The following is a 115,343-nucleotide window of genomic DNA, read 5'->3' as shown; positions in this document are numbered from 1 at the left end:
ATGTGGTCGCCGCCCACCACATCCCAGTGGAGCGCCTTGTAGATGGTGCCGGCCTGCTCGTCGGTCAGGGCCAGCAGGGCGTGCAGGGTCGGCTCGATGCCCAGCAGGCGCTCGGCGCAATGCTGGAAGGTGGCCAGGGTGATGCCCTTGTACATGATCCCCGGGCCGGTGATGTCATTGAAATAGCCACCCTCGAAGCGAAGCAGGGTTGGCAGGAAGCGCTGGAAATCGGCCATGGGTCTCTCCGGTAAGACGTGACGGTGGAACGAAAAAAAGGGAATCAGGCGTCGAAGGCGCAGGGCTCGCGCAGGCCGGGCCGCGGCATCGGCCGCGGGTAGCGGCTCACGACGGGGGGCGGCGCCATCCGCAGCGCGTCGAGGTCCGGCAGCAGGTCCGGCGCATGGCGGCCCGCGATCGGAGCCAGCCGCTGCCAGCGCTTGCCATGCAGCAGGAAGGCCGCGACCTCCGCGCTGACGTAGTAACCGGTGCGCATCACTGCCTCGATGGCCTCCATCAGCACCTCGTAGCCATCGCGCTTGCGGGCGAAGCCATGGGCGCCGGCGTCGAACACCGAACGGATGCTGCTCGCCTCTTCCTGGGCGGTCAGGCAGAGCAGCCGGGTCTCCGGACACAGCCCCGCGATCCGGCGAGCGGCATGCAAACCGCTCAAGCCCCGCATCGAGCTGTCGAAAACCATCAGGGAGGGCCGGGTGGCCATCGCCATGCGGACAGCCTCGAGGCCGTCGTCGGTGGCGCCGACCACCTGGAAGCCAGGGGTCGACGAGAGCAGGGTCGCGAGGCTGTCGCGGACGGCCTCATGCTCGTCGGCGAGCAGGACGGTGATCGGGAGCGTCACGCCGACACCCCTTTCGACACCCGGCAAGCGCCGGAGGCGTGTGACAGAATGCGAGAGGCGTGGTGACCGGAAAGCGGGAAACCATGCATGGGGGGAATCCATGGGAAGCAGCGGTGGGCACACCCTCGCGGGGAGTACCCTCTTGCGTCCTTCCGGAAACCTTACGGTTTACGAAACCCTTTAAACACGGGGACTTACGTTGCGCCTCCTGACGGGCGCCACGGAAGGGGAAACATGCAGAGCAGCGACGATCCGACGTTCTTCAGCTTCGGCGACTGGACCGTGCGACCGGCCCAGCGAACCATCGAGCGGCAGGATGAGCGACTCGTCCTCGAGCCGAAACTGATCGACGTGCTCACCTACCTGGCCGGCACCGGCGGGGAGGTGGTGAGCACCGAACAACTGCTGGCGGCCTGCTGGCGGGGCACCTTCTATGGCGACAATCCGGTCCACAAGACCGTGGCCCTGCTGCGCAAGGCGCTCCAGGACGACGCCCGCTCCCCCCGCTACATCGCCACGGTCCGCAAGCGCGGCTACCAGGTGGTGGCGAAGGTCGCCTTCGCCGACGCCCGCGAGCGCGCCACCGTCGGCCGACGCAGTTGGAACGACGGCTCGCCCTTCCGCGGCCTGCTCGCCTTCGGCAGCGAGGACAGCGACGTCTTCTTCGGCCGGGCCCGCGCCACGGCGGAACTGCTGCGCGCGATCCGCCGCAGCGACGCCGACGGCTGCGCCTTCGTGCTGGTGGCCGGACCGAGCGGATGCGGCAAGTCCTCGCTGGTCCAGGCCGGCATCGTGCCGAGCCTGCTCGGCGAAGCCGGCCACGACGGCCTGCGGGTCTCGGCCTGGACCTCGTTCGTGGCCCGCACGCCCACCTCCCCGCTCATCGAAACCCTGGCCGGCGCCCTGTGCCGCTGGACGCCGGGTGGCCGCCCGGTCTTCGTGGACAGCGAGCGCCATGCCCTGGCCAAGGCGCTGGCGAACGACCTCGACTTCGTCATCGACCGCATCGAACGCGAGACCGCCGGGCGCGACGATCGACTGCTGATCGTGGTCGACGCGATGGAAGGCCTGGTCACCCAGCCGCCCGACCAGGTCGCCACCGCGATTCGGGCCCTCGACCGCCTGGCCCGCAGCGGCCGAGTGATCGTGCTCGGCACCTGCCGCAACGACTTCTATCCGCAGTTGATGGCCATCCCCGGCCTGCTCGCTTTGAAACACGACGGCGGCAGCTACGACCTGGGCTCACCCAGCCCCGGCGAGATGGCGCAGATCATCCGCCTGCCCACCCGAGCCGCCGGCCTGAGCTTCGACCGCGACCCGCAGGGCGAGCGCATGCTCGACGACGTGTTGCTCGAAGCCGCCTGCCGCCACGCCACCGCCCTGCCCCTGCTCCAGTACACCTTGCAGGCCCTGTACGAGGTCAAGGACGACGACGGCACGCTGACCTTCGCGGCCTACGAGGCCATGGGCGGCCTGGAAGGCGCGCTCGCCCAGCGCGCCGAGCGCATCCACGACAGCCTCGACGCTCGCGCCATCCGCGCCTTCCCCCGACTGCTGCACCGACTGGTGGCGGTGGCCGGCGACGGCGTCACCGCGCGCACCGTGCGCTGGATCGACATCGACGACGACGAACAACACGCCGTACGCCAGCTGATCGATGCCCGCCTGCTGGTCAGCCTGCTGGAAGACGACGAACCCTGCTTCACCCTCGCCCACGAAGCCCTGCTGCGCCACTGGCCGCGCGTGGCCGACTGGGTGCAGACCCATCGCGCCGACCTGCGTGCCCGCGCGCGCATCGCCGAGATGGCCGCACGCTGGGCCGCCGAAGGCCAGCGTCGTGAACACCTGATCCCCCGCGGCCAGTTGCTCGCCGACGCCAGACGCCTGTCGCGCGAAGCGCATCCGCCGCTCGACGCCGACCAGCGCCGCTTCGTCCGCCTGTCGTTGCGCCATGCGCGCTACGCCATGATGACCCTGGCCGGCATGGCCGCCGCCATCGCGGTGCTCGCCGTGATCTCCACCTTCGCCGCCGTCAACGCCCGCAAGGCCGAGCGCCACGCCGAAGCCCGCCGCGCCGATGCCGAGTCGCTCCTCGACTTCATGCTCGGCGACATGAACGAACGCCTCGATGCACTAGGTCGCCTCGACCTGCTCGACGAAGTCACCCACCGCGCGATGCAAGTCATGGGCGGCCACGACTGGAAGAGCGATGCCCCCGAAGCCGTGCTGCGCCAGGCGAAGGCCCTGCGCGAGATCGGCGAGATCCGCTACGCGCGCGGCGACAGCGACGGCGCCATCCAGGCCTTCCAGAGCGCCGACACCAGCCTCGCCCACCTCGTGAAGGAACACCCCGACCAGACCGAAGCCTATGCCGAACGCGGCAAGCTCGCCTACTGGCGCGGACAGATCGCCTTCGGACGCGGCAAGTACGACGAAACGAAACTGGAATGGCGCAACTACCTGGAACAGGCCACGCTACGCGCGAAACTGGAACCGGACGTACCTGATGCGTGGCAGGAACTGTCCTACGCGCACAACTGCCTCGGTTCCATCGCCCAGCGCACGGACAACGCCGAAGAAGCCACCAGCGAATTCGACATCTCGTCGTCGCTGAAACGCCGCGTGCTCGGCATGCAGCCCGCCGCCCGCAAGATGTGGCTGGAACTGGCCGACACGATGAGCTGGGAAGCCAGCGTCGAACAACAGCGCGGCAAGCTGCGCGACGCGCTGGGTCACCTCGTGCAGGAGCGCGAAGCCGTGCACGCCGCGCGCGAATCCGGCGAGCCCACCAACCTGTGGCTCTACCGCCGCGCCCTCTCCGACCTGCACCTCGCCCGCGCGCGCGCCGACCTGGGCATGATCGCCCAAGCCGAGTCCGACTACACCGCGGCCGCAACCACCTTCGCACAGCTTGTCCGCGACGTACCCGACAACCGCAAGTGGCAGCGCGACCTCGCCCTCACCCGCTCGCAACAAGGCTGGCTCGCCTACGGCACCGGCGACGCCGCACTCGCACTGCGTCGCTACGCCGACGCCGGCGAACTGCTGCAAAAGCTGCTCGCCGTGGACGGCAAGGTCAACGACTGGCGCACGCTGCTGGCCGTCAACCGCACCTGGGAAAGCATGGCCCACCTGCGCCTGGGCGATCTCGCTCCCGCCGCCACCGCCGCCAACGACGCGCTATCGCTGTTCGGCGACGTCCCCGCCACCGCCGCGTCCAGCCGCGTACTGCGCGCCCTGGCCGACATGACCGCCGGCGAGATCGCCCGCCAGCGCGGCGACGCCAGCACCGCGTCCACCCACCTGGACCGCGCGTTCACCGAATTGCGTCCACGTGCCGAAAAGAGCACGGACCCCCGCGTTCTCGATCCTTACGTGAGGATCGCGACACTCCTTGGCCACCAGGATGAGGCCGCTCCCTACCTGGAACGCTTGCGGCAGGCCGGATACCGCGCCCCGGCGTTCGAGACTTTCGTCAGTCACACCAACCAAGGAAAGATGCAATGAGCGAGACCACGATTCAATCGGAAACGGGTACTCCTGCCGATGATGCACCGGTGTTAAAGGTGGCACTCACCGTTGTGCCCTCCATCAAAGATGACATCGCTCCGAAGGGTTTTCGTAGCACCCGCGGCGGTGACTACCATTACAAGTTCGATCCGGAAAGCGTCCATATCGAAAAAGCCGGCACGGTCATCCGGTACGAACTGACCGGCTGCGACCTCAAGCGCTTCTCCATGGAAGATCTCTACGGTACCGACTTCCAGACTGAGCTGAGCGAGCCCGAATTCTCCGAAGACGGCGCAGCCGTGTGGGTATCGCATCGCAACAAGCGCAAGGGCCTCATCACGGTGTTCGTGAACGTCACCGATCGCCTGTCAGGCATCGTCCAGTGCGACCCGCAGATGACCAACGACCCGCCCCCGGGCGGCTGCGAGTAAGTCTTAGCGCAATAGACATCCCGGCTTCTCAAAAGCCGGGGTGTTGACACCCCGCATCGGCGCACTCGATACCTCAAATCGACACCGCCCCCGGTAGGAGCGCCCTTGCGCGCGATCCCGCGCAGCAGGCCACACGGCCGTCACCGTCTGATCGCACCTCATCACGTCGCTCCAGCAAGCACGTTACCCACGCAAATGCCGATGCAGCATCGTCGCAGTGCTGGTAGACCGAGGCCGGTGCCCACAGCGATGCATCCGGTTATCGCATCCCGCCTCTTGTAGGAGCGCGCTTGCGCGCGACCCCGCGCAGCGGGCCAGGTCATCGATAACGTGTGATCGCGCGCAAAAAAAACGCGGCACTTTTTGAGAATCCTTCCATATGCAAGCACGCACGTAATTTGCTACCGTGCACGCGTTGCCTGCTCGTTCATGTCACGTGTCGTGGCGGGCAACCATCGTTCGTAAGCGGTAAGAAGCGCGGGCCGCAGGTGCTACAACACCTACGACCCGCTAACCACCAATCAACCATAGGAGTTGACGATGGCTAAGCCAAAGTCTAAGGCATTCTCACACCCACCGCCCGACCCACGCGGTCCACGGACGTCCCGGAACCCCTCCGGACGCGGCTAAACGCCCGGCCTGTCCGGCATTCTCATGGTATTTCCCTCCGCCGAGCCTCCCGGCGCGTAGCGCCGTGGGCGAATGAGAACATCGGACAGTCGGACCTTGTGAGATCGAACCGCCCGAGTCGATGAGGGGCACGGCCGTTGGCGTGCCCCGCTCGGAAGCGGTGGATGAGGATTTGAGAAATGACTGAACCGAAAGACGACAGCGTCCTTGGGGAGGGCAGCTTTGCCCTGAATTTAGAAGCCAGCGTGGACATGCTGATGAATGACGCGACGGCGATGCAGGCGTATGCCGAAGCGATGCAGGCGATGTTGACCGAGTACATGGCCGAGAACGAAGTGCCGAATCGGCGGTATCTCACGCGGGCGATGTCGGGGGTGAATCTTCTTCATCGCATGAGCCTGCAATGCACAAAGCAGGCGAATGTCCGGCGCATGTGGGATGAAGTACGTGCATTAGGCGGTGCGAAATGACGATCGAGTTATGGGAGATTGCCATGGCCCTGATCCTTTTACCGATCAATGCGCTGATCTTCATCGCCCGCCGCTACCAGCATTGTTCGTTAGCCATCGGCGCGAAGGTATTCACCGGGATTTCCTTGATCGCCTTTATCGTCGCAGCCTTCGCGCTAGGCAGTTTCGCCGGTCGCTATGACCTGCGTCCCCACCAATACGAATGGCCGGATAACTGGCTGGAATTCTCCGGGGCATTGCTGATCGGTTCGACGCTGGGCGCGATTTGGATGTGGTTCATCTCGCGGGAACCCGAACTGTAGGAGCGCGCCTTGCGCGCGACCCGCGGCAGCGGGCCAGATTGCCGCTGCCGCGGGTCGCGCGCGAGGCGCGCTCCTACAAGGTCACCGTAACGCCTGGAGAGCCGTCGGGTCGCCGCCGGGGCGCGACTTGAGGAGCCGAGGGCAGGTGGGCGGACAAGACCGCGCAGCGGGGCCGGTCAGGATGACCGGCCTTTTTCGCCGAGACAGGATGTCGAGTCGAAAAATCCCGACCACCTGCCCGAGCCCGAAGGGGCGAAGCCATAAAACACGGGCCGCGCAGCGGCCAACCTTTCCCGAGGGACGGCGGAGCCGGCGCGCCCCGACGGCGGCCCGACGGCTCCACCGCCACGCCCGAGCGCCGCGCGCGATGCCGAAGGCGAGCCCACCCTACGAAGCGGCTGTACGGCGCAAGCCGTTAAATACACGGGCTGCGCAGCAGCCAACCTTTCCCAACGCAAGATTCGGAGGGTGGCATTTCCTACGAGGTCTACATTGACGCCACTCCCAACGACATTCTCGCCCCATGCCCACCCTCGAAACCGCCATCGCCCAAATGAACTGGGAAGGCATCGCCAGCGCCCTCGATCGGCATGGGCACGCCATCCTGCCTGGCTTATTGCCAGCCGCGCATTGCGACACGCTGCGCAAGGACTACCTGAAGGACGATCTGTATCGCTCGCGCGTTGTCATGGCCCGGCATGGCTTCGGTCGTGGCGAATACAAGTACTTTGCCTATCCGTTGCCCAATACCATCGAATCGCTTCGACGAGCCTTCTATCCACAGCTCGTGCCCATCGCCAATCGCTGGCACGATGCACTACGGATCGAGACGCGTTTTCCCGACGACTACGACGCCTTCCTGTCACGGTGCCACGACGCGGGCCAATCACGCCCTACCCCGCTCATTCTTCGCTACGGCCGCGACGACTACAACTGCCTGCATCGCGACCTCTATGGCGAACATGTCTTTCCGCTCCAGGTCGCGATCCTTCTATCGGAACCCGGCAGGGACTTTACCGGCGGCGAGTTCGTGGTGACCCAGCAATCCACCGATGGCCAGAGTGCAGAGGTGGTGCATTTGAGGCAGGGTGATGCCGTGCTGTTCGCCGTAAACCATCGCCCCGGCCCAGGGCGACGCGGCGTGCGGCGTGTGGCGATGCGCCATGGCGTCAGCCGGATACGGCAGGGTCATCGCTATACGGTGGGGGTGATCTTCCATGACGCGACGTGAGCTTCTTTCGCCAGAGGCGATACGCCGCGATATCGATCGCGATGGCTACGTGCTGCTCACCGGCCTTTTGCCTGCATACGACGATGAAGCCTTTCGTCGCATCGTATCGACACGGATTGACCGGGATATCTCGACCATCACCGTCCATGCGTATCATGACGACCCGACGACGGAACGCCCGCTTCATCACGACGATGACGACGCCTACGTCGCCATCACTCTGCTATCGAAACCGGAACACGACTTCACCGGCGGCGAGCTTATCCTCGTGGAACAACGCCCACGCATGCAGTCACGCGCCATCGTCGTCCCCATGAACATCGGTGACATCGCGATCCTTCCCGCTGGCCGACGCGACGCCATGGGCACCAAAGGCCCTTACCGCGTCATCGTACGGCGTACGGTCGGACGCGTGCTTTCCGGCACGCGCCACACGCTGGAAGCCCGCGTCTTCAGACCGTCCACGTCTCCGTAAACACCCGCCTGAAATTCAGGCCCAACACCTTCTCGACCGTCCGGGCGCCATAGCCCTTCTTCTGCAAGGCATTCGCCACGATCTCCAGCTTACGCGTGGAATTCGCATCGGGAATGTACAACGGCCGATTCTCGCCCGTTGCACCGATACCCAGCTTGCGCCGACGTTCTTCTTCCGCGAGATGCCGCTTGATGTCATCGTCGGTCTCGGGAAAGAAGCCCAGATCGGTACCGATACCGACGTGGTCTTCACCGCAGACATCCAGCGCATGCGTCATGTGCGCCATGTAGTCGGCGAGCATCGGCTGGCGGTTGTCCGGCGTCAGGAATGGAAGCATGTAGATGCCCATGACGCCGCCCTTCTCCGCCAGCGCCTTCATCTCCTTGTCGCGCTTGTTGCGCGGATGGTCGAAGACCGCGCGGCAACCGGCATGCGTCACCACGCAAGGCTTCTTCGACAACGCGATGCCATCCGCCGTGGTCTGCGCGTTCGAGTGGCTGAGATCGAGGGTGATGCCACGCTCGTTCATGCGCGCAATGGCCTTGGCCCCCAACGCGGTGACGCCGCCGGTGTCGCCTTCAAGACAACCGTAGCCGAAGGGCGACTTACGGTTATAGGTCAGCTGCATCACCAGCACGTCGAAATTCCGGAACAGGTCGATGCGCTCGATCTTGTCCTCGAGCATGGTGACCGCCTCGAAGGAAAAGATCACGCCAAGCTTGCCCTCTCGCTTCGCGCGCAACATGTCGTCCGGTCGTTTCACCTGGAGGAACGTCTCCGGGTACGTCTCGATCAGCGCTTGCGCGTCCGCGATCTCCTTCACCGTTGCCTCGAAGTCGTAGCTGTCGTAGCCCAGCGAACTCTTGAGCACCGAGACACCGGACTCGCGGATGAGGCGCAGGCTCTTCGCCACGTCGGGTGCGTAGTTCTCCGGATCACCCATTCCACCCAGGCTATTGGCATCCAGCACGAACGCGGCGTCATACAGGCTCTTTTTCGCCGACGGCATGACGATGTCGTCACGGCCACTGGCCAGCGCCCAGGCCGGAACGAGCGGCGCGAGCGTGATGCCGCAGGTAAGCCCGAGAAAACTCCGGCGGGTGATCGGTTTCTGCATGATGGTATCCGGAAAGGCCTGGTGCCAGGCGACATTGACGGCGCGAACTTATCAGTGATAAATTCGCGCCGTCAATACGATCGCACGTCATGGCAACAAAATCGAAAAAGCCTGCGAACGCGGCAAAATCGCCACTTTCCCGCGAACGCCTCATCGAGGCGGCGCTCGATGCGCTCCAGGCGAACGGCCTGACCGGCCTCAGCACGCGGAACCTCGCCGAACGCCTGCAAGTGCAATCGCCGGCGCTCTACTGGCATGTCCGCAACAAGGACGAACTGCTGCAGATGGTTGCCGACGCCATCTGCGGACAGATGGATTTTCCCGATCGCACCCGCAGTCCACGCGAACGACTCGAAGTCATCGCGCATGAATATCGGCGCGTGCTACTCGCCTATCGTGATGCCGCCCGGCTGTTCGCCGAACAACCACCCACCGGTCCGAACCGCATCCATCTCTACGAGGTGGCCGTCGGCGCGTTCGTGGACGAGGGCTTCTCGTCCACCGATGCGGTCACCATGGCGACGTTCTACCGCCATTACCTGCTCGGCATGATCACGGAAGAAGCACGCGAACAGGCGCACGGGAAACGAGAGTCACCCGTTTCCGCCTATGCGCTCGGCGTCGAGCTGTCGACCCTGGAACAAGCCTCCGCCGACTATCCTCACCTGGCCGGTGCGGCGAACGCCCTGACGACGATCGACCCCGACCGGCTTTTCGAGGTTGGCATGAAGATTCTGCTCGACGGTGTGCAAGCGCAACACCGCCAAGGGACCAGGACCCGCGCCGCTCAACGACCGTAGGTCGCCTGCATCGACGCGCTACCCAGGCTGTTGCCGTGGATCATGTAGCCGATCATCGCGGCCGATGCGTCCTTCGGCACGTCGAGGTGCGGCACCTTCAGCGCATAAACGGTGAAGACGTAGCGATGCGGCTTGTCACCCGGCGGCGGGCAGGCGCCACCGAAGCCCGGCGCACCGTAGTCCGTCCTGCCCTGCACGGCGCCCGCCGGCAACGCCTTGCCCGACGCGTCGCCCACGCCTTCGGCCAGGCCATGCGTCGTCGCGGGAAGATCGATAACCACCCAATGCCACCAACCCGATCCGGTAGGCGCATCGGGATCGTAGACGGTGACGGCGAAGCTGCGCGTACCGGTCGGCTCGCCCTTCCATGCCAGCGCAGGCGACCGGTTGCCGCCGTGGCAGCCGAAACCTTCAAGCACCTGCGCGCTCGAAAGCGTGCCGCGACCGTCGACGGACGTGCTCGATACCGTGAAATCGCCGGCGAACGCCGCCGGCACGGTGGCCAGGCAGGCCAGCGCGCCCAGTGTGCGGATGAATGTCATCGTCGTGCCCTCGTGGATTGAACAGGGCCCATGATCGCGAACCGCCGGATGGCCGATTAGCCGTTTTCCGTCAGCGGCTGTCCCGTTTCCTTCAAGCGTGCGCGAACCACCGAGGGCGCGACGCCCCAACGCTGCTGGAACACTGCGGAAAAGCGGCTATGCGAATCCCAACCGCACCGGTGCGCCACCTCGTTCACCGGCAAGCCCGTGGTTTGCAACATGCCCAGCGCCGTTTCCAGGCGAACCTCGCGCACCAGCGCGGCCAGCGTGATACCGCTGGATTCCAGTCGCCGACGCAGCGTGGACTCACTGAGATGAAAGGTCGTGGCAAGCGCCGCCACGCTCCATGCCGCGTCAGGACGCTGGGCGACAAGGCGGCGGACCCGCTCCGGCCAATCGAGCGCTTCACCGGGGAGGAAACACCAGCCGCGCTCGGCCAGCAGGATCAGCACTTCCATGGCGCGATGCCTGAGCAGTAACTCGGACACGGGCTGCTCGTCCGAGGCCGGCAAGGTCCGTCGCATGGCCTCCATCAGGGCATGATCCACACGTACGACACTCGCGGCCGTAACCGGTGTGGCCTGTGCAGCGATCGGCAGCTTGGCGAACTCGGCCAGGATGGCATCATCCAGGGAAAGGCTGATCGCCTCGTAGTGGGACTGGCCGGCAGGGTCGTTGATCACGTCCCAATGCGTGCCGCGCGCCGCCAGCATGCCTTCGGATGGCCCCGCTTCGATCATCTCCCCCGCCGCGAACAGGCCTTTCCGCCCGCGCACGACCGCCACGAAAAAATCGAGGTGGATCGCGAGCGTGCGGATGCGATAGCGCTGCTCCGCGTGAATGCGGGTGCCGAAGGGTAGTTCCATGGATGAGCCGTCCGAAAGACGACGACGATCCTAGCCGAGACGGCGTGGCATGGTCACGTCGACGCGGGACGAACGGCCCGGCAGCGTAGGCGAACGTAGTCGGCGCGCCAGAGGCCATCGTCACCCAGCAGCGTCGGGCGCAGGTCTTCCACCAGCGAGGCGACGAAGTCTTCGCGATGCTCTTCCGGCACGGTGCGCAGGAACGGCTGGGCGAACGTCGTGAGCCACTGCCCCACGTCACCGGGCAACGGTGTCGGGCGTGGAATCAAGGCGATGGATGTGACCTGGAAGCCCTGGTTTTCCAGCATGGACTGGTAGCGCTTCGCCGTCGGAAAGAACCAGGGGCGTGCGATGGGCAAGCCTCGCGCCTGTAACGCCACCTCCGCCGCGCGCACGATGGTTTCCACATTGCCATGGCCGCCGAACTCGGCAACGAAACGGCCACCCGGCTTCAGCGCATTCCACACGCCCGCGATGACCTTGTCGGCATCGGGCATCCAGTGCAGCGCGGCGTTGCTGAATACCGCATCGAATTCCCCCTGAAAGGTCAGCGCCTGCCCATCCATCACAATCGCCGAGACACCCAGCTTCCGCGTACCGTCCACCATGGCGGCACTGGCATCGACACCGAGGACATCGCATCCCATCCGAACCAGCTTCAACGTGAGCGAACCATCGCCGCAGCCCAGGTCGAGGATCCGTTCACGCGGTGCGGCATCGAGTAGATCGAGCACCGGGCCGCCGAGGTCGGAGACAAAACGGGCGTGGCGATCGTAACTGGCCGGGTCCCACTGCTGGTTCTTCTGCACGTTCATCGAGGATCGTCCGAAGGGTGAGGGTACGACTAGTCTGCGCCTTCGGCTCGTGGCGATTCCAGTAAAAGAAAATCGCCGTCGTCACTCGTACCTCGCCCTACCTCCACGAAACCCGTCGCCTCATAGAAGCGCAGCGCACCCAGGTTACGTACAAGGCACTTGAGCCGGTAACGCGTCAGCGGCCAGTCGGGTAGCGCGTTCAGCAATTGGCGAGCGATACCGCGACGAAGGAACGCGCCATCCACATACAGATGATGGATGAACGCGTCCGGCTCCCAGACCGACACGAAACCGGCAAGGCGCATCCCCTCTTCCGCGATAAGGATCCGTTCGCCTTCCGTCTGTACGTCGAAATCGGCCAGCTGGAAAAGATGGCAGGGTTGCCAGGTAAACGTGTCGCGACGCGATCGAAGGAACAGCTCGCGCAACGCCGGCAGATCCCGCGCGGTGGCGACGCGTATCGTGATCGGCATGGCGGACTCCGTTCCCTGATAGCCGCCATGGTGAAGCGGCGGCGCGGGACGCACAAGGCCCCGTCAACGGCGCAGGAAGAACGCCACCGGCACCAGCACGTCGATGGGGTCGCCTTCGATCTCTGCCGGGGGCGGCGGCACCGGATTGCCGCGTGACACGGTATCCAGCGTTTCCCGGTCCAGCAGCTCGAAGCCACTGCTTCGATTCAGCCGGATGGAGGACACATGGCCTTGCCTGTCCACCGCGAACCGTACGTAGCTCACGCCCTGTTGATGCAAGCGTTCGGCCTGCCTCGGATAACGACGGAAGCGCTCCAGGTGGGCGAGCAACGCACCCTGCCATGTCGCCGTGGCCGTGCTGCGTTGACCGGCGTTGGTGGTCGACGCCGCATAGCGCGCACTCGCGTCCGCCTTCACGCTGGGCGGTGCCTGGGTCTGCTCGACGTTGGCCGTCGCCGTGTCGTCGTGGGTGGCCTGCGGTGCCTCGTCGGGTTTCGACAGCTCGGCGTCCGGGCGTTGCACCGTCTTCACCGTCACCTTCTTCTCCACCCGGGGAGCCTGCCGATGCTGCTCCTGACGCGGCGGGCCGGGTGGCACTTCGCGCGGCGGCGCCGGGGGCGATTCCGGTACGGGCGCCAGTTCCACGACAAGACCTTCCGGCGGCGCACGCGTGACGGCCACCGGTGCAGCCGGCCATGTGCAGACCAGTGCGATGACGAGCGCATGCACCAACAAGACCACCAGCAAGCTGCATGCCCACCCCGCCAACCTCATGGAAGCGGCCCCTCCATGCCGACCAACGCGACCTTGAGGTAGCCCGCGTCGCGCAGCGCGTCGAGCGCGCTCATCAGGTCGCCGTAGGGCACCTTCCGGTCCGCGCGCAGATAGATCCGTTGTTCCGGATCGCCGGCCGTCGCCTCCTGCAACGCCGCCTTCAGGCCATCCCGCGACACCGTCGACTCGCCGACACGCAGCGACAGGTCGTCCTGGAGGGTCACGAATACCGGCGACCGCTCGTCCGGAGTCGTCTTCGCCTGGCTGGCCGGCAACTGCACGGGGACCGAGACGGTCGCCATCGGCGCGGCGATCATGAAGATGATGAGCAGCACGAGCATGACGTCGATGAACGGCGTGACATTGATGCCATGCTGTTCTTCCGGCGCATCGTCATGGCGTGCAGTCCTGATCGCCATGCTCAATGCGCCATACGCAAGGGGGTGACCGATGGCCGCACGGTACGGCGGTCAAGGTCGCGTGATACCAGCTGCTGCACCGCCGCCGACACGTCGCCCACCAGGAGGCGCACGCCCGCAAGCGTGCGGGTGATGTGGTTATGCACCAGCACGGCGGGAATCGCGGCCACCAGACCGAGCGCGGTCGCGAGCAAGGCCTCCGCGATACCCGGCGCCACCACCGCGAGATTCGTGGTGTTTGCACCCGCGATGCCGACGAAGCTATTCATGATGCCCCAGACCGTGCCGAACAGTCCGACGAACGGTCCCACGGCACCAATGCTCGCCAAGACGCCCACGCCGCTGCGTTGCTCGCGCGCATGGGCCAGCTCGATGCGCTCCAGCCGTGAGGCCACGCGCTCCTTGATGCCTTCGCGCTCGGTCACGTCGTGCGACAGAGTCAATTCGCCTTGCGCGGCCTCCACCAGCTCCCGGGTCACGCCGGCCCCGACCGGCGCCTGCGCCACGGGAAGACTGGGCGTATCGAGCAGGAAGGCGCGGGCCTGACGCAGCTGCCGCGCGGCTCGCGACAACTCCCAGGACTTCGCCACCAGCACGGTCCACGTGGCAATGGACGCCACGGCCAGCACGATCATCACGATCTTCACGACGAGGTCGGCGGAAAGATACATGCCCCAGGGTGTCAGGTCCGCTGCGATGACTTCGGGATGTTGCATCGTCATAGTTCCTTGTGAAAGGAGAACGCTTACATGGCGAGGGCGTCGCACCAGGCGACGCCCTCGCTTCGGTTTAGTAACGCCAGGTCACCGCCAGTCGCGCGGTGCGACCGGGTGCCGGCATCACGCCCAGCGCCAGCGGATCGAGGTAGTACCGGTCCGTCGCGTTATCCAGGTTCACGTCCACCGCGAACTGGTCGTTCACCGCATAGCTGGCGAACAGGTCGACGATGGTCGCCGAGCGGTACAACTGCTGGATGGCCGACAGGCCGACGTTCCACTCCTTGTCCAGCTTGCTGATCGGACCGGCGTTGTGGATCACACGGGTACCAAAGGTCAGGCGTTCGTCGAACCAGCGCGAACCCAGGGTCAGGTTGACGTTGTAGCGTGGCGGATTCTGCGTGTTGCTGTACGAACCCTCGAAACCGCCATCCACGCAGTTGGGCGTGGTGGTGAGTTCGTCGATCTTCCACTTCACGCCATAGGCGCGGCGTTCGGCGGCGATATCCGGCGCACAGGTCTTGGCCTTGAAGTAGTAATGCGCGGACAGGTCGGCAAAGATGCGGCCGCTGTCGTAGTTCGACTGGAACTCGAGGCCCGAGACCTTGAAGCGATCGACATTGCGGATCAGGCCCGCCGACAGCGTGCGGTAGTCGCGGGTGATGAGGTCGTCGATGCGCGTGTTGAAGTAGGCCAGCTTGAGCGCCATGCGGTCGCCGCCAGTGAAGAGGTCGTGCTTGACCGTGCTCGCACCGATTTCCCAGCTATGGGCATGCTCGGGTTTCAGCTCACCCGTGGGCTTGGCCGCCGTGAACAAGCCCAGCGTGGTCTCGAACAGGCTGGGCAGCTTCACGCCCTCGGCATACTTCACATACACCAGCGAATCGGCGTCGAAATGATACGTAGCGCTCGCCGTGGGCGTGAACGCGTTATCGCGACGATGGATGCGATCCGACCAGGTCCAGCTAACCGGCACGCTCAGATCCTGCGGCTTGCCGGCGCTGTAGAAGTTCCAGCCAGCGATATCGCCCACGGTACCCTTCTTGTAGGGCGACGCACGCAGCGACTCCTCGGTGAAGTTGCCGTTGGCGTCCGGATACCAGTTCAGCAAGGCGATGCGCTTGCCACGCAGCGGCTTCGACGGATCGCCGCTCAGCAGCTCGGTATAGCGATACTTGCCGATCACTTCTTCCTTGTCGGGGGTGGCCAGGCTATTGCGGTCGTGCACGTCCACCTGGTTCCAGCGCCCACCCACCAGGAATTCCCAGTGATCATCGGGCTGCCATTTCACGGACGCGACGGCGCTGTATTCCTTGCGATAGGCGTTGCGCAGGAAACGATTGTTGACCAGGTCATCCTGCAGGATCGGCGAGTTCTCGCCCGGCCCCACGTCTTCCTTGGTGTAGGACAGACCATAGTCAAAAGTGAAGCGACCCACGCCGGACTCCACGAGCGAGGTATTGGTCACATCCAGGCCGAAGCGGCGCTGGTGCTGCGCGTTGCGATACGCGTCCTTGTAGCCTGGGTCGGTGTTGAACGTGGGGCCGTCGTACCACTCCGTACGCCGGTTGAAGTACCACGGCGTGATGCCCGTAAGGCCGTTGTACATCAGGCTGTCGGCGTCGGTGTACCAGAGGTTTGCGCGAAGGTCGACCAGCGGGCTGTCCGGCTTGAAGCGATAGCGCAGGTTGTAGCTGTCCATGTCGATATGGCCCGGGTCCCACTGCGGCACGCGATCACGATTCACACGGGTGATCTGCGAGGCCATGATTTCGCCGGCCGAGCCCTTGTAGTGGCGATAGCCCGCTTCCAGCGTCTGCTGATCGTCGATGCGCCAGGTGCCCTTGAGCAGCGTGGATTCCGAGCGCGACGAGGTGTTGAACACTTCCGTCCGTGGCGGATTCAGTGTGGCGAGCGTACGCGGCTTCTGCGGGAAGTCGTCGTAGCCGTGCTTGCCCGAGAAATAGTTGCCGGTATCGCGCCAGGCGTACGCGGCGAGCAGGTCGAAACGATCCCAACGCCCGGCAAGGGCGATGTTCGCGAACTGGTTGCCGGTGGCGTTGCGGTCCGTGCGCGGCATCGCGCTGTACGCAGGAAGATTGTTCGCGCTGTTGTTGGCCAGGCCGGTGCGCACGCGCACGCCCATGTCGCGGCCTTCGCGCAGTATGTCGTCGACCTTCAGGGTCTCCATCTCCACGACACCGCCGATACCGCCGGAGGCGTTGGCCTGGAGACTCGGCCCCTTGGTGATGGTGACGTTGGAGATGAGATCCGGGTCGAGGTAGGTACGCTGCGACTGGCCCGCGTAACCGCGATAGGTATCCATCGTGGACTGGCCGCCATCGATGATCACCGGCACGCGACCCTGGCCCTGGATGCCACGGATGTTCACGTCCAGCGCGTTGCCCACGCGCGGATCGCCTGCGGTGACACCGGCCACGCCCTTGACGATATCGGCGGTGGAGGTGCCGCGGAAGCGCTCGATGGTGGTGTGGTCGATGAAGGCACTGGAGCCGCTTTCGCGATACGGCGCCATGCTGCGATCCCCATCGGTGCCGTCGAGGCCCGCGTGGCTACCGGAGACGCTCAGCGTATCGGTGACGATGGCGCCTTTGCCATCCTGCTTGCCGTCGATCTTCTCCAGCGTCACGGCATCATCGGCGACGCGACGCACGGTCAGGCCGCTGCCCTGGAGAAGACGGGTGAGCGCCGCCTGCGCATCGAGATCACCGCTGACGGCATGCGACGTGACGCCGTCGGCCAACGCGGCCGGATACGCCACCTGTTGCCCGGACTGACGCATCCAGCCGCGCAACGCTTCGGCAAGCGGCTGGGCGGGAATGTCGAAGTGGCGGGCGGCGGCGACGCTCGACGGCGCGACATCGGCAAGGACGGGGAACGAGACGCTGGCGAGCACAGCGGCCAGCGCAAGACAAAGACGGGACGGACACGGCGAACGGTCCGAACGAAGCGGAGTAGGCATGGGGAACCCTGGCGAAGGAACGGCACCACCCGCGCGGCACGCGGGCACGTCGAAAGCACTGGCGGCGGCGGGTACCTTCGATGCCTAAGACGAACGGGAAACGGATTCCCCCAAGGGCAATATCAAGAAACGCTCAGCGTGCCGCCTTACCGACGATGGCGATGCCGAAGGGCAGCCGCGTCACGCTCAGCCCCGCGCTGGCGGCCAGCGTGTCGAGCGCGCGTTCGGGCTGGTCGATGCGAAAGGCGGCATTGACGGGTGGCAGTGCCGAGAGGTCGCCGCGCACGATGATTCGGCCCGGCCGGTAGCGGCCGATACGATCGATCGCGCTGGCGACATCCATATCATCGAGCAGTAATTCGCCCTGCCGCCATGCGCCAACACGATCCGCCGGCACATCCGGCAAGCGCTGGATTGCCTGCCCTGCGCCAAAGCGCACACCCTGTCCCATCGCCAGATACGTCCAGTCGTCGCCGTTCGTGGCGACGCGCACACGCCCTTGTGCCACTACGGCCTCGACGTGATCCGGCTCGCGGGCAACGGTGAAGATCGTGGAGATGTCCTCGACGATACCGCCATCGGCGTCCACGCTGAAACGTCGCCGCGCATCCGGGGCCACGTCGAACCAGGCCCGCTCTTCGAGCAACGACACGCGGCGACGGCCTTCATCATAGTGCACCGCGATCGCGCTGTCCGCATCGAGCACAGCCCGGCTTCCGTCGGACAAAGTGATCGATTCGACGGCATGGCCACTGCGATAGTCGGCGCGTACGCGCAGCGCTACCGAAGGCGCCATGAACCACGCCGCCAACATCGCCACGGCGGCAAGGGCGACAAAGCGCCGACGCGATCGGCCTCGACGAGGCGATACGGCCGCCGAGGGCTTCGGACCAAAACTACGCCAGAGCACGCGTTCGTGCTCGAACGCACGACGGTGTGCTGGCTCCGCCAGCCAGCGCTCGAAGGTATCCATGCCTGCTTCATCCACGCGATCCGACGCCAGCCACGCGATCCACGTGCGCGCCTCGTCGGCGACATCGTCGCTGGGTATCGAGGGTGGCGGATCCTGGAACGAGGTCGGCGGGCTCATGGGCTGGCGGTCGGAAGGGACAGGCCACGACACGGCCTTTGGATCATAGACGTATGGCGAAGCCATTTCCCCCAGACCGTGTGCCTATCGCCCCTGGCGAATCCAGGCCAGGCGCTGCAAGGCACCCCGCACGTGGTTCTCCACCGTGGTGACGGAAACGCCCTGGCGACGGGCGACCTCGCTCTGCGTCAGCCCTTGCAGGCGATGTAACCGAAAGATGCTGCGCGTCAGTTCGGGCAGATGACCCACGGCATCGAGGACCCGGCGCAGTTCGTCCTGGGCCATGGCCTGCTCTTCCGCAGACACCGCCTCTTCCGGCCCCCACAGGTAATGATCCGCCAGCAATCGCGCTCGGCGGGTTCGCTCACGTCCATAGTCCGTGGCGAGGTTGGTCGCCAGGCGATAGAGGTAGGCCCTGGGATTGGCGATGGTTTGCGCCTCGTCCACGCCGCGCGCCTTGAACCACATCGACTGGATCACGTCCTCCGCCGCACCCTCGGTGCCCAGGATGCGATGGGCCAGCCGCAGCAGGGCGGGCCGCTCCTGTTGAAGAAGATCGGTGAGGGTGGACGCGTTGGACATGAAGCGGGATGTGACAGGGCGAAGCCGATAGGCTCGCATGATAATGCGAGTCAGTCGCATTTAGCTAGTGAGATCCCCCTGTCCATCGCGTTACTTCCGGCAGTCGCTCCCGGCTGGCCGCCCCTCCAGCATCGGGACCACCAAGGGATCAGGAAGGGGGAGACCATGAAGCATCTGGCCATCGTGGCGTGCATCGCCGCGCTTTCATTCGGCACCACGCCGACACACGCGACGGAAACGCCACGCCCTGTCGCGAGCACGGCGACCATGGATGCGGTGTTCCAGAAGCTGGGCTCGCAGATGGTGGATGCCGACCTCACGGACAGCCTGTCCATCGCGGTCGTCAGGGACGGACAGACGCACGTCTACAACTTCGGCAGCACGGTACGCGGTGCGCATAAGGCCGCCACGGAACGCACCGTCTACGAGATCGCCTCCATCACGAAGACGTTCACGTCGCTGATCCTTGCGCACGCGGTGGTCGAGGGAAAGATCGATCCCAACGCCGATATCCGCACCTATCTACCGCCCGACTATCCTCAGCTAGCCTTCGGTGGCAAGCCGGTCACTATCGCGCAACTGGCGAACACCACTTCCGCCCTACCCGACAACCTGCCCGATGTGAGCAAGCTCATGGCCGGTGTGCCACCGGAAAAGCTGGCAGCCATCTTCTACGGCTCGTTGAAGGATTACACCCCTGCCCAACTGCTGATCGACCTGAAGGCCGTCAAACTGGATCGTCCGCCCGGTGTCGAACCGCGTCATTCGAACGTGGCCGCGGAATTGCTCGGCATCATCCTGGAACGGGTCTACAAGGACAGCTATGCCAACCTGCTCTCGCGCTATGTGGAAAAGCCGTTCGGCATGACGGGCCACGGCACGGACGAACAGGCCGCGACGATCGCCACCGGCTACGACGAAAAGCATGCGGTGATGCCCCCCTTACGTGGGCCGGCGGTGATGCCGGCCGGTGGCCTGCGCTATGGCAGCGCGGACATGGCGAAGTTCCTCCAGGCGCAGTTGAAGGCAACGGATCCGGCGGTGAAGCTGAGCCATACCGCCACCTGGGGCAATCCCAACGAGTTTGCCTTCGGCTACAACTGGATCTTCGAGAAGACCATCGACGGCCAGCGCCACCTGCGCACCTCCGGCGGCGCGTTCGGGTTTTCCAGCTATATCGAGATGTATCCCGACAAGGGCTACGGCATCGTCTTGCTGGCCAACCGTGCCGGCAGCGCCCAGGAAAAACTGCACCAGCTCGCCGATGCGGCGTACAAGGACATCTTCGGCATGCCTGCCGTGCTCACGGCGTTGCACGATGCCATGGAGAAGGACAATTACCAGCATGTTGACACCGTGGCCGCGGACGTTCGCCGCGATCACCCGGAACTGAATCTCACGGAAGGCTTCGTCAATCAGTGGGGTTACAACCTGCTATCGGCCAAGCGAAGCACGCAGGCGATTGCGTTGTTCGTATACAACACGAAGCAATGGCCGAAGAGCGCGAACGCGTTCGATAGCCTGGGTGAAGCGTACGAAGGCATGGGCGAGAAAGCGAAGGCCCTCGATAACTACAAGCGCTCGCTCGTGCTTAATCCTTCGAACCAGCATGCCATCGATCGCCTGAAGGCCATGGATGCTTCGGCGAAGTAGATGCCGCTTACGCTGCCTCGATCGTTTGGCGTTTCCCTGCATCGGCGATAGGGTGGTCATCACCTTGTCGGCGACTCCAAACCACGATGCATACCAAAGCACTGCTCGACGAACTGGTAGCCCTGGAAACGAAGCTCCATCAACCGTCCACGCGAGGCGACCGCCAACGGCTGGCCGCCTTGCTGCATGACGATTTTCGGGAGATCGGTCGATCCGGACTGACATACGATCGCGACCAGGTACTCGACGCGCTACCCAGGGAGGCGTCGCCGGATGCGATCCATGGCGACGCGTTTCAACTGAGCCTCCTCGCGGACGGTCTGGCATTGCTGACGTATCGATCCGTACGGACGGACGCACAGGGCATCACGGGATCGCACACGTTGCGTAGCTCCCTGTGGCAGCGGGATACCTTGGGCTGGCGCATGCGATTCCATCAGGGGACGCCTTGCGCTCCGTTCGCGTAGGTCTTGATGTATCCCCATCGAGCCCATCAATTCACGATGGAACGTCATGGGGCTCGTCCCCGTTGATTTTAGCGCGGTTTTTGCAGCACTTCCATCATGCATATGTAATCGGAAAGAGGCATGAGGTTCACCGACTGCCTCCGCTTTTCCACGGCATCAAGCTGGCCGACAGGCTTCTTTGGCGCAAGGTGGCCGTTGACGTACCATAGCTGCGAACCATAGGGTTGCTCTTTACCCAGGCGTAGCGCGACCCGGTCCGACAGCATCGCTACATCGCCTGGCTCAAAGCCCTTGCTCCCCATTTTTTCGTTTTCCGCCAGCAAACGCGCTTGCAGGGCAGGATCCATGTCAGCGTGCTGGATCAAGATGAAAAGCGCCGCCTGCCCATCACTACCAATGGCCTCGCGTGTGGGTAGCCCGTGGGCCGTTATGTCGCGCAATCGTGAGAGATTCCGCTTGTCGACATCCATCACCGCCTGGATCACTGCAGAGGACGGGTGCTCACCACCCTCCTGAAGAGGCGTACGAACTCGCCTATCTTCCGCCCTCATCCTCACCAGTTCGTCATACAGCGCCATGTCCAGGGGCTTGGCCACTGGTGCCGTTTCACGTTCGGAAAGAGCCTGTTTTTCGCGGATCTTCATCCACTGCGCCGCCGTAGGACAAGGCTTGGCAAGCATGTCCTGTAAGGACGTATTCCGACCATCTTCGGCCCTGGCTTTCAACGGGATAGCCACCATGGCCGTCATCACTGCCGTCACGGCGAAACGTGCAAACATCCGGTTCATGCAGGGTCGTCCTTTCCTGAGTATGGTTATGGCTTCAACGCCATCGCCAACGACATGGCAGCGCTGAATGATAGATGTCAGCGCGGATCGTCACCCCTGCTTTGATGAAACCGGAGTGGCGCTATTCCCTGACGCAGACATCACGCTTTCTATCCAAGAGATATAGCGTGAAACACGAACGGCGTTCACGACGACACCGTAGAGGCCTTCCACGAACGGGTGGCTCGGTGCCCACGTCTTCCAGAACGGATGGTCCGGTGGGTACTTGCTCCAGGACGCAAGGCCGACAAGCTGTATGGAACGCCCCTCCCCGATAAACAAGGGACCACCGCTGTCGCCGCTGCCCGTGATGCCCTCCAACGGCAATGCGGAAGGCGGTGCGTCGAAGCGATACCAGACATAACGGGTGTCCGCGCCCACGATGACATTGAACGCCCGACGAAGAACATTGCGATGCGGGCTTTGGGGATCCTTGCCTTTCACACCATCGCCCGTGGCGCCTTTCCCAACGAGTTCCGCAGTCATCCCGACCTCCTGAGCCTCCCGATAGAGTGGCACCGGAGCCACATCGGTCACAGGGGAAGCCAGTTCGATCAGCGCGATGTCGTCAGAAGACGCAAGCACTGAGTAGATCTTAGATACATCCCCGGATGCCACCGCTTCGCTGGCCACTTGCTCGGACAGCTTCCGGTAACCGGGATGCACGACGACGCGCTTCACCTTGCGGGGCACCCCGCCGATGGAGACGTCCGTTTCCATACCCTCCATTTGCATGGGTGCCGCGTGAGCTGCGGTGACGACCCATTGGGGCGCGATCAGGACGCCATGCCCTTCACCGGGGAGGTCCGCCAGCGCAGGGAAGACCGATGCTGGGGCTCGATACCTGGCGTCGTCGACATCGGCGCGGATCACGACGGCACCAACGGAGGTCGAGATCGCCCATAGGCAGAAGGCGAGTGGCCATTTCATGCGAGCATCCTCGTCACGCGCCAACACCCTGTTTCGAGCCTTGACTTGGTAATGCCCTGACTGTGCATTGGGTACACATCAAGGCAAGACACCTCCATCAACATCGGTGTCCCATGACCGCCCGGGTTGCTCATCCTTGCCCCATCCTGGTGTGCGTGGTGTCGTTCATTTCAGCACACCGCGCGCGCAACACGTAAGTGCAGGCATGCACCATCGCAAGAGCCATGGTTAGGCAAACCTCCCTCAATCCCAGGCGAGCCCGGCTGTGGATACGCTGCGCTCGTCGATGCCCATGCCCAGGACGGTCCCCTGCGCCATATTCGCCAGCACACACTATGCGGTGCGCCGGGTCTTTCTTACTCGTTGATCACCCGAATGGGAGCGCCAGCCAACCACGCCTCGATATCTTCAACGGCCTGACCGAAGTACGTGGCGTAATTGCGCTGGGTCACGTAGCCAAGGTGAGGAGAGGCAAGCACGTTGGGCAGCACCCGGAAAGGATCATCAGCAGGCAGTGGCTCCTGCTCGTACACGTCCAGGGCTGCCCCAGCGATGCGGTGTGTCGTCAGGGCCTCCAGCAACGCATCACGATCCACCAAGCCGGCGCGTGATGTGTTCACCAGCAGGGCGTGGGGCGGCATTGCCGCCAGCTCCGCTCGCCCCACGATACCGCGGGTGTGTTCGCTCAGCACCAGATGCAGCGAGACGAAGTCGCTTTCCGCAAACAGCGCCCGCTTGGATGAAGCGAGGACGGCACCCTCCGCCGCAGCACGCTGCTCGTCCAGGTTCGGACTCCAGGCCAACACACGCATGCCGAAGGCCTTGGCAACCCGACATACGCGCTTGCCTATCTTGCCGAGACCAAGGATGCCGAGCGTGCGCCCTTCCAGATCAGCGCCTACCGAACTCTGCCAAGGCCCATTGCTGCGCATGGCATCGCGCTCATCCCCCAGATGGCGGGCCAAGGCCAACAGCAAGGCCCAGGTCAGTTCTGCCGGCGGCCCCGATTCACTCGCCGTGCCACACACAACGATGCCACGTGCCGTTGCCGTCGCCAGATCGATCGATGCGTTGCGCATACCGCTGGTCACAATGAGCTTCAGGCCAGGCAGCTGTTCGAGAATGTGTCCGGGGAGGGGCGTGCGCTCGCGCATTACGACGACCACGTCAGCCTTGCGCAACGTACGGATGAGCTCTTCGTCGTGCTCGATGTGACGATCGATGAAGGTCACGTCCACCCCATGGCTCAGCCGTGTCCAACTGGCGTCGGCTTTCGCGGCACCCTGGTAGTCGTCCAGCACGATGCACGTCAACCTGCTCATGGGTTCATGCCCCGTGTGTTGTGAGGAAATCGGTGAACAATCATCGCCCAGCTCGATCAATTTCGCATCAGATCCAGCCCTTGAAGGACCACAAAGCGAGGCGCCCCCATCTGGACGCTTGGTCAGACTACGTCACGCCCACTTGGATATAGTCGGCGTCAGATAGCTTGATCGGCCACGTTATTCCAAGAGAATCATATGCTTCGATGGATCATCGGAATCGGCTTCGGTATAACCACCACCATCTCGGCATTCGGGCAGGAGCCTTCCGGGTCAGCAGATGCGAGCGCCCCTTTCGCCGGAACAACGCAAGGTGCTACGTGACGAGGAACGGGGCTGGATCGCCGAGCGCGATAAAGCCTGCGCACCCGATCCGAATGGCGGAACAGCCGATATGCTGGATTCCAATCAATGCTTGCTGAGCCAGACAGCTGCAAGGGCAACCGCCCTGGAAAGACGCATCGGGTAACCTGATACTTCAAACGTGAAGGGAGCTGCGACCGACACATATGCATGTGTTGATCAACCACGTTAACCAAGCGCTATAACCAAAAAAGAAAAGGGCCCTGATTTCTCAGGGCCCTTTTCAATTTGGCTGGGAGACTAGGATTCGAACCTAGATAAACGGAGTCAGAGTCCGTTGTCCTACCGTTAGACGATCTCCCATTAAACCGGGATTCGGTGCGCTCTGACCTTAGTGCACCGAATGGTGAAGCGCGATTAGCGCTTCGAGAACTGCGTAGCGCGGCGGGCCTTGTGGAGACCGACCTTCTTACGCTCGACTTCGCGAGCGTCGCGGGTCATGAAACCGGCCTTGCGAAGCGGCGACTTGAGCGCTTCGTCGTACTCGACGAGGGCGCGGGCGATGCCGAGGCGGATAGCGCCGGCCTGGCCCGTGATGCCGCCACCGGCAACGGTGACCATGATATCAAACTTTTCGACATTGTCGGTCAGCTCAAGCGGCTGACGGACGATCATGCGCGAGGTTTCGCGGCCGAAGAAGATGTCGAGCGGCTTGCCGTTCACCACGATGCCACCGGTGCCCTTACGAAGGAACACGCGGGCGGCGGAGGTCTTGCGGCGGCCGGTACCGTAATTCTGCTGGGTAGCCATATCGGTTCCTTAGATTTCCAGCGCCTGCGGCTGCTGGGCGGTGTGCGGGTGCTCGGCACCGCCGTACACCTTGAGCTTGCGATACATCGCGCGGCCCAGCGGGTTCTTCGGCAGCATGCCCTTGACGGCGATCTCGATCACGCGCTCCGGGTAGGTGGCCAGAAGATCCTTGAGGCTGGTGGTCTTCAGGTTACCGACGTAGCCGGTGAAGCGGTGGTACATCTTGTCGTCCAGCTTCGCACCGGTCACGGCGACCTTACCGGCGTTGATCACGACGATGTAATCGCCGGTATCGACGTGCGGGGTGAACTCCGGCTTGTGCTTGCCGCGAAGGCGACGCGCGACCTCGGTCGAAAGACGACCCAGGGTCTTGTTCGTGGCGTCGATCACGAACCAATCGCGCTTGACGCTCTCCGGCTTGGCGCTGAACGTTTTCATTTCGAAAATACCTGGTTTGCCGCCTTGAGAGGCGGAACACGGAATCGGTGAAAGCAAAGACGGGAGAGAATAGCTGAAACTTCCCTCACCGTGCAAGCCCACCTATCAGGTGAGCTTCGGGCCGACAATCATAACATGATGACCGGGCCGTTTCACAAGTTGTCCACGAACAACGGAACGTCGGGCGCGACAAGCAGCCGCAGCGACCGTGTCCCGTTTCGGTAGCCGCGCATTGTAACGTGTGTCGTCCCTTTCGTCAGGAGTTTTCCATGTCCGTCCGCATCCTCAGCCCCCTCGACCGCCTATTGGCCGGCCTGGAGCGGGCCATGGAAGCCGTCGGCGGCTCGCCCGAGGCCGCCCGCCCCTCGCCGGGCGATGCGGTGCCCGACGCGCCCATGGAAGACGCTGAGCGTCGCCACGCCGCCGGCCTGATGCGCATCAACCATGTCGGCGAGGTCTGCGCCCAGGCGCTCTATTACGGCCAGGCCGCCCTCGCCCGCACGCCGGAGACCCGTGCGCACCTGCTGCACGCGGCCCAGGAGGAAACCGATCACCTGGCTTGGTGTGCCGAGCGCCTGAAGGAGCTCGACAGCCGGCCCAGCCTGTTCAATCCGCTGTGGTACGCCGGCAGCTACGCGATCGGCATGGCCGCCGCCGCCGTGGGCGATCCGATCAGCCTGGGTTTCGTGGTGGAGACCGAGCATCAGGTGGAGGCCCATCTTGCCGAGCACCTGGAGCGCCTGCCCGCGCAGGACGACCGGTCCCGGGCGATCCTCCGCCAGATGCAGGCCGACGAGATCCGCCATGCCGATGCGGCGCAGGCGCGGGGCGGGATCGACCTGCCCTTCCCGTTGCCGAAGATCATGCATGCGGCGTCGGTGGTGATGAAGACGGTGGCGTATCGGGTTTAGTCGGGATTCTGTAGGAGCGCGCTTGCGCGTGATGGGGGTTGTCGCGAGCACCCATCGCGCGCGAGCGCGCTCCTACAGGCGTAGTCCCGGGTGTATTCCGAGGCGTAGCGCCCCCTAAAAAAAGCCCCGCTTTCGCGGGGCTTTTTGTTACATCAGGTTGCGGCCGTGGAAGAGTTCCTCGATCTCGCGGCGGAGCAGCGACTCGATGCGCTGGCGCTCCTTGAACGAGAGGTCGTCGGCCTGGGCCTCGAACAGGTAGGTGTCGAGGTCAAAGTCCTTGATGTGCATCTTCGTGTGAAAGATGTTTTCCTGGTAGACGTTCACGTCGAACATCTCGTACTTCTGGCGGATGTGCTTGGCCAGGTAGTCCTGCACCGAGTTGATCTTGTGGTCGATGAAGTGCTTCTTGCCCTTCACGTCGCGCGTGAAGCCGCGCACGCGGTAGTCGGCGATGACGATGTCCGACTCGAAGCTGTCGATCAGGTAGTTCAGCGCCTTCAGCGGCGAGATCACGCCGCAGGTGGCCACGTCGATGTCCGCGCGGAAGGTCGCGATGCCGTTATGCGGATGCGTTTCCGGGTAGGTGTGGACGGTGATGTGGCTCTTGTCCATGTGCGCGACGACGGCACCGGAGATGGTGTCGCGGCCGAGCTTCTCGACCACCGGCTCCTCGGAGATGAGGATGGTGACCGAGGCGCCCTGCGGATCGTAGTCCTGGCGGGCGATGTTCAGGATGTTGGCACCGATGATCTCGGCCACGTCCGTGAGGATCTGGGTCAGGCGGTCGGCGTCGTACTGTTCATCGATGTATTCGATGTAGTTCTGACGCTGCTGCTCAGAGACGGCGTAGCAGATGTCGTAGATGTTGAAGCTCAGCGCCTTGGTGAGGTTGTTGAAACCCTGCAGGCGAAGGCGGGGAAGCGGTTTGACCACAGCGACTCTCCGAGGCCGGGGGACGGCCAGCAGTAGACACGGGTTAGCAGCAAGGATCCCCGCAGGTGAAGATAAGTGACGTGCAGACGGGCAGTCTGCCCGCACTTTGTGAACGGTGTGAGACAAGGGCCCAGACACCGAGGGGGTGAAATTATGGGGCAAGATGGCGAGGATTTGAACACGCCCGGCCCCATCCGCCCCGCATCGCCCTAAATGGTGGATTCCGTATGGCGGTTGTCTGCCATAATCCCCCGGGGACATGGCGAGTCGGCGTCGCCTGACGGTTTTCCGTCGGCCGACCGACCCGAAAAAGGGGCGCCATGCCATAGAGGCTCAATGGAATCTGCTGTGGCTCAACTCAAATATTTGTTGCAACAGGCGTTCGAACGGTCCCAGGCTCCCACGAGCTTCGCCCCCGACCCTGCATCCATGAGCCGGTTCCTGGACGCGTGCCACCGGCGCCGTTACCCGGGCAAAACCGCCATCATCCGCCCCGGCGACCCCGCCAACACCCTCTATTACGTGGTCGACGGCTCCCTGGCCGTCTGCACCGAGGACGAGGAAGGCCGTGAGCTGATCCTCGCCTATATCAATCGTGGCCAGTTCATCGGCGAGATGGGCCTGTTCGTCGAGCAGGCCCAGCGCGAATCGCTGGTGCGTACCCGCACCGCCTGCGAAATGGCCGAGATCAGCTACGAGCGCCTGTTCCAGCTGCTGGAAGGCCCGCTCGCCGCCGAGTGCCCCAAGCTGCTGTTCGCCATCGGCTCGCAGCTGACCCAGCGACTGCTGCGCACCTCGCGCCAGGTCAGCCGCATGGCGTTCATGGACGTCACCAACCGCGTCTCCCGCACCCTGCTCGACCTGTGCCAGGAGCCGGACGCGATGACCCATCCCGACGGCACCCAGATCCGCATCTCCCGCCAGGAAGTCAGCCGCATCGTGGGCTGCTCGCGCGAGATGGTCGGCCGCGTGCTGAAGCAGCTCGAGGAAGAGCGGATGATCGACGTTTCCGGCAAGACCATCGTGGTGCGCGGCACCCGCTAAGCCGCCGTCAGGCGCCTTCGAACACCATGTAGACGTCGGCCCGCTCGTAATGCGAACCGGGCCGAGTCGCCGGCTGCATCACGAAGCCGGCCCGCTCGTACATGCCCAGCGCCCGCCCCAGCCGGCTGTTCGATTCCAGGAACAGCCGCGTGCCGCCCAGGCGGCGGTATTGGGCGATGGCGGCATCCAGCAGCTTCCGACCGGCACCCAGGCCCCGGTAGTTCTCGTCCACGCCCATCTTGGTCAGCTCGTAGACGCCGTCGCCTTCGTGCAGCAGTGCGCAGGTGCCGATGACTTCCCCCGCGTAGAGGGCGAAGAACACCATGCCGCCCGTCGCGACGATCAGGCCTTCCGGATCGGCCAGCACGGCGCGGTCCACGTCCTCCACCCGGAAGTAGCGCTCCAGCCATTGCTGGTTGAGGCGGCGGAAGTGGTCGCGATGCGCCGCGTCGAACGGCACCACCGTGACCTCCGTGGCGGCCAGCATCGCGTGCTGACCAAGGATCGCGTCCACGAGAGGGCGCTCCGCGAGGCCTTCCTCGCAACCGTCGATCGCCTCCAGCAAGGCCGCGCCACGCGGCCCGAGCGAATCGGCGATGCCCCGCCGGATCGCCAGCCATACCGGCCCCAGCGCACCGAGCGCGCGATCGCCCGCCTCGGTCAGCACCAGTACGCTGCGTCGGCCATCCTGCGGGTCGCGCTGGCGGATCACCATGCCGGCCTCGACCAGCCGGTCGGCCAGTTGGCTCACCGCCGAATGGGTCTGCCCGATGGCCAGGGCCACGTCGGTGACGGTGGTAGGGCCGACATCGCGAAGGAAGCGCAGCACCGGAAACCAGCGCGATTCGATCCCTGCGCCGCAGGTCCGATAGACGTCGTCCACCACTTGGTAGAAGTGGTCGCTCAGCGCCTTGAGGCGACTCCCCAGGGCCAGCTCGCGAAGGGACGACAGATACATGCGTAAGTCCTAACGTATTCCCGAATAAGCCGCAGCCTACGGCGGCGCGATGCCGCACGCAAGCGATTTTGCCGCCTCTTCATCCCGTCCGGGCAGAGGGTTGGGCTATGGTGGAAGCGGATTTCATTCAGGAAGTTGCATGGACTGGAGCCAGTTCCTCCTGTTCGCCGGCGTCGGCCTGCTCGCCCAACTGGTGGACGGGGCCCTCGGCATGGCCTACGGACTGGTATCGAACTCGGTGCTGCTGGCGCTCGGCCTGCCACCGGCCGTGGCGAGCGCCACGGTGCATACGGCCGAGGTGTTCACCACCGGTGTGTCGGGTGGCGCCCATGCCTTCTTTGGCAACGTGGACTGGAAGGCCTTTCGCCGCCTGGCGATTCCCGGGGTGATCGGCGGCATCATCGGCGCGTGGTTCCTGGCCAGCATGCCCGGCGAGGCGATCAAGCCCTTCGTCTATGTGTACCTGCTGATCCTGGGCACCGTGGTGCTGGTGCGGGCCGCCGGGCGCGTGGTGTCGCACCACCGGGTACGGCACAAGGGCGTGCTCGGCTTTTTCGCGGGTCTGCTCGACGCCATCGGCGGCGGTGGCTGGGGGCCGATCGCCACGTCCACCCTGCTCGCCCGCGGTGGCGCCGTGCGACAGACCATCGGCACCGTCAACGCGGCGGAGTTCGTGGTGACCATCGCCATCTCCACCACCCTCATCGCCCACATGGGCGTGCAGCACTGGCCGATCGTGCTCGGCCTGCTCACCGGCGGCGTGATCGCGGCGCCCGTTGCCGCGTGGCTGGTGAAACATTTGCCACCACGCTACGTGATGGTGGCCGTGGGTTGCCTCATCGTGGGCATCAGCCTTTTCCAGCTCGGCCGCCACTTCCTGGGCTGAGGATCAGAACCAGTCCATCACCTGCATCTTGGGACCGAGGGCCTTGCCGGCCTTCTTGATCGTCTTCGCGTTGGCGTTGACCAAGCGGGCCGACTGGGCGGCCTTCAGCATGGGCAGGTCGGACAGCGAATCCGCATAGGCAATAGCCCAGGGCTGCGGGATGCCTTCCCGGCGAAGCGAGGTGACTTTCACGCCTTCCACGTTGTGCCGCGTGAAGTGAACGCCGAACAGCCCGCCCCGGGTCTGCGAGGCCAGGAGTTCGCAGCCTCCCAGGTTCACCTCGTCGAGGATCGCCTCGACCAGGGTCCGATCGTTGCCAGTAACGATGACCACGCGGTCGCCCGCATCGACGTGGCGGCGCAGGCCGGCCACGGCATCGCGCACGAACACCCCGGGCTTACGCGCGTAGGCGCGAGCAAAGGCGGTGACCTGTCGGCGATAGCTGGCCTCGGAGCGACCGAAGGTGACCACGCGCAGGAACAGGCGCCCCAGGAAGCGATTGCCCGCCACCGTCGGGATAAGAAAGGGCACGAATGGCACCACCGGCAACGCGAGCAGCAAGCGCCAGCGCCCGAGACCCTTGAGGCGGTCGCGGTAGAACAGTTCGAGGGTCTGGTGGCGCACGATCACGCCATCGAAGTCGAACAGAACGACGCGTTGCGCGTCGGCGGCGGAGGCTTGCGCCTCCACCGTCTCGATCCCCTGTGTCATCGTTTCGTCAGTGCCGGTGCGAGTGCGGGTGCGCCCCGAAGAAGAGCTTTTTCAGTTCCTCGCCCGGATCGGGAGCGCGCATGAACGCCTCGCCGACCAGGAAGGTGTGGATACCCTTTTCCCGCAGGATGCGGACGTCTTCCGGCGTGTGGATGCCGGACTCCGCCACGATGGCGGTTTCCTCGCCCACGCGGTCCTTGAGGCGCAGCGACGTGCCCAGCGAGGTCTCGAAGGTGCGCAGGTTGCGGTTGTTCACGCCGATCAGCGGCGCGGGCATGCCGAGGGCGATCTCGAGTTCTTCCTCGTTATGCACTTCGACCAGGACGTCGAGATCCAGCTCGGCGGCCAGCAGCGACAGCTCGGTGAGGCGGCTCTCGTCGTAGATGCGGTCGCCGTCGGCCTCCTTCTGCGCGAAGGCCGAGACGATCAGCAGGATGCAGTCGGCGCCGATCACGCGCGCCTCGTACACCTGGTATTCGTCGACGATGAAATCCTTGCGCAGGATCGGCAACTGGCAGGCCGCACGGGCCTGGCCGACGAAGTCTTCGTGACCCTGGAAGAAATCGGCGTCCGTCAGCACGGACAGGCAGGCGGCACCGCCGGCTTCGTAGCTGCGGGCGATGGCCGCCGGATCGAAGTCCGGACGGATGAGACCCTTGCTCGGGCTGGCCTTCTTGATCTCCGCGATGACCGCCGGCTGGTGGTCGTGCAGCTTCGCGTCGATGGCGGCGACAAATCCGCGGGTGTCGTCCAGGTCGGCCACGCGCGCGACGAGATCGTCGAGCGAGCGCTTGCGACTGCGTTCGGCGATCTCTTCCAGCTTGCGGTCGAGAATGCGGTGGAGAATGTCAGGCATCGATGCGCTTCCTAGTGGTAAGGCCGACGCGCGGGGACGCGTCGGCGATATCAGGCGCCGAGCCGCTGGGTGGCGGCCACGAACGAGGTCATTTTTGCACGAGCCGCACCGCTTGCGATGGTCTCGCGCGCCAGATCGATGCCGGCCTGGATGGACGGGACCACATCGGCCGTGTACAGGGCCGCGCCCGCGTTGAGGCAGACGATGTCGTGTGGCACCCCCGGCACGCCGGAAATGGCGTCCAGGAGCATCGCCCGGGACTCGGCCGAGTCCTCCACGCGCAGGTTGCGGCTGGAGGCCATCGCGAGTCCGAAGTCCTCGGGCTCGATTTCATACTCGGTGACCTTGCCGTCCCGCAACTCTCCAACGAGGGTGGCGGCGCCGAGGGAAATCTCATCCATGCCGTCGCGGCCCCACACGACGAGGGCATGCTTCGCGCCCAGCGCTTGCAACACCCTCACCTGGATGCCCACCAGGTCGGGATGGAACACGCCCATGAGGATGTTCTGCGCACCAGCCGGATTGGTCAGCGGACCCAGGATGTTGAAGATGGTGCGCACGCCCATTTCGCGACGCACGGGCGACACGACCTTCATGGCCGGATGGTGGTTCGGCGCGAACATGAAGCCGATGTCGGTCTCGTCCATGCAAACGGCCACCTGCGCAGGAAGCAGGTCGATACGGGCGCCCAGGGCTTCCAGCACGTCGGCGCTGCCGGACTTGGACGAGACGCTGCGGCCGCCATGCTTGGCCACCCGAGCGCCAGCCGCCGCGGCGACGAACATCGACGCCGTGGAAATATTGAAGGTGGAGGCACCGTCCCCGCCGGTGCCGACGATATCGATGAAATGCGGATGCGCACCGGCATCCACCTTGGTCGACAGCTCGCGCATCACGCGCGCGGCGCCGGTGATCTCACCTACGGTTTCCTTCTTCACGCGAAGGCCGGTGAGGATGGCCGCGGTCATGAGCGGGCTGACATCGCCGCGCATGATCTGGTGCATCAGCTCGATCATCTCGTCATGGAAGATCTCGCGATGTTCGATGGTGCGCTGTAGCGCTTCGGAAGCGGTAATCGGCATGGAACGAATATCCCTGGGCTTTACGCGGCAAGCGGCAACGGCATGCCGAGGAAATTGCGCAGCAGGTCATGGCCGTGCTGCGTGAGGATCGATTCGGGATGGAACTGCACGCCTTCGATATTCAGCGTGCGATGGCGCAGCCCCATGATCTCGTCGATGGACCCATCCTCGCGTTCGGTCCAGGCGGTGACTTCGAGGCAGTCGGGCACGGAGTCTTTCTCGACCACCAGCGAGTGGTAACGGGTGGCCTCGAACGGATTCGGCAGGCCAGCGAAGACGCCCAGGCCCTTATGCCGCACCGGCGAGGTCTTGCCGTGCATGATCTCGCGCGCCCGGATGACCTTGCCGCCGAACACCTGGCCGATGGCCTGGTGGCCGAGGCACACGCCGAAGATCGGCAGCTCGCCGGCCATCTCGCGCAGGATATCGATGGACACGCCGGAATCGTCGGGCGTGCCCGGTCCCGGCGAGATCATGATCCGCGACGGCGCCATGGCCCGGATGTCCGCCACCGTGAGCGCATCGTTGCGCACCACCTTCACCTCCTGTCCCAGCTCGCCCAGGTACTGGACGAGGTTGAAGGTGAAGCTGTCGTAGTTATCGATCATCAAGAGCACAGGGCACCCAATAGGCTGATTTTCAATGACATTTCGCGCCGGAAACGGCTTTTGCGCGCACTCGCCGATGCGCGGGCGCGCGGCATGCCAGCGGCGGGAATGATGGCGGACACAGGCATGGGCCGGCCAGACCCGGGCTCGGGGAGCGGGGACGGCCTGGACATTTCATGGGGGGACAAGGGCGTTCTCCTCGGTATGGGAGCCGCCGTGTCGGGGGAGGGTTTGCTACGAATGACCTTGTCCACCGATACGGCGGCAAGGTAGCGGACGAACCGCGACGACGTGCCGCTTCCTAGGGGAAGCGCCACCACTTGGCAATGCAGAGCGAAGTGTTGCGGGTCATCGGGTCGGTCTGTGTGTTAGGTCATGGCGGCCGCGACGGCACGCTGGATGACGGTGACCCGGAGAGTAGCAGCCGGGTCGGGTGGCGTCCAATGGCGTCCCCGTCCATCGCGAAGGGGGACGCCAAGGCCGCAGGTCGATCAGAGCGCGTACTGCGCGATGCCGTTGCCGAACGACCAGTTCACCTTGTTGGTTTCGCTGAGGTTGATGAAGACATCCTCGGGGCGGATGCCCGGCGATTCCTCAAGGTGCTCCACGATACGTCGGTAGAGCGCCTTCTTCGTGTCGACCGTGCGCGAGTCGTTGCAGAAGATCTGCACGATCACCAGGTCGTCGCTGCGCGAGATGCCCAGGTATCCCGGGTCGTAGTCGAATTCGTCCGCGTCGTGCTGGCTGACGAGGATGAAGCGGTCGTTCTCGGGCACGTCGAAGACTTCGCGCATGGCGGTGTAGATGCCGTTGCGTAGCGCGGCGAGGTAGCTGGATGGCTTGCCGCGGCGCAAGGCGATGCGAACGAGGGGCATGGGATTCTCCTGGTCAGTCGGTAGTGGGGGCGGGACCCGTCGAGACGTGTCCGACCGCGTAAATCTGCGCGCCATCGCGGGCGTGATCGGGGCGAGGTTCTGGCCATAGACGGAAGCGCACGAGGCTCCATGTGGTCGGCTCGAACGCGCTGACCGCCGCAAGCGCGCCGTCGGCACGGGCGCGGGCGTTGCGCTCGATCTCGCGATGTCGCCATTCGGCGAGCACGGCGTGGGGCGGTATCGTTTCGTGCACGCTCGTCGCGAAGCGGGCGGACGCCAGCATCGGGGAAAGCTCCGCACCCCATACCGACCAGCTCGCGACGGATGGACGTCCGAACGCATCCGACACGCCAGCGAAGCCATCGCCGCACAGGAAGGCGTTCATGCCTTCGTTGTCGTCCCAGAGATAGAACGGCGCATAGAGGTTCTCGCGTGTTGGCAGGTCGACCATGCCGCGATCCGCGTTCAGGTAGGCCTTGAAGCGCAGCCCACGCAGCCCGTCAGTGCGGCGGCCCCGTTCGGCGATGCGCCGGCGGATGATCGCCATGTCGTAGTCGGCAGGCAGGACGAATCGATACTGCATGGCGAGCATCGGTCAGTCTTCCCTGGCGCGGGTGGGCTGGTCGGGCGACGTCTGCATGGGGAGGTCCTCCGGAAGGAACGAGACTTGACGCTGCCTACGTTAGCGAGGACAGTTCATCCCGAAAATCAGAAAATTTAGAATTATTCATCCCAAAAAACAGGATCATCACCATGCGGCGGGTGAACTTCGATCTCGACGTGCTGCGCAGCTTCGTCGTGGGCATCGACCTGGGCAGCTTCGCCCGGGCCGCCGATCGCCTGGGGCGCTCCACGTCGGCGGTGAGCGCGCAGCTGAAGAAACTGGAGGAACAGGCCGGCACACCGGTGCTGCGGCGGAACGGTCGCGGCATGGCCCTTACCGAGGCGGGCGAGACCCTGCTCGGTTACGCGCGACGACTGCTCGAACTCAATGACGAGGCGGCCGCCGCCATCCAGGGCCAGCCCCTCGAAGGCCGCGTGCGCCTGGGCTTGCAGGAAGACTTCGGCGAATGGCTGCTGCCCGATGTGCTGGGGCACTTCGCCCGCGCGCATCCGAAGCTGCGCATCGAGGTGCGGATCGCGCGCAACACGGCGTTGATGGACGGTGTGGGCGGCGGCGAACTGGACCTGGCCCTCGCCTGGACGACCGAAGCCCGTCGCCTGCCCTTCGGTCGTATCGATGCCGTGCCCATGCGCTGGATCGGCGCGAGCACCGGTCATCCCGACATCACGTTCGACACCAGCGATCCCCTGCCCCTGATCGTGCTGGATGCGCCGTGCATGATGCGCACCGCCGCGATCGAGGCCCTCGACCGCGCAGGCATCCCCTGGCGCATCGCCTTCACCAGCGCCAGCCTCGCCGGCATCTGGGCGGCCGTGCGTGCCGGGCTGGGCGTGAGCATTCGTACGCCGCTGGGTCTGCCTGCCAGCGTGCGTGCCCTGGAACCGAACGAGGCCGGCCTACCCGCCCTGCCCGTCCTCGGCCTGGGCGTGTATCACGCCAACGCGGCGGCGACGCCGGCCGTGGAGCGTTTGTCCACGCTGATCCTCGAACGCCTGGCGGCACCGGCCATGTGATCATCACGCCATCTCCCCGACATCGTCGCGAGGATGGCGCCATGCGAAACCTCGACTTCAGTTCCTGGCAGGCCCTGCTGTCCACCTTGTTCGGCCTGGCGATCATCACGCTCATCGGCGTGGGCATCCGGCTGCTGACCATGCAACTGGTGCAACAGCGACGCGAACGGGAAAACCGGCAGATCAACGAGCGGTTGCGCAGCCTCATCGCCGCCTACAAGACACTGGGCGGTTCGTTCACCGGCGAACTCACCGTGGACCCACGCCATCTTCGCGACCTGCGCCGGCTCGAAGGCGACGCGGCGACGGACGTGCTACCCAGCGCGGAGCGGTCGCGCCGTGTGCGCGATGCCGTGGAAGCCGCGCTCTCGGACATCATCCTGCTCGGCACCGAGGAACAGGTGGCCCTCGCGGCGAACGCGGCGGAAGAACTGGTGGCTGGCCGGCCCGTGCATACGCATGAGCTGGTGGTGTCGCTGCGCGGGTTCATCCGCAAGGTGCTCGACCTCGAGCCGATTCCCCTCAGCGTGGTCATTCCCAACCAGGGGCCCTCGCGTACGGTGTCCGGTGGAGGGAAGAGCAGCGGCGGTCGCGACGACGGAGGCCGTGGCGGCAAGGGTGGCGGCGGTGGCGGCGGCATGGCCGGCGCGGGCATGGGCCTCGGCGCCGGCATGGCGCTGGGTGACGATCATCCCGGCGAGCACCACTAGGCGCCCGCCGGGACGAAGCGATCAGCCGAGCTTGGCGAGTAGCGTCTGCGTATCGGTGGTTTCGGCGATGCGCGGGAAGATACGCGTGACGCTGTTGTGGTGCGCGTCGGCGTTGAGGTCGGTCATGGCGTCGGGCACGAGCACCACGTGATACCCCAGCTCATGGGCGTAGCGGGCGGTCGACTCCACGCCGACGCTGGTGGCGATACCGACGATCACCAGTTGTTCCACGCCTTTGCCGCGCAGCCAGCTGTCGAGGTCCGTGGTCTGGAACGCGCCCCAACGGTGCTTGCTGACGAGATGGTCGGTCGATGCCTGTTCGAGTTCGGGCACCAGTTCCACGAAGGCGGGATCTTCCGGGAACGCGCGGTGCTCGGCATCGGTGCGACCGGGCGCGCCGGCGACGACGTTCACCAGCACGACGGGACGACCGCTGGCACGGAAAGCCTTCGCGAGCGCGGCGGAACGCGCCACGACGGGCGCGGTCGGCGAGAAGGTGGGCAGGCCGACGATGCCCTTCTGCAGATCGATGACGATCAGGGCGGCGTTGGCGTCGAGTTGACTAAGCGGCATGGGGAGGGCCTTCGGAGGGTGGGGAGGATGACGACGTGACCGCCCGCGGCAGCGTACGGTCGAACAAGGTGCCGACGAGAAGCACGGCGCTGATGCCGCCCATCACGAGCGCGAGCGTGTGCATGCCGTGGTCGGTCGCGTGATGGCCGTAGGCGACGCCAAGTACGCTCGTCGCGAGGATCGCGCCGATATACGACGCCGTGCGTTGCAGGCCAGAGGCCATGCCGAGCTGGTCGGGCGGCGACTGGAGATAGACGGCCGCCTGCGTCGACGTGGAGGCGAGTCCCTGTGGAATACCGAAGAACGCAACCGCAGCGGCAATCAGCCAGAGCGGCGACGACGAGTCCAGGCACAACAGCGACACGCAACCAAGCATCGACGCGACGAAGGCGAGCAGGAACGGCCCGCGCAAGCCGTTCGTCCGCGCACCGAGGATGGACCCCACGGCACCGACGAGCGACAGCGGTAACGTCGCAAGGCCCGCCGTTGCGGCGGAGTAACCGGCCGCGCTTTCCAGCCACTGCGCGAACCCATAGAAAACGCAGTACACCGTGGTGAACACGGCCATCGCACGCAGGTAGGTCACGATCAGCGGCACATGGCGCGCAAGCATGCGCAGGTCGAGGAACGGATCGCGCCGACGCAGCGAATGCCACACCAGCACGCCGCACAACACGGCGGCGATCGGCAGCATCGACCAGCGCGGATGCTCCAGGTCCATCAGGAACACCATCAGCGCGAGCAACATGCCGGAAAACAGGCCGATCCCGGCGGTATCCAGCTCACGCAGCAGCGATCCTCGCGGCGTCGCACGCGGCGGATCGACAGGCACCCAGAGCAGCACCATCGCCAGCGTGAACAATGCCAGGGGAATGTTGACGGTGAAGATCGCATGCCAACCGAACGCCCCGGTAAGCACGCCACCGAGCACCGGCCCCACCGCCGAGGTGGCGATACCGGTGAAGGACAGCACGCCCATCGCGATGCGCGGGGGCGCGCTGCCCGTACGATCCGCGCGCTCGCGAAACAGGCGCATCGCCGATGGATAGGCACCCGACGTACCGATGCCGAGCATGACGCGCACCGCCACGAGCCAACCGAGCGACGGCGCCCAACGTCCCGCGATACCCGCCAGGGCCACCAGCAACAGCGATGCGATGTAGACACGACGCGCGCCGAGCAGGTCGGCGAGGCGCCCCATCGTCGGCTGCGCTACCGCGCTGGTGAGGTACAGGCCGGCGATGAGCCAGCCCGTCTGCGCCACGGACGCGTGGAAGTCCTGCGAGATCGGCACCAGCGCGGTGGCGATCATCGTGGAATTCACGGGGTTGAGGGACGAGCCCAGCGCGAGCGGGGCCACGAATCGCGGACCAAAGGGCGTGTCCCTGGCCGCCGCGGCGCTGCCGTCGGCGTGTGCCATCAGGGGCTCGGCGTGTTGGCGAGGCGAGCGATAACGCTGGCCGCGCGCGCCAGATCCTCGCGCTCGGTCTCGTCCAGGCTGCCCAGCGTCTGCGATAACCAGGCGAGCTTGATCTTCCGCGTGCGCTCGCGCACGCCGCGCCCCGCGTCGGTCAGCGAGAAAAGGAACTGCCGTCCGTCGCTGGGATGAGGCGAACGCTCCACCAGCCCCTCGCCTTCGAGCACCGCAAGCGACGCGCCCATCGACTGCGGCTTCACCGCCTCAGCCCGGGCGAGATCGGCCGTGGAGGTCGGCCCCATCGCGTCCAGGCGCGCCAGGATGACCGACTGCGACCAGGTCAGTTCAAGCCTGTTGGACTCGGCGCGCAAGCGCGCCACCAGTTGGCCGCACGCCGCGAGCAGGTCGGTGGCGACGGTTTCGAGTTCGTTGGGTTTGGGCGGGGTCATGCCCTCACGGTAGGCCTCGGAAGCCAAACTTGCAAGTTAAACTTGCAAGTTTGGCTTCGCAATTTCTTGCCACGGGGACGTGTCGGAGATGCTTGGCCTACGGGGCCATCGCCTTCCCGTGCGCACGGGCCAGTTCAAAGAAGGCGGTGACGTAATCGATACCCAGCTCGTTCTCACGAACCCCCAGGTGGATCTGCTTGGCAATGCCATGTTTGCCCAGGCGCAACGCCACCAACGGCATCTTCGCCGCGTATTCCTCAGCCAGCCAACGAGGCAGTGCCGCCACGCCACGGCCGCTGGCCACCATCTGCATCATGATGTCCGTGGTCTCGATGGCTTTTTGTTTCCGCGGGCTGATGCCGGCCGGTTGCAGGAACTGGCTGTAGACGTCCAGACGGTCGATCGTGACCGGATAGGTGATGAGCACCTCATTGGACAATTGCTCGGGCCGGAGCCAGGCTTGGCCAGCTAGCGCATGCTCGTTGTTGACCACCAGCACCTGCTCGTAATCGAAGACCGGCTCGTAGTGGAGGCCCGTCTTGTACAAGGGGTCCGGCGTAACGAGCAGATCGATCTCGTGACCGAACAGCGCGCCGATGCCGCCGAACTGGAACCTCTGCTTCACGTCGACATCGACCTCCGGCCAGGACTTCAGGTACGGCGAGACGATCTTCAGCAGCCACTGATAGCAGGGGTGGCACTCCATGCCGATGCGGAGCGTGCCGCGCTCCCCCTGGGCGAACTGGCGCAGGCGCGTTTCCGCCAACTCGAACTGCGGGAGCAGACGGTTGGCGGCCGCGAGCAGGTACTCGCCGGCCTGCGTCAGGCGCATCGATCGGCCCTGTCTCAGCCACAGCTCGGTGCCCAGCTCACGCTCGAGCTTGCGCATGGTGTGGCTGAGCGCCGACTGGGTCAGGCACAGGAACTCAGCCGCCTTGGTCAGGGAGCCCTGCTGTTCGACAGCTCGAAGGATGGTCAGGTGTCCGCGCTCTAGCATGATCGATTTTGATGGGTGGGCGAAGAACCAGCACTTTACTTCATGGCTAGCCGTTTCACCCTACGCACCGATCCGCCGGCGGGACACCTGCCATCCGCCCTCAGGCGGAGAGCTCTCCGCGGATGATGTCCGCGCCTGCGCTGAGGGCATGGAGCTTGCCCCGGGCGACGTGACGGGCCAACGGTGCCATGCCGCAATTGGTGGACGGATAGAGCTTGTCGGCATCGACGAAGCGCAGGGCCTTGCGCAGGGTGTTGGCGACGTCCTCGGGCGTTTCGATCGTGTCGCTTGCCACGTCGATCGCACCCACCATCACCTTCTTTCCGCGAACGAGCTCGATCAGGTCGATCGGGACGTGCGAGTTGTGGCATTCCAGCGAAATGATGTCGAGGTTCGACTTCTGCAGCTTGGGGAAGGATTCTTCGTACTGGCGCCACTCGGATCCGAGCGTCTTCTTCCAATCCGTATTCGCCTTGATGCCGTAGCCGTAGCAGATATGCACGGCCGTTTCGCACTTGAGCCCTTCGATGGCCCGCTCCAAGGCGGCGACGCCCCAGTCGTTGACCTCATCGAAGAAGACATTGAACGCGGGTTCGTCGAACTGAATGATGTCGACGCCGGCCGCCTCTAGTTCCCGGGCTTCCTGGTTGAGGATCTTTGCGAACTCCCAGGCCAGTTTCTCGCGGCTCTTGTAGTGATTATCGAAGAGCGTGTCGATCATGGTCATGGGACCGGGCAAGGCCCACTTGATTGGCTGCTTGGTCTGCTGGCGGAGGAACCGGGCATCGTCCACGAAAACCGGCTTCGGTCGGCTTACGGCACCCACGACGGTGGGCACGCTCGCATCGTAGCGATCACGGATGCGGACCGTCTCGCGCTTTTCAAAGTCAACGCCGCTCAGGTGCTCGATAAACGTCGTGACGAAATGCTGGCGGGTCTGCTCGCCGTCGCTGACGATATCGATGCCTGCCAGCTGCTGCTCATGCAGCGACAGGCGAAGGGCATCCCGCTTGCCTTCGATGAGTTCGTCGTCTTGCAGTTTCCAGGGGGACCAGAGTTTCTCGGGCTGGGCCAGCCACGAGGGCTTGGGCAGGCTACCGGCGGTGGACGTGGGGAGCAGTTTTTTCATGGAGGGTCTTTTTTCTTGTGTGGATCAGAGGGCGCACTCGGCGGCCCAGCGCTCGAGGATGTGCTTGTACGGCTTGATGAAGTGCTCTTCCGTGAACTTGCCCTGCGTAACGGCCAGCTGGCTACGCTCCTCGCGGTCATAGACGATCTTGGTCAACGAGTAATCCTGATGCTTCAGGCTGGGCTGGTACGAAGGCCCCGCCGCGGAATTCGCGTTGTAGATCTCGGGGCGATAGATCTTCTGGAACGTCTCCATGGTGCTGACGAGACTGATCAGCTCGAGATTGGTGTAATCGCCGAGCAGGTCGCCACGGAAATAGAACGCCAGCGGCGCGACGCCGTTCGGCGGCATGAAGAAGCGCACGCGCAGCCCCATCTTTCCGAAATACTGATCGGTCGACGACAGTTCGTTCTGCGTATACTCGACCCCCAGGATGGGATGCTCTATGCCCGTGCGACGATAGACCTTGCTGCTCGACGCGCTGATGCAGATGACCGGCTGCTTGTGGAAGTGGTCCTTGTAGGCATCCGAGCTGACGAAGTGCTTGAACAGCTTGCCGTGCAGATCGCCGAAGTCGTCGGGCGCGCCGAACGTGGAACGATCCTGGTTGTACTCGGGCAAGACCACACTGAAGTCGTAGTCGCGCATATAGGAGGAAAAGTTGTTTCCTACCATGCCGTCGAAGGATTGACCGGTCTGCTTGTCGACGATCTTCGTCTTCAATATCTCGATCAACGGGAACACGCCGCTCTGGCCTTCGTCGCCGATCGCCATCTCCACGGAGATGATCTCGAGTTCGACGGCATAGCGATCCTGGTTCGGATTGTCCCAATGGGCCAGGTTGTTGAAGCGATTGTCGATCATCCTCAACGTATTGCGCAGGTTCTCCTCGCGACTCTCGCCGCGGGCCAGGTTGGCAAAGTTGGTGGTGACGCGTGTGCTATCCGACGGACGATAGTTCTCGTCGAACGACGTGCTCTTGATGCTGAATGCGAATTCTTTGTTCATTGCGACCTGGCACCGTACATTCTGTGATCCATTCCAAATACGTGGTTCATGCAGCCGCCATGCCTCCGGTGGCGTCGACTCCCCTGCCGCGCGACAGATGGAGCAGCGGCAGCGCGCGCTCGACGGCCAGCTGGGCTCTCTGGACCAAGGCCTCGTTCTGCACGCGGTGATCGAGGTAGTCCTTCTCGGTCGCGTAGATCCCCAGGGGCAAGGTGCGCGCCTGGAAGAAACTGAAGAGCGGCCTCAGCTGGTGGTCGATCATCAGGGCATGCCGCTCGCTGCCACCGGTCGCGGCGAGCAGAACCGGCTTGTCGACCAGGGCGTCCTGATCGATGAAGTCGAAAAAGTGCTTGAACAGTCCGGTGTAGGAGCCACGAAAAACGGGGGTCACCACCACCAGGATGTCGGCTTGCTCAACGGCCACCAGTTCACACTCCACCGTATCGGGGAGCTGGTTTCGCCAGATCGCCCCTGCCAGGTCCGGCGCAAGACACCCCAGTTCGACCAGGTGCCGGTCGCATGCGACCTCGCTGGCGATAAGGTCCAGCAGGTAGGTCGCCAGGGTGGCAGCCCTCGAAGGGCGTTGCAGGCCGCCAGAGACGGCGACCGCGCGAAGTGGACGTGTCATTTTTTCCAGTAACATCAATGGCCCGGAACGAAGGAGCATCGCGGCTCCCACCGTGCGGACGAGGTGTGGGAAACCGATCGTAGCGACCGGATCCCATGAAATAAAATGGTTAAATTTCACCAACCCATGAACATCAGTCATACGAAAGACTGTGCAGGCACGCCCCTTTGATTCCTTTCGATAAGCGCCGGGCCGCACTCGACCTCACCCAGGCCTACTCGCTGGAAGTCAGCGCCAAGGCCATGCCTGCGCTGACCGACGCCGCGCCTCGGATTGCCCCCGGGTCGATCGTGTCGGTGCCCTATCTACCGGGCGAGGACGACGACGCACGGCTGGCCGCTGCCCGAGCCATACGGGCACTCGGCTTCACGCCGATGCCGCACCTCGCCGCGCGCCGCATCGCCTCGCACGATGAGCTGGAGTCGTTCATCCAACGCGCCGTGGTCGAAGTCGGCGTCGAGCATTGCTTCGTCATCGCGGGTGACCCTGCCACCCCCAAGGGCCCCTTTCCCGACAGCGCGTCGTTGATCGATACGGGCATGTTCGAGCGTGCCGGCATCAAGACCGTCGGTGTGGGCGGACACCCGGATAACCATCCCGTGATGAGCACGGACGATCGGTGGGATGTCCTCGAACACAAGTGCCGGAGCATCGCCATGCGCGGCATGGCTCCGCTGATCGTCACCCAGTTCGTCTTCGATGCGGATATCGCGTTGAGCTGGCTGGAGACGCTACGCGAGCGCGGTATCACGTATCCCGTGCGCATAGGCGTACCGGGCCCCGCGGGTATCGCGGTGCTCATCCGCTACGCCGCCTTGTGTGGCGTGGGCGCCTGCGCGTCCATGCTGTCGAAGTACGGCGTTTCGCTCGGCAAGCTGCTAGGCACGGCGGGACCGGACCATTTTGTCGACCGGCTGGCGACCGGGCTGACTGCGGCCCATGGGCAGGTCGATCTGCACTTCTTTCCGTTCGGCGGCGTCGTGCAATCGGTGCGATGGTTGGAGCAGTACCGGGAACGTGTCGAGTTAGCTCGATGACCTGGATGGCGTCCTGCGCCGCCATCCTTAGTGACTTGAGAAATAACGCAATTCGATACCAGGGCCTCGGAATGCCAAGCCAAGACCTGCGCCGCATCACACATATTCGGGACATGGGGATTTTGGCCGAGTTTTTTTAACCAGAACCTCCGCACACCCGTTTTGCGCTGCAACGAAAGCGACGATTCGTAAAAAAGTGTTGACGCCTTAAATCCTTAAAGCTATTTCACAGCGCTGAACCACGGCACCCGCGGGACGCGAAACGAAGGGGCCACTGCGTCGCGCGTTGGGAAATCAGAGCAGTTCACCCATGGAAACAGGGAATGCCGACAGGGATGCCACGTCGTAAACCGACGGAACGATTTCATCGCCATGCGCGCGATGCGGGGTTCCATGGCCGCATGGCTCGTGGCGGGATTGACGTCGACGCCATGACCGACACCTTGAAAGCGGGATGGCCGACTCGCGGGGCGATCCTGGGCTTCGTCGTCGCGGCGCATATCGCCTTGGTGCTGGGCCTTCTCAGCTTGCACCCCGTTCGCACCGAACCGTCCTGGATGTCGGAGACGAATGCGCTCGAGGTGCGTTTCATCGATGTCGTGCCACCTCGTGTGGATCCTCCGGCAAGCGCGGCACCCGCGCCAAGCGAGCGGCGTCCTCCGGCCAAGGCCGCGACCCGGTCGATGGTGCCATCGCGGAACACGGCCGAGATTCCGATGCCTCCGACGCTGGCCCGTGCCTCCCCGACACCCGCCGTGCCGAGGGACGAGCTCGGCACGTTCATTCCTGGCGGCGCGCTGTTCAAGAAAGACGGCGCATTCGCGGGGTCGGGCGTTCGCCTGCCTGGCGACCCTCTCCAAAAAGGTGCGCCCGCATTGCGCATGGTGGACCCTCGTACGCAGGGCATGGCCGGCGTGGTGCGCATCATCGGCAGCTTCACCGGGGCGGTGGACAAGCACTGCCTGGATCTCGACGCTTGGCAGGGCATGACGCCCGAAGAACGCGTGGCTCACCACGTGTCCGAATCCGACATCGCGCGACTTCGCGACAACTATGGATGCAACGATCCACGCAAGGTCGGGCCGGTGGTCAAGTGATCGCTCCGCCCGATTCTGTTACGGCGGAACGACATCGTCGATGCCGGGACACACGCGACAGGTAGCCGGATCCCTCTGAGAGGGATGACCGGACACTACGAACGGGACGGCCTTTGACCGGATGAGCGAATCGTGTCGACGATCCGCACCGCATCGCCGTCGTCGAGTACATCCGGCGGTGCGTCGATCACCTCGTCGGTACCACTCAGCCCATGGGTCACTTCCACGATGGCGCCCAGATCTCGCCCTATCATGACCGTCCGCCACCGCACATGGCGATCGCTGTCCACGACGGCCACGCGGGTGCCGTCCTGTCCCAGGACCAGCGCCGTCGAAGGAATGCGCACCGTTCCCGGTGCCGCTGCGACATCGAACGTCACCTGCGCATAGCCGCCGGGCCGCATCCGGTGCTCCGGGTTGTCCGTTTGCAACTCGATCAGGGTCGTGCCCGCACCCGGGTCCACCGCCCCTGCGCGCCTTGCTACGGTGGCATCGAAGACGCGACCGGGAAACTCCGGAAGCGTCAGGTGGGCATGCGTCGTGGCTCCCATGCGATCCACCATGGTTTGCGGTACCCGTACGTGGATGCGCACGCGATGGTCGTCGGCCACGGTGAATATGGGGGTGGTCGCCGTCGTGCCGGCCACCACCAAGGCACCGGTCTGGGCCGCGCGAGTGGTGATCGCGCCATCGAAGGGCGCACGCAACAAGGCGAATCCTTTCGTCGCCTCAAGCCGCCGCACCGCGGCCGACTTCGCGTCCGCCGCCGCGCGCTTGGCAACGGCATCGCTCACCTTCTCGTCCACTTCCTGGCGCGACACGGCATCCTTGCGCAGGATGGCGGTCCATCGATCGGCCGTGGTGCGCGCCAGGTTGGCGTCCGCATTTGCCGTGACCGCCTCAGCGCGCGATTGGGCGATCTGCTGGTCGAGTTCCGGGGTGTCGATTTCCGCCAGTACCTGCCCGGCGCGGACGTGATCCCCGATGTCGACGAGCCAGCGCCGGATATAGCCGTCGACGCGCGGATAGATCGGCGCAGTGTCCCAGGCCTCGATACGGCCTGGCAGCGTCAGGGGCGCATCGCCCGCATCGACGGGGCGGACAACGTCGACATTCGCGACGACCTCCGCCTTGCGTGCGGTGACAAGACGCTCGACCGCATGGCGTCGGGCAAGGATTCCCCAACCCGCGGCAACGACCATGATCGTCGCCGCGCCCCAGAGCCAAAGGCTCGACGTGCGGCGTAGCGTTGCCTTCTCTGGCGACGAGCGATGGACAGGAAGATGGTCAGACATGGGATGCGTCCTGGATCGAGGCGGCATCCGCTCGGGAACGCCGATGGACGACGGCAAACACCGCCGGAACGAGAAGCAAGGTGGCGGCCGTGGCTGCAAGGAGGCCGCCGATGACGGCCCGGCCGAGCGGCGCGTTCTGCTCGGCCCCTTCGCCCAGCCCCAGGGCCATCGGCAACATGCCGAGCATCATGGCCAGGGCTGTCATCAACACCGGACGGAAGCGCACCGTGCCCGCCTCCAACGCGGCACGCACCGCATCACCATGCAACGCAAGCTGTTCGCGGGCGAAGCTGATGACCAGCACGGAATTGGCGGTCGCGAGCCCCATGCACATGAGGACGCCGGTCAAGGCGGGGACGGACCAGGGTGTTCCTGTCAGGAACAGCGTCCACACGACACCCGCCACGGCTGCGGGCAAACCGGCGATGATGACCAATGGATCCATGAGACTCTGGAAATTGACCATCACCAGCAGGTAGATGAGGACGATGGCTCCGACCACGCCCCATCCCAATCCATGGAATGCCGTGTTCATGACCGTCGCCTGCCCGGTCAGCGACACCGTGCTGCCCTTGGGTGCCTGCTTGCCTGTGTCGTCGATCACGACTTGTACATCGCGCGCGACGGCACCCAGGTCACGTCCCTGCACCGCTCCGTAGATATTGATGGCCGGCTGGATGTCGTAGTGGCTCACCACGGAACGGCTGTTACCGCGATACACCCGGCCCAGGCCGCCCAGTATCGCCGTGTCGCCGGTCGCGGAAGCCACCGGTACCTGGGCAAGCGCATCGAGCAATGGGAACGCATAGTCCGTCGCCTGCGCGACCACCGGATACGACACACCGTTGTCCGGGTTAAGCAGGTAGACCGGCGCCGTCTGGATCGTGCCTGCCAGCAGGCTCGCCACGCTTCCTGTCACATCCTGCTCTGTCATGCCGTACTGCGCCACGCGCGACCGATCGACGTCGACGTTGAGCTGTGGATAACCAGCAGGCTCCTGGATGCGCAGGTCGACGAGCCCAGGCACCGCGCGCAACGCATGCATCATCTTGCGGGCAAACGCTTCGTTGGCCGGCAGCTTCTTGCCACGCACCAGCACATGGATCGGCGCAGGTGCGCCAGCGTTGAGTATCTGGCTGGTGATATCCGCAGGAAGGAACGCGAACTGCACACCCGCGAACTCACGCGGCAAGGCCTCACGCAGCAGCGCCGTCAGCTCGGCGGTCGCGCGATGCCCGTCGCCCAGGGTGATCAGGATATCGCCGTCCTGCGGCCCCACCGTTCCCGAGTTGTCGTACGTAGCGTTGATCGAGCTCACCGGCAGTCCGATGTTGTCGGTGATGGAGGTAATCGGGTCCGTCAGCAGCGTTGAGATGCGCTGTTCGATGGCCGCGAAGGTTCGCGCCGTTTCCTCGATGCGCGTACCCGCCGGTGTGCGGACATGGATTTTCAGCTGCCCGGAATCCACGTCAGGGAAGAATACTTCGCCGGCGAACGGGGTGAGCGCTAGCGACGCGATGACCAGCGCCATGAAGATTCCCATGAAACGCCATGGTCGTTCGAGCACCCGTGCGAGCACGTCACCGTACGATGCACGCAGTCTTTCGAAGCGATACTCGAAGGCATGCTGAAACCGCGTGAGTGCATGGTCGCCCCCACCGGCCAGATGCACGTCGCCCGTGCCAGATGCCGGCGGCTTGAGCAGGAAGCGGGCAAGCATGGGGACGACGGTACGCGACAGGACGAAGGACGACGCCACGGCGAAGACGATGGCCAGCGCCATCGGCACGAACAGGAAACCTGCCACGCCCGGCAGGAAGAACATCGGAACGAATACGATGCAGATGCAGAGCATCGACACGAAGGCCGGCTGGACGATCTGCGCGGCACCATCCAGGATCGCGTCGATCGTCGGCTTGCCCTGCTCCAGGTGCCAGTTGATGTTCTCGATCGTGACGGTGCCTTCGTCCACCAGGATACCCACGGCCAGGGCGAGGCCGCCCAAGGTCATGACGTTGAGCGTCTGTCCGGTGAGGTAAAGGAGCGCGACCGCCGACATCACCGCCAGGGGGATCGACAGGCAGATGATGAGGGTAGATCGCCAGGAGCCCAGGAAGAGCAGGATCATCAGGCTGGTCAACGCCGCGGCAAGCACACCTTCCCGGACGACGCCGTCGACCGCCGCGCGGACGAACAGGGACTGGTCGCCAACTGGCGTGAGCTTCAGCGCAGCAGGCAATCCAGCGAGCACGCGCGGCAACGCGTCCTTGACGCCCTGGATGATCGAAAGCGTCGAGTTGGCACCGTTCTTAAGTACGGTGATCGACACGGACCGCTTGCCATCGACATGCACCACGTTGGTCTGTGGTGCCGAACCATCGCGGACATGGGCGACATCGCGCATGTAGATGGTCGAACCGTCGACGACCTTCACCGGAAGCGCATTGAGGTCGACGACGGTCGACGGCGCGCTGTTGAGCCGCACCGCGTACTGGAAGGCCCCGATCTTGACGAAGCCCGAAGGGTTGTTCTGGTTCTGCACGGCGATGGCGGCGGCCACGTCCGTCGCCGAAAGACCATGGGCAGCGAGGGCCGTCGGATCGAGATCGACCTGATACTGGCGTTGCCGTCCGCCCGAAGGAAACGGTACCGAGGCACCGGGGACGGTCACCAGCTGCGGCTGTACCTGCACCTGCGCAAGGTCGAACAGCTGCTGCTCGGACATACCCTCGCCCGAAACCGCCAGTTGGATGATCGGTACCGTCGAGACATCGTGGTTGAGGATGAGCGGCGCCGCCGTTCCCGGTGGCATCTGCTTGATGACCGTCTGCGCCACCGAGGTCAGCTGCGCCATGGCGGTACGTACATCGGCTCCGGGTTGCAGGTGTATCCGGACGATGCCGAGGCCTTGCATCGACTCGCTTTCGACGTGCTCGATATTGTTGACCGACTTCGTCAGCAAGCACTCGTACGGCGTGATGATCCGCCCAGCCATCTCGTCGGCCGGCAAGCCCGCGTACTACCATGCCGCTGCGACCACCGGCACGCCGATGTGCGGGAAGATATCCACCGGTAGCCGGACCAGCGCCAGGGAGCCGCCCAGCATGATCACCGCCATCATCGCGACGATGGTGAGCGGCCGACGCAGGGCGATGCCGACGATGCCGTTCATCGTGCGGCTCCCCGGCTCGCCATGCCGTTGACGCGGCAGCACGTCATTCGGGTCTCCACTTTACGGAGAACAGCGTCGTCCGCCCGGGATACGGGTGGTAAGCGTAGCGAATGCTGTCGAACAGGTTGTCGATGCCCAGCGACAACTGCACCGATGGCGTCAGTCGATAGGCCACCTGCGTTTCGACGAAGGTATAGGCGTCGACGTACCCCACGCCACCGCGCCGTCCATCCGTGTTGCCGATATCGTTGTATTGCAGGCCTTCATGGCGTACGCCGAGACTCGCATCCAGACGCGCCGTAGGATGGATCGTGGCTAGCACGCTCCATCGCCAATGGGGAACGCGCGGCATCTCGTTGCCCACGGTGGCCGGAAGGATATCGTTCTGGCGAATGATGCCCTTCTGCCTGGCGACGCTGGCGTCGACATCGAGCAGGCCATCGAACAGGTCGCGCGCCGTCCCGAGCAGGTCGACACCACGCGTTCGGACCAGGCCGATGTTCTGGTAATAGGATGACTCGGCGAACGCCGTCGCCTGGCTGAAAAGCGTGTTGCGTACGCGCTCCTGGAAGACATCCGCGGTAAGGCGAAGCGTACCGCCGGCTACGCCGAACACTTTGCTGGCCCCGAGGTTGAACGTGGTCGCATGCTCCGGACGCAGGTTGGGATCGCTTTGCACGAGCACGCCGCCCGTCAGGGAGGACTGGAACAGCTCGGTCACGGTCGGGAAGCGCCATGCCTGGGCACCGCGAAGCTCGATCGACCAGTCGTCGCCGGGCTCGAAGCGCACGCCCAGGTTGGGCGACCAGCCGTTGGTGTGGCGTCGGGGATAGTCGATCGACGCCACGGCCGTCTGCCGCGCACCTTCGAAGGCGCGCCACCGGTCGTGGCGAAGACCGGCCATGACGGTCCACTGGGACCCGAGGGACCAGCGGTCGTCGACGTACATGCCGAGTTGATCGGTCTTGCCCGCCGAGCGTTCGGCCAGCGCCCCTCTCGCACCGCCCCGCCAGTCGGGCGAGCCATACGTGCTCGTGCGCATCCAGTAACGTGCGTAGTCGACACCGAAGCCCAGCTCCTTTCCGAGCCATGGCAGGCCATCGGGAGTCAGGGCGAAGCGCGCGGCCGCGTTGAACCATCCCTGGCGATCCGTCGGCGTGACTTGTGCACCGTTGCCGCCCGGGTAGGCCTGGCGCGTTTCGCCATGGATCACCCGGTACCCCGACGCGCTGAACTGGCCCTGGAGATCGTCGGCAAGCTGCGAGGACAACATGGCACCGGCGATGGCGTCCCGCAGGCGCACGTCCTGCTGGCGGAAACCCAGGGTGTTCGACAGGTTGTACGCGCTACCGTCGATGTTGACGGGGCCGGTGAGCAACGGGACGCCACCGCGTGTGCGCAGGTAGCTTTCCGGTGCCAGGCTTTGGAAGTGAAGATCGCGGTAGGCCGCTTGCAGCGTCAACGAGGTGGAATCGGAAAGATCCACGCGCGCCTTGCCTTTGATCAGGTTCGAAAGCGCGCTCGATGGCCCCGACGTGCCGACCAGATAACGACGCTTCCCGCTCGCATCGACGCCATCCAACGCGCCGGAAACGGGCGTACCCGCCATGGAGCGAACGGCGGTCGCAGGAAGGAAGGCGATATAGGCCGGCTGGCCGTCGGAGTCGAGGTGATCGACACCCAGCGACCACGCGACACGACCGATGCGGTCGCCGATCCATGCCTGCGCATGACGGGTATTGAGGCTGTCGTGCGTTTGCAGCGTGTCGAAGTGCTGGTTGCCATAGCTGACATCGACGCCACCTTCGAGCTTGTCGGGCATGCGCGTGCGGATGAAGATGCCGGCGCCAAGTGTGTTGCCCGAAAATCGCGCCGAATACGGACCGTACATGACATCGACGCGGTCGATCTCATCGGGAAACACCAGGCCCCACAGCGGCGCATAGCCATAACCGCTGCCAAGCAGGTTGGAGATGGGCATGCCGTCGACGGTGACGAGGATGCGCGCGGACTGGAAACCGCTCGTGCCACGCACGGCCACGGTACCGCCGATGTCGCCGATGTAGCGCTGCCTAAGCTGGATATTGGGCAGGTAGCGCATCGCATGCTCGGTCGTCACTGTCATCGAATGGTCGAGCACCTTGCGACCGACGGAGGCCCCCACAGGCTGCGGTTCGTCGAGGGGCTTCTCCCTCGCGGCTTTCACCACGACGGCATCGAGGGTTTGTTGGGCGAGGGCCGGTCCGGCCGACAAGGTGAGGGCAAACGCGAGACCGACAGGCAGCCGGGTACGCAGGCGCATGCACGGATGCGCGCTGAAGAGTTCCATGGGACTTCCGGGGAGGAGAGACCCAAATATGTTATAACGTTACAGTGCATGGTGTATACACTTTTACCGAACACAATCCGGCGGCAGGTTTTTTGGCCCTGCTTAGCGGTCAATCGGAGGTTTTGCGCTCGAAGCTGAGGTCGTTGACCAGCGACTGGCCGACCTGGCTGACGTGCTCGGTGGCCAGTCGCCCGGCCAGCGCCTCATCGCCGCTGAGGATGGCCTCCAGGACCCTGGCGTGCTCGCGCCATGACACGTCGGCGCGCACCTTGGCCTTGGTCGACACCAGCCAGAAGGTACGGTCACGCAGGCTGCCGAGGAATTCCGTCAGGTAGCGATTGCGTCCCAGCGGCCACAGTTCACGGTGGTACCTCGCGTTGGCGCGCTCCAGAGCCGCCATGTCGTCGCTGGCGAGCGCGGCGTTGCCTTCGGCCAGGAGGCCTTCGATCAGCGAGCGGGTTTCCGGCGTGCAATGCCGTGCCGCGTTACGCGCGTTGAGGCCTTCGAGGTCGGCGCGCAGCTCGATCATCTCGAGGAATTCGTCGGGCATGACTTCGGGGATGCGCGCGCCCCTGCCGCGGGAAATCTCGACGAGCCCTTCGTTGGAGAGCACCTGGAGGGCTTCGCGGATCGGATTGCGGGATACGCCGAAAATCTCGGCCAGCTGCGGTTCCGGCAGGCGATCGCCGGGCTTGAAGCGCCCGGCAAGAATGGCTTTTCGCAGTTCGTCGGCAACCACGTGGTTCAGCGACTGCCGGCTGCGCCCCACCCTTCCCCATTCATCGGTGGCAACGGGTTCGTCGGGGGCTTTGGGCGGACGGGAAGGCACGCGGTGTTCCTCTGCACAAGGCCAGCAGGATACACCAGCGCGTCCTGGAATCTTTGCCGTCACCGCAAATGTATTTGCAGGATTCCCGGCTTATTCCGCAAGGATCGAGCAGGCAGACTGCCGTCCTCCGTCACCTCCCAGGACAGCTCCCATGACACTACCCTCCTTCGGCGTCGGCACGTTCCGACTGACCGGCCAGACCGTGATCGATTCCGTGCACAACGCGCTCGAGCTCGGCTATCGCGCCGTCGACACTGCGCAGATCTATGGCAACGAGGCCGAGGTCGGCCAGGCGATCGCCGAAAGCGGCGTCGCGCGTGACGAACTGTTCGTCACCACGAAGATCTGGACCGAGAACTACGCCCAGGCACGCCTGGTTCCCAGCCTGCGCGAGAGCCTGGACAAGCTGCGCCTGTCCCACGTGGATCTCACGCTGATCCACTGGCCGGCGCCGGGCAACGGCGTCGCGTTGAACGAATACATGACCGCGCTGGCCGACGCGAAGGCGCTCGGCCTGACCCGGCAGATCGGCATCTCCAACTTCAATATCGAGCTGACCCGCCAGGCCATCGCGGCGGTGGGCAAGGACGCGATCGCCACCAACCAGATCGAGCTGAGCCCGTACCTTCAGAATCCCCAACTCACCGCGTTCCTCAAGGAACAAGGCATCCCCGTCACCTCGTACATGACCCTGGCCTACGGCAAGGTGCTCAAAGACCCGATGCTGGCGCGGATCGCCGCCAAGCACGACGCCACCGTCGCGCAGGTCGCCCTGGCCTGGGCGTTGCAGCTCGGCTACGCCGTCATTCCGTCCTCGACCAAGCGCGAGAACCTCGCCAGCAACCTGCTCGCTCGCGACCTGCGCCTGGACGCCGACGACATGGCGGCGATCGCCACCCTTGAGCGCAACGGCCGGGAAGTCGACCCGCCGGGCCTCGCCCCGGCATGGGACTGACCGAAGACCGGCACAGCCGCATCTTTCAAATCAATCAGTTAACGAAAACCCTCGCCGGCCGGCGCGTTTCAAAATACATTTTGAATCGTTCCGGTACGGCAGGGAGCTTCGTGATCCATCTGAACAGCAACATGGACGGCAGGTTCCGCCCACGCCATGGATGAGTCCACACCGGGTTCCCGCCGGGTCACGGGTATCTTCGTTGCGCTGATCGCCCTGATCACGGCCGCGGCCCTCACCCTGCCCTACGAGCGAGGTCGCGAACCTGCGGTGGCGAAAGCCCCGGCGACCCCGGCGACGCTTTCGACCATTCCCACCGTCGAGCTGTGGCTCAGCACGGCGGACCGGCGCCTGAAACTGATGCGCCAGCCCGATATCGAAATGACGGCGCGGGGCACCGGCGACGCCGACGTGGTTGTCGATGTCCATAAGACCTACCAGAGCATGGTCGGCTTCGGCGCGGCAATGACCGACTCCTCCGCGTGGTTGCTCCAGCACCGGATGGATGCACAGCAGCGCAGCGCGCTGCTCCACGAAATCTACGGACCGCCCCCCGGGCTCAATTTCGGCATGATGCGCCTGACGATGGGCGCGTCGGATTTCTCGCTGAACCTCTATACCTTCGACGATATTCCCTTCGGCGCCGACGACCCGGACCTGAAGCACTTCAATGTCGCGCCCACGTTGGACGACGTGGTGCCCAGCGTGAAGGAAGCCCTGGCGATCAATCCCGACCTGCGCATCGTGGCCTCGCCATGGAGCGCGCCGGCATGGATGAAGACCAATCAGAACCTGCTGGGCGGCGAACTCCAGGAGCAGTACGAGAGCACGTACGCGAATTACCTGGTCAGGTACCTCGACGCCTATCGCGGCTACGGCATTCCCATCTTCGCGCTCACCCTGCAGAACGAACCCGCGTTCCAGCCGCTGACCTATCCCGGCATGCTGGTCCCGGCCGCCACGCGGGCGCGCATCATCGGCCAGTATCTCGGGCCGAAGCTGGCCAAACGCACGCCGCGTACGCAGATCCTCGACTGGGACCACAACTGGAACCAGCCCGAACAACCACTGGAAGTACTCTCCGATCCGGTCGCGGCACGCTATGTCGACGGCGTAGCCTGGCATTGTTACCAGGGCAGTCCGCATGCCCAGAACCGCGTGCGTCGCGCGCATCCGGACAAGGATGTCTACATCACCGAATGTTCCGGCGGCGACTGGGCGTCCGCCGCGAATGGCGAACTGCTGTGGTTTTCGCGCGACCTGCTGATCGCCGGCATCCGCCAGTGGGCGCGCGGCGTGATCTACTGGAATCTCGCGCTGGACGAAAACCATGGCCCGCACTTCGGCGGCTGCGACGCCTGCAAGGGCGTGGTCCTGGTCGACTCACGTACCGGTGCGGTAAGCCGCAACGACGAATACTACGCACTCGCGCATTTCAGCCGCTTCGTGATTCCCGACGCCTTGCGTGTCGGGTCCACCGATACCGACAAGGGCATTGCCAACGTGGCCTTCCAGAACGTGTCGGACGGCTCGGTCGTGCTCGTGCTGGTGAACAGCGACACGGTGGATCGCCGTCTTGCCGTGGCGGAAGGCGCGTACCGGTTCGACTACGCCATGCCGCCGAAAAGCGTGGCGACCTTCGTGTGGAATCCCGATCCGACCGGCGCCTGGTTGCGGCGCTTCCTCTGGTGGGTGAAGCGGGCTCGCTAGCCTGCCCCGCATGATCTAATGGCCGGTCACGTCCCATGCCTTTCCAAGGAACGCCCCATGCAGAGCCTCGGCGCCATTGCCTTCCTCGTCCACGACTATGACGAGGCGATCGCTTTCTTCACCCAGGCCCTGGGTTTCACGCTGGTGGAAGATACCCCGCGTGGCGAGGGCAAGCGCTGGGTGACCGTGGCGCCCCGCGATTCGCAGGGGACGCGCCTGCTGCTTGCCCGCGCGGACGGCGACGCGCAGCGAGCCCATGTGGGCCACCAGGGCGGTGGCCGCGTGTTCCTGTTCCTGCAGACGAACGACTTCGCTGGTGACCACGCCCGCATGCTGGCGCATGGGGTGCATTTCCGCGAGGAACCCCGCCACGAGCCGTATGGCACCGTGGCTGTGTTCGAGGACCTCTACGGCAACGCCTGGGATCTCATCCAGCCCAAGTAATGCTCAGGATTGGGCGACCTTCTTCGAGGCGTCCTCGTCGGCGTCCTTGTCGCTGTTCTTGGGCTTGATGGTCATGAGTTGCAGCGGAGAACCGTCGGGCAGACGAATGTGCCAGCCCTGCTGGATGTCGGAGAGTTCGTTGACCTGCGGGCAGATCGCATTGGCTCGCTGGTCCAGCGCCTTGGAGCGCTTGTCCATCTCGGTGTCCAGGGCCTTGCTCAGGGACGTAGCCCTGGCTTGCAGAGCCGCGACCTTGGCGGTATCGCCCGACAACGCGGCGGTCACCGCGCTGGAAGTGACGGAGCCGACCAGCTCGCCCACGGAGTCGGAGACCGAGCCCGCCGCCGTCTCGATCATGCGGTCGGACGACCAGTGCCCCGCGCCGACGCCCTCGTCCACCGAGCGCAGGGCCTCGGCTTGCTTGCGGCGGATCTTCTCGAGCATGCGCGACCGCTGATCCGGCTCGGCGAAGGTCATGGTCACCGTGGTCATGGCCGAATAGCCGACCTCGATGGCGTCGCGGGCGACCGACGCCACCAGCGGCATCAGGCGGCGTACGCCGGCCTCATAGCGCCGCAGGGCATCCGCGTCGGTCGTCGATACGGCGACGGCGCGCCCATCGACCTGGAGGGCACCATCGTGCAGGAAGACCCGCGACGGCGTGCCGTCCGTCCGGTGAAACGACAACCCGGCCTGGGTCACGTCCACGTCGTAGGGGGTCGAGTAGTCGTGCTTGCAGCTGTCGGTGCTGAAACTGAAGCCTTTCGCAGGCAAGGCCAGCGGCGTCGCGGCCAGGGCCACGACTAGCGCGGCGGCAATGAATGGATGGCGCATGGTCCCCTCCCCAGGGTGTCGCAGGTATACGGCTTGGATGCGGCCGGCAGGAAGAAGGTTTACGCCGTCCCGGACCGGACCGCATGGGCGGTTGGTCACCCACGACTTACGGCAGGGGTCAGGCGATGCCGCGATCCCGGGCGTATTCCGAGAGCTGGCCGTCATGGACCAGGCCCAGCTTGCGCATGGCGTCCCGTTTCTGCCGACTGACGGTCTTGACGCTGCGGTTGAGGCGCTCGGCGATGGCCGTGATGGACTGCCCCCCGACATAGAGCCGCACCACCTCCAACTCGCGTAGCGACAGTCGGGCATGGGCAGCATCGGCAGGAAGGCCGTCCGCATCGAGCTGCGCGCGAATGGAATCGCTGTAGAACGGACGCCCGAAGTACGCATGCCGCGCCGCGACGGCAACTTCCCGCAGCGGTGCACGCTTGTCGCAGATGCCCATCGCGCCGCGAATGCGCATGGCCTGCAACACGGCAGCGTTGTTCATCATGGTCAGCATCACGATGGGCAGACGCGGATGACGACGTCGGATATGGTCGATGAGCAACAGCCCATCGCCATGACGACCGCCCGGCATGGAGAAATCGCTTATGACCACGTCGCACGGCTGCATGGACAACAAGGCGAGCAACTGATCGCCGTCATGCGCTTCGCCGACCACCTCGATGTCACCTCCGGCCTCCAGCGCAGCGCGCGCGCCCATGAGTACGACCGGATGATCGTCGGCGATGATCGTGCGTAACACCATGTGCCTTACTCGTTGCCAGTTAATGTGTAGCCGCTCCTCGGTATGTGTGCTACTGGTCTCCGGTGCCGCGGAGGTTACCGTAATTGCCCCATTCGTGGTCGAAGGAACGCCATGAAATTGCTTAAATTGCTAGTCCTGTTTTTTTCCATTCCTGCGCTCTCCGGCGCTTCCCTTCCAACGTCCACCGATGCGTTGCCACCTGCGTCCGCTGCGTGGCTGAAGGCGCATCCCGTTGTTGTCGCGGCTACGTACGCGGAAGGATATCCGCCCTTCGAGATCGTCCGCGACGGACGCGTCGAAGGACTCGCCGCCGACTACCTGCGCAAGCTCACGGAACAACTTGGCGTCGCCGTACGCTTCCAGGTGTTTCCGGACTGGCCGTCAGCGATGGCCGCCGCCCGGAACGGTGAAGTGGATGTTCTCATGGATGTCGCGCCCACACCGGACAGGAACGGCAAGCTGTTGATCGGCGCGCCCTACTATCAGGCCTCGCCCGTGCTCGCCATACGCCGGGAAGAAAGCGGTATCGCGCACTTCGGCGACCTGCACGACCGACGTGTCGCCACGCAGACGGGACACGCGGAAGACGACATGCTGCAACGCTACGTGCCAGACGCGGTCATCACCCACGAGGCGACGCTGGCGTCCGCGATGAAGGAGCTGGCCGACGGCGGAGTCGACGCCGTACTGGGCGATCCCCGCGCACTCGATGCGACGATGGGCGCCGCAGGCCTGCGCGAACGGTTGCGTCTGGGGCCTACCGCACCGCTGCCGATCACCACGTTATCGTTTGCTGTCGCGACCGAGCGCGGACGCGCGCCACTGCTTACCGCGCTGGACCATGCGCTCAATCGCCTGGATCCCATGGACCACGCCCGCCTTCGCCGGGCATGGACAAACGATGGTCCTGGGCATTTCTCCGAAGACCTCGACATTCCCCTTAGCGCCGACGAACGCGCGTGGCTCGCAACCTTGCCCCCATTGCGCATCGGCATCGATCCCACCGCGGCGCCGCTCACCTTGATCGATCGGGAAGGGCGCGCCGAGGGCATGGCGATCGACTACCTGCGCGACGTCGTGCACGCCCTCGGCTTACGCACGGAAACCGTGCCCACGGCGAACTGGGACGAGACGCTGAGACGGGCGATATCCGGCGAAATCGACCTGCTGCCTGCGGCGTCCCCGCGCAACAGCGCCCTGGGACGACAGTTCGACTTCACCTCGCCGTACACGACTTTCCCCGTGATGATCGTGACCCGCGAAGATGCCACGACGGTGGCCTCGACCGACGACTTGGCCGGCCGGAAGGTCGCGGCGAACCTGGCTCGCCCGGCCGTCGCCCAAGCGGCGGCCACGATCGCCGCCGGCGAGACGATTTCCGTCGGCTCCACCCAGGAAGGACTGCAGGCCGTGCTGTCGGGAAGGGCCGATGCCTTTATCGGCGATATCGCGAGCACGGAGTACCTGCTACGGCGGGATTACGCCGCCCGCCTGAAGATGACGGCGCAGACCGGCGTGCACGACGACCTGTCGATGGCCGTGCAGCGGCGCTACGCCCCCCTGCTTCCCCTGATCGACAGAGTGCTCGCGCGCATGCCCGACCGCAGGGCGGAAGCCATCCGGAACACATGGCTCCGGTCGGAATACACCTGGGGCGGATCGTGGCGCGAAATCGGCCGCAAGATGGGGCCTATCGGACTCTTCGCGCTGCTACTGTTCCTCGCCATGGCCCACGCGCACCTGAGCCTTCGCCGCGAAACACGCCGCAGACGGCGCACCGAGGAACAGCTTGCCGACGTGACGCGCAACATCCCGGCCGTGGTGTACCGCTACCTCTACCACGAGGACGGCCGTATCGAATTCACCTATCTGGGCGGCAACCCGGAGCCTATTTTTGGCGTCGGTGCAGAGATATTTCTCAATGATGAGCGCAGCGCGTTCGCGCGCATCGATCGACGTGACCAGGGCCCCCTAGAGGCGCTGATCGCTCGCGCCGCGGTGACGTTGACACCCGTGCATACCGAGATCCGCATACGCGACAGCGATCCATTGAGATGGATCGCATCGCATGCCATTCCACGCCGGATCGGCCATCGGGTGGAGTTCACCAGCTACTGGATCGATGTCTCCGAACAACATCGGCAATCCACCCAGCTCGCCGCCGCCAAAGAGGCGGCCGAACAGGCCACCCAGGCCAAGAGCCAGTTCCTCGCGGCCATGAGCCACGAGATCCGCACGCCGATGCATGGCGTGATCGGCATGCTGGAAATGCTTCGCGATACACCGTTGTCCGACGAGCAGCGCCGCCTGCTGGGCACGGCGGAGGATTCCGCCGAGGCCCTGCTGCAGATCCTCGACGACGTGCTCGACTTCTCCCGCATCGAGGCCGGCCGCCTGGTCATCGAGCCCACGCCCGTGGATCTACGCACCCTGACCTCCGGCATCGTCGATCTTTTCGCCTGGCAGGCCGAACGCAAATCGCTCCGTCTCGCGTGCCATGTCGATGAGCGTGTCGCGGCCGTACACGTGGTCGATGGGGTCAGGCTTCGCCAAGTACTCCTCAACCTCGTCAGCAATGCGATCAAGTTCACGCCAGACGGCGGCGTGGACATCGATATCGTGGTGCTCGATGAAAAAGCGGGACACCAGCGCCTGCAGGTGATCGTCGCCGATACGGGCATCGGGATCGCGGCCAGTGACATCGCCCGACTGTTCGCGCCGTTCATCCAGGCCGAATCGTCCATCACGCGCCGTTTCGGCGGCAGCGGGCTGGGTCTGGCGATCAGCCGCCGGCTGGTGGAATTGCTGGGTGGCGCGATCGACCTGGAAAGTCGTTCCGGCGAGGGAACCCGTGTCATCGTGACACTGGAACTTCCCCTCAGCGACGACGCACCGAACACCTTGGCGATCGCCCCCGCGCCCGCGACGACCCGCATCCTCGATGTGCTCGTCGCAGAAGACCATCCGACCAACCGGGAACTGGTGCGTACGCAACTGCAGCGCCTCGGGCACCGACACCGTGTCGTCGCCAACGGCGAGGAAGCTCTTGCGCTGGTGGGTAGCGAATCGTTCGACGTGCTATTGACCGACCTGCATATGCCCGGCATCGATGGCTACGTGCTTACCCACGCGCTTCGCGAAACGGGGAACCCCTTGTATATCGTGGCGATGACCGCGAACGCGATGGAAGACGAGCACGAGCGCTGCCTCGCCGCCGGCATGGACGATTTCCTTGCCAAGCCGGTACGCGTCGACACGCTTCGACGCGCACTGGACCGATGTCCAACGAAGGACGATCCGGTGCCCTGGGACAATGCATCGCTCATGGAGACCTTCGGCAGCCTCGACGTGCTCACGTCGCTGGTGGACCGTTTCGTCTGCGCCACGCACGACGACCTGGCCAAGGCCGAGCACCTGACCGATGCCATGGCGATGGCCGCGACGATCCATCGGATCGTGGGCGGCATGCGTATTTTCGGCACGTCACCCGAAGCATCGCTTGGTGAAGAACTCGAACGCAAATTACGCGGTGATGACCACGCTGCGGCGATGGCCCGCGTACCGACCTACCTGGCGTCGGTCGCTCACTGGACCGAGCGTCTTCATCGCGCAAGGGAACGCCTTGCGGTGATGTAGGCATCGTCACGAAATCGTCGCGAATTTTCGGACTAGTCCGATATCCCTCAACCGCCGCACCCGGGATGATGGCGGCAAGCCACCATGGCTATCGAGGAGCGCGGCCCATGCCCCAGCACACCATCGAATACCACATCGCCGACATGGAAGGTTCCTGGGGAATCTTCCGCGAAGGCGTACAGATCGCCTCGCGGAGAGATCCCGCCGACGCCATCGCATTCGCCAATTATTTCGCGGACCGGGAGACCCTGATCGCCGCACATCCCGTGCGTGTCTCCGCCGACGTCTACCTGCATCGCGAGCTTCGCCGGATGCGCAAGGCCGCGTGAGAATCAGCGACCGGTGGCGCCGCCGAGGTGGATCATGTCCAGATGCAACAGGCGCAACCGGGCGATATGCCGGCCCACCGTCGCACGATCCTTCGAGGAGGCCTCCAACTTGAGGAAGGCGTCCAGCAAACGACGCTCCATCTGCTCCAGCGTGCGGATGTAGGTGACATCGGGATCGTGTGACAACCGGACGGAGGCGTCCATCATGGTGCGGCGCATGCCGCTGAAGGCGCTGCCCGCCGTGGCGGCGCGGCCACCCGTGGCGTTCACCTCGCGCTGAAGGTCCGCCGCGATGGTGGTCAGCGACGCGGCCGACTCCTCGAGGATGGCCTTGAGGCCCGGCTCACGCACGCCATGAGAGGCATGCTGATACAGGTCGCGATCCGCGATGACCCGGCGGATCAACCCATTCACGACACGTACGGCGCTGCGTTCCATGGTCGACACGTTAGCGCCGCGGGACTTAGCCGGTCCTAAACGCGGCCGGCCGTCGCTCAGCCAGCGCTCATTCCATGTCGTTCTCAAGGAGGACGAGGGCACGTCCATCCGCATCGCGGAGCCCCGACTGAAGATCCTGCAACTGACGCACCGCCGGGCACAGGGCCTTCACGCGTGGCTCCAAGGCCGGGCGCAGCCGCGCCAGCACCCGCGCCTGCCCGTCGGTGGCCAGATTGGCGACCCGGTCGCGCAGCGCCGCCGCGCCTTGCAGGTCGCCATTCATCGCCAGCTGCATCGCCTGGCTGCCCACGTCCTGGGTCAGGACCGGCGCGATGTCCGACACGATCTCCTGCGCGTAGGTACGCATGGCGTCTTCCTGCCAATCGCGAGTGCTCTGGCTGGCGGCGATCCGTCGCTTGATATCCGCGACGCGCGCGTTCAACACCCGATCCAGCTCACCGCTGGCGATCGCATCGGGCGCCGCGCTGGCGGCCTCGTCGCGAACGGCTCGGGCAGCAAGGTCCACGCCGTCGCTGGCAATCGCCTTGGCCTTCGGCACCAGCTCGCGGAGACGGCTTTCGAACAGCGCCACCCGGTCCTGCTCATCCGGCCGCAGGCTGACCGTCCGACCGTCCGTGCTCAGGCTGCCGTCGTGCATGCGCACGGTGCGTGGCGCCACCTGGGGACGCTCGAACACCAGCGCATCCGGACGGATCGTCAGATCGTAGGTGCTGGCCACGCGGCAGGCGTGGTCCAGCTCCTGGGCCGAAACGCCACCTGCGAAGCAGGCGGCGAGCACGAAGAGGGCGACACGAGGAGTCATGGGCGGTCCGTACCGAAAGCGCCATCGATAGCCCGCGCGACGGGAATCGAGGCTGAACCGCTTACAGCGCGAACTGGCCGAACTGTTCGCGGACGCGCAGCGTACCGAGGCGCCAGGCCAGCCAGCCCAGCACCGGCACGGACACCAGTTTCAGCGACAGGCCGAGCAGCAGGATCGTGCGGTGCTTCTGGCCCATGGCCAGCAACTCGGCAGGCAAGCCGGGCTGGGTCAGCACCGCACCGAGCTGCCGCCACTGGTCGAACGCCACCCAGGCCGTATACGCGGCCCAGAGCAGGAGCACCACGGCGACGATGCGCAGGCCGGTACGACCCCACTCGCGCCAGCGCAGGGTACCCAGCGCCAGGGCCATCACGATGAACGCCCCCACCACGTAGCCCAGCGACCAGGCGAGGCCAATCCGGGGATCGGGCCCACCGTTGGCGAGGGCCTCGGGAGTGAGGGCGACCACCGCCTTGCCGAAGATGACGGCCGCGTACCCGTTGAGCACGAAACCCACCGCCGACAACAGCATCACCAGCCAGACCACGATGCGCCAGGGCGCGAACGCTGGCACCACGCCCGGGGCCGTGATCTTCTTCAGCACGCTCAGGCGCCCTTCTTCAGCGACGCGATATCGGCCAGGACCTGGCCGGAGTTCTTCTCCGGATCGACGTCCTTGTAGACCTTGACGATCTTGCCGGACGGATCGACCAGGAAGGTCTCGCGACGGGCGTACTTCTGGCCGGTCGGGGTGGTGGTCAGCACGTCGTACTTCACCGCCACGGCGCTATCGGCGTCGGACAGCAGCGGGAACGGCACGTGGTACTTCTCGGCGAACTCCTTGTGCGACTTCACGTCGTCCAGGCTTACGCCCAACACCACGGCGCCGGCCTTATGGAGCTTGGCCGTGTCGTCGCGGTAGGTGCAGACCTCGGTGGTGCAGCCGGCGGTGAAATCCTTCGGATAGAAGTACAGCACCAGCCACTGGCCCTTGTGGGTCTCGAGGGTGTGCCAGTCGCCCTTCTGGTCCTGGAGGTGGAAATCCGGGGCCTGGTCGCCCACGTTGGGACCGGCGGCCCAGGCGGAGGCCGTGGCGAAGCACAGGGCGATAAGGGTCAGGAGACGACGCATGGGGACGACCTCGAGGAAGGGGAATTGTCCGAGTGTACTCGCCATGTCGGCGGCGAATCCCTTACAAACGAAAAGGGCGCCCCAAGGGGCGCCCTTTTTGTCGACGCGACGCGCCGAATCAAGTGCTTACTTGACCTTGACGATCTCGAAGTTGCTGACGTCGACGCCGAGGTTGAAGCCGCGACCGGTGCCGGTGATGGCCAGGGACACTTCGCCCTTGGTCATGGCCAGGCTCTCGCCGCTCTTCACGACACCGGCATTGGCGCCGGCGGTGGCGTAGTTGCCGTAGATCTCGTTGATGCTCTTGAGCTTGGTGAACTCGCCCTTGCCGTCCTCGATGCTGTACTTGCCGGCCGTGAGGCCGCCACCGCGGATATGGATGCGGACGTTGGCGCTCGTGCCGTCATCGCAACGCACGTGGCCCGTGCCGTCGACATGCTTGTAGATCACCGCCCAACCGGAGGTGTTGAAGGTCATGTGGCACTTGGTCTCGGCTTCGGCCGCGCGGGCCGGCTGAGCCGCGAAGGCGCCCGCCGCTGCCAGGGCCAGGACGGCCATACCCGTGATGCGCTTGATCATGTTCGTTATCTCCATAGCAGGAAGTGGCAGGAACCTGCGGACGGAATTGTCCGGCCGCAGGATTCTCCACTCACGAATGTGAAGAAATCCGGAGCGCCGGGAAATTCGTTCAGGAAAGGCGCGGCATCGTTGAAGCGTCGTGAATCGACTCCCCGCCGACGGTCCACAGGCCTACCATGGGGCATCTCAACCACAGGGAGAATCCCCATGCCCAAGCACATCCTGGTTGGCTACGACGGCTCCGAGACCGCCCGCCGGGCCTACCTCTTCGCCCTGGAGCTGGCCGATTGCTCCCATGCCGAGGTATCGGTGGTGTCCATCTGGCAGACCGAGAACGGCACCGACATGGCCGCCGCCATGATCACCGACTCCCTGTCGGATCGGGAGAACGGGCTGAAGGAAGAGGTGCGCCAGCTCGCCCCGAAGGCCCGGGCGAAGGTGTCGGTCAAGCTGGTCCCGGGCAGCCCGGGGGACGCCCTGTTGAAGTACGTGACCCAGCACGGGGCCGACCATATCGTGATCGGGCATACCGAGCGGGGCGCCCTCGCCCGCTGGCTGCTCGGCTCCACCTCGACGGATGTCCTGGCCAAGGCCCACGTGCCGGTCACCGTGGTCCGCTGACGCCCCCCCCTGCCGGGCGATCCGTAGCCATTTCCGCCCGGCATTTGTCACAATTCGGTCAGACGCCCAAGGGGGCGGGATCACATTCGTGCCGAGGAACACCCGCAGTGAGTTATGCCGCCAGCCTGCCATGGACGCTTGAGAAGCTCGATCTGACGCGTATCGACGTCTCCAAGGTCAGGGACAACGAAGACCTGTTCTTCCTTTTATGCAGTTCGTCGTTCGTCGAAAGCGGCTCTGATCTGTACACGCACAACCTGGTCGATCACTTCGCTGGCGATGACGAGCTGCAGAGTTGGCTGCGCGACCATTGGGAGCATGAAGAACTCCAGCACGGTCGCGCGCTCGCCGCCTATGTGCGTCATGTATGGCCCGAGTTCGACTGGGAGTCCGGTTTCAAGAACTTCTTCGCGCATTACGGTTCGGTCTGCACCGCCGAAGAGCTGGAGCCCAACCGTGGTCTCGAACTTGCGGCTCGCTGCGTCGTGGAGACCGGCACGGCCAGCCTGTATCGCGCGTTGAACGACGTCACCGACGAACCGGTACTGCGCGAGCTGACCAACCTCATCAAGAGCGATGAGGTTCGTCATTACAAGCACTTCTACCAGGCCTTCCGCATCTATCGCGAGCGCGACCGCATCAGCCGGTTCAGCACGCTGCGCGTGCTAGTGAAGCGCTTGAGCGAGATCAAGAACGAGGACAGCGACATCGCGCTGCGCCACGTGTTCAACACGCGCTACCCGGACAAGGCTCACGACGACGCCGAGTTCCGCCGCGTCACCACGCACGCCGAAGGCATGCTGAAGAAGCACATTCCGGCCGAGATGACGGTGAAGATGCTCCTTCGCCCGCTCGACCTGCCGCCGAAGCTCAACACCTTCCTCGAAAAGCCGCTGACGCGAATCACGGAACGCCTGTTCCTGCACTGATCGCCCCCGCTCGTCGTTCCTGTGAAAACAGGAACCCAGCGCCCCGGTTCACCAGCATGGCGAGGGCGCCGCATCGGCTTTTGCGTAGGAGGCCGCGACGCGATAACCGATTGCACCGCGCTGGGTTCCAGCGTGCGCTGGAACGACGGATCGCGAGCTCGTCGTTCCTGTGAAAACAGGAACCCAGCGTCTCGGTTCACCAGCATGGCGAGGGCGCCGCATCGGCTCTCAACACATCACTTTTTCTTCTTCGCCAACGGCTGCCACTTCGAATCGTCGAAGCCGCCCGTTTCGAAGGTGAGCGTGGTCTCGCCACGGCTGATCGTCACCACGTCGATGGTGAGGCGCTTGGTCTTCGCCAGGTCCTTCAGGAACTGGGCGTCGTTACGGAACAACAGCGCCGGTTCGCCGGTCGGCGGCCGGAAGGCCTTGATGATCTTCGCCTTGCCGTCGAACGTGGCCTTGAGCGAGCAATCGCCCTTGCAGACGAAGCCCTTGCCCGCCACCGCGTAGAGAAACACGCTCTGGCCCCAGTCGGTATGCCGGCGCAGGATGAGGCGGACAGCCTCCTCGCCGGAAGGACGCGACGACTGGATGGTGGCCGTGCTCTGTGTGCCACCCTGCATCGGCGACACCTGGTAGAGCCACATCGCGGCGAGACGGTTCTTCTCGGTGGTTTCCTTGTAGTTCTTCTCTACGTCGTCGAGGGTCTTCTTCACCTCGACGGCGGCCGGCGTATCGGGGTAGCGATCCACAATCTCGTGACCCAGCTGCACCGCCGGGCCGTCGTTATGCAGCTTCAGCAGCTGCTGATAGGTCTCCAGCTTCTTCGCCGCCTCGTCGGCCTGGGTGTTCGCGGCGGGCGCCTGCTGGGCCGCCTGTTGATCCTGGGAGGACGAACAGGCCGCGAGGACGAGGACGGCGAAAAGCGGGGCGATACGGCGCATGAGGTAGGGATCCCTGGAAAAACGTGTCCCTAAGCTTGGCCCCGGGACGGCGCGGCTGGCAAGGCGGGCGTAGAATCGTCGCATTCCCCAAGGATCGCCCATGCCTCCCACCGACCCCGGAGCGGCATCCCTGCTCCGCCACCGTGTCTTCGTGCAGTACTGGTTCGCCAGGAACTTCTCCAGCTTCGGCTTCCAGATGATGTCCGTCGCCGTGGGCTGGCAGATCTACGCCATCACCGGTCGCGCGCTCGACCTCGGCCTTATCGGCCTCGTGCAGTTCGTTCCTTCCGTCCTCCTGGCCCTTCCCGCCGGCCACCTCGCCGACCAGTTCGACCGACGCCGCATCGTCACGCTGTGCCAGACGGTGGAGTGGATCGCCATCGCCGCGCTGGCCGGTTTCAGTCTCAGCGGACATCTGGACGAAGCGGTCATCCTCTCGCTCATCTTCGTGGTGGGCGTCGCCAAGGCCATCGAATCCCCCGCGATGCAGTCGATGCTTCCCGGACTGGTACCCGCCGCGGTACTGCCACGGGCGATGGCGTCGACCGGCGCGGCAGGACAGGCCGCGATGATTGTCGGCCCGGCGCTCGGCGGCCTGCTCTACGTGGCCGGACCGGCGGTCGTCTATGCGGTCTCCGCCATGCTCTTCCTCGGCGCGCTGGTCCTGATGTCCCGCATCACCTACGACCACACGCCGCCACGCCGCGAACCGGCCACGCTCAAGACCCTGTTCGCCGGGGTGCACTTCATCCGTCATCGGCCAGCCGTGCTCGGCGTGATCTCGTTGGACCTGTTCGCCGTGCTGTTCGGCGGTGCCACCGCGCTGCTGCCGATCTTCGCCAAGGACGTCTTGCATGCCGGCCCCTGGGGCCTGGGCCTGCTGCGTTCGGCGCCGGCCGTGGGCGCGCTGCTGATGTCGGTATGGCTTTCGCGACACACGATGCAGCGTCGGGTCGGTTCGATCATGTTCGCCTCGGTGGCCGGTTTCGGTATCGCCACGCTGGTGTTCGCGTTGTCCACGTCCCTGCCCGTGTCGATCGCGGCCCTGTTCGCCCTGGGCGCCTGCGACATGGTCAGCGTGGTGATCCGTGGTTCGCTCGTGCAATTGGAGACACCCGACGAGATGCGCGGACGAGTCAGCGCGGTGAATTCCATCTTCATCAACACCTCGAACCAGCTCGGTGAGTTCGAGTCGGGCATCCTGGCCGCGGCGGTGGGGGCCGTGAATGCCACCGTCATTGGTGGCATCGGCACTCTGGTGGTGGTGGGATTGTGGATGTGGTGGTTCCCCTCGCTGCGCCGTCGCCAGCGCCTGGTATCCGACCCGGAGACCTAGCAGGAAATAGCAAGTAGCGAGTGAAATGGTATAGGCTCGGACGTCTATACCGCCAAAAGGGGATGTAAGCCATGAAGCGCCTGCTCGTCGCCACCCTTGTCGCCCTCGCCGCGCCAGCCTTCGCCGCGCACGAGGGTCCGTCCAGCATCGATGCCGCCCTGGCCCAGGCCAAGCGCGAACACAAGCCGGTGCTGATCGACTTCCAGGCGGTGTGGTGTTACTCCTGCTATTACATGGCAAGCCATGTGCTCAACGGCAAGGAGTGGAACGACCTCGAAAGCAAGGTCGTCTTCTACGAAGCGGACGCCGACAAGCCGGCCGACCAGGCCTGGATGAAGAAGCTCAAGGTGCACTTCCTGCCCACCTATGTCGCCATCGGGCCGGATGGCGAGGAACTGGGCCGCATCCTCGCTGAGCGTCCGCGCGAGAAGTTCTATCCGGAGGTCGCCACCCTGCTCTCCGGCGACGCGCGCCTGTCCAAGCAGAAGGCCGATGCCGCCAAGGGCTCGCTGGCCGCCGTGGCCGATGTGCTCGACACCTACCAGCAGCGCTATCAGGGCACCGATGGCATGGCCTGGTTCGACACCCTGCCGCCGATGGTGCGCAACGTCTCCGACAAGGACAAGCGCGTGGCCCTCGCCAAGCAGCGCCTCCTTCTGCTCCAGGCGCAGGACAAGAAAGACGACGCCGGCATCATCGATGCGTCCACCAAGGTACTCGCCGCCGACATCGGCTGCGAACGCCCTTATGTGCTCGACGCGCTCATCGGCGCCACGGAATCGCGTCACCCCGATTCCCGCAAGAGCGCGCTCGCACCGCAGAAGGCGCTTTACGACCAATACCTCGCCACCCAGGTGTTCACGGCGTCGCCGGCTTGCGCCGACCAGCGCAGCGCCGTGCTCACGGCAGCCGACCTGGACGCGGCATTGGGCGATCATGATGCCGAGCAGGCCGTGCTGCGCAAGGGCATCGACCTCAGCCGCGACAAGCTGCATGGCGACCTGAAGAGCGATCGCAACCTCGCCGACAACCTGCGCGTATACCTCGTACGCGCAAAGGCCACCGACGAGCTCGACACGCTGGAGAAGCAGCTGATCGCCGCCTATCCCGACGACTACGTCTACAACTATCGCTATGGCCGTCGTCTCGTAGAAAGCGGCAAGGCCGCCGAGGGCCTGCCTTATCTCGATGCGGCGGCGAAGAAGGCCTATGGTGCAAACTCGATCAGCGTCGCCGCCTATCGCGTGAAGGCGCTCAAAGCGCTCAATCGCGATGCCGAGGCGAAGAAGCTCGTCGCGCAGACCGTGGCCACGCAGGGCAAGGCGTTCCCCGAGCAGACGAAGAAATTACAGGCGTCGCTCAACTCGTGATGCCCATGGCCGGCTGTCGCCGATCGCGGACACGGTCCGCTCCCACCCCTCCGGTAGCGGGCTCGCTATCGGAGGGGTGGGAGCGGCTTTAGCGGCGATACCGTCAGGTCTGTGAGGTGCCGTAAACCACCGAGTCCAAGTGTTCGACACGCACGATGGTGTCCAGCTTCACCGTGGCACTCCATGCCGGCCGATCGTTGTCGATCAGCTTCACCACGCCATTGAGGCCCTCCACGCCTTTATCGTCGACGAAATCCTGCACAGTGGGCATGACGGCGACGATGCCCTCGACACGGCCTCCGTCTCGCAGGTGAAGCACCACCTTCGCGTTGTCGGGAAGATCCTTCACCAGGGCATCCAGGCGTTGGATGGACACGGGATCGGTATGGACGGTGTCGGCTTCGCGGCTCATGGTCTTGCCCTCGTTGCGACTGGCCTTCCACCCTACTCCGGCACCGTCGATGGCATGTGGACAGAGGGCGCTGTTACGCTGGCCTCTCCTACACATGCGGTATCGCCATGATCGTCGTCCATCACCTCAATAATTCGCGCTCGCAGCGCGTCCTCTGGCTGCTCGAGGAACTGGGCGTGCCTTACGAGATCGTGCGCTACCAGCGCGACCCGAAGACCTTGCTGGCCCCGAAGGAAATGCGCGCCATTCACCCGCTGGGCAAGTCGCCCATCGTGGTCGATGGCGATGTCACCGTGGCGGAATCCGGCGCGGTCGTCGAATACCTGGTGTCCCGCTACGGCCAGGGCCGCCTGAAGCCCGCCGAGGGCACCCCTGACGCGCTGCGCTTCAGCTATTTTCTCCACTATGCCGAAGGCTCGGCGATGCCGCCGCTGCTGCTGAAGCTGGTCTTCATTCGCATGGAGTCGGCGCCGGTGCCCTTCTTCGCCAAGCCCGTGGCGCGCATGCTGGCCCGTGGCGCGCAGCAGTCCTTCATCGACCCGCAGCTGAAACTGCACCTGGATTACCTCGAAAACGAAATCGGCAAGACGGGCTGGTTCGCCGGGAACGCATTCAGCGCGGCGGATATCCAGATGAGTTTTCCGCTCGAAGCCGCCGCCAGCCGTGGGGCACTGGATGCCTCGCGCCCCGGTCTCCAGGGCTTCCTGGAACGTATCCACGCACGACCGGCCTATCAGGCAGCCCTTGAGCGCGGCGGCGACTACGACCTGGCGCCCAGGCCCACTCGCTGAATCCCTGTTCAATCCGCCACTTGCCTGTTTACACCGCGCTCACGGCCGGCATCGCACAGTCGATGCCCAACCGTAACGCCTTGCATAGGGAGCGCCCCATGAGCAGAAACCGTGAATTCGCCCGTCAGGTCGAAAGTGCCGTCAACGGCGTATCGGGCCGGGTCCGTCACTACGCCGATGAAGCGACGGACGCGGGTCACGACCTGCTCGACCGTACCCGTCGCGTCACCGGCAAGTTCGCCCGTCGCAACAACGGCAACGCGCAGCGCCTTCGCTACATGGCGGAGGATTTCGCGGACGAGGCCACCTACCAGTACCGTCGCCTGCGCAAGCAGGTTCGCCGCAACCCGGGGCTTACCCTCGGTATCGCCGCCGCCGCGATCGGCAGCTTCCTGCTGATTCGCCATGTGCTTCGCGACGACGACTAAGTCGACGACACAGTGTCCGTGTAACGAAAAGGCCGGGGGTGATCCCGGCCTTTTTCATGCCTATGGCGATGACTTAGGGCGTCGGCGGTTTGTCCACCGCGTGCTGCTCCACGACCTTGTCGACGCGCCAGCGAACGGCGGATGCGTCGGCCGGCGGATGTTTCACTTCGATCTCCGTGATCTTGAGCAGATACTCATGCCCCGCTTCCCACTGGAAGTTGTCGACCGGCGCATAGTTGAGCTGCCACGGCTGGTTGGGCTGCTCGCGATACTGCAGGCATTCGGTCTTCATGACACCCGTGGAACACGGGGCTTTCTGCGCCGCGACGTAGATCAGGCGTGTGCGTGAGCCGTGTTCGCCGGAAGTGGTCGCGCAGGCGGCGAGGGACAGGGTGGCGGCGGCGATGAGGGCGAGACGCATGACGGGATTCCTGGACGATTGCGCTGATACATAGCACACCCCAGGTGACGCCCCCGCCAATAGGTAGGAGCGCGCTTGCGCGCGATGGGGGTTACCGCGAGCCCCATCGCGCGCAAGCGCGCTCCTGACATTGAGGTGCCGGGGTCATAACGCAGCCGTCCGCCATGAATAAAAAAGGCCGGGGTTTCCCCCGGCCTTTTCAACCTTGCCAAGCGACGGATCAGACCGTCATCGGGTTCGGCTTGTCCATGTCGAGCTTGTATTCCTTGATCGCACGGCTGACGTCCTTCGCGTTGACCTTGCCGTCCTTCGCGAGGGCGGCCAGGGCGGCGTGGGCGATCCAGTAACGGTCGACCTCGAAGTGCGAACGCAGGTTGGCGCGGGTGTCGCTGCGACCGTAGCCGTCGGTGCCGAGCACGGTGTAGCGCATGCCGTCCGGCATGAACGCGCGGACCTGGTCGGCCAGTTCGCGGACATAGTCGGTGGCGGCGATGGCCGGACCCTGGCGATCGGCGAGCAGGCCCGTGATGTACGGCACGCGCTGCGGCGATTCCGGATGCAGACGGTTCCAACGCTCGGCGTCGAAGCCTTCGCGACGCACTTCGGAGAAGCTCGGCACGGACCAGATGTCGGCGGTGACGCCGAAGTCCTTCTCGAGCAGCTCGGCGGCGGCAATCACTTCGCGCAGGATCGTACCGGCGCCCATGAGCTGCACGCGCGGCTCGTTCTTCTTCGGCTTGCCGGCGTCCTTGAACAGGTACATGCCCTTGACGATGCCTTCCTCGCTGCCCTTCGGCAGGTCGGGGTGGGCATAGTTCTCGTTCATGACCGTGATGTAGTAGTAGACGTCTTCCTGGTCCTGCATCATGCGGCGGGTGCCATCCTGGAGGATGACGGCCAGCTCGTAGGAGAAGGTCGGGTCGTACGACACCACATTCGGGATCGCGCCGGAGAGCAGGTGCGAGTGGCCGTCTTCGTGCTGCAGGCCTTCGCCGTTGAGCGTGGTGCGGCCCGAAGTACCACCGATGAGGAAGCCACGCGCGCGCATGTCGCCGGCAGCCCAGCAGAGGTCGCCGATGCGCTGGAAGCCGAACATCGAGTAGTAGATGAAGAACGGCAGCATCGGCGTGTTGCTGATGCTGTAGCTCGTCGCGGCGGCCAGCCAGGCGCTCATGCCGCCGGCTTCGCTGATGCCTTCCTGCAGCACCTGGCCCTTCTGGTCTTCACGGTAGTAAAGCAGCTGGTCGGCGTCCTGCGGACGGTACTTCTGGCCGAACGGCGCGTAGATGCCGATCTGGCGGAACATGCCTTCCATGCCGAAGGTGCGGGCCTCGTCGGCCACGATCGGCACGATGCGGGGACCCAGCTCCTTGTCGCGCAGCATGAGGTTCATGCCACGGACCAGCGCCATGGTGGTGGAGATTTCGCGGTCTCCGGTGCCCTTGGTGATCTGCTCGAAGGCTTCGAGCGACGGAGCCTGGAACGACTGGTCGGACTTGCGACGACGCTGCGGCAGCGAACCGCCGAGCGCGCGACGACGCTCCAGCATGTACTGCACTTCCTCCGAGTCCTTGCCCGGGTGGTAGTAAGGCACGTCGTCGAGCTTGTCGTCGGGCACCGGGATGTTGAAGCGATCGCGGAAGGCGCGGATCGCATCGGTGTCCATCTTCTTCTGGTTGTGCGCCGGGTTCTGCGATTCACCGGCGGCGCCCATGCCGTAGCCCTTCACCGTCTTGGCGAGGATCACGGTCGGCATGCCCGTGGTGTTCACGGCCGCGTGGTAGGCCGCGTAGACCTTGTGCGGGTCGTGGCCGCCACGGTTGAGGCGCCAGATGTCGTCGTCGGACATGTTGGCGACCAGCGCGGCGGTCTCCGGGTACTTGCCGAAGAACTTCTCGCGCGTATAGGCGCCACCGAAGGCCTTGCAGGCCTGGTACTCGCCATCGACGGTTTCCATCATCAGCTGGCGCAGCTTGCCCGAGGTGTCGCGGGCGAGGAGCGGATCCCAGTAGCTGCCCCAGGCGACCTTGATGGCGTTCCAGCCGGCGCCACGGAAGACGCCTTCCAGTTCCTGGATGATCTTGCCGTTGCCACGCACCGGGCCGTCGAGGCGCTGGAGGTTGCAGTTGATGACGAAGATCAGGTTGTCGAGGCCTTCGCGGCCGGCCAGGGAGATCGCACCCAGCGATTCCGGCTCGTCCGACTCGCCGTCGCCCATGAAGCACCAGATCTTGCGATCGGTCTTCGGCATCAGGCCACGGTGCTCGAGGTACTTCCAGAACTGGGCCTGGTAGATCGCCTGGATCGGGCCGAGGCCCATCGAGACGGTCGGCACCTGCCAGTAGTCCGGCATCAGCCAGGGATGCGGGTACGAGGACAGGCCACGGCCCTTGCCGGCCACTTCCATGCGGAAGAGGTCGAGCTGGTCTTCGGTGATGCGGCCTTCCAGGAACGAACGGGCGTACACGCCCGGCGCCGAATGGCCCTGGTGGAACACCAGGTCGCCCGGGTGCTCGGCGCTGGGGGCGCGCCAGAAGTGGTTGAAGCCCACGTCGTACAGGGTGGCCGACGAGGCGAAGCTGGAAATGTGGCCACCGAGGTCGCCGGGCTTGCGGTTGGCGCGCACGACGGTGGCCAGCGCGTTCCAGCGGATCAGCGAGCGGATGCGCCATTCGATGGCGGCATCGCCGGGGCTGCGCGCTTCCATGTGCGGCGGGATGGTGTTGACGTACTCCGTGGTCGGCGCGAACGGCAGGTAGCCGCCGGCGCGACGGGTGGAGTCGACCATGCGCTCAAGCAGGTAATGTGCGCGCTCGGTACCGTCGTGATTGATGACGGCGTTGAGCGACTCGACCCATTCACGGGTTTCGGTGGGGTCGAGGTCCTGGTTGAGGATATCGTCGATCTGGTCCATGGATGCTCCGCTCGCGCATGACGCGCGCTCATGGTGACTGGAGGAGCCCGCTTGGGGTGGCGGGAAACCTGCCGATGATACTCCAAGCTTTCGGCATACGCGGCCGTACGGCCGGTTTGTATCGATTTAACTGTAGGAGCGCGCTTGCGCGCGATGGGGCTGGCGGCAGCCGTTCAAGCCTGCCGTCACCTCCGGTCGCGCGCAAGCGCGCTCCTACAAGAAAAGCCTTTGGTTTTAGGACCTTGGCTTTGTTGCGGCGCGGATCTGGGCCTCGACGCAGGCGACCGAGGTCATGTTCACCACCCGGCGGACCGTGGCCTGCGGGGTGAGGATGTGCGCCGGCTTGGCGACGCCCATGAGGATCGGGCCGATGACCACGCCGTCGCACAACACGCGGATCATGTTGTAGGCCGTGTTGGCGGCGTCGAGGTTCGGGAAGACGAAGACGTTGGCCTTACCTTCCAGCCGCGAGTTCGGGAAGATCCGTTCGCGCAGCTCGGGGGTGAGGGCCACGTCGGCCTGCATCTCGCCCTCGACTTCCAGCTTGGGTACCTTCTGGCGGATGAGCTTCAGCGCTTCGCGCATCTTCCGCGAGCTGGGCGTCTCACGGCCGCCGAAATTGGAGTTCGACAGCAGCGCGATCTTCGGCTGGACGCCGAACAGCTTCAGGCGGATGGAGGCCTGCAGGGTGGCCTCGGCGATCTGCTCGGCCGTGGGGTCGTCCTGCACGTAGGTGTCGAGGAAGAAGAAGGTGCCCTTCTCCGTGGACACCGCCGCCATGGCCGAGGCCTCGGCCACGCCGTCATCCAGGCCGATGATGTCGCGGATGTATTCCAGCTTGCTGTGGTAGGTGCCCACCAGGCCGCAGATCATCGCGTCGGCTTCGCCGCGCTGGACCATGAGAGCCGCGATTACCGAGGGACGCGAGCGGACCACGGCCTTCGCGGAAGCCGGCGTGACGCCACGGCGTTCCATGATGGAGTGGTACAGGCGCCAGTAGTCTTCGAAGCGCGGATCGGAGTGGATGTTGCACAGCTCGAAGTCCACGCCCGCCTTCAGGCGCAGGCCCGCACGGGCGATACGCTTCTCGATGACGTCGGGGCGGCCGACCAGGATCGGACGGGCCAGGCCTTCGTCCACCACGGTCTGCACGGCGCGCAACACGGTGTCTTCCTCGCCCTCGGCGTAGACCACGCGCTTGGGGTCGGCCTTGGCACGGTCGAACACCGGCTTCATCAGCAGGCCGGTGCGGAACACGAAGCCGGTGAGCTGTTCGATGTAGGCCGGGAAATCTTCGATGGGGCGAGCGGCCACGCCGGAATCCATCGCCGCCTGGGCGATCGCCGGGGGCAACTGGATGACCAGGCGGGGGTCGAACGGCTGCGGAATCAGGTACTCAGGGCCGAAGCTCGGCGGCTTGCCGCCGTAGGCGCGGGCGCTGACGTCCGACGACTCGCGGCGGGCCAGCTCGGCGATGGCCTTCACGCAGGCCACCTTCATGGCCTCGTTGATCACCGAGGCGCCGACATCGAGTGCGCCGCGGAACAGGTACGGGAAGCACAGGGCGTTGTTGACCTGGTTCGGGTAGTCCGACCGGCCCGTCGCCATGATGCAGTCCGGACGCACGGCCTTGGCGTCTTCGGGCAGGATTTCCGGGTTGGGATTGGCCAGCGCGAAGATGATGGGACGGTCGGCCATCGTGGCGACCATCTCCGGCTTGAGGATGCCACCAGCGGACAGGCCCAGGAAGATGTCGGCGCCTTCCACGATCTCGGCAAGCGTGCGCTTGTCGGTGTCGCGGGCGTAGCGCTGCTTGTCCGGGTCGAGGTCGGTGCGGCCGGTGTGCAGCACGCCGTCACGGTCGAAGGCGAGGATGTTTTCCTTCTTCATGCCCAGGGTCACGAGCATGTCCACGCAGGAGATGCCTGCGGCACCCATACCGGTGGTGGCGAGCTTGACGTCTTCGATTTTCTTGCCGGTGACCAACAACGCGTTGATGACCGCCGCGCCGACGATGATCGCCGTGCCGTGCTGGTCGTCGTGGAAGACGGAGATCTTCATCCGCTCGCGCAGCTTGCGCTCCACCACGAAGCATTCCGGCGCCTTGATGTCTTCGAGGTTGATGCCGCCGAAGGTGGGTTCGAGGCTAGCGATGATGTCGACCAGCTTGTCCGGATCGGTCTCGTTGATCTCGATGTCGAACACGTCGATGCCGGCGAACTTCTGGAACAGCACGCCCTTGCCTTCCATCACGGGCTTGCTGGCAAGCGCGCCGATGTTGCCCAGGCCGAGCACGGCGGTGCCGTTGGAGATCACGGCGACGAGGTTGGAGCGCGCGGTGAGTTCGGCGGCGGTCTGCGGGTCGGCGACGATGGCATCGCACGCGGCGGCGACGCCCGGCGAATAGGCCAGCGACAGGTCGCGCTGGGTGAGCAGCGACGTGGTCGGCGTGACCTTGATCTTGCCCGGGCGGGGAAGACGGTGGTACTCGAGGGCGGCTTGCCTCAGTTCCTCGGAAATGGCCATGGGATCCTGCGGGATGTAATGGGAAAAGGAAAAGTGGGGTTGCGGCCCGTCGCCGCGCGATATAGGCATCCATGTTAGCACCGCGCCCGGCGGTCTCCTCCGGTCGGGTGTGATGCATTGCGACACGCTGTGATAGGCAAAACCCACGTAGCCCCGCAGGCGCCCCGGACGGTGCGCCGCCATGCGCGTGCGTACGCTCGGAAGCCCTCCCGGAACGAGGTTTCCCATGCCCCTGCTCGCCCTTGCCCTCTCCACCGCGCTGACCGCCGCCATCGACCCCGCCGGCGTGCGCGACACCCTGGCCGACCTGCCCGTCGACGGATCCCGCGGGGTCGATATCGACCTTCCCATCGGCGATGGCACGCACTCGCGTTTCCACATGGTCGATTCGCGCACACTGCCTGCCGCCCTGCTTCGTCGCCATCCCGGGCTGCGCAGCTTTCGCGGGCACGACGACAGCGGGCGCACCGCGCGCCTGGACCACTCGCGAAACGCCCTTCACCTGAGCGTGCGCAACGGCGTGGACGAATGGACGATGCACCAGGACGACGGCCACGCCGCGCTCGACACCGCCGTCGAGCGTCTCGCCGTACCGTTGGCCCATGTCGACGACGCCAAGCCGGCTCCGCGCCGGCGGCGCGACGCAGGCTCCGGTAACGTGCGCTACGACTTCCGTCTCGCAGTGGCTGCCACCAGCCGTTATACGGCGATGTTCGGCGGTACCGTCGAGGGAGGGCTCATCGCCGTATCGCACGCCGTGAACCGGGCCAACGAAGTCTTCGAGACCGACCTGGGCGTGCACTTCACCCTCGCGGCGCACAACGATCGCCTGCTCCTCACCGACGCGAAGCGCGATCCCTTCGAAACCCACGAACCCGGTCCCGCCGCCGCGCGTTTCATCGATCGCAAGCTCGGCGCGGGCGCCTATGACATGGGGCACGCGCTGACTGACATCTACGGCGGCGAAAGCGAGATCGGCACCTCGTGCAACGACGACATGTCCGCCGACTTCCACGCTGGCCACAAGGCGGCGGCATGGAGCGGCCACGCGCATCCGGACAACGAGCCCTACGCACAGGGCTTCATGATCTACGTGCTCGGCCAGCAACTGGGCGCCTGGGCCACGCCCAATGGCTGCACACGCTTCACCCTCGACGACCGCGCGGTGGAACCCGGCGGTGGCAGCACCGCCATGAGCTACGCGGCGGGCCGCTGCGGCGGCGACGCGCAATGGCTGCAACCACGCACCGATCCATACTTCCACGCCATCAACATCGCCCAGGTGCGTAGCTGGCTGGCATCGCGCGGAGGCCGCTGCGCACGCAAACGCCTGGGCAAGGCGAGCGCGCCGTGGGTCGATCCCACATCGTTGGGCGAAGAAACCGTCATCCCGGCGCGCACGCCGTTCCTGCTCGATGCCCGCGTACAGCCATCGGAACCGAGCCGGCACCTCACCTACACATGGGAACAGATGGATGCCGGCCCGGAGCAGAAGCGCGAACTCAAGGACGACGGACGCGGCCCGCTGTTCCGTTCGATGCCACCGTCAACGTCATCGGAACGGATCTTTCCGCGTCTCGACGCCGTACTCGGACACGAATCGCCTGGTCCGGGTGAAACGTTGCCGACCACCGATCGATGGCTGACGTTTCGCCTGACCGTGCGCGACAACGGTGGCGACGACGCAACCACGACGCATGCCGATACGCGATTGCGCGTGGTCGACACCGGCCGACCGTTCGCCGTGACCTCGCCATCGGCTGGCACACGCGCCACCGCCGGCTTACAGGTCGCCTTGCGCTGGGATGTGGCGGGCACCACCGAAGCGCCCATCTCCTGCCATTTCCTCGACGTGGATCTGTCGACGGATGGCGGCGTGACCTGGTCGCGACAACTGGCCACCGACGAACCCAACGACGGAGAGGCATTGATACCGATCCCGTCCGACGTTCCCACGACGGACAAGGCACGCATCCGCATTCGTTGTGACTGGCGCCCTTTCCTGGCAGTGTCGCCCGCCGATTTCAGCATTAGCCTTCTGTAAGGCAAGCATGACGTCAGGCTACGGCGTGCGCCCAATACAGGAAAGGCTCGGCGCATGGCTCAATAGACCGAGCCTACGAATGGATTCGTCGATGCGTCGTTTACTCCCCTTCCGCCCTGCGCTTGCCGCCCTGATCCTCGCCTCCCTCGCCCCTGCGATCCGGGCAGGTGAGCTATGGACTGACGACCGCACTACACAGGCGCCCGCCTCCGGCAGGCCCTCGGTTTATCGAAGTGTCCTGCTCGATCCACGGGAATGGGCGCGGCAGAGACCTGGACGCAGGCAGCGTCGACAGACCGACGAAATCGCACAGATCGTGCTACCGCTTCCGGAAGGAGGCAGCAGCCGATTCCGCCTGCGCGACTCGGAGGTGATTCCCCCGTCGCTCGCCACTCGATTTCCTGCGTTGCGCAGCCTGGTCGGCCATGACGACGCCGGCCGCGTCGCGCGCGTCGATATCGGCCCGAACGGCGCGCTTCACGCGGCGGTTCGCACGCCTTCGGGGGAATGGGCGCTTCGGCCCCTATCGATGCCGGCCGGCGGCGACGAAGCCACGGTGTACATCGTCTACCACCTGGCTGATCGCCCGGCCTCCACCGATCGTGATGCACCCGGCGACAGGGACGACATTCACACCAGCCTGAGCCGTGACCCCATCGAACCGCCCGTACCGGAGACGCAGGCTCCCCGGCGCCGCTATGTTCTCCGACTTGCGGCGTCCGCGGACCGCTCTTTCGTCGATGCGCATGGCGGCACGACCGAAGCTGCCTTGAGCGCCATCGCGCGTACGGTGAACCGCGTCAACGCCGTCTATGAAACGGAGCTGGGCATACGATTGGAATTGGTCGACCCTACGGACCAACTGATCGCCAGCGGCGTATCCGACCCGTTCGCAACGCTGACCGACTTGGGCGCTCTGGTCGACAGAAACGCCACATTCATCCCGAGCGTCATGCCGCTCACCGAATTCGACCTAGGCCACCTGTTCCATGCCCACACCGGGCCGAGGGTCACTGGCCTCGCTTCCGTCGCCACGGCGTGCAGCGATGAGGTCTATACCGTCCGCGGCCGTACCGGATCATGGAAGGCGAGCGCCGCCAGTGCGTGGACACCGAATGACGACGAGGGCAACTTTGCCTATGTGCTGGCTCACGAGATCGGTCACCAACTCGGTGCATTGCATACGTTCAACGCGCTTCATCGGTCACGCACCGGAACCTCCGCCGTCGAACCCGCCGCCGGCTCGACGATCATGAGCTACGCCCGCTCCGTCGAACCACGACTACAGGTGTTCCCCGATCCTTATCTCCACGCCAGGACCATCGAGGAGATCCAAACCTATCTGGATACCCATGGCACTCAATGCCCCTTATCCGACGCGTCATTGACACCCGCGCCCAGGCTGGCCTTGCGAACGGCGGCCACCCTGTTCATTCCCGCGGGCACGCCGTTCCGTCTGGGCGCCCACCTCGTCGATCCACCCACCGAAGCCAGGCCTACCTACACGTTCGATCAAATCGACACGGGGGTGGCCCAGGACACGCCGATACTGATCGACAGGGGCAATGGTCCGCTGTTCCGCTCCCGGGCTCCCTCGTCTTCGGGCTGGCAGAGTTTTCCGTCCATGGACGTCCTGCTGGGCAGGGAGGCATTGGGCCTTGGCGACACGCTTTCCATCATGGAAAGGGCGCTGCATTTTCGCGCCATCGGCCGCGACAACCTGGATACCGGTCCGCACATCGCCAGCGCGGACATACAGGTGAACGTGGTGGATACCGGCAAGGCCTTCGAAGTACTGCTACCGATCGAGGGCGCGCGGCTCAAACGGGGCACCACCCGCAAGGTCCGATGGCGGGTCGCCGGCACGACGCGGCCTCCTATCCTGTGCGACAAGGTGGACATCCACCTGTCGATCGACGATGGGCAAACCTTCGGCGAACATCCCGTCGCCCAAAGCGTTCCCAACAGCGGCATGCACATGCTGGCCATCCCGCCCGACCTCGCACCCACCGAAACGGCGCGCTTGATGGTGTCGTGCCCCGCGCAATCGTTCTTCGCCATGTCATCCGGCCATTTCAGCATCCGCTGAAGCCTGGAGACGCTTTTCAGAGGCCGAGCGAGATCTCGTCGGCCTCGACGCGGGCCATGTGGATGTGGTTCACGAACAGCGAGAATGCCAGCTTGCCCGCCAGGCCATGCACGTGCTGCATCCACGGTGGCAGATAGCGCGGCGGCGCGATGTCGCCGTTGACGAAATGCGCCTCGAGGCTCATCACGTCGTGCAAGGCCAGCTTGCCGGCAAAGAGGTTGCGCAGCAGGTCGAGGCGACGCTGGCGCAACGCCCAGCGGAAGAACGTGTGCACCGCCAGCAGACCCGATAGGTAGACGTTGTCCTTCGCGAACGCGGAGCCGCCGGTGAGCGGTACGCCACGGAATACGCGCTGGGCGGAGTGGAAGCTGTCCGGCACGCTCTGCCCGCATTCGCGGAAGTAACGGAACACTTCCACGAAATCCGCGCCGTTCAGCGCCATGTCGATCGCGAGGATGCGCAGGCTGATGCGCTTGAGGCGGGAGATGTCGATAGCGCCGGACATCAGCTCCGCGAATACGGCCAGGCCTTCCTGCGTGGCGGTCACGCGCGGCGAGGTGCGTGCGAGGGAAGCAAGCACCGGCTGCTCGCGACCGTTAAGGGCCGTGAGCGAGTGAACGAAAGCTTCGTGGGCGAGCAACTGGTGGCGGTCGTACTCGGTGAAGCGCGCACCACCGCGCAGGCGGATACGGGTGGCGCCCGCCGCGGCCTTCGCGGTCAGCTCGGCATCGACCTCGACCGAGATCGTGCCCGGCGCGAAGAAGGCGTCCAGCTCCTTCGCCATGTCGCGCTGCAGGGTCTCCGCCGGGATATTGCCGGTGGCGTCCTCGGTCTCCAGGTCGGCACCCAGTTCGTCCGCCAGGTCGACAAAGTAACGCGCGGCATCGAGGTTGCTGCGGCTGCTGCCGGGGATCGCGTCGCCCGGGCGGCCGTAGAGCAGGATCGAGGCGTCGGTGACCCCGTCGGTGCCGGCGGCGTCGAGCATGTGGGTCGCGATGCGCCAGGACTCGGCGGTGCGGCGCAGGTACTCGGCGATCGGATGGTCTTCCCCGGCCTCCGTCTCGATCGCTTCCAGCTCGGCCCGGGTTTCGCCCAGCTCGGGTCGGTGGTAGCGGATCTCCGGGATGGAAAGGCGACCCTGACCGAATTCGGCGATCAGGCGTTCTTCCACCGAGGCCGGCCACGACACCGTGGGCAGGATGCGGATGTTGCGGACGGCCGCCAGCAGGCGCTGGTCCAGGACCGCGAAGCGGCGCATGTCGGCGGGAAGGGAGGCGGGTTCGACCTTGGCGTGCATGGGCCGGAGTATAAGCCCAGCCGCCCGGCCAGCCTTGCACCGGAGGAGCGCGCTTGCGCGCGATCCGGCGTGCCCTAGCGCGAGCTGATGTATTTCTCGCGGCGGATGTGCTGCATGGCCAGGCCGTGCTCCTTCAGGGCGGCAAAGGCGGCATCGACCATGTTCGGGTTGCCGCAAAGGTAGGCAATGTCCTCGTCGGCCTTGGGCTCCAGCTCGGCCAGCATGTCCTGGGCGTAGCCCAGGCGGTCGTGCGGACGCGGGTTGGGACGGGCGCCCCGGCTGAAGCAGGGGTGGAAGGTGAACCCCTCGTGCTTGCGGGCGAAGGCGTCGAACTCCTCCCCATAAAGCAGCTCACCCTCGTTGCGGGCGCCGTACAGCAAGGTGAAACGGCAGCCCCGACTGGTCATCAAGGCCTCGATCTGGGGCAGCATGGCCCGGTACGGGGTGACGCCCGTGCCCGTGGCGATGAGGATGTAGCGCCTGTTCTGGTCGCCGTCCATCAGGCAGAACCGTCCGTAGGGGCCACTGGCGTCGATGGTCTGGCCGTGCTCCAGGCCGCCCAGCAGCTTGGTGGCCGCACCGCCCTCGACGTAGCTCACGGCGATCTCGATCCGCTGGACCGGGCCGCTGCCGTCACCGACCGTGCCCACCGAGTAGCTGCGCTTGGTCGGCTTGCCGTCGTCGTAGTTGAAGTGGACTTGAAGAAACTGCCCCGGCACGAAGGCCAGGGGCTGGCCGTCCACCCGCTCGAAGGCCAGGTGCCGCACCGTCGGGGCGAGCATGAAGCTGTCGGCGAGGCGCAGCTGGAATTGTTCGGCCATGGAAAGTCTCTCTTGACGTCCGGGAACAGGGGACCCCGGCAAAGCCCGGTATAATAGGCGGCTTGGCATCCCGGCGCAGCCCATGACCACTCCCGCACTTCACGTCAAAGACCTCCGCAAGACCTACGGCAACGGCGTCGAGGCCCTCAAGGGCATCTCGCTCACCGTGCAGCCGGGCGATTTCTTCGCCCTGCTCGGCCCGAACGGCGCAGGCAAGTCCACCCTGATCGGCATCCTCTCCTCGCTCGTGAACGCCAGCTCCGGCGACGCCGAGATATTCGGCGTGTCGATCCACAAGCGTCGTAGCGACGCGATGCGCCTGATCGGCCTCGTCCCGCAGGAAATCAACTTCAACCAGTTCGAGAAGCCCTTCGACATCTGTGTGAACCAGGCGGGCTTCTACGGCATCGGCCGTGCGGAAGCCTCCGTGCGCGCGGAGAAGTACCTGAAGGAACTACGCCTGTGGGACAAGGCGCACCACCAGGCCCGCATGCTCTCCGGCGGCATGAAGCGCCGCCTCATGATCGCCCGCGCGATGATGAATGAGCCGAAGCTGCTGATCCTTGACGAGCCCACCGCGGGCGTCGACATCGAGATCCGGCGCTCCATGTGGCAGTTCGTCAGCGGTATCAACGCCGCTGGCACCACCGTCATCCTCACCACGCATTATCTCGAGGAAGCCGAACAGCTCTGCCGCAACATCGCCATCATCGACCAGGGCCGCATCGTGCAGAACACCACGATGAAGAGCCTGCTGTCGACGCTGGACGTGGAAACCTTCGTGCTCGACGTCAACGCCATCCCCGGCGAACTGCCCACCCTGCCCGGCGTGACCCTGCGCACACTGGACGATCACACCATCGAAGCCGAGATGTCCCGCGCGCACGACCTCAACTCCCTGTTCGCGGCGCTGTCGGCGCACGGCGTCACCGTCACCTCCATGCGCAACAAGGCCAACCGCCTCGAGGAGCTGTTCGTGAGACTCGTGGAACACGGCCGGGAGAACGTGGCATGAGCGGCAACCATCTCGTCGCCCTGGGTACCATCGTCCGTCGCGAGATCGTGCGCATCATGCGCATCTGGACGCAGACGCTGATCCCGCCCGCCATCACGATGACCCTGTACTTCGTGATCTTCGGCAAGCTGATCGGCAGCCGCATCGGTGAGATGCACGGCTTCACCTACATGCAGTACATCGTGCCGGGCCTCGTCATGATGAGCATCATCACGAACAGCTACGGCAATATCTCCTCGTCGTTCTTCGGCGCGAAGTTCGGCCGCTTCGTCGAGGAAATGCTGGTCTCGCCGATACCCAACTGGGTGATTCTGCTCGGCTATGTCACCGGCGCGGTCACGCGCGGCGTGATCGTCGGTGCCCTGGTGCTGGTCATCGCGCTGTTCTTCACCGACCTGCACGTGGCGCATCCGTTCACCACGTTCTTCTCGGTGCTGCTGGGTGCCACCGTGTTCTCGCTGGCGGGCTTCGTCAACGCGGTGTTCGCCAAGAAGTTCGACGACATCGCCTTGGTGCCTACCTTCGTGCTCACCCCGCTGACCTACCTGGGCGGCGTGTTCTACTCGGTGGATCTGCTCAGCGAGCCGTGGCACAGCATCTCGCTGGTGAACCCCATCCTGTACATGGTCAACGCCTTCCGCTTCGGCGTGCTCGGCGTCAGCGACGTGCCCATCGTCACCGCTTTCGTGGTCATGCTGGTCTTCGTCGTGGGCCTGTCGGCCGTGGCGCTGCACCTGCTGAAGCGCGGCGTCGGCATGCGCTCCTGATCCGATGCGCGTCAACAAGTACATCAGCGAATCCGGGCTCTGCTCCCGCCGCGAGGCGGACGAACTGCTCGTGGCCGGTCGTGTCACCATCAACGACGAAACGGTCGGCATGGGTGCCAAGGCGCTCGACGGCGACGTGGTGAAGGTCGATGGCGACGTCGTCGTCGCTCGCACCATGGCGCCGGAGTCGTCAAAGAATCGGGGGGTCTACATCGCCCTGAACAAGCCCGTCGGCATCACCTGCACCACCGACACCACGGTGGACGGCAATATCGTCGACTTCGTCGATCATGCGCAACGGATCTTCCCCATCGGTCGTCTCGACAAAGACTCCGAGGGCTTGATCCTGCTGACCAGCAACGGCGACATCGTCAACGAGATCCTCCGCGCCGAGAACCACCACGAGAAGGAATACCTCGTGGCGGTGAACAAGGCGGTGACCGACGAGTTCCTGACCGGCATGGCCCGTGGCGTGCGTATCCACGGGCAGATGACCAAGCCCTGCAAGGTGCGGCGGATCGCGAAGTACGGTTTCGCCATCATCCTCACGCAGGGCCTGAACCGGCAGATCCGCCTGATGGCCGCCGCCTTCGGCTACCGCGTCACACAGTTGCGCCGCGTCCGTATCATCAACGTCAAGCTCGGCCATCTGAAGCCGGGGCAGTGGCGCAACCTGACCGAAGTCGAGTTGAAGGGATTGCTGCCGGAGCGTACACGCTGGTAGCGACTCCGGCGCCGGCGATATCTACGCGAGGGCAAGAACGCAGGCATGCGTGACGCACGTCTGCGTTCTTTTCGCTCAAGGGCAGAAGCTGTCCGGCGATGATGAGCGCGATCGATACCACGAGCCCTTGATCTCAGGGCTGCCAAGCGGAGCGAGACCCGTCAATCGTTTCTGATGGAAACGAGCCGAAAGAGCATCTTGCAGCTTTGCGGTGTTATCGGGCACGAAGCGGACTTTCAGGTTGCTGCTCGAAAAGTATTCGTCATGAAACTGCTTCAGCACGGGACTGCATGAAGCACATGGTTCCTTGCTTACCCACATGGTGAGCTTGCCTCCCTGCGGCAGCTTGTTTACTTCGAACTCGTACTCGATGGTGCGAACCAACTTCATTTCAGCATCGAACGCCTGCATCGGGATACTCGCATGGAATTTCGATGTGAAGTCACCGCCAGAATGGGTGGGATTCTTAAAAGAAACCCGGGCTACACGCGTTTCACCGAACGGCTTATGGTCGGGAAGCATACCGTCCGAGTGAGGCACGGCCCCAATCAGATCTTCGCCTGACTTCGCGACATATGTATAGGTTTTTCCGTTCACCTCGTACTCGGCCGATGCGTATGTCGCCCGCCTCCCCTTCGCCATCTGGGTCTTCATGTCTTGCTTGCTGAAAGCGCCCGGGCCACCTTCGGCCGAATCGCGATAGTTCAGTACCTGATCCGTGTGGATTTCAACTGAACGCCTCATGGCATCGATGGCCACCTCGCTCCCCTCACCCTCGGGCAATTCCGCGATATCCAGTTTAGCCCATGCCGGGCCAGCCACGAGCAGTGCGAATGCCGACAGCAATCGCGCAGAGATACGCCGATACGACGATTCCATGTGAAATTTCATATCAGGCTTTGCACATCCGTGTGTTGATCTTCTGATAAATATTCTTTACCGGACGGGGACGAATCATGCCCTTCCCCCACGCGCGAAGGCCGGTACTGAAGTGAATGAAGGAGCCGATACCGGCTGCTTCACTGATGATGGCGATAGGCCTTAGAAGCTTCACCAGACCGGATTCCTTGATGTTGTCCGGATAGCGCTTTATTCCCTCGATTTGATCCGCCAGCTGTTTCTGATACCAGGCGTACGTGTCCTGATCGGTCGCATCTACGAAACACAATGCACGCGAATCGCCTTCCTTGCCCGTACCCGCAAACGATGGGTTGTATCTTCCCGACGGAAGGCAGGGATACCCGCCGAAGTAGCCCGTCTGGTCGTGATAGGCCGCCGCGACGCGTGCCACCCGGAACTGCGCTGGAATGTACTGAACACCAAGCGATGGCGAGGTGCCCGGGCGAAATTCCACCATTTCGCTCTTGAGCAATCGCTGCAAATAATCACCGTCGTAGTCGTCGATGACATCCTTCGTAGCGAGGTGCATGAAGCGTTCCAGCACATCCGAACGAAGGTTGTAGTCATCGTGTTTGTCGACCGGAACACGGTGCAACTTGTCGCGCAAGATCTGTGCACCCACGGCGTAATTCGCCGCGAGGGCGGAGTTGTGATAGCCCGTGTAGTTCACGGCCTGACGGAATATGTCCTCGTCCATCGCCGCCTTGGTGGCTTGGGCTCCGATCAACGGATCGTAATGATCGTAGGCGGGATCCACGACGATGTCGACCTGGGGCCGCGCCTTCGTCAGGCCCATGCGACGTGCATAGACCTCGATACCCACGTCGGCATCCAGACCGGAACGCGCAAGCGCATCGTGCCAGCTCTCGTCGAGATCCTCCGAAGCGATGACCCGCAGATCGCTGTATGCCGAGGACGGGTCGACGAGAAGGAAGGATCGGGCATGTTCGTCATTGAAGCGATCCGTCTCGTCGCCTTCCTTCTCGACGATGCTTTGCATGAGGCGTTCGGGAAAATCCGCTAAAGGAGCTTCGCCGGCGTGGACACCGGGGGGGGCCCAGGTAGACGGCCAGGGCGAGCGCCAAGCCGTGTAAGCGTAATCGCATGAAGAACCATCCATGTTCGGTTACAGGTAGGGAACGAAGGACACGTCCTGGTGCCCGGTCTTATGAGACCACATCCCTACACCTACACTCGATAGGAATACTGCCGACCTTCTCGTAGGCGAAATCCCCGGAACCGCTTCCTCAAGGTAGGCATCCTGCGATCAGGACGCGGACGCTCGTCAGCGAACTGGCCTGCTTCCTCCAGTGTCGCAATCGTGTGCCACCTCGGCGGCGATGGGTGGAGAGCTGACGAAACGGAGAGTCTCCAGGGGTTTCCCTCTTCATCCATTGATGGATCGTTGTCCTCACACCGTAGCCGTCTTCGAAGGACGAAGCCACGCGACGACACGATGCACAGGCCGGCTGGCTCACCCATATGTTCAACCGCCCTCCCCTGAGTAGTTTGCCGGAGACGATGTCTTTCTCGATCGAACGAAAACCCTTGATCTCGGCATCCATGACGTGGCCGACCTCAGGAGGTGCCAGGCGACTCCCCGCCGCGGCGGTGATCATCGCTCGGCGATCCATCACGGAAACGGGATAGTAGGAAGTCATGTCCGGCACGGACAGACCGAGGATATGATTTGCCTCCTGCCCTGAGATCGCGTGGTACACCACCGTGCGCGGTCGCCCTCGCTGCACATAGGTGTATTCGAATCGCGCCACCGTCGCCGTGGACCAACGATGGGCCAGGCGGTCCAGGTCCGCCGAGGTCAAACCGTCGGTGTCCATCGCGCCGATCATGCGACCGGCGGATTCCAGGTGGTAATCGTAGGCACCACGAAGCATGCCCACCGTGACTCCCTCGATATCGTCGACGATATCGACCATGTCCACGGCCCCAGCCCCAGGAGCCTGGAAAAAAGCTAGTGCCATGAACACAACGCGGACGCCACGCCTGAGACGCGCATTCCTCCCCCCATCGCCATCACGCACGGCGACTGTCCTTTTCCTTACACATCATGAGGCGTTCCTTGCCTGTCTTTGCGTCGCCCGAAAACGTCGGGCCCGCGGGCCGCGGATCATAGGTCACCCCACCCACGATGGACAGTCCACAGGATGCCCCCCTGACCGGAACGACGGCTTGGCGTCGTTCCGGCCAACCGATGCATCACTGAACGAAAATGCTACCGCATGCGCCACCCGACGGCGGCGTTGGATGGTTCGATCTGCTGGGCCGCTGCACCAAGACCAGCACGGTATTCATGAAGCCGTTGATCAAGCGGCGGAATCGACGGTAAGCGGGACTAAGATTGCCTTCCAGGTAGTTCACTTGGATGTCCGCGCCATAGATGCGCTCGAATTCGTGCATCACATGCTCGCAGGAGTCGCACATGGGCTGGCTGACGAAGGCCTGGAGCCGGCCACCCCGCGTGACCACGCCCGAGCGGATATCGCGCTCGATGGTCCGCACGGCTTTCAGTTCCGCATCGCGACGATGCTGATCCGGAATGGCATCGGTCTCGATTTCGGTCCAGCGGATCGCGCTCTGGTCGTTAGCTCCGATGTATGCGTGGATGCGCGTGCTGTCCTGGGCGATGAAGTTCGCCATGGGCGTGTGCCCGGAGGGAAGGCCCGTCGGCGGATCGTCGCGACCCGACATCGCGTAGTAGATGCGGGTATTCCGCACGCCGTCTTTCGTATAGGTGTATTCGAAGGCTCCGTATGTCGCGGACACCATCGCATGACTGAACTGACTGAAGGTCTTTTGCGATACCAGGTTCCCTTCCAGCTGATTCAGGTACCACGTGGCGGCCGCTTCCGCATGGAAGCGAAAGGCGTCGATCAACGCTCCTGTGACGATGTTCCGGTCGTCTTCCGCAAACCCGGTGGCCCGCCAGCTCTCGGCCGAAGCGGGTGCGGCGAGAAGCAGGCCGACGAGCATCATCCCGACATGACGTGTCTTCATGCGCCGATCTCCTTGGCACACAGGAACACGGCGCGACGCATGGTATAGCGTTCCGCCTTGGCTTCCGAGGCGTCGTCCGTCGCCAGCTGGTCGGCGACCAGGGACTCCACCACTTCCAGATTGACGGAATGGGCCTGCAATTCATTACCGAACACCCCCAGCCACAAAGGACGAACCGGTCGCACCAGGCGAGTCATGCGCATCGCAGGCGCGACGACGAAATTGGTGTGCTCCGGATTCGTCTGGGCGTCGAACGTGGTGAGGTACCAGGCAAGCACCGAGCGATCGGTCGCATCCACCAGGCACATCGATTTCGTGGTGTCGGTAGGCAGGGTGGCAGCTACCGAGCGGTCATGCCGACCGCCCTGGGTGCAGGGATCGTGCGCATACCCCTGCATGTCACGGTAAGCGGCCGCCACGCGCGCGACCCGCAGGGCGGTGGGAAGCTCGCGGCGACCGTACATATTCATCTCGCCGGCATGCCAGGTGGAGAGTTCGGCCTGCAACATCCGCATCAGGTAGATGAGATCGTAATCGCGCAATTCACCCAGCGCATTCGCCGCCATGAATCGCTGCACGATGTCATCGCGCAAGCCGAGACTCGGCCATTCGGACGCTTCGTAGCAAGCGAGCTTGTCGACCAGGATCTGCACCGCCACGGCGTAGTTCGCCGCGACAGCATAAGCACCCTGCCCCGCCAGCCCGATCGCCTTGCGGGCGATGGCTTCGGTCACCCCGGCCTTGGCCAGTTGGGTACCCGCCCAGCGGGCGCCGAGATCCGGTGCAAGATGGGCGGAATCCACCGCCCCCGGATATCCGTTGGTCATGCCCAGGTCCCAGGCAAGCGCCTGGGTGGCCGTGGAACGGCTGAACGGGTAGCCGTCGGAAAGCAGGTCCACGAAGGTGTGTGTCCACAGCACGCCCCGGAATGAGAACGGAACGCTTCGCACCGGCGTGTAGATGTCCGCCGGCGAAAGCACAATGTCGTTCGTGAGCCTCGCGTCGGCGATCAGTGGGTCGCGATCGGCATCGACCGCAAGACGATGCTTGATCCAGGCCGATATCAGGTCGCCGGGCGGTGGCCCGACGCGGGGTGCGGCAAGCGTCGACCCGGCAGAGACGAACGCGAATGCGACGAACGCGCTATGCGCGACAAATCCATGTAATCGCATGGAACCTCCTTTTTTGTGCGATGGTCGACGGCAGGGTGCCGGCGACAGGGCATTGGAAAGGAAGATCGGCTTCGAGCGTATCCGCGACGCCGATGCATGCGCGAAGGCACACGCCCGGCGCATGTGGGTGGACGCCCGAAAGCGCGGCGATTCAGGTGCCTCGCGGCTTAGCCCTGTGTGTCGCGGTCGCCGTCCAGGGATCGTCGGGCCAGGGATGCTTGGGATAACGTCCCTTCAGCTCTTTCTTTACCTCGGGATAGGTACGGTTCCAGAAACCGGAGAGATCCTGCGTGACCTGGATGGGGCGTCCTGCCGGTGACAGCAAGTGCAGCATCACGGGAACTCGTCCATCACCCACGCGAGGGGTGTCCGCAAGGCCGAACAGCTCTTGCAGCTTCACCGCCAGCACGGGAGGCGCACCGGGCTCGTCGTCGCGCGCGCCGTATTCCAGGCGGCGACTCATACCGCTGGGAACGGTGAGCTCCTCGGGTGCATGCGCATCCAGCGCCCGACGCTGTTCGTAGTCGAGCATCGCCGCCAGCGCTTCGGACAGCTCGGAGGGCTGCAGCGCCTCCAGGCGTCGCTTGCCCGAGAGATAGGGCGACAGCCAGGTATCCAGCGACCGTAGCAGGGCTTCGTCGCCCACATCCGGCAAGCCCAGTTCCGGACGCCAGACCCTCAGCGCGCCAATGCGCGTGCGCAGGCGCGATGCGTTGTCGGTCCAGGGCAACGAGGCGATACCGCGCGAACGGATGGCCGCGATCAACGCCGGCAATGCGTCGTCACCACTCATGGGCACCGGTTTACGCGATATGACCAGCGCGTCGAAACGACGCTCCTCGAAGGCCTCGGCAATACCGCGTTCGTCGTCCCAGCGCAGCACCCGCTGGGTGATGAAGCGATCCGGATGCTCCCGTGCCAGTAAATCCGGATCGAGGGGAGCACCGGCGTGGATCAGGCTGTCACGGGCTTCGAGGCGCAGATCGAGGACCACGATCCAGGGTTCGCCATGCAGGGCGCTGTTCTCGTGCAGGCGCGCACCGCGACCGTTGGCCATCTGGTAACGCGACGGTTGATTGTCGTCACGACGAGCGACACGGTCCGGGAACGCATGGGCCAGCAGATCGCCCACGGCATGCGAATCAGGCACGCCGCTCGCCGCCGTACGCGCTTCCAGACGCCGTCGCCAACCGGCCGAGGCTTTGTCGATCGCCGCGAGGGCGCCCACATCGGCTGACGCGTTGCGCGCACCACGCGCGCCGGCGTCGCGCCAGAGATGGAGCGCGGCCACGCGTTGCCGGAAATCGTCCGTGCGCCCCTGTTCGCCGCGCAACGGCGAGCGGGCCTCCACGAGGGCCAGCAGATCGGCTACGAGCGCGCGTCGCTCCACCGGGGCGCGCAGGGCGGCCGCGGCCAGTCTCGGTGTGGCGCCCAGCGCCAGCATGTCGCGGCCCAGCGACGTGATGGTGCCACCGTCGTCCATGGCACCCAGGCGGCGCAGCAGATCGCGCGCCTGGTTCATCGCGCCGACCGGCGGCGCATCGAGCCAAGGGAGATCATCGCTACCCCACCCCGCCAGGTCCAGGGCGAGACCCGACAGTTCGGCCTGCTCGATCTCCGCAATACGGGATGGCTCCAGCCGCCGGCTCTCCGGCCAGAGACGATACGCCGTGCCTTCCGCCACGCGCCCCGCGCGACCCGCACGCTGGTCGGCCGAAGCCTGCGAGATCATCACGGTTTCCAGTCGGGAAAAGCCCGATGCCGGATCGAAGCGCGGCTCGCGTGCCTGACCCGAGTCCACCACCGCGCGGATACCCGGCAACGTCACGCTGGATTCCGCCACGTTGGTCGCCAGCACGACACGGCGCACGCCTTCGTCGCCTGGCGTCAACGCCAGTTGCTGTTCCGCCATGGACAGTTCGCCATGCAACGCGACGACGTCGACATCGTCGGCCTGATGCTCCAGCAGACTACGGGTGCGCTCGATCTCGCGCCGTCCCGGCAGGAAGACCAGTACATCGCCTGTCGTCTCGCGCAATGCCTGGAGTACGCCGCGCGTGGTCTGCTGCTCGGTGCTCTCCTGGGCCCGTGCGGGTGGATAAGTCATCGTCACCGGATAACTGCGACCGGGGCTGGTCAGCCTCGGCGCACCCAGCCATTGCGCGATGCGTTCACCGTCGAGCGTCGCCGACATCACCACGATACGCAGCTCGGGGCGAAGGTTGGCCTGCACATCCAGCGTCAGCGCCGCCGCCAGGTCGCCGGGAAGGTGACGCTCATGAAATTCATCGAACAGGATCGCACCGATACCCTCCAGAGAAGGGTCGTCCTGGATCATCCGGCCCAGGATGCCTTCGGTCACGACCTCGATCCGCGTACGCGGCCCCACTCGCGATTCGAAGCGGATGCGGTAACCGACCGTCTCGCCAACCCCCTCGCCCAGTTGCGCCGCCATGAAGGAGGCGGCGGCACGCGCGGCGATACGACGAGGCTCCAGCATTACGATCCGCTGCCCCGACAGCCAGGGTGCGTCGAGCAGGGCCAGGGGTACCTGGGTCGTCTTGCCCGCGCCCGGCGGCGCCTCGAGCACGAGCCGCGGATGGTCGTGCAACGAGGTGAGGATGTCGGGTAGCAGCGGGGTAATGGGAAAGACGGCGGTCATAGGACCGCTATGTTACGCAAGGCGGCGCCCGATCGCTCCTTCGCCGTCCTGCGGGTACCGCGATATCAAACTTCGTTCAGATCCTCGTGGTTCTCCGGTTCCATGCAATCGACCGGTGCCGGTACCTGGTCCATCACCGCCGCATTGTGGTTCAGCACATGGATCTGCCCCCCGTTGACGGAGACTTCAATCGTCGTCATATGTTGGTGGCGAAGGCGATCGAACGTGCGATACGCGGGACTTTGCCGACCGAGAAACGCCACATGCACCCGGATACCCCTCGCGTCCGATAGCGCCTGCAACGCGGGCTCGCATGATGCACAGGGCTCCTGGCTTGAGTACACGGCCAGATAGCCACCGGCGCGGACTCTCCCATTGCGGATGTCCCGCTCGATCTGTCGGGCAATCTTGAGTTCCGCATCGCGATCCCGCGCGTTGGCGGCGCGTCCGTCGTCCAGGGGCCTCGCCGTCACCGTACTATGACGAGGCGGAGTCCGGTCCCATGCAATGACATCGGTGGAGGCCTCGAAATAAGCGCTGTAGTCGCGCACCGCACGTAGACCGGGAATACCCAGCCGCGGCTCGTTCCATCCCGATCGTGCGTGGTATACGCGACGATATGACGTCCCGTCGATCTCGTACTGGTATGTGGCGCTCACGAAGGTCGCCGATTCAAACTGCTGGGAAAACGCGGTGAACTCCTGCGTGTCGACCCGCCGCCCTTCCAACGCCGCCAAGTACCAGAGGCCCGCTGCACGGGCATGGGGCGTGAACGCAGCCAGAACACGCGCCGTGACCGTTCCTCGCGGATCGTCGTGGATCTTGCGCTTCAGTACGGGGTGAGCGCCCGCTACCAGGGAAGCCAGCAGGCATAGACCGCAAAACACGACTTTTGTCGACTTGATAACACTCATCATCGCGTCGAACTCCTGCAAATAATCAGATTGGCTCGCTCGACGAGTCGGTAGAAATCCAGCTCCGTATCGCGGGCTGGATCGCCAGCCACGGCCACCTGGGCTTCGATGATCTCCGCATGGTTGGACCAATCGAGCGCCTTGCCAGAGAAAGCGCCCGCCCACGCCGGCTTGATGTCGGCAAAGGCATCGACCAGGCGAGCAGCCCGTGCCATGTCGTCAATCTCTGATGCCGGTCGATGGAGTTGCTTCTCGCGCAACGCGCGATACCAGCGATAGACCGCTCGATCGGTCGCATCGGTCGGGCAGATCGGTGTCTGCGTCTGCTCCGGAATCGCTCCCGCGTACTGAGGATCATGGCTGCCATCCGCCTTGCAGGCGCGAAAGCCGCCTTGACTAGTCGCAAAGGCCGCGGCAACGCGGGCAATGCGCAAGGGCGTCGGGATTTCCCGAATGCCGAAGGTATTAAGCCCACCGCCTCTCCACAGCGAGAGCTCCCCACGCAGGATATCGGCCAAGTAGGTGAGATCAGCTTCGAGGATCTGATCCATGGATGTGGCAGATTCAAACCGCGTCAGCACATCGGCGTAGATTCCCTGTTCGATGCGATCCTGCGGGGGAACCGCCTCGACCCACTCGTGCAGTATCTGCAACGCCACCGCCAACTCCGCCGTGATCGCATAGACCTCGTTTCCGTACAGTTCGTACGCCTTCTCGTAGTACGTTGGAAGCACCCCCGCCTTGCTGAGGTTGGCGCCTAGATACGGTGCGTAATAGGTGTACACGGATGCCGATGCATCCGTGAGGGCCTGCCAGCCCGGAAGTGCCTTGGTCAGGCCCAGGTCCCATGCGATCGCACGCGCTTTCTGCGATGTTTTTTCCGGAAAGACGGCTTCGCCCCTGGGGCCATCGCCTCGCTGCCACATGAACATGCCGACATGCAGGTCACTGTAGATGGACCCCGGACTGTCCAGGTACTCCTCCACCCAGACGCTATCGTGCTGAAAGGGCCAGACACTACCGAGGTCGGCTCGCGACAGCATGGCCATGCGATGAAGCGTCCACTCCCCGAACACATCGCCAGGTCTGGCTGGCGTGTAATACCTGGCACCGGTGGGCGACGCTGACGCCCCACCGGCCATGAAACATAGCGCCGTGCACGCCACGAAAGATCGAAGCACCCGTGATGGCGTAGCCGTAGTCATATACCGATATCCCTTGGCATCAATCGCCCATTTGAGCTCGGCCGGGGATCACGGGATATCGGTGGCGGCACACGTGTCCACTGCGAAAAAGCAGCAGCGTTCCGTCATCCGACAGGAACGCGGGCCTTCGCTTTGACTGACGTCTATCCCTCCCGAACGTCCTTCTTCAATACATCTCGGTCGACCACTTCCGAATCCAGGGGGCGAAGCGAACGGAATGTGCGTCGGTACTCGTCGAAAACACGTTTCGCGTCTTCACCGCTGGTGATGACTTTCGGCGTGATGAGAACCAGGAGTTCCGTACGCATACCTTCCTTGCTTTGCTCCCCGAACAACCGTCCGATCACTGGCATGCGTGACAACAGGGGCACGCCGGCATGCTGTTCCGAATCCATGTCTCGGATGAGACCACCCAGCAACACCGTCTGTCCGCTCTGTACGGCCACCTGGGTATTCAGCTTGCGCTTGACGATGGGCGCATTGGACCCCGGACCCACCAGATCGGCACGGCTGACTTCCTGCACCACGTCGAGGTAGACCAATCCGCCGGGATTGACGCGCGGGCGCACTTCGAGGATTACGCCCGTGTCCTTGTACTCCACCTGACCTACCTGGTTGCCGTTGCCTACACCGGTGTTGACATAGGTCTGCGTGACGGGAATCTGGTCGCCGACCTGGATCTTCGCCTTACGATTGTTGACCACCACCAGCGATGGCGCGGAAAGGATTTTCGTATTCGTATTCTGTTCCATAGCCCGCAGCGCCACCTGCAGATCGGAGTTCACGAACGAATAGAAGAACGTATCCGGACGGAGTGCGTCCTTGGTCGCGCTGCCCAGCGCCCACTGCTGCTTGTTGCCGGGTTGGGCTACTTCGCCATCGCCACCCGCCAGGCCCTCGAGGTACCACTGGACGCCGAAGCGGAAATTATCCCGCAACGTCACCTCCAGGATTCGTGTCTCGATCTGCACCTGCAACGGCACGGCATCCAGGCGCTCTATCGCCTGGCGAATCTGCGCCCATTGCGAAGGTCGCGCATGGATCATCAGCTGGTTGTTTGCGTCCACCGCCGTGACACGGATGCCCGAGGATCGCGAGCCACCGCTACGCGATGAGGCCGCTGGCGCGGACACCTCCTCGGGTGGCTTGAAGAAATCGGGATCGCTGTCCTCGCCTTGCGACGGCGCATCCAGACCGCCGCCGTCGCCATCGAGCGTGGCCGACGACAACCCGGGTACGACCGTCGCCGACGATGGGCTATCCGCAGCGACCGACGCGCCGAAAATATTTCCCACGTAGCGGGCGAGATCCGACGCCACCAGGTTGCGCACGTCGTAGACGAACAAGCGCGGTTCACTACCTCCGCCGTGATCGATGCGATCGATCCATTCGCCGACCTGATCCAGAAACTCGGCACGCGTGGCGATCGCGACGATGGCGTTGGTCCGCTGGATGGGAATGAAACGGACGAGACCGGCGACCGGCGCACCACTCTTTTGGCCAAACACGGAATCCAGCGCCGGCATCACTTCACCGACGCCGGCGTTGTCCAGGCTGAATACGCCGACGGACATGCCCTTGACCCAATCCACATCAAAGGTATCGATGGTTTCGCCATAGTTGGCGAGCTGTTCGGGCGTACCCGACAGTACGAGCACGTTGCGCGCGGGATCGGTCAAAAGGATGGACTCGGGTGTAACGAAAGGCTGCAGCAGCTTCGTCATTTCCGGTGCCGCCACATAGCGCAGGGGATACAACCTCGCGCTCATGCCCGCGCGAGATGACGAAGCCTTCAGCCGTGGCACGACGCGACCCGCAACAGCGTAGGAGGACGGCATGACCGCGTAACGCCCCTTGTCTTCGACCAGTGCGTTACCGGTCCAGCCAAGCAACGTTTCAAGGATGGAAAGCACGTCCTCCTTGCGTACCGGCTTGGACGTGGAAAACGAGACGGAACCCATCACACCCGGCGCGATGGAATAGTTCATGTCGAGAAGGTCGCCGAGGATCGCCTTGACGACGGCTTCGACCGGCTGGTTCTCGAAGTTGAGTGTTACCGCCCCTTCACCGCCGATGCTGGCGCGCGGCTTCTCCAGGCCTCGCGGCTGGACGAAGCGGCCAGTGCCGCGCAGCGTAGCGGGGGATAGGGCAGATGCGGTGTCGTTCGTGGCGTCGGCGTCAGCCAGCGGCAGCGGCTTGGGTACGGGGCGCTCGGTACCGGCGAGCGCTTCGCGCTCGAGGCTGCTGTCATAGGGGCGGGGCGCCTGGGGCGCGCAGGCCGTCGCCAAGATGGCCGAAAGCACGGCCACACCGAGGGTGCGACGTTGCATGGTGTACTCCTTTGTCATCCATGACGGCGCACAAGGCGCCGTTCCTTATTACTGCGAATCCTGGTGTTGCTGGCTCTGCTGTTCGGCGCGACGACGCTGCACGGCCTGCTTGAGCGCCTCGATGCGCGCCTGCTGCAAGGCCTGGTCATCCTGGCGCGGGGGTGCCTGGCGCGTACCGGACGATGCTGGCTGCGGCGGCACGGGACCGGCGATACCCGATGCTGGCTGCTGCTCGATATGGATACCGTTGTCCTGCTGCGGCGACGGTTGGCGGGGAGGCGTCGGCGGCTGGCCCGGCATGGGCGGAACCTTCTGACCCTGCTGCGCATTGGCCAACGGATCGGGTGCGGCCACTTTCAACGTAAGCTCGCGATGATCGCCACCGTTGTCGAACACGGCGCTACGCGGCTTGAGCGTCGCGAGCGTCCAGTGGCCATCGCCGAGCGGCGTGCCCTCCTTGACGCGCACCGTGAGGTCCTTGCCCTTGTCGTGCAGGAGCGCAATGCGCAGGCCTGCGGTCATGATGATGCCGGTCAATTCGAGATCGCCGATGTTGCTGGCCGAGTCGTCGCCATCGGCCGCTGCCACCGGCTTGCGATCCGACATGAACAACGGGCGCTGCCAGACGTCGACGAACTGGGCGATCGGTGTTGGCGTCGGCATCGCCGCTGCGCGCAGGGGCGGCAGCGCTTCCGGCGGCGAGGGATCGTCCCAATGCACGCCACGGCCCACACCCATGGCGAACACACCAAAGACGACGGCCAGCGCGAGTGCCACACCGCCGAGGATCGGGGTCAGGCGTCGTTGATCGGCCGCGTTCATGATGCCGCCTTGGCCGGCGCACGCGCGGCATGAATGTAACCGGAGACAGTGAACTGCACTTCCATCGGTGCCGCGCCTCCCGCGCGGGCAGCCACGGGATTGCGATAAATGCTGAAGTCTTCGATGAACAGATACGGCGTGGCTTCCTCGATATCGTGGAGCACCGCCGTCATCGGCTGCATCTGGCAACGCAGGCTGATGTTGACGGTGACCTTGCGATACGGCTCGCCGGCTTTTTCCTGGCTGGGCACGGGCATTTTCTGCACGACATCACACGCCCCGTTCTCATGGTGCGCGGCGGCGACATCGACGATACGCTGCATGAGTCCCGCCGCCGCGGCGTTGGTGTCATCGCCGGCAAGGAAAGCGTCGCTGCTGGATTGACCCTGTTCCAGCGACGCCAGGCGCTTTTCAAGCTGCGGACGTTCGGCAATGGCGGCCGCGAAACGACGCTGGGTATCGCGTAGATCGGTCATCTCGTCGGCGATCGCCAGCTGAGGCGCGACGAACCACCAATGGACCAGCGCGAAGTAACCGACCACGATCACGACGATAAGCAGGAGGATCGCAGCGATCCGCGATTCATTTGGCTTCATGCGCACCGGCGTTCTCCTTGGCCTTGGTGGCAGGCGCTGCGACCGTGGCGGCTCTTGCGGGTGCCGCTGCGGTGGGTGACGGCCGCGTAGCCACCGTGGATGCCTTCGCAGGTGCGGCGTTTGCAGCCTTCGGCGCCGCACTAGATCCGGGAGCCGGTGCGCTTGCTGCCTTTGCAGGTGCAGGCTTCGCCGCGGAGTGGGCCGGTGCGCCAGGCTTTGGAATCAGCGCCTTGGCCTGCATGTAGAAACGCTCCTTGCCCGATGTGGGATCGGTCTGGATCGTGCCCTGGAAGCTGGGTTCGCCGATGGCGCTCGCCCCCTTGAGCGCATCGATGAGGCGCGCGGCCTGGGGACTTTGCCCCTGGAAGCCGATCTGCCCCGTCGCGTTCACGGTGAACCGCTCCAGCCAGGTGTCGTCGGACAGGCGCTGAGTGAGTTCGGTAAGGATGGGAAGAATCGACGGCGATTCGGTCTTGCGACGTGCGAGGAAACCCGACGCACCCGCACTTTCCGTCAACCGCTGGCGCAAGCCCTTCACGCGTTGCGCGTCGGTACGCAGCGACTCGACCTCCGCACGCATGGTTTCCAACGCCTGGTTGCGGTTGTGCAACCACATCGCCATGGCACCGAACAACAGGACGACGATGGCGAAGATCAGCGCCATGTTCAGGCGCTTGCGTCGATCCACGCGACGGGGGGCGCGCGCCGGTGGCAGCAGGTCGATGCCGGCCAGGCCGTAGCCCTGGGGAACGTCAACGCGATCGGGCGCGATACCAAGCCCGGCCAGTTCATCAAGCTGGACATCGAGGGACTGGCGTGGTGTCGCGGCAAGTTCGGCGACGAAGCGCCCTTCCGGGCCACCTTCGCCGAGTTCACGCACGCCGAAATGGATGTCTTCGGTACGGAAAGGCGTCTGCCGGTCGAGGTCGAAACCGACGACCTGACGCAGGTTGTCGCGCGCGGCCACCGGCAACACGAGTCGACGGCGAAGCACCTGCCCCGCAGGTAACAGCAGAGCCACTCGGCGATCGGCGGGATCGGCTTCCGCGAGCGCGCGGGACAGCAAGGCCTGGCGATGCTCGGCCCCATCGATGTCGTCGGCCGTGGCCAGGGGCAGCGATTCGCCTACCCGACGCAATACCCAGGCGTCTTCCTTGCGCTCGACGGCATACCAGCGTTGACCGCCACCGAAGGCATGGCGCCAGCGCACCGGCACCAGGGCCGACAATTCGCCTCCCCACCAACGAAAAAAGCCGGGCAACGGACTGCCTCGCCATGCGCGGCGCAAGCGTTCAAGCTGCAGCTGTGAGGCGTCCTGCAGGGCGGTCATTCTGCATCTCCTTCGCGCCAACGCAGTATGGCGTAGGGCTGGTTTCCCGATCTTATCCCACGTAGCCGGATCGTTGATGTCAGGGAACTTCTCGTCCCGTCTTCAAGGATCGCTTCCGTTCGTATCGTGTGCGTGACACCGTTGCCACCGGATACGGCCGCACCGTTGGCCTGCGCCCTCTGCGAGAGGATCGCCTGCACGCCGGCGGAGCCCAGCCCGGGAATGGCGGCGAGCGCCAGCGGCGGGGCGTGTTCCGTATTGGGCCGTTCGCGACCGGACCAGATCGTGAGAACCGGCGCAATCTTGGTCCATAGCTCCTGGTCCATGCCCAGGACCATGCGCCCTTCCTCCACCGTGGCGAACGGTCCGTTGCGAGGACCATACCCGAGTCCGGCGGCATCGTATTGCGCTTTTTTCGCACCATTGGGCGATGCCGCGTCGCCCGGGCGGCGCCAGTCCTGGATTGCCGCCGAAAGATGCTTGGCCCGGTCGTCAGGCAGGCCGACCGCCTTGAACAGGCCGGTCAGGACGTCATCGGATGCCGCATTGAGGTCGATCTTGCCATCTTCGTCGGTGATCGTGACGCTCACTTTCGCGTTGTCGAAAACGAAGCTGTAGACGCGCCCGTCGGCGATCCAGCGCGAATCGATGTCCGGACTCTGCAACCCCGCGACCGCACGGACGAGTCCCGCCTCGGCGGCGTAATGCGCCTGGGCCTGCGAGAACTGGTATCGCGCCTGCAGGCCTTCGGTGCGGGCCAGCGCGGCGAAACCGCCGAGCATGATCGCCAGCAGCGTGCAGCCCCAAAGGACGATGAGCAGGGCCACGCCCCGCTGCTGCCGCCACCTCATCGCAGTGCCTGCCCGTGCGAACGCGACGAGAAGAAGCCATTGCGCGACGCCGACGGATCGATGCGGATCGGCGCGATGAGATCAGGGAACGCCACGCCGCCCTCGACCTCCAGGTGTACGCGCACCAGGGACGGTGTGCGCCGCTTGTCGCCCCACTCGTCCTGCCAGTCCGTGGGGCGATTCTGTTCGTCGAGGCCGCGATAGGTGAAGCTACCCTTGCCGATGCCCTTGAGCAGCACCTCGGGATCACCGAGTGGCTTGGGATCGTCGCCGTCGGGCGGCAGCAAGGACAACTGGACCTCGAGGCGCTTGCGCCCCCGGTGATCGCCGCGATCGTCGTCGTCCACCAGACGCAACGTGATGAGCTGCGCGCCCATGCGCGACAGGTAGCCCGGCAAGGGGGCGACGAAACGGACGGTGGTCGCGTCGCCCGTGAAGATGAGCGGATCGCCGTCGTCGGTTTCACCGAACGGAATGACCAGGGCCTGAGCCAGCTCTTCGCGTATAAAGGTCTGCGCGGAGCGGATTTCGTCCATGCGCTGGATCGCGTCGTCACCACTGCGCACGATACGCGTCGCCGTGCTGATGCCGGAATAGACACCGAGCAGCACGATGGAAAGCAGCGCCAGCGCCGCCAGCACTTCCATCAGGCTGAAGCCGCGGGAGGTCTTCATCCGCCACCTCCCGCCGAACCCATGCGCAGGGTCGAGAAGCGTGCATGGCGCTCGGTGTCGTCACGCCCCCAGATGACGTCCAGGTCGAGACGATAGATCGGGCTGGATACGCCGTCGTCCGCCGGACGTACGTCTGGCAGCTGGTAGCGCGACACGTTCATGCGCCAGCGATAGGTGTCGTCGAAGCGCCCTTCGGTTTCGCCCTCTTGGACGGGGTCCATGACGAACGCGCTGTCGAGCAGCGTGTGGGCGCGCAAAGCCGCTTGCGTGCGCTCGTTGGCGCGGGCCGTCAGGCTCAATGAACTGCCGGCGACCTGCATGAGCGCGGCGAAGGCGATGGCGAGCACCGCGATCGCGGCGATCACTTCAAGGAGGCTGAAGCCTTGCTGCCGCGAACCTATCCCCCTGTTGATCGTCGGCGCCCTGGATGCGCGCCTCATTTGGTATCCACCACGCTGACCGCGCCGGTGAGCCATGCCACGTTGACATGCCACTCGCGCTGCCCCCGCTTGAGGGTTACCCGGCCCCCGGTGGAACTACCGTCGGGAAAGAAACGGATGCGATCGGTGGTGGCATTGGCCTGGTCTTCGCGCGCGCTGGTGATCGACACGCGCATATCCCTGGGTAGCCTCACGTCGCTCTTGCCCGGCGCGCGATACGTCGCCGCCGAGGTGTCCACCTCGAGCGCGAGGCTCTGTCCTTTCACGATCGACTGCGCGCGCGTCCAGCGCAACGCCGCCGCCAGTTCACCACTGGCAGCATTCACGCGCGCACTGGCCAGCCCCTGGCTGATGGGAATGGACACGGCGGCGGCCGCGATCCCGATCAGGAGGATCACGGCCAGCATTTCGAACAGCGTGAAACCGCGCGCGCGCATGGCCGTGCTTGCCGTCCTTACGAATTACTGCCAGTTGCCGACGTCGGCGGAGTAGCCTTCGCCGCCGGCCTTGCCGTCCTGGCCATAGAAGACCAGGTCGAAATTGCCGTGCTCGCCCGGATAGCGATAGCCAAACGCATGGCCCCACGGATCCTTCAGGTCGGATTCCTTGGCATACGGGCCCTGCCAGTTGGAAGCGTCGGCGGGCTTGGCCACCAGATCGCCCAGTTCATGCGGCGGCGTGCCGTTGTCGAGGGCGTAGTTCTCGATCTTCTGGCTGAGCGTGGTGAGCTGCGCCTTGCCCGCGCCGTACTTGCCCTTGTCGACGTTCTTGCCGACCTGGGTCACCACGATGGCGCCGATGATGCCGATCAGGACGATCACGGCGAGCATTTCCAGCAGCGTGAAGCCGCGGGCGTGGCTGTGTCGGAGGGTACGTGTCGTACGCATGGGCAAGCTCTCCTTGGAACGGTTTGATCAGTTGATGTTGCTGGTGAGGCTGAGCAGCGGCAGAAGAATCGCCGCCATGATGAAAGCGACCATGACGGTCATGACGATGGTCAGCGCAGGCACCAGCGCCGCCAGCAGGCGGTCGATGGCGCGCTTGGCTTCCACATCGAAGGTGTCGGCGACCTTGAGCAGCATGGTGTCGAGCGCACCCGCCTCCTCGCCGACCTGAATCATCTGTAGGGCGAGGCGCGGAAAGCGCTCGGTCTGGCCTAGCGCGCTACCGAGTCCTGTACCACCTTTGACGCGTTCGGCCGCCTGCTCCAGCGCCTGGTCGAGTGCGCGGTTGCCGGTGACCTGGCGCGCGATGGAGAGCGCCGACAGCAGCGGCACACCGTTCTTGAGCAGGGTCCCCAGGGTGCGCGCGATGCGCGCGGTCTCGACCTTGAGCAAAAGCGGGCCCGCGACCCGCATGGTGAGCATGCGCGCATGAAAGGCCAGCTTGTGTTCCGGATCGCGCAGGCGCAGGTTCAGAAGCACGCCCAACACGACGAACACGAGCGCCATCGCCCACCACCAGTCGCTGATGACGGTACCCATCGCGAGCACCACCTGGGTGATCACCGGGATCGGCACCTGCATGTCCGCGAAGATCGGCACGAACTGCGGCACGACGTAGGCAAGCAACAGCACAAGCGAACCCAGCACGCCGACCATGAGGAAGGCGGGATAGATCAGGGCGTTGATGATGCTGCCGCGCAGGGCCTGCGAACGCTCCAGGTAGTCGGCGAGGCGACGCAGCGTGTCATCCAGCGAACCGCCGGCTTCACCCGCGCGGACGAGGCTTATGTAGAGCCGTGGAAATACGCCGTTTTCTTCGTCCAACGCGGTGGAGAGCGTGGTGCCTCCGCGAACGCAATCGCGGATGCGCTCCACGAGTTTCTTCGCACGCTCGCCCTCGGGCAGGTCGAGAAGGATACCCAGCGCGCGATCCAGCGGCTGCCCTGCGCCAAGCAACGTGGCGAGCTGATGGGTGAACTGGGCCAGCTGGTCGCCCGTGAACGGCCCCTTGCGGAACAGTGCGGCGAGTCCGCCGCCCGAGGAATCGCCGTCGGCCGGCGCCGCTTCGAGCGGGGTATGCCCCTGGTCCTGCAGGCGAGCGACCACGTCCTCGACCGAGGCCGCCTCCATGCGGCCGGTGAGCACTTCGCCCACGGCGCTGATCGCTCGATAACGGAACTGGCTCATGGTGTCAGGAATCCTGCGTGACGCGCAGGACCTCCTCGATGGTGGTTACGCCCATGACCGCCTTGGCGAGACCGTCCTCGTACATCGTGCGCATGCCCTCGGCACGCGCCTGTCTTTCGATTTCGCCGGCGTCGGCACGCTGCATGACGAGGCGTCGCAGCGGATCGCTCATCACCAGGAATTCCATGATCGCGCGACGACCACGGTAGCCCGTGGGATTGATCGCGCTGGAGCCCGGCTTCCACAGGCGGATGGGGCGCTCGTCGGTGTATTTGTCGAGCTGGAACTGCTCGATCACCTCGGGCATGGCCTCGTAGGGGATCGCGGTCTCCGGATCGAGCCGGCGCACAAGGCGCTGGGCGAGGATGCCGTTGACGGTGGAACCGAGCAGATAATCCTCCACGCCCATGTCGAGCAATCGGGTGATACCGCCTGCCGCGCTGTTGGTATGCAACGTCGACAAGACGAGATGGCCCGTAAGCGCCGACTGGATCGCGATGCGGCATGTCTCCAGGTCGCGCATTTCGCCGATCATGATCACGTCGGGATCCTGTCGGACGATCGAGCGCAGCGCGCCAGTGAAGTCGAGGCCGATCTGCGGCTTGACCTGGATCTGGTTGATGCCCTCGATCTGGTATTCGACCGGGTCCTCGACCGTGATGATCTTCACGTCCGGCGTGTTGATCTGCGAAAGCGCCGTATAGAGCGTGGTGGTCTTGCCCGAACCGGTGGGGCCGGTGACCAGGAGAATGCCGTGCGGCCGATCGAGCACCTCGACGAAGCGGTCGCGGAAATTGTCGGTGAAGCCCAGCGACTCGAAGTCGAACACGACCGACTCGCGGTCGAGGATACGCATCACCACGGATTCGCCGAAGCTGGTCGGCACGGTGGAGACGCGCAGGTCGAGTTCCTTGCCTTGCACGCGCAACTGGATGCGGCCGTCCTGCGGAAGGCGGCGCTCGGCGATGTTCAGGCGCGCCATGATCTTCACGCGGGAGATCACCGCCGCGGTGGAGCTGGAAGGCGGCGCCTCCACCTCGTGCAACACGCCGTCGATGCGGTAGCGCACCTTGAGCCGGTTCTCGAAGGGTTCGATATGCACGTCGGACGCGCGCTGCTCGACCGCACGCTGGAGGATCAGGTTCACCAGGCGGATCACCGGCGCCTCGGACGCGAGGTCGCGAAGATGCTCAACGTCGTCCTCGACGGCGGCGTTGCCATCCAGGCTTTCCACGATGCTGCCCATGGCCGAGCGCCCCTGACCGAAGTAGCGCTCGATCAGGTCGTCGATTTCCGAGCGCAGTCCGACACGCAGCTGGACATCGCGCCCGGTGGCCAGGCGTACCGCCTGGAGCGGATAAGGATCGGCCGGGTCGGAGACCAGCAGGGCCACGCCCTCCTCGCCCTCGCGGACGGGGACCACGTGGTACTGCTTGAGAAAACGTAGCGAAAGCTCGGTATCCGCCGGCGGCAGGTCGGGGGCGTCCTTGGCGGCAAGCAGCGGCAGACCGAGCAGATCGGCCCACGCGTCGGCGAGGTCGCGTTCGGATACCAGCCCCAGCCGCGCCATGAGCGCGGTGAGCGTGCCTTCGGGCGTTTCGTCGTGGAGACGGCGCGCCCGCGCCAGGTCGGTATCCTTCAACCTCCCATGTGCCACCAGGTGCGCACACACCTGGGCTTCACCGGGTTCCCCGGTAAGCATGTCCTTATGCTCGGTCATCGCAGACATGCCATCCTCACGGTCCGTTAGTGCATTGGGTCGCGTGTTCGTTCCTGACCACGCGGGCCGCTATTGGTAGCACATACCGTGCGTCGAGGGCGACCGCGGCCGTCACGTTCCTGAAGAGGACGCAGGAACCGTCCAAGCCGCGCCCGTCCTGGACAAAGCCCGTAAGCGGTGGCGGCCATGAGGCCGCCGCCTACACGATTACCAGCCTACGCCTACACCGACACCACCCGAGGTTTCGCTGCCGCTGACGGCGGCACCGAAGGTCAGGCTGGCGTGCGACGACAGCGCCCGCGAGTAACCCACCGACAGGGCACCCTGCCCCTTGTACCCGCCGACGCCCACGCCCAGGCGGTTATCGCCGTTGACGCCCTGGGTGCTGAAGGCCATCTGCGACATGGCCGCGCCCATCGCGCCCACCTTGTTGAGGCGGTCGTTGAGGTTATTGAAGCGATGATCAACCGTTCGCTTGTACTCGTCGAACGCACCACCGCTCACCACATCGCCGAACTTCTGGTCGGTATAGGCCTTGGCACTCTGCAACGTGCGGGCATCGCCCTGATCGGCGTACGACTGCGCCGTGACCACCGCCTGATCCACCTGGCTGACCGTGGCGGCATCGCTGGGAGCGGTGCCGGCGGCGACGTTGGTGATCCGGCGCTGGGCCGTGGCGTTGCCCACCGACACCGTATTCGCCTGGTCGGCAACCGAACCGGCACCCAGCGCGACACCGTTCGTCGCCGTGGCGGTCACCGTCGCTCCGGTGCCCACCGCCGTGCTGCTGTCGGCGCCCACGCTGGCGTTGTTGCCGATGGCGAGATCGGTGGTGTCCTTGGCATAGCTGCCCGAGCCGATCGCCGTGCCGTTGCCGGTACCCTCGACGATGGCCTGCGGACTGACCGCGACCGGCGCTCCGGCGGCGGTCGGCGTCCCCTGAGCCACCGGTGCCGCCTCGGCCACCGCCGACGAGGCACCGACCGCGGCGGCGCTGGCCGCCATCGGCGTGACGACCGCGTTGCGACGCACCGGACCGGTGCCCGGCAGGCTAGTGCCACCCGACGACTTCGACTCGAGGCTGCCGACGCGGTTGTTGAGCGAGCTCAAGGCCCCGTCGAGCGCGCCCACCGCGTCGCCCACCGTCTGGTAACTGCCGCCCTGCACCCGGTAGACCGGGCCCACGAAACCGTTGGCGCCCATCGTCGCACCGCCACCGAGCGCCATCGCCACCGCGTTGCCCGCGGCGTTGGACGATCCCGCGAACGCGCTGGACAGGGCGGTGTTGAGCTGGCCCAGGTTCACGGCGTCGGTGTTCTGGCTACCGGCCGCGACATTGGTGATCTGCCGGTTGTTGCCCGCGCTGCCTACCGACACCGTATTGGCGCGGGTGGCGGTCGAACCCGCACCGAGAGCCACCGAATTGGCCGCCAGCGCACGCGCGCTGTCGCCGATGGCGGTGGCGCTCGCCGCGGCGGCGTTCGCCGATGCGCCGATAGCCGTGGTCGATTCCTTGCTCGCCGACGCCAGCGCACCTACCGCCGTGGACAGGTCGCCGGCGGCGCTGCTGCCCGCACCGGTCGCCGTCGCGAAGCCGCCGGCGGCCTTCGCGTCGTCGGAGCCGTCGCCCGCGCCCGTCGCCGCGACGTAGTGCTTCGCCGCGCTGACGCTGTCGGACAGCGCGTTGAGCTGGTTCACGTTGGTCGCGTCGGTGCCCTGCGTGCCGGCGGCAACATTGGTCACCTGGCGTTCGCTGCCCTTGTCGCCCACGGACACGGTGTTGGCACGGGTGGCCAGGGAGTTGGAACCCAGCGCGACGCTATTGGCCCCGCGTGCCGTCGAGTTGTCGCCCACCGCAACGCTGCTGGCACCCGATGCCCAGCTATTGATGCCCAGCGCCGTCGCGTTGGTGCCCGGCGCGTAGGCGAAGTAACCCACGGCCGTGCTGCCGACGCCTTCGGCGCCCGTGATGCCGCCGAGGGCGGTGGCATAGTCCGCCGTGGCTTGCGCACCCGCACCGAAGGCCGCCGAGCTGGCGCCCGTGGCGCCGGTATACACCTGAAGGCCGCCGAGGTCGGCCGGGCCACCCACCGCGACCGAGCCATTACCGGAAGCCGTCGTGGACGTACCGACCGCCGTGGCGTTATCGCCGGTGGCGTTGGCGACCGCGCCCAGCGCGGTCGACTGCGACCCGGACGCATAGGCACCGACGCCGACCGACGTGGCGGCGAAGCCGTTGGCCGAGGCGCTGGCGCCCACGGCCGTACCGCCCACGCCCGCCGTGGTCGCACCGGTATCCACTGGAGCGCCACCACTGGTGATGAACGGCTTGCCGTCGGCATCGACGGCGACGCCGCCTACCGCCACGCTGCCCGGACCGTTCGCCTGCGAACCCGCGCCATACGCCGCGCTGTTCTGGCCGGTCGCCACGGCACCGTAACCACTGGCCGTGGCATGGCTACCGGTCGCGACCGCACCGCTACCCGTCGCCGTGGCGCCTTCGGCACCGGCATACGCACCGGAGCCTGCCGCCGTGGCGTACTGACCGCTGGCCTCGGCGTCGTCCGAGCCGTCTCCGTTGCCGTTCGCCTTGAAGTAGTGGCTCGCGTCGCTGACGCTGCTCGCCACGGCGTCCAACTGGCCCTTGTTCACCGCATCGGTGTTCTCGGTGCCGGCGGCGACGTTGCTCACCTGGCGCTCTGCCCCCTTGTCACCGACGGAGACCGTGTTTTCACGAGTCGCCTGCGAGCCCGCGCCAAGGGCCACGCTGTTGGCCGCCTTGGCGGTCGCCGACTGGCCGACGGCCGTGCTGTTCACCGCGCTGGCATAGGAATTCCAGCCCAGGGCCGTGGCGTAGTCGGCCGTGGCCCAGGCGCCGGCGCCGAACGCCGCCGCACCGGTCCCCGTGGCCTGCGCCGGGATGAAGCCGAAGAACGTGCTGCCGCCCACCGCGACGCTTTCCGCACCCGTGGCCTGCGCGCTTTCACCGACGGCAACGCTGCTGGCACCGGTCGCGGCACTCTGCGTACCCACCGCCGTCGACAGGTCGCCGATGGCGTTCGCGACAGCACCGACCGCCGTCGCCTGCGCACCCGACGCATAGGCGCCGACGCCGAGCGACGACGACGCGAAGCCACTGGCCTGTGCACTGGCGCCGACAGCCGTGCCACCCACACCGGCCGTCGTGGCGCCGGTATCGACCGGCACGCCACCGTTGGTGATCAGCGGATTGCCGTTTTCGTCCACCGCGACGCCGCCGACGGCGATGCTGCCGGGGCCGTCGGCCTGCGCGCCCGCACCGTAGGCCGCGCTGTTCTGTCCGGTCGCCACCGCGCCATAGCCGCTGGCCGTGGCGTGGCTACCCGTCGCCACCGCACCACTACCGGTGGCCGTGGCGCCTTCCGCTCCGGCATACGCGCCGGAACCGGCCGCCGTGGCGTACTTGCCGCTGGCCTGCGCGTCGTCCGTGCCGTCGCCATTGCCGTTGGCCTTGAAGTAATGGCTCGCGTCGCTGACGCTGCTGGCCACCGCGTCGAGCTGACCCTTGTTCACCGCGTCGGTGCTCGTCGTGCCCGCCGCCACGTTGACGACCTGACGCTCCTTGCCCTTGTCGCCCACCGACACCGTATTCGCACGTGTCGCCTGCGAACCCGCGCCAAGCGCCACCGAATTGGCCGCCGTCGCCCAGGCGTTCGCACCCAGCGCCGTCGCGTTCGCGCCCAGCGCCCAGCTACCCGTGCCTACCGCGATCGCGTTCGCGCTTTCGATGCCCAACAGACCGAAGCCCGTCTCCGCGCCGCTGCCGATGGCGATGCTGCCCGCGCCAGCGGCGCTCGTACCCGCACCCAACGCTGTCGTGTTCGCGCTCGACGCCGTGGCACCCACGCCCGCCGCAAGCGACTGCGCGCCGGCCGCGACCGACTGCGTGCCCACCGCCGTGGAAAGATCGCCCGTGGCGTTCGCCACAGCACCCACCGCCGTCGACTGCGCGCCCGACGCATACGCGCCGACACCCAGCGACGACGCGGCGAAACCGCCAGCCTGCGAGCTCGCGCCCACTGCCGTACCGCCGACACCCGCGCTCGTCGCGCCGGTATCCACCGGCACGCCGCCGTTGGTGATCAGCGGATTGCCGCTGGCATCGACCGCCACGCCGCCGACGGCGACGCTACCTGGACCGTTCGCCTGCGCACCCGCGCCATACGCCGCGCTGTTCTGGCCCGTCGCCACCGCGCCGTAACCGGTCGCCGTGGACTGCTGTCCGGTCGCCGTCGCGCCGCTGCCGAAGGCACTGGCACCGTTCGCGCCCGCATAGGCACCCGAACCGGAAGCCGTTGCATACTGGCCGTTCGCCAGCGCGTCGTCGCTACCGTCGCCATTGCCATTCGCCTTGAAATAGTGGCTCGCGTCGCTGACGCTGCTGGCCACCGCGTCGAGCTGGCCCTTGTTCACCGCGTCGGTGTTCTCGGTGCCCGCCGCCACACTGGTGATCTGCCGCTCCTTGCCCTTGTCGCCGACGGAGACCGTGTTGTCACGGGTCGCCTGCGAATCGGCGCCGAGCGCCACGGAGTTATCGCCGAGTGCCCAAGCATTCGCGCCCAGGGCCGTCGCGTTGTCACCGAGTGCCCAGCTGCCGGTGCCGAGCGCGATCGCGTTGGCGCTCTCGATGCCGAACAGGCCGAAGCCCGTCTCCGCCCCGTTGCCGATGGCGATGCTGCCCGCGCCCGCCGCGCTCGCGTTGCCACCGATGGCCGTCGCCCCCGCGCTATACGCTGACGCGCCATAACCCGTCGCCACCGACAGGTCGCCATCGGCGAACGACTGCGAACCCGTGGCCGTCGCGCCGCTACCCGAAGCCTGCGCGAGGAAGCCGCTGGCGGTGGACTGCTCGCCCTGCGCGAACGCTGCCGTGCCCAACGCCGTGGCGTACTTGCCTTCGGCCTGCGCGCTCGCCCCCACCGCTGTCGCCGCCAGTCCCGACGCGCTGGCCGGACCGACCGCTTCACCGGTGGACGTGTACGTGATGAGCGGATTGCCGTCCTCGTCCAGCGCTTGCCCACCGATGGCCGTGGTGCCGTTGGCCGACGCCTGTGCGCCAGCGCCGAACGCCGAGCTGTTCTGCGCGGAGGCGACGCTCCCATAGCCTGCCGCGGTCGCGTAGTTTGCATTGGTGCTCGCGCCGCTGCCGATCGCCGACGAACCCTGGCCCTGCGCCACCGCGCCCTGGCCTACCGCCGTGGCGTAATCGCCGCTGGCATAGCTGCCCGCGCCGTAGCTCGACGTGCCCGTGCCGTCGGCGATGGCGCCGTGGCCGTTCACGGTCGAATCGTCACCGAACGCCGCGCTGTTCGCGCCGGTCGCCGTCGACCGCGCGCCGGACGCTTCGGCGTTCGCACCGACGGCCGCGCTGTCCATGCCGTTCGCCTGCGCACCGGCACCGTAGGCGGCGCTGTTCTGCCCGCCCGCCACGCTTCCATAGCCGGTCGCGGTCGACTGCTGTCCCGTCGCGACGGCACCGCTGCCGAATGCGCTCGCGCCGTTCGCACCCGCGTAAGCGCCCGAACCCGACGCGGTCGCGTACTGGCCATTGGCCTGCGCATCATCGGAACCGTCGCCGTTGCCGTTGGCCTTGAAATAGTGGCTCGCGTCGCTGACGCTGCTCGCCACCGCGTCGAGCTGGCTCTTGTTCACCGCATCGGTGCCTGTCGTACCCGCGGCCACGTTGGTGACCTGGCGCTCCTTGCCCTTGTCGCCCACGGATACGGTGTTGGCACGCGTTGCCTGCGAACCCGCGCCGAGCGCCACCGAGTTATCGGCGGTCGCCCAGGCATTCGCACCCAGCGCCGTCGCGTTGTTGCCGAGCGCCCAGCTACCGGTGCCGAGCGCGATCGCGTTCTGGCTTTCCAGGCCGAAGAGCGAGAAACCCGTTTCCGCGCCACCGCCGATGGCGATGCTTCCTGCGCCCGACGCGCTGGTGCCGGCACCGAGGGCCGTCGCGTTCGCACTGGAAGCGGTGGCACCTACGCCGGCCGCAAGCGACTGCGTGCCGGCCGCGACCGATTGCGTGCCGACCGCCGTGGACAGATCGCCGGTGGCGTTTGCCACTGCGCCTACCGCCGTCGCCTGCGCACCCGACGCATACGCGCCCACGCCCAGCGACGATGCAGCGAAACCTCCCGCCTGCGAGCTCGCGCCCACGGCCGTGCCGCCCACGCCCGCGCTGGTCGCGCCGGTATCCACCGGCACACCACCGTTGGTGATCAGCGGATTGCCGCTTGCATCCACCGCCACGCCGCCGACGGCGACGCTACCCGGTCCATTCGCCTGAGCGCCCGCACCGTAGGCGGCACTGTTCTGTCCGCCCGCGACGGCGCCATAGCCCGTCGCCGTGGACTGCTGTCCCGTCGCCACGGCGCCGCTGCCGATCGCGCTCGCGCCGTTGGCACCCGCATAGGCGCCCGAACCGATGGCCGTCGCGTATTTGCCGCTCGCCTGCGCGTCGTCGCTGCCGTCATTCGCGCCGTCCGCGCTGACGTAATGACTGGCGTCGCTCACGGCACTCGCCAGCGTATCGACGCGACCGGAGACACCGGCAACCGACGATGACAACTGGTCCACGCGCGTGGACACACCAGTGACACTACCCGACACCTTGTCGAGCTGGCGCTTGTTCACCGCATCGGTGGCCTGCGAGCCATCCGCCACGTTCACCACCTGGCGTTCGGCGCCGCTACGACCCACCGACACCGTGCCCGCACGATTGGCGATGGACGAGTCGCCGATGGCGACCGAATCCTTCGCCGTCGCGCGCGCACCACGGCCGAACGCCGAACTCGACACTGCGCTGGCAAGCGCGTCCTGGCCGACGGCCACGCTATCGGTGCCGGTCGCGCGCGTGGACTGGCCGAGCGCCGTCGAGAAGGCACCGGTCGCCTGCGCGTCCTGGCCGAGGGCGGCGCTGTAGCCACCGCTGGCCTTCGAATCCGTTCCCACCGCGGTGGCGTAATCGCCCGCGGCCTTCGACGAGGTACCGCAGGCGAAGGCGTCGTCGCCCTTGGCGACGGGGCCCTTGCCCTGGATGCCCAGCAGGTAGCCCCCGCAGACATTACCCGCCTGCGCGGGCGAGCTGCCCAGCGCCAGCATCACGCCGGCAGCCAGGGGCAGTGCGGCCATGGCGGCGCGCAGGCGTCGGGAGGCGCCACCCTTGCCGTTCGCCCGTGCCAGTTCCGAGGCGACGACGAGGATGCCAAGCGATTTGTTCCAGACCTTGCTGTAGATGGTATTCACGACAAACTTCCTCCCAGTGTCCGCTCATGAGCGAAAAGATGCGCGGGCGCGCCTTGCGCGCCGCGTCGCCAGTCCGTCGCCGACGCGGCGGACGCGTAGTCCCTGGCGACCGGGCAGCCTACGGCCGTCCGGACGTCCAAACGTGGTGTTTCCCCTTCCCCTCCGCGGTGATAAAGCGAAGGAAGAGGCCCCGACGGAGCGGGGCCTCTTGCCTACGACCGCATCAGTTCGTGTAGGCGCCCAGGACGCTGACGCCCGAATACGCCTGCTCTCCCTTCACGGTGAGCGTCCACACGCCCTTCGCCGGGGTGTTGGCCGTGAACGGCTCGCTGTTGCCCGGACGATTCGGCTGCGCGGTGGTCTTGCCCGCCGGATCGGTGACCGAGATGGACACGTCGCCGGAGCCACCGAACGTGCGCAGCGTGAGCGTCTTCGCGTTGGCCGGCACGTCGAGCGTGTACGCCTTGGTCGCCCCTGCCGCACCCTGCTGACCGGTCAGCGCCTTGTTGTTGGTCAGGGCGGTGCCCGGAGGCGCGGTCGGCTTGCCCCACTGCGTGAACTGCTTCTGCGTTTCCGCATCGGACAGGCACGCGTTGAGACTGGTCGCCTGGCCAGCGGTGATGAGACCGTCGGAGGCGAGCTTGGCGGCATAGGAGGTGATCGCGCTGCGATAGGCACCCACGTTGGCGGACGAGCTAGCGAGGATCTTCGCGTTCGAGATCACGTTGGCACCGATGATCACGCCGCCCGGCACGAGGGTCGGGATGCCGGTATCGCAGGTCAGCAGCTTCTGCGTACCGACGTTGAGGCCCCAGCCGATGTCCTTGAACAAGGCCGGCGTCAGGTCGACGTCGATCTCGCCACGCAGATCCTGGTTGATCGCGTATTCCATGATGGCGTTCGGCGTCAGGCGGGTGTCGTAGTGCGAGAACGACGAACCCTGGGCGAGCGTCGTCGGTGCATACAACTGGACATTGCCCTGTGCATCCGCACCGGCGAGGCCGGTACCGGTACCCACCGCACCGGTCAGACCCGCCAGATTGGCCTTGATCGTATTGCCGTCGACCTGGCTCACCGCGATCACCGGGATCGTCACCGGCTGGGCGGGCGTGCCTCCCGGCGTGATCGCGCCGGCCTGGTTGTTGGCGATGAGCACGGCCTTGGCACCGGCGGCCTGCGCACCCAGCGACTTCACGGTGAAGTC

At 65.2% G+C, this 115,343-nt stretch carries 105 protein-coding genes and 1 tRNA gene (2 of these 106 cut by a window edge); 32 read left to right on the top strand and 74 right to left on the bottom strand.

What is annotated here, in order from left to right; all coding sequences use genetic code 11:
- On the bottom strand, positions 1-236 hold the beginning of the coding sequence (locus tag GAK28_RS06280) for a putative peptidoglycan-binding domain-containing protein (protein WP_291776284.1). It extends 319 nt beyond the left edge of the window; only the first 236 of its 555 coding nucleotides appear in the window; it begins with the start codon at positions 234-236; the stop codon falls past the left edge of the window.
- A 44-nt stretch (positions 237-280) separates the two neighbouring features.
- Positions 281-856 carry a response regulator transcription factor gene (locus GAK28_RS06275; RefSeq protein ID WP_291776283.1) on the bottom strand — a complete coding sequence of 192 codons (576 nt, stop codon included), beginning with the start codon at positions 854-856 and terminating at the stop codon, positions 281-283.
- Between the two features lie 234 nt (positions 857-1,090).
- Here GAK28_RS06275 and GAK28_RS06270 point away from each other — a divergent pair, with 234 nt between their 5' ends.
- The 6 genes from GAK28_RS06270 (at position 1,091) to GAK28_RS06245 (ending at position 7,905) form a co-directional block, all read left to right on the top strand.
- On the top strand, positions 1,091-4,363 hold the full coding sequence (locus tag GAK28_RS06270) for a winged helix-turn-helix domain-containing protein (RefSeq protein WP_291776281.1): 3,273 nt from the start codon (positions 1,091-1,093) through the stop codon (positions 4,361-4,363).
- The gene (locus GAK28_RS06265) at positions 4,360-4,797 is read left to right on the top strand and encodes a hypothetical protein (protein ID WP_291776279.1); all 438 of its coding nucleotides are present in this window, start codon (positions 4,360-4,362) and stop codon (positions 4,795-4,797) included. Before GAK28_RS06270 ends, GAK28_RS06265 begins: the two co-directional genes overlap by 4 nt.
- 809 nt (positions 4,798-5,606) lie before the next feature.
- Entirely contained in the window at positions 5,607-5,897 is a 291-nt protein-coding gene (locus GAK28_RS06260; protein ID WP_291776277.1) for a hypothetical protein, read from the top strand.
- A gap of 23 nt (positions 5,898-5,920) precedes the next feature.
- On the top strand, positions 5,921-6,199 hold the full coding sequence (locus tag GAK28_RS06255) for a hypothetical protein (RefSeq protein WP_291776275.1): 279 nt from the start codon (positions 5,921-5,923) through the stop codon (positions 6,197-6,199).
- 523 nt (positions 6,200-6,722) lie between these two features.
- On the top strand, positions 6,723-7,430 hold the full coding sequence (locus GAK28_RS06250; RefSeq protein ID WP_291776273.1) for a 2OG-Fe(II) oxygenase: 708 nt from the start codon (positions 6,723-6,725) through the stop codon (positions 7,428-7,430).
- On the top strand, positions 7,417-7,905 hold the full coding sequence (locus GAK28_RS06245) for a 2OG-Fe(II) oxygenase (RefSeq protein ID WP_291776271.1): 489 nt from the start codon (positions 7,417-7,419) through the stop codon (positions 7,903-7,905). Before GAK28_RS06250 ends, GAK28_RS06245 begins: the two co-directional genes overlap by 14 nt.
- Here the strand turns inward: GAK28_RS06245 and GAK28_RS06240 are convergent.
- The gene (locus GAK28_RS06240; RefSeq protein ID WP_291776268.1) at positions 7,883-9,022 is read right to left on the bottom strand and encodes a membrane dipeptidase; all 1,140 of its coding nucleotides are present in this window, start codon (positions 9,020-9,022) and stop codon (positions 7,883-7,885) included. The two genes, GAK28_RS06245 and GAK28_RS06240, sit on opposite strands and share 23 nt — an antisense overlap.
- An 89-nt stretch (positions 9,023-9,111) precedes the next feature.
- Between GAK28_RS06240 and GAK28_RS06235 the strand changes: the two genes are divergently transcribed.
- On the top strand, positions 9,112-9,822 hold the full coding sequence (locus GAK28_RS06235; RefSeq protein WP_291776267.1) for a TetR/AcrR family transcriptional regulator C-terminal domain-containing protein: 711 nt from the start codon (positions 9,112-9,114) through the stop codon (positions 9,820-9,822).
- On the opposite strand, the gene GAK28_RS06230 is transcribed toward GAK28_RS06235, so the two are convergent.
- The 10 genes from GAK28_RS06230 to GAK28_RS06185 all read right to left on the bottom strand — a co-directional run bounded on the left by GAK28_RS06230 (position 9,810) and on the right by GAK28_RS06185 (position 19,082).
- The gene (locus GAK28_RS06230) at positions 9,810-10,364 is read right to left on the bottom strand and encodes a YbhB/YbcL family Raf kinase inhibitor-like protein (protein WP_291776265.1); all 555 of its coding nucleotides are present in this window, start codon (positions 10,362-10,364) and stop codon (positions 9,810-9,812) included. The genes GAK28_RS06235 and GAK28_RS06230 overlap by 13 nt on opposite strands.
- Before the next feature lie 56 nt (positions 10,365-10,420).
- The gene (locus GAK28_RS06225; protein ID WP_291776263.1) at positions 10,421-11,230 is read right to left on the bottom strand and encodes a helix-turn-helix transcriptional regulator; all 810 of its coding nucleotides are present in this window, start codon (positions 11,228-11,230) and stop codon (positions 10,421-10,423) included.
- Between the two features lie 53 nt (positions 11,231-11,283).
- Positions 11,284-12,045 (bottom strand): class I SAM-dependent methyltransferase, encoded by a 762-nt coding sequence (locus GAK28_RS06220; RefSeq protein WP_291776261.1) that lies wholly within the window; start codon positions 12,043-12,045, stop codon positions 11,284-11,286.
- Between the two features lie 29 nt (positions 12,046-12,074).
- Complete coding sequence (locus tag GAK28_RS06215; RefSeq protein ID WP_291776259.1) at positions 12,075-12,518, bottom strand: GNAT family N-acetyltransferase; 444 nt, start codon at positions 12,516-12,518, stop codon at positions 12,075-12,077.
- A 63-nt stretch (positions 12,519-12,581) separates the two neighbouring features.
- Positions 12,582-13,292, bottom strand: coding sequence for an energy transducer TonB (locus GAK28_RS06210; RefSeq protein WP_291776258.1), 711 nt, complete (start codon positions 13,290-13,292; stop codon positions 12,582-12,584).
- Positions 13,289-13,711, bottom strand: coding sequence for a TonB system transport protein ExbD (gene exbD, locus GAK28_RS06205; protein ID WP_291776257.1), 423 nt, complete (start codon positions 13,709-13,711; stop codon positions 13,289-13,291). The genes GAK28_RS06210 and exbD overlap by 4 nt, the downstream gene beginning before the upstream one ends.
- 2 nt (positions 13,712-13,713) lie before the next feature.
- Entirely contained in the window at positions 13,714-14,427 is a 714-nt protein-coding gene (gene exbB, locus GAK28_RS06200) for a tonB-system energizer ExbB (RefSeq protein WP_291776255.1), read from the bottom strand.
- 73 nt (positions 14,428-14,500) lie between these two features.
- Positions 14,501-17,410 (bottom strand): TonB-dependent receptor, encoded by a 2,910-nt coding sequence (locus GAK28_RS06195; RefSeq protein WP_291776253.1) that lies wholly within the window; start codon positions 17,408-17,410, stop codon positions 14,501-14,503.
- Between the two features lie 133 nt (positions 17,411-17,543).
- Positions 17,544-18,500 (bottom strand): FecR domain-containing protein, encoded by a 957-nt coding sequence (locus GAK28_RS06190; RefSeq protein ID WP_291776251.1) that lies wholly within the window; start codon positions 18,498-18,500, stop codon positions 17,544-17,546.
- 84 nt (positions 18,501-18,584) lie between these two features.
- On the bottom strand, positions 18,585-19,082 hold the full coding sequence (locus GAK28_RS06185; RefSeq protein ID WP_291776249.1) for an RNA polymerase sigma factor: 498 nt from the start codon (positions 19,080-19,082) through the stop codon (positions 18,585-18,587).
- A gap of 165 nt (positions 19,083-19,247) precedes the next feature.
- Between GAK28_RS06185 and GAK28_RS06180 the strand changes: the two genes are divergently transcribed.
- Both GAK28_RS06180 and GAK28_RS06175 read left to right on the top strand, forming a co-directional pair.
- Positions 19,248-20,735, top strand: coding sequence for a serine hydrolase (locus GAK28_RS06180; RefSeq protein WP_291776247.1), 1,488 nt, complete (start codon positions 19,248-19,250; stop codon positions 20,733-20,735).
- Positions 20,736-20,821: 86 nt separating this feature from the next.
- Entirely contained in the window at positions 20,822-21,202 is a 381-nt protein-coding gene (locus GAK28_RS06175; RefSeq protein ID WP_291776245.1) for a nuclear transport factor 2 family protein, read from the top strand.
- Positions 21,203-21,270: 68 nt separating this feature from the next.
- Here the strand turns inward: GAK28_RS06175 and GAK28_RS06170 are convergent, their stop codons facing one another.
- The 6 genes from GAK28_RS06170 to rplM all read right to left on the bottom strand — a co-directional run bounded on the left by GAK28_RS06170 (position 21,271) and on the right by rplM (position 25,832).
- The gene (locus tag GAK28_RS06170) at positions 21,271-21,990 is read right to left on the bottom strand and encodes a DUF6624 domain-containing protein (RefSeq protein ID WP_291776243.1); all 720 of its coding nucleotides are present in this window, start codon (positions 21,988-21,990) and stop codon (positions 21,271-21,273) included.
- 90 nt (positions 21,991-22,080) lie between these two features.
- Positions 22,081-22,959 (bottom strand): trypsin-like serine protease, encoded by an 879-nt coding sequence (locus GAK28_RS06165; protein ID WP_291776241.1) that lies wholly within the window; start codon positions 22,957-22,959, stop codon positions 22,081-22,083.
- Positions 22,960-23,315: 356 nt separating this feature from the next.
- Positions 23,316-24,281 carry a D-2-hydroxyacid dehydrogenase family protein gene (locus tag GAK28_RS06160; protein WP_291776239.1) on the bottom strand — a complete coding sequence of 322 codons (966 nt, stop codon included), beginning with the start codon at positions 24,279-24,281 and terminating at the stop codon, positions 23,316-23,318.
- A gap of 592 nt (positions 24,282-24,873) precedes the next feature.
- A tRNA-Gln gene (locus GAK28_RS06155) sits at positions 24,874-24,947 on the bottom strand.
- A gap of 54 nt (positions 24,948-25,001) precedes the next feature.
- Positions 25,002-25,394: a 30S ribosomal protein S9 gene (gene rpsI, locus GAK28_RS06150; protein WP_166950536.1), complete on the bottom strand. Its 393-nt coding sequence runs from the start codon at positions 25,392-25,394 to the stop codon at positions 25,002-25,004.
- Between the two features lie 9 nt (positions 25,395-25,403).
- On the bottom strand, positions 25,404-25,832 hold the full coding sequence (rplM, locus tag GAK28_RS06145) for a 50S ribosomal protein L13 (protein WP_144916172.1): 429 nt from the start codon (positions 25,830-25,832) through the stop codon (positions 25,404-25,406).
- 269 nt (positions 25,833-26,101) lie between these two features.
- Here rplM and coq7 point away from each other — a divergent pair, with 269 nt between their 5' ends.
- Positions 26,102-26,743, top strand: coding sequence for a 2-polyprenyl-3-methyl-6-methoxy-1,4-benzoquinone monooxygenase (gene coq7 / locus GAK28_RS06140; protein WP_291776233.1), 642 nt, complete (start codon positions 26,102-26,104; stop codon positions 26,741-26,743).
- 147 nt (positions 26,744-26,890) lie between these two features.
- On the opposite strand, the gene speD is transcribed toward coq7, so the two are convergent.
- The gene (gene speD, locus GAK28_RS06135) at positions 26,891-27,676 is read right to left on the bottom strand and encodes an adenosylmethionine decarboxylase (protein ID WP_036109987.1); all 786 of its coding nucleotides are present in this window, start codon (positions 27,674-27,676) and stop codon (positions 26,891-26,893) included.
- Positions 27,677-28,012: 336 nt separating this feature from the next.
- Between speD and crp the strand changes: the two genes are divergently transcribed.
- Positions 28,013-28,720 carry a cAMP-activated global transcriptional regulator CRP gene (gene crp / locus GAK28_RS06130; RefSeq protein ID WP_291776217.1) on the top strand — a complete coding sequence of 236 codons (708 nt, stop codon included), beginning with the start codon at positions 28,013-28,015 and terminating at the stop codon, positions 28,718-28,720.
- A gap of 7 nt (positions 28,721-28,727) precedes the next feature.
- On the opposite strand, the gene GAK28_RS06125 is transcribed toward crp, so the two are convergent.
- Positions 28,728-29,678: a helix-turn-helix domain-containing GNAT family N-acetyltransferase gene (locus GAK28_RS06125; protein WP_291776215.1), complete on the bottom strand. Its 951-nt coding sequence runs from the start codon at positions 29,676-29,678 to the stop codon at positions 28,728-28,730.
- 139 nt (positions 29,679-29,817) lie between these two features.
- On the opposite strand from GAK28_RS06125, the gene GAK28_RS06120 reads away from it, so the two are divergent.
- A complete protein-coding gene (locus GAK28_RS06120; RefSeq protein ID WP_291776213.1) occupies positions 29,818-30,564 on the top strand; it encodes a sulfite exporter TauE/SafE family protein in 747 nt (248 codons plus the stop codon).
- A 3-nt stretch (positions 30,565-30,567) separates the two neighbouring features.
- On the opposite strand, the gene GAK28_RS06115 is transcribed toward GAK28_RS06120, so the two are convergent.
- From GAK28_RS06115 to GAK28_RS06090, 6 genes are all read right to left on the bottom strand, one after another.
- On the bottom strand, positions 30,568-31,275 hold the full coding sequence (locus tag GAK28_RS06115) for a haloacid dehalogenase-like hydrolase (protein ID WP_291776211.1): 708 nt from the start codon (positions 31,273-31,275) through the stop codon (positions 30,568-30,570).
- Positions 31,276-31,282: 7 nt separating this feature from the next.
- On the bottom strand, positions 31,283-32,131 hold the full coding sequence (gene trpC, locus GAK28_RS06110; RefSeq protein WP_291776209.1) for an indole-3-glycerol phosphate synthase TrpC: 849 nt from the start codon (positions 32,129-32,131) through the stop codon (positions 31,283-31,285).
- Between the two features lie 50 nt (positions 32,132-32,181).
- Complete coding sequence (trpD, locus tag GAK28_RS06105; protein ID WP_291776207.1) at positions 32,182-33,213, bottom strand: anthranilate phosphoribosyltransferase; 1,032 nt, start codon at positions 33,211-33,213, stop codon at positions 32,182-32,184.
- A 20-nt stretch (positions 33,214-33,233) separates the two neighbouring features.
- Positions 33,234-33,830 (bottom strand): aminodeoxychorismate/anthranilate synthase component II, encoded by a 597-nt coding sequence (locus tag GAK28_RS06100; protein WP_291776205.1) that lies wholly within the window; start codon positions 33,828-33,830, stop codon positions 33,234-33,236.
- A gap of 482 nt (positions 33,831-34,312) precedes the next feature.
- A complete protein-coding gene (locus GAK28_RS06095; protein WP_291776203.1) occupies positions 34,313-34,696 on the bottom strand; it encodes a tautomerase family protein in 384 nt (127 codons plus the stop codon).
- 13 nt (positions 34,697-34,709) lie between these two features.
- A complete protein-coding gene (locus tag GAK28_RS06090; protein ID WP_343161844.1) occupies positions 34,710-35,279 on the bottom strand; it encodes a DUF4865 family protein in 570 nt (189 codons plus the stop codon).
- Between the two features lie 170 nt (positions 35,280-35,449).
- Between GAK28_RS06090 and GAK28_RS06085 the strand changes: the two genes are divergently transcribed.
- Both GAK28_RS06085 and GAK28_RS06080 read left to right on the top strand, forming a co-directional pair.
- On the top strand, positions 35,450-36,334 hold the full coding sequence (locus GAK28_RS06085; protein WP_291776199.1) for a LysR substrate-binding domain-containing protein: 885 nt from the start codon (positions 35,450-35,452) through the stop codon (positions 36,332-36,334).
- Between the two features lie 41 nt (positions 36,335-36,375).
- Entirely contained in the window at positions 36,376-37,044 is a 669-nt protein-coding gene (locus GAK28_RS06080; RefSeq protein ID WP_291776198.1) for a hypothetical protein, read from the top strand.
- A gap of 21 nt (positions 37,045-37,065) precedes the next feature.
- Here the strand turns inward: GAK28_RS06080 and GAK28_RS06075 are convergent, their stop codons facing one another.
- From GAK28_RS06075 to msuE, 7 genes are all read right to left on the bottom strand, one after another.
- Positions 37,066-37,617, bottom strand: coding sequence for an isochorismatase family protein (locus tag GAK28_RS06075; RefSeq protein ID WP_291776196.1), 552 nt, complete (start codon positions 37,615-37,617; stop codon positions 37,066-37,068).
- Positions 37,607-39,037, bottom strand: a complete 1,431-nt coding sequence (locus GAK28_RS06070) for an MFS transporter (protein ID WP_291776194.1) — start codon at positions 39,035-39,037, stop codon at positions 37,607-37,609. Before GAK28_RS06070 ends, GAK28_RS06075 begins: the two co-directional genes overlap by 11 nt.
- A complete protein-coding gene (locus GAK28_RS06065; RefSeq protein WP_291776192.1) occupies positions 39,037-39,483 on the bottom strand; it encodes a MarR family transcriptional regulator in 447 nt (148 codons plus the stop codon). Before GAK28_RS06065 ends, GAK28_RS06070 begins: the two co-directional genes overlap by 1 nt.
- Positions 39,484-39,580: 97 nt before the next feature.
- Positions 39,581-40,480, bottom strand: a complete 900-nt coding sequence (locus GAK28_RS06060) for a LysR family transcriptional regulator (protein ID WP_291776190.1) — start codon at positions 40,478-40,480, stop codon at positions 39,581-39,583.
- 100 nt (positions 40,481-40,580) lie between these two features.
- Positions 40,581-41,609: a methionine synthase gene (locus tag GAK28_RS06055; protein ID WP_291776188.1), complete on the bottom strand. Its 1,029-nt coding sequence runs from the start codon at positions 41,607-41,609 to the stop codon at positions 40,581-40,583.
- A gap of 24 nt (positions 41,610-41,633) precedes the next feature.
- Positions 41,634-42,617, bottom strand: a complete 984-nt coding sequence (locus tag GAK28_RS06050) for a DUF1852 domain-containing protein (RefSeq protein ID WP_291776186.1) — start codon at positions 42,615-42,617, stop codon at positions 41,634-41,636.
- Positions 42,618-42,663: 46 nt separating this feature from the next.
- Complete coding sequence (msuE, locus tag GAK28_RS06045) at positions 42,664-43,245, bottom strand: FMN reductase (RefSeq protein WP_291776184.1); 582 nt, start codon at positions 43,243-43,245, stop codon at positions 42,664-42,666.
- Positions 43,246-43,412: 167 nt separating this feature from the next.
- Between msuE and GAK28_RS06040 the strand changes: the two genes are divergently transcribed.
- Both GAK28_RS06040 and GAK28_RS06035 read left to right on the top strand, forming a co-directional pair.
- Complete coding sequence (locus GAK28_RS06040) at positions 43,413-44,282, top strand: methylenetetrahydrofolate reductase (protein WP_291776183.1); 870 nt, start codon at positions 43,413-43,415, stop codon at positions 44,280-44,282.
- 431 nt (positions 44,283-44,713) lie between these two features.
- On the top strand, positions 44,714-45,379 hold the full coding sequence (locus tag GAK28_RS06035; RefSeq protein WP_291776181.1) for a hypothetical protein: 666 nt from the start codon (positions 44,714-44,716) through the stop codon (positions 45,377-45,379).
- Between the two features lie 95 nt (positions 45,380-45,474).
- Here the strand turns inward: GAK28_RS06035 and GAK28_RS06030 are convergent, their stop codons facing one another.
- The 5 genes from GAK28_RS06030 to GAK28_RS06015 form a co-directional block, all read right to left on the bottom strand.
- On the bottom strand, positions 45,475-46,674 hold the full coding sequence (locus tag GAK28_RS06030) for an efflux RND transporter periplasmic adaptor subunit (RefSeq protein WP_291776179.1): 1,200 nt from the start codon (positions 46,672-46,674) through the stop codon (positions 45,475-45,477).
- Positions 46,667-49,684 (bottom strand): efflux RND transporter permease subunit, encoded by a 3,018-nt coding sequence (locus GAK28_RS06025; RefSeq protein WP_343161843.1) that lies wholly within the window; start codon positions 49,682-49,684, stop codon positions 46,667-46,669. The genes GAK28_RS06030 and GAK28_RS06025 overlap by 8 nt, the downstream gene beginning before the upstream one ends.
- A gap of 9 nt (positions 49,685-49,693) precedes the next feature.
- Complete coding sequence (locus GAK28_RS24880; protein WP_343161842.1) at positions 49,694-49,846, bottom strand: hypothetical protein; 153 nt, start codon at positions 49,844-49,846, stop codon at positions 49,694-49,696.
- A gap of 43 nt (positions 49,847-49,889) precedes the next feature.
- Entirely contained in the window at positions 49,890-52,175 is a 2,286-nt protein-coding gene (locus GAK28_RS06020; protein ID WP_291776177.1) for a TonB-dependent receptor, read from the bottom strand.
- A 109-nt stretch (positions 52,176-52,284) separates the two neighbouring features.
- Positions 52,285-53,004: a GntR family transcriptional regulator gene (locus tag GAK28_RS06015; protein ID WP_291776175.1), complete on the bottom strand. Its 720-nt coding sequence runs from the start codon at positions 53,002-53,004 to the stop codon at positions 52,285-52,287.
- A 151-nt stretch (positions 53,005-53,155) separates the two neighbouring features.
- Between GAK28_RS06015 and dkgB the strand changes: the two genes are divergently transcribed.
- The 3 genes from dkgB to GAK28_RS06000 all read left to right on the top strand — a co-directional run bounded on the left by dkgB (position 53,156) and on the right by GAK28_RS06000 (position 56,113).
- Entirely contained in the window at positions 53,156-53,959 is an 804-nt protein-coding gene (gene dkgB, locus GAK28_RS06010; RefSeq protein WP_291776173.1) for a 2,5-didehydrogluconate reductase DkgB, read from the top strand.
- Positions 53,960-54,115: 156 nt separating this feature from the next.
- On the top strand, positions 54,116-55,669 hold the full coding sequence (locus GAK28_RS06005; protein WP_291776172.1) for a glycoside hydrolase family 30 beta sandwich domain-containing protein: 1,554 nt from the start codon (positions 54,116-54,118) through the stop codon (positions 55,667-55,669).
- A gap of 57 nt (positions 55,670-55,726) precedes the next feature.
- Positions 55,727-56,113, top strand: a complete 387-nt coding sequence (locus tag GAK28_RS06000) for a VOC family protein (protein ID WP_291776171.1) — start codon at positions 55,727-55,729, stop codon at positions 56,111-56,113.
- 3 nt (positions 56,114-56,116) lie between these two features.
- Here the strand turns inward: GAK28_RS06000 and GAK28_RS05995 are convergent, their stop codons facing one another.
- Together GAK28_RS05995 and GAK28_RS05990 are read right to left on the bottom strand one after the other, a co-directional pair.
- Complete coding sequence (locus GAK28_RS05995) at positions 56,117-56,947, bottom strand: DUF2884 family protein (protein ID WP_291776170.1); 831 nt, start codon at positions 56,945-56,947, stop codon at positions 56,117-56,119.
- A gap of 118 nt (positions 56,948-57,065) precedes the next feature.
- On the bottom strand, positions 57,066-57,701 hold the full coding sequence (locus GAK28_RS05990) for a response regulator (RefSeq protein ID WP_291776169.1): 636 nt from the start codon (positions 57,699-57,701) through the stop codon (positions 57,066-57,068).
- 111 nt (positions 57,702-57,812) lie between these two features.
- Here GAK28_RS05990 and GAK28_RS05985 point away from each other — a divergent pair, with 111 nt between their 5' ends.
- Positions 57,813-61,337, top strand: a complete 3,525-nt coding sequence (locus GAK28_RS05985) for a transporter substrate-binding domain-containing protein (RefSeq protein WP_291776168.1) — start codon at positions 57,813-57,815, stop codon at positions 61,335-61,337.
- 107 nt (positions 61,338-61,444) lie between these two features.
- Positions 61,445-61,666: a hypothetical protein gene (locus tag GAK28_RS05980; protein WP_291776166.1), complete on the top strand. Its 222-nt coding sequence runs from the start codon at positions 61,445-61,447 to the stop codon at positions 61,664-61,666.
- Positions 61,667-61,669: 3 nt separating this feature from the next.
- On the opposite strand, the gene GAK28_RS05975 is transcribed toward GAK28_RS05980, so the two are convergent.
- The 5 genes from GAK28_RS05975 to GAK28_RS05955 all read right to left on the bottom strand — a co-directional run bounded on the left by GAK28_RS05975 (position 61,670) and on the right by GAK28_RS05955 (position 64,637).
- Complete coding sequence (locus GAK28_RS05975; protein ID WP_291776164.1) at positions 61,670-62,104, bottom strand: PA2169 family four-helix-bundle protein; 435 nt, start codon at positions 62,102-62,104, stop codon at positions 61,670-61,672.
- 67 nt (positions 62,105-62,171) lie between these two features.
- The gene (locus GAK28_RS05970) at positions 62,172-62,927 is read right to left on the bottom strand and encodes a DUF2884 family protein (protein ID WP_291776162.1); all 756 of its coding nucleotides are present in this window, start codon (positions 62,925-62,927) and stop codon (positions 62,172-62,174) included.
- A 61-nt stretch (positions 62,928-62,988) separates the two neighbouring features.
- Complete coding sequence (locus tag GAK28_RS05965; RefSeq protein WP_291776161.1) at positions 62,989-63,531, bottom strand: hypothetical protein; 543 nt, start codon at positions 63,529-63,531, stop codon at positions 62,989-62,991.
- 2 nt (positions 63,532-63,533) lie between these two features.
- Positions 63,534-64,058, bottom strand: a complete 525-nt coding sequence (locus GAK28_RS05960; protein WP_291776160.1) for a peroxiredoxin — start codon at positions 64,056-64,058, stop codon at positions 63,534-63,536.
- A gap of 126 nt (positions 64,059-64,184) precedes the next feature.
- On the bottom strand, positions 64,185-64,637 hold the full coding sequence (locus GAK28_RS05955) for a hypothetical protein (protein WP_291776159.1): 453 nt from the start codon (positions 64,635-64,637) through the stop codon (positions 64,185-64,187).
- A 207-nt stretch (positions 64,638-64,844) separates the two neighbouring features.
- On the opposite strand from GAK28_RS05955, the gene GAK28_RS05950 reads away from it, so the two are divergent.
- Entirely contained in the window at positions 64,845-65,258 is a 414-nt protein-coding gene (locus tag GAK28_RS05950) for a universal stress protein (protein WP_291776158.1), read from the top strand.
- Between the two features lie 107 nt (positions 65,259-65,365).
- The gene (locus GAK28_RS05945; RefSeq protein WP_291776157.1) at positions 65,366-66,187 is read left to right on the top strand and encodes a ferritin-like domain-containing protein; all 822 of its coding nucleotides are present in this window, start codon (positions 65,366-65,368) and stop codon (positions 66,185-66,187) included.
- A 236-nt stretch (positions 66,188-66,423) separates the two neighbouring features.
- Here GAK28_RS05945 and GAK28_RS05940 read toward each other — a convergent pair whose 3' ends face one another.
- On the bottom strand, positions 66,424-67,134 hold the full coding sequence (locus GAK28_RS05940; RefSeq protein ID WP_291776156.1) for a hypothetical protein: 711 nt from the start codon (positions 67,132-67,134) through the stop codon (positions 66,424-66,426).
- 100 nt (positions 67,135-67,234) lie between these two features.
- Between GAK28_RS05940 and GAK28_RS05935 the strand changes: the two genes are divergently transcribed.
- Positions 67,235-68,470: an MFS transporter gene (locus GAK28_RS05935; RefSeq protein WP_291776155.1), complete on the top strand. Its 1,236-nt coding sequence runs from the start codon at positions 67,235-67,237 to the stop codon at positions 68,468-68,470.
- Positions 68,471-68,541: 71 nt separating this feature from the next.
- Positions 68,542-69,840 carry a thioredoxin family protein gene (locus GAK28_RS05930; protein WP_291776154.1) on the top strand — a complete coding sequence of 433 codons (1,299 nt, stop codon included), beginning with the start codon at positions 68,542-68,544 and terminating at the stop codon, positions 69,838-69,840.
- A 103-nt stretch (positions 69,841-69,943) separates the two neighbouring features.
- On the opposite strand, the gene GAK28_RS05925 is transcribed toward GAK28_RS05930, so the two are convergent.
- Positions 69,944-70,252 (bottom strand): DUF3247 family protein, encoded by a 309-nt coding sequence (locus GAK28_RS05925; protein WP_291776153.1) that lies wholly within the window; start codon positions 70,250-70,252, stop codon positions 69,944-69,946.
- 107 nt (positions 70,253-70,359) lie between these two features.
- Here GAK28_RS05925 and GAK28_RS05920 point away from each other — a divergent pair, with 107 nt between their 5' ends.
- Both GAK28_RS05920 and GAK28_RS05915 read left to right on the top strand, forming a co-directional pair.
- Complete coding sequence (locus tag GAK28_RS05920; protein ID WP_291776152.1) at positions 70,360-71,043, top strand: glutathione S-transferase; 684 nt, start codon at positions 70,360-70,362, stop codon at positions 71,041-71,043.
- Between the two features lie 98 nt (positions 71,044-71,141).
- The gene (locus tag GAK28_RS05915; protein ID WP_291776151.1) at positions 71,142-71,471 is read left to right on the top strand and encodes a hypothetical protein; all 330 of its coding nucleotides are present in this window, start codon (positions 71,142-71,144) and stop codon (positions 71,469-71,471) included.
- Positions 71,472-71,544: 73 nt separating this feature from the next.
- On the opposite strand, the gene GAK28_RS05910 is transcribed toward GAK28_RS05915, so the two are convergent.
- The 3 genes from GAK28_RS05910 to GAK28_RS05900 all read right to left on the bottom strand — a co-directional run bounded on the left by GAK28_RS05910 (position 71,545) and on the right by GAK28_RS05900 (position 77,332).
- Complete coding sequence (locus tag GAK28_RS05910) at positions 71,545-71,892, bottom strand: DUF4377 domain-containing protein (RefSeq protein ID WP_291776150.1); 348 nt, start codon at positions 71,890-71,892, stop codon at positions 71,545-71,547.
- Positions 71,893-72,112: 220 nt separating this feature from the next.
- Complete coding sequence (gene aceE / locus GAK28_RS05905; RefSeq protein WP_291776149.1) at positions 72,113-74,806, bottom strand: pyruvate dehydrogenase (acetyl-transferring), homodimeric type; 2,694 nt, start codon at positions 74,804-74,806, stop codon at positions 72,113-72,115.
- Positions 74,807-75,040: 234 nt separating this feature from the next.
- A complete protein-coding gene (locus GAK28_RS05900) occupies positions 75,041-77,332 on the bottom strand; it encodes an NADP-dependent malic enzyme (RefSeq protein ID WP_291776147.1) in 2,292 nt (763 codons plus the stop codon).
- Positions 77,333-77,558: 226 nt separating this feature from the next.
- On the opposite strand from GAK28_RS05900, the gene GAK28_RS05895 reads away from it, so the two are divergent.
- Both GAK28_RS05895 and GAK28_RS05890 read left to right on the top strand, forming a co-directional pair.
- On the top strand, positions 77,559-79,376 hold the full coding sequence (locus GAK28_RS05895; RefSeq protein WP_291776145.1) for a reprolysin-like metallopeptidase: 1,818 nt from the start codon (positions 77,559-77,561) through the stop codon (positions 79,374-79,376).
- Entirely contained in the window at positions 79,318-81,465 is a 2,148-nt protein-coding gene (locus GAK28_RS05890) for a reprolysin-like metallopeptidase (RefSeq protein ID WP_291776143.1), read from the top strand. The genes GAK28_RS05895 and GAK28_RS05890 overlap by 59 nt, the downstream gene beginning before the upstream one ends.
- A gap of 16 nt (positions 81,466-81,481) precedes the next feature.
- Here the strand turns inward: GAK28_RS05890 and GAK28_RS05885 are convergent, their stop codons facing one another.
- Both GAK28_RS05885 and GAK28_RS05880 read right to left on the bottom strand, forming a co-directional pair.
- Positions 81,482-82,762 carry a flavohemoglobin expression-modulating QEGLA motif protein gene (locus tag GAK28_RS05885; protein ID WP_291776142.1) on the bottom strand — a complete coding sequence of 427 codons (1,281 nt, stop codon included), beginning with the start codon at positions 82,760-82,762 and terminating at the stop codon, positions 81,482-81,484.
- Between the two features lie 74 nt (positions 82,763-82,836).
- Positions 82,837-83,583, bottom strand: a complete 747-nt coding sequence (locus tag GAK28_RS05880; protein ID WP_291776140.1) for an FAD-binding oxidoreductase — start codon at positions 83,581-83,583, stop codon at positions 82,837-82,839.
- An 82-nt stretch (positions 83,584-83,665) separates the two neighbouring features.
- Between GAK28_RS05880 and GAK28_RS05875 the strand changes: the two genes are divergently transcribed.
- Genes GAK28_RS05875 through GAK28_RS05865 form a run of 3 tightly spaced genes read left to right on the top strand, consistent with a single transcriptional unit; the run spans position 83,666 to position 86,089 of the window.
- Complete coding sequence (locus GAK28_RS05875) at positions 83,666-84,598, top strand: ABC transporter ATP-binding protein (RefSeq protein WP_291776138.1); 933 nt, start codon at positions 83,666-83,668, stop codon at positions 84,596-84,598.
- Positions 84,595-85,365: an ABC transporter permease gene (locus tag GAK28_RS05870; protein ID WP_291776137.1), complete on the top strand. Its 771-nt coding sequence runs from the start codon at positions 84,595-84,597 to the stop codon at positions 85,363-85,365. The genes GAK28_RS05875 and GAK28_RS05870 overlap by 4 nt, the downstream gene beginning before the upstream one ends.
- Positions 85,366-85,369: 4 nt before the next feature.
- A complete protein-coding gene (locus GAK28_RS05865) occupies positions 85,370-86,089 on the top strand; it encodes a pseudouridine synthase (protein ID WP_291776135.1) in 720 nt (239 codons plus the stop codon).
- Between the two features lie 75 nt (positions 86,090-86,164).
- Here the strand turns inward: GAK28_RS05865 and GAK28_RS05860 are convergent, their stop codons facing one another.
- From GAK28_RS05860 to GAK28_RS05760, 21 genes are all read right to left on the bottom strand, one after another.
- Positions 86,165-86,968, bottom strand: a complete 804-nt coding sequence (locus GAK28_RS05860; protein ID WP_291776133.1) for a deaminase domain-containing protein — start codon at positions 86,966-86,968, stop codon at positions 86,165-86,167.
- Positions 86,969-86,981: 13 nt separating this feature from the next.
- Positions 86,982-87,989 carry a hypothetical protein gene (locus GAK28_RS05855; protein WP_291776131.1) on the bottom strand — a complete coding sequence of 336 codons (1,008 nt, stop codon included), beginning with the start codon at positions 87,987-87,989 and terminating at the stop codon, positions 86,982-86,984.
- A gap of 247 nt (positions 87,990-88,236) precedes the next feature.
- The gene (locus GAK28_RS05850) at positions 88,237-88,926 is read right to left on the bottom strand and encodes a hypothetical protein (protein ID WP_291776130.1); all 690 of its coding nucleotides are present in this window, start codon (positions 88,924-88,926) and stop codon (positions 88,237-88,239) included.
- Positions 88,927-89,206: 280 nt separating this feature from the next.
- Positions 89,207-90,004, bottom strand: a complete 798-nt coding sequence (locus GAK28_RS05845) for a hypothetical protein (RefSeq protein ID WP_291776128.1) — start codon at positions 90,002-90,004, stop codon at positions 89,207-89,209.
- Entirely contained in the window at positions 90,001-91,176 is a 1,176-nt protein-coding gene (locus tag GAK28_RS05840; protein ID WP_291776126.1) for a hypothetical protein, read from the bottom strand. The genes GAK28_RS05845 and GAK28_RS05840 overlap by 4 nt, the downstream gene beginning before the upstream one ends.
- A 151-nt stretch (positions 91,177-91,327) precedes the next feature.
- The gene (gene hrpB, locus GAK28_RS05835; RefSeq protein ID WP_291776124.1) at positions 91,328-93,838 is read right to left on the bottom strand and encodes an ATP-dependent helicase HrpB; all 2,511 of its coding nucleotides are present in this window, start codon (positions 93,836-93,838) and stop codon (positions 91,328-91,330) included.
- A 65-nt stretch (positions 93,839-93,903) separates the two neighbouring features.
- A complete protein-coding gene (locus GAK28_RS05830) occupies positions 93,904-94,752 on the bottom strand; it encodes a deaminase domain-containing protein (RefSeq protein ID WP_291776122.1) in 849 nt (282 codons plus the stop codon).
- Entirely contained in the window at positions 94,752-95,801 is a 1,050-nt protein-coding gene (locus GAK28_RS05825; protein WP_291776120.1) for a hypothetical protein, read from the bottom strand. Before GAK28_RS05825 ends, GAK28_RS05830 begins: the two co-directional genes overlap by 1 nt.
- Before the next feature lie 299 nt (positions 95,802-96,100).
- Positions 96,101-98,287, bottom strand: a complete 2,187-nt coding sequence (gene gspD, locus GAK28_RS05820; RefSeq protein WP_291776118.1) for a type II secretion system secretin GspD — start codon at positions 98,285-98,287, stop codon at positions 96,101-96,103.
- Positions 98,288-98,335: 48 nt separating this feature from the next.
- Positions 98,336-99,109 carry a general secretion pathway protein GspN gene (locus GAK28_RS05815; RefSeq protein WP_291776116.1) on the bottom strand — a complete coding sequence of 258 codons (774 nt, stop codon included), beginning with the start codon at positions 99,107-99,109 and terminating at the stop codon, positions 98,336-98,338.
- Positions 99,106-99,705: a type II secretion system protein GspM gene (gspM, locus tag GAK28_RS05810; protein WP_291776114.1), complete on the bottom strand. Its 600-nt coding sequence runs from the start codon at positions 99,703-99,705 to the stop codon at positions 99,106-99,108. The genes GAK28_RS05815 and gspM overlap by 4 nt, the downstream gene beginning before the upstream one ends.
- Positions 99,692-101,035: a type II secretion system protein GspL gene (locus tag GAK28_RS05805; protein ID WP_291776112.1), complete on the bottom strand. Its 1,344-nt coding sequence runs from the start codon at positions 101,033-101,035 to the stop codon at positions 99,692-99,694. Before GAK28_RS05805 ends, gspM begins: the two co-directional genes overlap by 14 nt.
- Positions 101,032-101,862, bottom strand: a complete 831-nt coding sequence (locus GAK28_RS05800; protein WP_291776111.1) for a type II secretion system protein GspK — start codon at positions 101,860-101,862, stop codon at positions 101,032-101,034. The genes GAK28_RS05805 and GAK28_RS05800 overlap by 4 nt, the downstream gene beginning before the upstream one ends.
- 20 nt (positions 101,863-101,882) lie before the next feature.
- Positions 101,883-102,560, bottom strand: coding sequence for a prepilin-type N-terminal cleavage/methylation domain-containing protein (locus GAK28_RS05795; RefSeq protein WP_291776109.1), 678 nt, complete (start codon positions 102,558-102,560; stop codon positions 101,883-101,885).
- Positions 102,557-103,000, bottom strand: a complete 444-nt coding sequence (locus tag GAK28_RS05790) for a prepilin-type N-terminal cleavage/methylation domain-containing protein (protein WP_291776107.1) — start codon at positions 102,998-103,000, stop codon at positions 102,557-102,559. The genes GAK28_RS05795 and GAK28_RS05790 overlap by 4 nt, the downstream gene beginning before the upstream one ends.
- Positions 102,997-103,437, bottom strand: a complete 441-nt coding sequence (locus GAK28_RS05785) for a GspH/FimT family pseudopilin (protein WP_291776105.1) — start codon at positions 103,435-103,437, stop codon at positions 102,997-102,999. The genes GAK28_RS05790 and GAK28_RS05785 overlap by 4 nt, the downstream gene beginning before the upstream one ends.
- 24 nt (positions 103,438-103,461) lie before the next feature.
- Positions 103,462-103,887: a type II secretion system major pseudopilin GspG gene (gene gspG, locus GAK28_RS05780; protein WP_291776104.1), complete on the bottom strand. Its 426-nt coding sequence runs from the start codon at positions 103,885-103,887 to the stop codon at positions 103,462-103,464.
- A gap of 27 nt (positions 103,888-103,914) precedes the next feature.
- Complete coding sequence (gene gspF, locus GAK28_RS05775) at positions 103,915-105,132, bottom strand: type II secretion system inner membrane protein GspF (RefSeq protein WP_291776102.1); 1,218 nt, start codon at positions 105,130-105,132, stop codon at positions 103,915-103,917.
- A gap of 4 nt (positions 105,133-105,136) precedes the next feature.
- Positions 105,137-106,852, bottom strand: a complete 1,716-nt coding sequence (gene gspE, locus GAK28_RS05770; protein ID WP_291776099.1) for a type II secretion system ATPase GspE — start codon at positions 106,850-106,852, stop codon at positions 105,137-105,139.
- A 207-nt stretch (positions 106,853-107,059) separates the two neighbouring features.
- Complete coding sequence (locus GAK28_RS05765; RefSeq protein WP_291776097.1) at positions 107,060-114,139, bottom strand: ESPR-type extended signal peptide-containing protein; 7,080 nt, start codon at positions 114,137-114,139, stop codon at positions 107,060-107,062.
- A 223-nt stretch (positions 114,140-114,362) separates the two neighbouring features.
- Positions 114,363-115,343 carry the final stretch of a PA domain-containing protein gene (locus GAK28_RS05760; protein WP_291776095.1) on the bottom strand. It continues 999 nt past the right edge of the window, so the window shows 981 of its 1,980 coding nt (coding positions 1,000-1,980); the start codon falls outside the window, past its right edge; the stop codon is at positions 114,363-114,365.

This window comes from Luteibacter sp. (assembly GCF_009912395.1).
Classification (GTDB): domain Bacteria; phylum Pseudomonadota; class Gammaproteobacteria; order Xanthomonadales; family Rhodanobacteraceae; genus Luteibacter.
Note: the sequence above shows the minus strand (reverse complement) of the source record. Positions and strands in the feature narration are given on the sequence as shown.

Bases quoted from the DNA above. Each gene is read 5' to 3' on its own strand.
- GAK28_RS06120 (WP_291776213.1), top strand. From the start codon at position 29,818: ATGGACTGGAGCCAGTTCCTCCTGTTCGCCGGCGTCGGCCTGCTCGCC.
- GAK28_RS05950 (WP_291776158.1), top strand. From the start codon at position 64,845: ATGCCCAAGCACATCCTGGTTGGCTACGACGGCTCCGAGACCGCCCGC.
- hrpB (WP_291776124.1), bottom strand. From the start codon at position 93,838: ATGACCGCCGTCTTTCCCATTACCCCGCTGCTACCCGACATCCTCACC.
- GAK28_RS06215 (WP_291776259.1), bottom strand. From the start codon at position 12,518: ATGCCGATCACGATACGCGTCGCCACCGCGCGGGATCTGCCGGCGTTG.
- GAK28_RS06075 (WP_291776196.1), bottom strand. From the start codon at position 37,617: ATGCCGCTTAGTCAACTCGACGCCAACGCCGCCCTGATCGTCATCGAT.
- crp (WP_291776217.1), top strand. From the start codon at position 28,013: ATGGAATCTGCTGTGGCTCAACTCAAATATTTGTTGCAACAGGCGTTC.
- GAK28_RS06175 (WP_291776245.1), top strand. From the start codon at position 20,822: ATGCATACCAAAGCACTGCTCGACGAACTGGTAGCCCTGGAAACGAAG.
- GAK28_RS05875 (WP_291776138.1), top strand. From the start codon at position 83,666: ATGACCACTCCCGCACTTCACGTCAAAGACCTCCGCAAGACCTACGGC.
- GAK28_RS06250 (WP_291776273.1), top strand. From the start codon at position 6,723: ATGCCCACCCTCGAAACCGCCATCGCCCAAATGAACTGGGAAGGCATC.
- GAK28_RS05930 (WP_291776154.1), top strand. From the start codon at position 68,542: ATGAAGCGCCTGCTCGTCGCCACCCTTGTCGCCCTCGCCGCGCCAGCC.
- GAK28_RS24880 (WP_343161842.1), bottom strand. From the start codon at position 49,846: ATGAACGGCATCGTCGGCATCGCCCTGCGTCGGCCGCTCACCATCGTC.
- gspF (WP_291776102.1), bottom strand. From the start codon at position 105,132: ATGAGCCAGTTCCGTTATCGAGCGATCAGCGCCGTGGGCGAAGTGCTC.
- GAK28_RS05980 (WP_291776166.1), top strand. From the start codon at position 61,445: ATGCCCCAGCACACCATCGAATACCACATCGCCGACATGGAAGGTTCC.
- exbB (WP_291776255.1), bottom strand. From the start codon at position 14,427: ATGCAACATCCCGAAGTCATCGCAGCGGACCTGACACCCTGGGGCATG.
- GAK28_RS05900 (WP_291776147.1), bottom strand. From the start codon at position 77,332: ATGGCCATTTCCGAGGAACTGAGGCAAGCCGCCCTCGAGTACCACCGT.
- GAK28_RS05985 (WP_291776168.1), top strand. From the start codon at position 57,813: ATGAAATTGCTTAAATTGCTAGTCCTGTTTTTTTCCATTCCTGCGCTC.
- GAK28_RS05825 (WP_291776120.1), bottom strand. From the start codon at position 95,801: ATGGCCATGCTGTCGCGAGCCGACCTCGGTAGTGTCTGGCCCTTTCAG.
- GAK28_RS06165 (WP_291776241.1), bottom strand. From the start codon at position 22,959: ATGAAATGGCCACTCGCCTTCTGCCTATGGGCGATCTCGACCTCCGTT.
- GAK28_RS05815 (WP_291776116.1), bottom strand. From the start codon at position 99,109: ATGAACGCGGCCGATCAACGACGCCTGACCCCGATCCTCGGCGGTGTG.
- GAK28_RS05995 (WP_291776170.1), bottom strand. From the start codon at position 56,947: ATGCGCCATCCATTCATTGCCGCCGCGCTAGTCGTGGCCCTGGCCGCG.
- GAK28_RS06230 (WP_291776265.1), bottom strand. From the start codon at position 10,364: ATGACATTCATCCGCACACTGGGCGCGCTGGCCTGCCTGGCCACCGTG.
- GAK28_RS06030 (WP_291776179.1), bottom strand. From the start codon at position 46,674: ATGTCTGACCATCTTCCTGTCCATCGCTCGTCGCCAGAGAAGGCAACG.
- trpD (WP_291776207.1), bottom strand. From the start codon at position 33,213: ATGCCGATTACCGCTTCCGAAGCGCTACAGCGCACCATCGAACATCGC.
- GAK28_RS05940 (WP_291776156.1), bottom strand. From the start codon at position 67,134: ATGCGCCGTATCGCCCCGCTTTTCGCCGTCCTCGTCCTCGCGGCCTGT.
- GAK28_RS05795 (WP_291776109.1), bottom strand. From the start codon at position 102,560: ATGAAGACCTCCCGCGGCTTCAGCCTGATGGAAGTGCTGGCGGCGCTG.
- GAK28_RS05805 (WP_291776112.1), bottom strand. From the start codon at position 101,035: ATGACCGCCCTGCAGGACGCCTCACAGCTGCAGCTTGAACGCTTGCGC.
- GAK28_RS06185 (WP_291776249.1), bottom strand. From the start codon at position 19,082: ATGTCCAACGCGTCCACCCTCACCGATCTTCTTCAACAGGAGCGGCCC.
- GAK28_RS05790 (WP_291776107.1), bottom strand. From the start codon at position 103,000: ATGAGGCGCGCATCCAGGGCGCCGACGATCAACAGGGGGATAGGTTCG.
- gspM (WP_291776114.1), bottom strand. From the start codon at position 99,705: ATGAAGCCAAATGAATCGCGGATCGCTGCGATCCTCCTGCTTATCGTC.
- GAK28_RS06125 (WP_291776215.1), bottom strand. From the start codon at position 29,678: ATGTATCTGTCGTCCCTTCGCGAGCTGGCCCTGGGGAGTCGCCTCAAG.
- GAK28_RS06035 (WP_291776181.1), top strand. From the start codon at position 44,714: ATGACCGACACCTTGAAAGCGGGATGGCCGACTCGCGGGGCGATCCTG.
- GAK28_RS05970 (WP_291776162.1), bottom strand. From the start codon at position 62,927: ATGACTCCTCGTGTCGCCCTCTTCGTGCTCGCCGCCTGCTTCGCAGGT.
- GAK28_RS06180 (WP_291776247.1), top strand. From the start codon at position 19,248: ATGAAGCATCTGGCCATCGTGGCGTGCATCGCCGCGCTTTCATTCGGC.
- GAK28_RS06000 (WP_291776171.1), top strand. From the start codon at position 55,727: ATGCAGAGCCTCGGCGCCATTGCCTTCCTCGTCCACGACTATGACGAG.
- GAK28_RS05920 (WP_291776152.1), top strand. From the start codon at position 70,360: ATGATCGTCGTCCATCACCTCAATAATTCGCGCTCGCAGCGCGTCCTC.
- GAK28_RS06160 (WP_291776239.1), bottom strand. From the start codon at position 24,281: ATGAGCAGGTTGACGTGCATCGTGCTGGACGACTACCAGGGTGCCGCG.
- GAK28_RS05830 (WP_291776122.1), bottom strand. From the start codon at position 94,752: ATGAGTGTTATCAAGTCGACAAAAGTCGTGTTTTGCGGTCTATGCCTG.
- msuE (WP_291776184.1), bottom strand. From the start codon at position 43,245: ATGACACGTCCACTTCGCGCGGTCGCCGTCTCTGGCGGCCTGCAACGC.
- dkgB (WP_291776173.1), top strand. From the start codon at position 53,156: ATGACACTACCCTCCTTCGGCGTCGGCACGTTCCGACTGACCGGCCAG.
- GAK28_RS05845 (WP_291776128.1), bottom strand. From the start codon at position 90,004: ATGAAGACACGTCATGTCGGGATGATGCTCGTCGGCCTGCTTCTCGCC.
- GAK28_RS06190 (WP_291776251.1), bottom strand. From the start codon at position 18,500: ATGAGCCCGCCGACCTCGTTCCAGGATCCGCCACCCTCGATACCCAGC.
- GAK28_RS06060 (WP_291776190.1), bottom strand. From the start codon at position 40,480: ATGCTAGAGCGCGGACACCTGACCATCCTTCGAGCTGTCGAACAGCAG.
- GAK28_RS06245 (WP_291776271.1), top strand. From the start codon at position 7,417: ATGACGCGACGTGAGCTTCTTTCGCCAGAGGCGATACGCCGCGATATC.
- GAK28_RS06070 (WP_291776194.1), bottom strand. From the start codon at position 39,037: ATGGCACACGCCGACGGCAGCGCCGCGGCGGCCAGGGACACGCCCTTT.
- GAK28_RS05840 (WP_291776126.1), bottom strand. From the start codon at position 91,176: ATGCGATTACATGGATTTGTCGCGCATAGCGCGTTCGTCGCATTCGCG.
- GAK28_RS06005 (WP_291776172.1), top strand. From the start codon at position 54,116: ATGGATGAGTCCACACCGGGTTCCCGCCGGGTCACGGGTATCTTCGTT.
- GAK28_RS06065 (WP_291776192.1), bottom strand. From the start codon at position 39,483: ATGACCCCGCCCAAACCCAACGAACTCGAAACCGTCGCCACCGACCTG.
- GAK28_RS06195 (WP_291776253.1), bottom strand. From the start codon at position 17,410: ATGCCTACTCCGCTTCGTTCGGACCGTTCGCCGTGTCCGTCCCGTCTT.
- GAK28_RS05895 (WP_291776145.1), top strand. From the start codon at position 77,559: ATGCCCCTGCTCGCCCTTGCCCTCTCCACCGCGCTGACCGCCGCCATC.
- GAK28_RS05865 (WP_291776135.1), top strand. From the start codon at position 85,370: ATGCGCGTCAACAAGTACATCAGCGAATCCGGGCTCTGCTCCCGCCGC.
- GAK28_RS06235 (WP_291776267.1), top strand. From the start codon at position 9,112: ATGGCAACAAAATCGAAAAAGCCTGCGAACGCGGCAAAATCGCCACTT.
- GAK28_RS06260 (WP_291776277.1), top strand. From the start codon at position 5,607: ATGACTGAACCGAAAGACGACAGCGTCCTTGGGGAGGGCAGCTTTGCC.
- GAK28_RS05860 (WP_291776133.1), bottom strand. From the start codon at position 86,968: ATGGAATCGTCGTATCGGCGTATCTCTGCGCGATTGCTGTCGGCATTC.
- coq7 (WP_291776233.1), top strand. From the start codon at position 26,102: ATGTCCGTCCGCATCCTCAGCCCCCTCGACCGCCTATTGGCCGGCCTG.
- GAK28_RS05870 (WP_291776137.1), top strand. From the start codon at position 84,595: ATGAGCGGCAACCATCTCGTCGCCCTGGGTACCATCGTCCGTCGCGAG.
- gspD (WP_291776118.1), bottom strand. From the start codon at position 98,287: ATGCAACGTCGCACCCTCGGTGTGGCCGTGCTTTCGGCCATCTTGGCG.
- GAK28_RS06240 (WP_291776268.1), bottom strand. From the start codon at position 9,022: ATGCAGAAACCGATCACCCGCCGGAGTTTTCTCGGGCTTACCTGCGGC.
- GAK28_RS06255 (WP_291776275.1), top strand. From the start codon at position 5,921: ATGGCCCTGATCCTTTTACCGATCAATGCGCTGATCTTCATCGCCCGC.
- GAK28_RS05990 (WP_291776169.1), bottom strand. From the start codon at position 57,701: ATGGTGTTACGCACGATCATCGCCGACGATCATCCGGTCGTACTCATG.
- GAK28_RS05960 (WP_291776160.1), bottom strand. From the start codon at position 64,058: ATGCGTCGTCTCCTGACCCTTATCGCCCTGTGCTTCGCCACGGCCTCC.
- GAK28_RS05885 (WP_291776142.1), bottom strand. From the start codon at position 82,762: ATGCACGCCAAGGTCGAACCCGCCTCCCTTCCCGCCGACATGCGCCGC.
- GAK28_RS06265 (WP_291776279.1), top strand. From the start codon at position 4,360: ATGAGCGAGACCACGATTCAATCGGAAACGGGTACTCCTGCCGATGAT.
- exbD (WP_291776257.1), bottom strand. From the start codon at position 13,711: ATGGCGATCAGGACTGCACGCCATGACGATGCGCCGGAAGAACAGCAT.
- GAK28_RS06210 (WP_291776258.1), bottom strand. From the start codon at position 13,292: ATGAGGTTGGCGGGGTGGGCATGCAGCTTGCTGGTGGTCTTGTTGGTG.
- aceE (WP_291776149.1), bottom strand. From the start codon at position 74,806: ATGGACCAGATCGACGATATCCTCAACCAGGACCTCGACCCCACCGAA.
- rplM (WP_144916172.1), bottom strand. From the start codon at position 25,832: ATGAAAACGTTCAGCGCCAAGCCGGAGAGCGTCAAGCGCGATTGGTTC.
- GAK28_RS06225 (WP_291776263.1), bottom strand. From the start codon at position 11,230: ATGGAACTACCCTTCGGCACCCGCATTCACGCGGAGCAGCGCTATCGC.
- GAK28_RS05935 (WP_291776155.1), top strand. From the start codon at position 67,235: ATGCCTCCCACCGACCCCGGAGCGGCATCCCTGCTCCGCCACCGTGTC.
- gspE (WP_291776099.1), bottom strand. From the start codon at position 106,852: ATGACCGAGCATAAGGACATGCTTACCGGGGAACCCGGTGAAGCCCAG.
- GAK28_RS05880 (WP_291776140.1), bottom strand. From the start codon at position 83,583: ATGGCCGAACAATTCCAGCTGCGCCTCGCCGACAGCTTCATGCTCGCC.
- GAK28_RS06050 (WP_291776186.1), bottom strand. From the start codon at position 42,617: ATGAACAAAGAATTCGCATTCAGCATCAAGAGCACGTCGTTCGACGAG.
- GAK28_RS06090 (WP_343161844.1), bottom strand. From the start codon at position 35,279: ATGCAGTATCGATTCGTCCTGCCTGCCGACTACGACATGGCGATCATC.
- GAK28_RS06115 (WP_291776211.1), bottom strand. From the start codon at position 31,275: ATGACACAGGGGATCGAGACGGTGGAGGCGCAAGCCTCCGCCGCCGAC.
- GAK28_RS05850 (WP_291776130.1), bottom strand. From the start codon at position 88,926: ATGGTCGATATCGTCGACGATATCGAGGGAGTCACGGTGGGCATGCTT.
- GAK28_RS06020 (WP_291776177.1), bottom strand. From the start codon at position 52,175: ATGGAACTCTTCAGCGCGCATCCGTGCATGCGCCTGCGTACCCGGCTG.
- GAK28_RS06095 (WP_291776203.1), bottom strand. From the start codon at position 34,696: ATGCCCCTCGTTCGCATCGCCTTGCGCCGCGGCAAGCCATCCAGCTAC.
- GAK28_RS05955 (WP_291776159.1), bottom strand. From the start codon at position 64,637: ATGATCAAGCGCATCACGGGTATGGCCGTCCTGGCCCTGGCAGCGGCG.
- GAK28_RS05915 (WP_291776151.1), top strand. From the start codon at position 71,142: ATGAGCAGAAACCGTGAATTCGCCCGTCAGGTCGAAAGTGCCGTCAAC.
- GAK28_RS06080 (WP_291776198.1), top strand. From the start codon at position 36,376: ATGCGAAACCTCGACTTCAGTTCCTGGCAGGCCCTGCTGTCCACCTTG.
- GAK28_RS05925 (WP_291776153.1), bottom strand. From the start codon at position 70,252: ATGAGCCGCGAAGCCGACACCGTCCATACCGATCCCGTGTCCATCCAA.
- GAK28_RS06085 (WP_291776199.1), top strand. From the start codon at position 35,450: ATGCGGCGGGTGAACTTCGATCTCGACGTGCTGCGCAGCTTCGTCGTG.
- GAK28_RS05785 (WP_291776105.1), bottom strand. From the start codon at position 103,437: ATGCGCGCGCGCGGTTTCACGCTGTTCGAAATGCTGGCCGTGATCCTC.
- GAK28_RS05975 (WP_291776164.1), bottom strand. From the start codon at position 62,104: ATGGAACGCAGCGCCGTACGTGTCGTGAATGGGTTGATCCGCCGGGTC.
- GAK28_RS06270 (WP_291776281.1), top strand. From the start codon at position 1,091: ATGCAGAGCAGCGACGATCCGACGTTCTTCAGCTTCGGCGACTGGACC.
- GAK28_RS05855 (WP_291776131.1), bottom strand. From the start codon at position 87,989: ATGCAAAGCATCGTCGAGAAGGAAGGCGACGAGACGGATCGCTTCAAT.
- rpsI (WP_166950536.1), bottom strand. From the start codon at position 25,394: ATGGCTACCCAGCAGAATTACGGTACCGGCCGCCGCAAGACCTCCGCC.
- GAK28_RS06170 (WP_291776243.1), bottom strand. From the start codon at position 21,990: ATGAACCGGATGTTTGCACGTTTCGCCGTGACGGCAGTGATGACGGCC.
- GAK28_RS06055 (WP_291776188.1), bottom strand. From the start codon at position 41,609: ATGAAAAAACTGCTCCCCACGTCCACCGCCGGTAGCCTGCCCAAGCCC.
- GAK28_RS05910 (WP_291776150.1), bottom strand. From the start codon at position 71,892: ATGCGTCTCGCCCTCATCGCCGCCGCCACCCTGTCCCTCGCCGCCTGC.
- trpC (WP_291776209.1), bottom strand. From the start codon at position 32,131: ATGCCTGACATTCTCCACCGCATTCTCGACCGCAAGCTGGAAGAGATC.
- GAK28_RS06220 (WP_291776261.1), bottom strand. From the start codon at position 12,045: ATGAACGTGCAGAAGAACCAGCAGTGGGACCCGGCCAGTTACGATCGC.
- gspG (WP_291776104.1), bottom strand. From the start codon at position 103,887: ATGCGTACGACACGTACCCTCCGACACAGCCACGCCCGCGGCTTCACG.